We start from the raw sequence: 98,255 nt of genomic DNA, 5'->3' as shown, positions 1-98,255 counted from the left end.
ATACCATTCAGGATGTGGAGAAAGGGAGCCGGCAGACACACTCTACGACACAGCATCGAGTGCTCAGGTTGGGCAGGTGCTTAGCCGGCTCCGGGTAATGAGGTAGCTAATCCCATTACCCGGGAGAGATACAAGGTTGGGCTGAGCTCAGCGAAGCCCAACGCCAGTTAGCTGAACACTGGGCCGCTGGGCTTCGACGGTGGAGCCGTCGCAACCCAACCTACGACCGGATCTCCCTCACCCCATCCTCGCCTCTTCCAGCAGCCAGCGTTCGAAACTTGCGAGCGCGGAATCGATTTCCGTCGTGGGACGGGTGACCAGCACATAGCGTTCACGCAGCTCCGGCAGGACCGGCCAGGGCGCCTGGAGTCGGCCGGCGGCCGGCGGCCGGCGGCCGGCGGCCAGATCCTCCTCGATGTAGTGCTCAGGTACCAGGGCCATGCCGAAGCCGGCCTTGGCGGCCTCGATCAGCAGCGAGTAGCGATCATAGGTAGGACCAACCGCCTGGGCGCCCAGGGGTAACCCGGTGAGCGTGGCATAACGGGCCCAGCTGTGCGGACTCTCCAGCTTGTGCAGGAGCGGCAGGCTGGCCGGAGGATTGCCCGCCAGACGTGGATGACAGACCGCGACCAGCTGCGTCTCGAACAACGGCTGCACCCGCAGACCGTGCCAGACCGGATGGTCATAGTTGATCGCGGCGTGCAGTCCGCTGTCTTCCAGGGCGAAGGGCTGCGTCCGCTCGCGCAGATTGACCTCGATGTCCGGATGGCGCGCCTGGAAGCGCGCCAGCATCGGGATCAGCCAGCGACCCGCCAGGGTCGGAATGACGCCAATCTCCAGCGCGGTGGTGCCGCGGGCCTGGGCGACCAGTTGCCGCGTGTGGCGTTCGATGTCGGCAAGGGCCGTGCGCATGTGCGCGGCATAGCGGGCTCCGGCAGCGGAAAGCTCGACGCGATTGCCGATCCGCAGAAACAGTCTGACGCCCAGTGCAGCCTCCAGCTTGGCGATCTGCCGGCTGATGGCGCCCTCGCTGAGCGACAACTCCTGCGCCGCCTTGGCGAAGCTGAGATGGCGGGCGGCCGCTTCCAGGGCCACCAGCGCCGTAGTACTGGGCAGGCGTCTAGTCATCAGCGGTCATCCTTGGCAGCGGGGCGCCCCAGGATGACGCCTGGGCAAGCTGCCTTGCAAAAAAATCCGTAACGCTCGCCCGCCAGCACCTCCTAGCATGACCAGACGATACCAGGGAGGCAGCAGCAGTGATGATGACGAGGACGTTCGCCTGGAACCGCATGGATCGGCTGCTGCTGGGCACGGGTCTGTTGATTCCGTTCTGGTTGACTATCGGCGTAGGGCTGACCGCCCTGGCGTATCCCGGTTACAGCCATGTCGATCATGCCCTGAGTCGGCTGGGGGCTGTCGATGCGCCCACTCAGGGATTTTCCGCCTGGCTCAACAACGTTCCTCTGGGGGTGCTGTTCGTGCTGGTCGCCCTGGGGCTGGCCAGACGTTTTCGCACGTCGCGCCTAGCCGGGTTGAGCGCGGCCCTGATCCTGCTCCACGGCCTGGCGAGCTTCGCCACCGGGCTGTTCCCCTGCGACCAGGGCTGCGCCCCGCTGCAGCCCTCCGTTTCCCAGCAGCTGCATAATCTGGCCGGCCTGGTGATGTTCCTGTCGCTGACCCTGGCGAGCGCGCTCTGGGCGTGGCTCGGCAAGCGGTTGCTGGCCTCGCCCGGCCTGGCTGCCTTCTCGGCGATCTGCACCCTGCTGGCCCTGGTCACCGCGGGCATGATGGCGAGCGCGGTCGCCGACGGCCAAGGCTTCGGGCTCTACCAGCGCCTCAACTATGCCGTGGGCGTCGCCTGGCTCGCCGTCCTGAGCGGAATGGCCAGGCGCAGCCCAGGTGGCCGGCCGTGACCGACAAGCCGCCTGAAACCGCTCAGGCATGGACGGTCAGGGCGACGAGTCGGGCGACCAGAGGCCGTACCAGCAACACGCAGACGAAGGCGGACGGCATGGCCACCTGATAGGCATTCATCACATTCCTGAAGTAGTCGGCGTCGAAGCCGAATTCCGCCAGGGTGATCACCAGGCACATCAGCAGGGCCATGATGGTCGACATATAGAGAGCGAAAACATAGGGCGTCGCCCGCTTGGGAAAGCGTGGTTTTATTGATGTGGCAGGACTGATTGGCTTCATCGGGTTGCCTCGGGTCAAGGAATCGAGGCCAAGCTTACAAGGGCGAGTCTCTGCCGGTAGCCTTCTCTGTCTTGGTTCACTATAAACAAAAATCAACGAATCCTTCGGCAGGGACCCCATGGACATCCTGGGCTTGATCAGTACCTACATCAGGGTCGTGGAAGCCGGCAGCATCGCCGGCGCCGCTCGCGCTCAGGGCCTGAGCGCGGCCGCAGTGAGCCAGAGCATCGCTCGTCTGGAGGCACATCTGGGCGTACGGCTGCTGTCGCGGACCACGCGCCGTCTCGCCATGACCGAAAGCGGCGCCCGCTATTTCGAGAAAGTCCGGCACATCCCCCAGGACGTCGAGATCGCCGCCCACCTGGCCACCCTGGCCAGCGAGCCGCAGGGACCGCTGCGGATAGCCACCACCGCCGCCTTTGGCCGCCACCTGCTGGCGCCGCTGCTGCCGGCGTTCAAGCGTACCTATCCGGGCATCGACATCGAATTGATTGGCAGCGACTGGCGCCTGGATCATCGCCTGGAACAGATCGATGTCAGCCTGAGGATCAAGGCGCAGCTGAACGACAGCCTGGTCGCCCGCCGGATCGCTTCTCGTGCCTTTGTGTTCTGCGCCGCGCCCGCCTATCTCGAACAGGCCGGCACACCCCATACCCCGGAAGAGCTGCAGCAGCACGCCTGCCTGCTGTTTCGCTACCCCACCGATGGACGCTATCTGCCCTGGCGCTTCGTACGGGCGGGTCAGACCTTCGAGGCCTCCACCCGCCCTGGCTTCGTCTGCGACGACATCGATATGATTGCCCAGCTCGCCGTGAACGGGGGCGGCATCGCACGCCTGGCAGACTTTGTCGCCCTGCCGCTGATCGAGCGAGGCCAGCTGGTGTCGCTGTTCGACGCCCAGAGCCAAGACGCCACCGCCGCGCAGTCGGAGCCGATGGACATCTATGCCTGCGTTTCCGAGCGTTCCGCGCTGAGCGGCAAGGTTCGCGCCTTCATCGACTTTCTCGAACAGGCCCTGCAGCCTGATTCCTGACAGGCGAAGGCCCTGGCCGCCGTAGCGACCAGGGCCGCTCTCTCAGGGACGCAGTATCAGGGTGGTGATGTCGGTGTGGTGCAACAGGTGGGACGTCTGACTGCCCAGCAGCAAGCGCCGGGCAGCGGAATGACGGTAGGCACCCATCACCAGCAGGTCGGCCCGAGAGGCCTGGACCCGCTCGGGAATCACCTCGGCCGGATGCCCTGCCACGAGCTGGGTCGTCACCTCGCTGCCGCCGGTACGCAGGAGCTCCGCAGCGGCCTCCAGTTCGGCCACGCGCGCCGGCGTGGACTCACCGACCTGCAAGACCTCGCCCTGCAGCCCTGCCAGCAACCCGCTCCTGGCGACCTCCAGCAATCCCCGATGGGTGGCATCGCTGCCGTCATGGGCGAGCAGAAAGCGCCGGGGTTCGCGGAAGTCGGCGGCGCACACCAGGATGGGCCTGTGCAGCGTGCGCACCACGGTTTCCAACTGGCTACCGATACCGCGGCGACCGGCATGCTCGCCGCGCTTGCCGATCACCAGCAGGCTCATGTCCGCCTCCAGTTCGCGCAGGGTATCCACCAGGTAGTCGTGCCGCTGGAGCATGGCAGGCGCCGTGACCAGCTCGCTGCCCTGCAACCGCTCCACGGCCCCAGCCAACAGGGCCGCGCCATCGGCACGTGCCAGACGCGCGCGCTGCTCGTCCAGCCGCGCCAGTTCTTCGAGCAGGTGCTCGCGCGAACCGAGACCGATGGCGCCGCTGGCATCGGGGGCTGTGGGATAGAGGCTACGCTCCAGGACATGCAGCAGGGTGAGGGGCAGCTCCAGCCGTTGTGCCAGCCAGGCACCGTGGTCGCAGACACTGCCCGCCAGGGGCGAGCCGTCGATACAGGCGATGATCTTGCTCATGGTGTCTCCCTCCTCAGTGGCCCAGCAGTTGGCTGCTGGCCCCGGGTTTGTCGTGGATGCCAAAGCGGTCGACCAGGGTCGCGCTGGCCTGATCGAGGTCGAGGACCTCCACGGTCACGCCTTCCCGGCGATACCTGAGCACGACCTTGTCCAGGGCGGCGACGGCGGTGATGTCCCAGAACTGGGCCGCCCTGAGATCGATGCGGACCTCGTCCAGCACCTCCTTGAAGTCGAAGGCCTCGATGAAGGCCGCGGTGGACGAGAAGAACACCTGGCCACGCACCTCGTAGACGCGAATACCGGGCGCCTCCAGACGCGACGTCAGCGTCAGTTGGTGCCCTACCTTGTTGGCGAAGAACAGCGCAGCCAGCAGCACCCCGACCAGCACGCCGAGCGCCAGATTGTGGGTGGCGACCACGACCACCACGGTGGCCACCATCACCAGGTTGGTGGAGAGCGGATGCCGCCGCAGATTGCGGATCGAATCCCAGCTGAAGGTGCCGATGGAGACCATGATCATCACCGCCACCAGGGCCGCCATGGGAATCCGGGCGAGCCAGTCACCGAGAAACACCACCATCAGCAGCAGGAAGACGCCGGCGCAGAGTGTTGACAGCCGGGTGCGTCCGCCGGATTTCATGTTGATCACCGACTGGCCGATCATGGCGCAGCCCGCCATGCCGCCCAGCAGGCCGGCGGCGATGTTGGCGATCCCCTGCCCCTTGCACTCACGATTCTTGTCGCTGGGCGTATCGGTGATGTCGTCGACGATGGTGGCCGTCATCAGCGACTCCAGCAGCCCCACCACGGCCAGTGCCAGGGAGTAAGGCAAGATGATCAGCAGGGTGTCGAGCGTCAGCGGCACCTGGGGCCAGAGCAGCACTGGCAGGGTATCGGGCAGCTGTCCCATGTCACCCACCGTGCGGATGTCCAGCCCCAGGACGAGGGAGACGGCCGTCAGCACCAGGATGCACACCAGCGGCGAAGGCAGCAGCCTGCCCACCACCGGCAGCAGCGGGAACAGATAGATGATGCCCAGCCCGGCGGCGGTCATGGCGTAGACCTCCCAGCCGACATGGGTCAGCTCGGGCAGCTGGGCCAGGAAGATCAGGATCGCCAGGGCATTGACGAAGCCCGTCACCACGGAACGGGACACGAAGCGCATCAGCGCGCCCAGGCGCAGATAGCCGGCGGCGATCTGCAGCACCCCGGTCAACAGGGTCGCGGCCAGCAGATACTGCAGGCCGTGCTCCTTGACCAGGGTCACCATCAGCAGCGCCATGGCGCCGGTAGCCGCCGAGATCATGCCGGGGCGACCGCCGACGAAGGCGATCACCACGGCGATGCAGAAGGAGGCATAGAGCCCCACCTTGGGATCGAGCCCGGCGATGATGGAAAAGGCGATGGCTTCGGGGATCAGCGCCAGGGCGACGACCAATCCGGACAGCACATCGTTCTTCACATTGGAAAACCAATGCGTCTTGAGGGTATTCAACATGGACAACTCGCACCTGTGCCTGACCCGTCAAGCGAGTGGCAGACGCCGGATCAGGCGTGAATTCCAGGGTTGGCAGCCGCCACGCCGCGGGCGCGACAGGACGACAGACGTCCTTGCGTCAGCGAGCAAGGACGGGAGAGGTGCGAGCTATGGGGGACTGGGTTGCCAGTCGCGGGAGGGGCAATGCATACCCCGAAGGTATCACGAAAGAACGAGCGCTTGTAGACCGCACTGCGGGTCTGGCCGGGCGTCAACCTGCCCTCACCGGCTTCCGCCATCGCTGACGAAATAGGTAGCCGGTCGGTCCCGCGCGGCAACCGGTCCGGCGCCCGGGTGATCAAACCGATGTCCTTGGCGGCGTCGTAGCCCAATCGTCGCCTGTTGCTTTCGGAGGACAGCAAGGTGGTGAGCTCCTCCGGGGTCAGCTTGAGGCAGCCCTTGTAGATCTCGCGGAACTTGAGGTTCTCGCGCTCGACGTCCTCGAACGCCTGCTTGGCCTGATCCGGCTTCATGTAGCCGTTGACGGCGATGGCCGCCGCGGCCGGATGCAGGAGAAAGCTGGCGAGCGGCGCCGCATAACGATCTTCGGCCGCGCAGTAGATCATGGTGGCGGATGAATCCGTCGCGGCGGCGTCGATGGTATTGATGTGCAGTGGATAGTGGCGGATGAAATCGTAGGCGACATAGCCCGCCTCCATGCTGCCGCCAGGGCTGTTGAGGTAGAGATTGACGTTCTTGGTGGCGGGGTACTTGAGGGCGATGTCGTTCAGGGCGGCCAGCAGGGAGCTGACCGAGCGGTCGTTGATACCACTGTTGAAGTACACCGACGCGGTGTCGGCGCTGGCAGCAGCGCCCTCTCCGCGGATGACGGTCATCTCGGCGGAGGCCTCCGGCAGACAGCCTGCGGCCAGCACGGCCAAGGTCCCGGCGGCCAACCGTTTAGCAACGCTCGAACGTCTCATCCCCTCTCGCTCCCAGGTCGGCAATCGGCCAAAGACCTGAAACGCTAGAGGGCGAGACTTAAGATCGGCTTAAGGCAGGACGGACTGCCTGGATCGCTGTGCGCTCAGTCCTTTTTCAGCAGTCCCGCCAGCCCCGCGAAGGGATTGTGGGTCGCCTGGGCCACCTTGGGCGTGCTCAGGGAGCTGTCGCTGAAATACTGCTGATCGGTGTAGCGACTGTGCTCGTTGTCGTGGCAGTACAGGCAGAGCAATTCCCAGTTGGAGCCGTCCTGGGGATTGTTGTCGTGGTTGTGGTCCCGATGATGCACGGTCAGCTCGCTCAGGCGCTTGCCGGCGAATTCCCGGGCGCAGCGACCACAGACGTGGGGATACATCTTCAGCGCTTTTTCGCGATAGCCGCGTTCACGCTCGCGCTGGGTCTCGGCGAGGATTCGATCCAGCTTCGAGGTATCGGTAGCCATGCTGCACCTGGGTGGTCGGGAGAGAGGCCCAGTATAGCCTGGGCCTGGCGCTCCCGGTGAGCGCTCGCCATAGGATCCGGCGGCCGATCGCCCGACCTCTTAATCTCAGGCTTAACCTCCCCCGCCAGTGCCGCCATCGGTTTGCCGAGGCGCTGGCGAATGCCCTGCGCACGGATCGAACTGCCGCCCAGGCCGACGGCTTGGCAGTCCAGGCGTTGTCGCGCTGCATCTGGAAGCGCCCCACGTCCAGGGCCTGCTGGTGGGTTCATCGACACCGCCAGCCCAGCGGAGGCCGATGAATTGGCAGGCACTTGGCGCGGCTGGAGCGCTGACAGCTTTTTATTTGCCCTGACCTTCACGGGCAGCAACCCTTCCTACGAATCGCGCCTGACCGCAAAAATGTTTATTGCGTCACATAAAACTTTTTCATGGACCACCGCTCCAACACCAGACCCAGACGCTCTGGCCTGCGGTTCTTGAACGAAAAAGCCATTTCCGGCGCTCGCTCCGCCACAGGGATGATCGAGCCGCGTCATCTGCGATACCTGTACCACCAGGAGTCACGCTTCCCCCGCCGTCAACGCAAGACACGGATCAGTCGCGTTCCCCTCCGCTAGCTCGCCATAACCCCTAACCTTGCCCCCCTGGGCGTGAGTCGACTACCTAGCGCTTGAGGTTTTCCCATGCTGCAACAACTGACCATCTCGAACAAACTCAGACTCGGCTTCGGCGCGATCCTGGTCATCATCCTGGCGCTGATCCTGGCGGCCAGTCATGGCTTCACCCAAGTCAACCTGGCCGTCCGGCAGAACATCCACTCCTACCATGTGCTGCAGGATTCCGATGCCGCCCTGCTGGCGTTGGTCAACATGGAAACCGGCATGCGTGGCTTCGCCCTGACCGGCAAGGACGAGTTTCTCGAACCCCTGAACAAAGGCGAACAACAGTTCGCCGATCAGTTGCAGGACCTGACCCAGCTCACCCGCGACAATCCCGAGCAGCAGGCCGGTCTGGCCCAGCTGGGTCAGGCCAAGCAGCAATGGAACAACGAGTCCGTGCAGCAGATTCTGGCGCTACGCCGGCAGGTCAACGCCGGTACCCAGCCGCTGGACACCCTCACCGCCCGCATCGCCACCGCCCAGGACAAGGGCAAGATGGACGCGATGCGCGAACTGCTGGCGCAGATCAAGACCCGGGAGAATCGGCTACTGGACAGCCGTACCCAGTCGATGGACGACGCCAAGCAGCAGGCCATGCTGATCCTGATCAGCGGTGGCATCCTCGCCGCGCTGCTGGCGCTGGGCATCGCCTGGTCGCTGTCGCGCACCATCGTGGGTCGACTGGCCCAGACCGTTGCCATCGCCCGGGCCATTGCCGCCGGCCGACTCGATTCGCCGATCCCTGCCGGCGGACGTGACGAGCTGGGTCAGCTGCTGACCGCCTTCGGCCAGATGCAGGACAGGCTGCGCGACATGATCCAGGGGATCAAGCAGGGCACCGACCAACTGGTCGCCGCCTCCCACAGCATCTCCGCCAACTCCCAGCAGCTGTCCACCGCCGCCCAGGAGCAATCCAGTGCCGCCTCCAGCATGGCGGCCACCGTGGAGCAGCTGACCGTGAGCATCAACCACGTGTCCGACAACGCTGGGGAAGCCCACGACCTCTCCAGCCAGTCGGGTCGCCTGGCCCAGGACGGCGGCCAGACCATCCAGGCCTCGGTGGACAGCATGAAATCCATCGCCGGCACGGTGCAGTCCTCGGCCACCCGCATTGGTGAACTGGGCGAGCACTCGGAACGGGTGTCGTCCATCGTCAGCGTGATCAAGGGCATCGCCGACCAGACCAACCTGCTGGCGCTCAACGCCGCCATCGAGGCGGCGCGGGCTGGCGAACAGGGGCGCGGCTTCGCCGTGGTGGCCGACGAGGTCCGCCAGCTGGCGCAACGCACCACCAACTCCACCCAGGAGATCGCCGCCATGATCGAGAAGATCCAGGCAGCGACCCAGGCGGCCATGAGCGACATGGAGGTGGGCGTGCGCCAGGTCAACGGCGGGGTCGATCTGGCCAATCAGGTCGGCGAGGCGGTAGTCAGCATCAACAATTCCTCGGACAAGGTGGTACGGGTGGTCAACCAGATCTCCCTGTCCCTGCGCGAACAGACCGCCGCCAGCCATGACGTCGCCCGTACCGTGGAGCGCCTGGCGCAGATGGCCCAGCAAAACAGCGAGGCCATCGACGAGACGGTCAAGACCGCCGTCTCCCTGGATGCCCTGGCCAATGACCTGAATAGGCAGATCGGCCAGTTTCGCTGCTAGCGCTGACCTGCGGCCTTCGCCACGCGATCCCGACCTCTCCCACCGCCTGGCCCTGGCCAAGCGGTGGACTGCTGACACAAACTGAAACATTCCCCTAGCGCAACGGTCACACAGGCGTCTCCCCCAAGGCCTGCGCCCTGCATGAAAACCCCGCGTCCCGTCGATCGTCTGCCTCGCCTCAACCAGCTGCGCAATCTGAAAATGGCCCGTTCCGCCCACGCCTATGTGCGGGGCAGTACGGTGCACTTCTACGAGTGGCTGCACAGCCAGCCCGGTCGCAGCCTGCCCAATGGGCCGGCGGTGTGGATCTGCGGCGACTGCCATGCCGGCAACCTCGGCCCCACGGGCGATCTGCACGGCACCACCGACGTCAATATCCGCGACCTGGACCAGACCGTGGTCGGCAATCCGGCCCATGACCTGGTGCGCCTGGCGCTGTCGCTGGCCACGGCGGCGCGCGGCTCCGACCTGCCGGGGGTAACCACGGCGCGAATGCTCGAAGAGATGATGCGCGGCTACGAAGTGGCCTTCGAGGACGATCTGGAACACGAGGTGCCGCGACCGGCCCAGGTCAAGGCCGGGATGCGCAGCGCGGTGCAGCGCACCTGGAAGCACCTGGCGCGCGAACGCATGGAAAACACTCGACCCAAGCTGCCGCTGGGCAAGCACTTCTGGCAGCTGAGCAAGGCCGAGCGCCAGGCCATCGCCGAGTTGTGCGAGACCCCGGGCATCCACGCCCTGGTGACCTCGCTCAAGGGCCGCAGCCACGACAGCCGCGTCGAATTGCTCGACAGTGCCTACTGGGTCAAGGGCTGCAGCTCCCTGGGCCTGCGCCGCTACGCCGTGCTGCTGGGCGTGGACGACGGCGACGACCAGGACTACTGCCTGATCGACGTCAAGCAGGCGGTCGCCGCCGCCGCTCCGCGCGTGGCCCATGCCACCATGCCCCGCGACAACGGCAAGCGTGTAGTGGAAGGGGCACGCCAGCTCTCCCCGGCCCTGGGCAATCGCATGCTGGCGGTGCGCATGCTCGATCACTCCTTTTTCATCCGCGAACTGCTGCCCCAGGATCTCAAGCTGGAACTGGACGAACTCAGCGCCCGCGAGGCCATGAGCGCCGCGGCCTACCTGGCCCGGGTGGTCGGGCGCGCCCATGCCCGGCAGATGGACCTGGCCACCCGGGTGGAGTGGATGAGCGATCTGCAGCGCAATCGCACCCGCACCCTGGATGCGCCCTCCTGGCTGTGGAGCAGCGTGGTGCAACTGGTAGGCGCCCACGAAATGGGCTACCTGGCCCACTGCCGCGCCTATGCCCTGGAGCATGCGCAGGACTGAGGCCACTGTGAAACTGGCCCGGGGCTAACCGCCTCGGGCCGCGCTTCTCGCTCCCGCATCTTCCCCGCCGGCCTGCCCGGCCCAACTCGGAAGCGGCAGGCGATGCCCACCTGCCCCCGACCACCTGCCCGCTTCGTCGATCCGCTCGATCGCACATTGTGCGCACCCTCGCCTTTAACTAAAATGAGACGCTTTATCATTTAAAGACCGGCGTTCGCGCCAAGGATCTTCCATGCGCCCTGCCCTGTCTTCCGGCTCGCCCACCATCGCGTTGGATCAGCTCTATCGCGATCATCATGGCTGGCTCAGCGGCTGGCTGCGCGGGCGGCTGGGCAACGCGCCGGATGCGGCGGACATCGCCCAGGACACCTACCTGCGCATTCTCGGTTCCGGGCGCCTGCCGGTGCGTGAAGACTCTCGGCGCTATCTGGTGCAGGTGGCCAAGGGGTTGGTGATCGACCTCTGGCGACGCCAGGAGGTGGAACGTGCCTATCGCGACGCCATCGCCCACCTGCCGGAGGCCCAGGTGCCGTCGCCGGAGACGCACTGGCTGATCGTCGACGCCCTGCTGCGCATCGATGCCATGCTCGATGGCCTGCCCGCCCCGGTCCGGGAGGCCTTTCTGCTGGCGCAATTCCAGCGACTGACCCTGGCCGAGATCGCCGTGCGGCTGGATCTGGCGGTGATCACCGTGCGCCGGCATATCCAGCGCGCCCTGGTGGCCTGCTTGGTGGCGTGCGAGGCATGAGCCCTCCCGCGCCGCAACTGCTCGAAGAGGCGGCCGAGTGGCTGCTCACCCTCAACTTCGACGGCGCCAACGAGGCGCAGCGCCAGGCCTTCGAACGCTGGCGCGCGCAGAGCGAGGCCCATGGCGCGGCCTGGGCAAGAGCCGAGCGGGTCATGGGGACCTTCGCCAGCGTTCCCGTGGACATCGGCCAGCAGACGGTACGCCGCGTCGGTGACCGGACGCTCAGTCGGCGGCGCACTCTGCGCCTGCTCACCGCCCTGCTGGTGGGGCTTCCCAGCGGCTGGCTGGCCCTGCGCACCCTGCCACTGGACGCGTTGGGTGCCGAGCTGACGACTGCCATCGGCGAGCGGCGCTCCCTGCTGCTCGCCGATGGCAGTCAGCTGGTGCTGAACAGCGACTCCGCCCTGGACGTGCGCTTCGACGCAGGCATCCGCCGCCTCCATCTGCGACGGGGCGAGGTGCTGGTGACCACCCATGCCGATCCCGTCGTGCCACGCCGGCCCTTCGTGGTCAGCCTGGCGCAGGGCGAGGTCGAGGCCCTGGGCACCCGCTTCAGCGTACGGGGGGAGGAGACGCTCTGCCGGGTGGCGGTCTTCGCCCATGGCGTGGAGGTGCGTCCGCAGCAGGGTGCGGCCATACACCTGGCCGCGGGGCAGCAAGCCTGGTTCGACGCCCGCGGCGTACAGCGCCGCGCCCCGGTGGACGAGGATGCCAGCCTCTGGACGCACGGCATGCTGCTGGCCCACGACCGCCCCTTGGCCGAGGTGCTGGCGGAACTGGGTCGCTATCGCCCCGGCCTGCTGCGCTGCGACCCGGCCGTCGCCGGGCTGCGGGTGTCCGGCGCCCTGTCGCTGGACGACACCGACCAGGCCCTGCTGGCGCTGGAACGTATCCTGCCGATCCGCATCACGCGCCGCACCCGCTACTGGGTGGCGGTGGGGGCGCCCTGAACGCCGGCGATCCAGCTGAAAAAAAGTTCGCGCTGCCCTGAGCACTTTGCCGCGCTCGTCCGGGATAGCTGCAGACACCCTCATGGGGAGCGGTGGCAGCCCGCGCCTGGTGCGCTCAAGAGGACGGCAACACGACATGGCAAAGATCCACCGGCAGCAACCCGCCACCCGAGCCTTCACCCCACTGATCCTGGCCGTCGCCCTGCAGGGCGTGCCCCTGGCGGCTACCGGGCTGGCCCTGCTGCCGCTGCCGGCCCTGGCCGCCGCGGAGGTGCGTGACTACCGGATTCCCGCCGGTCCGCTGAATGCGGTGCTGGCCCGTTTCGCCGCTACCGCCGGGGTCCAGCTGGTGTTCGATCCGGCGCCGCTGGCCGGGCGCAGCAGTCCGGGACTGCAGGGACGCTATACCCTCGACCAGGGTTTCGAGCGCCTGCTGCGTGGCAGCGGCTATCGCTGGAGCGAACGCGCTGCCGGCATCTATGCCTTGGAAGCCGGCAGCGCCGAGGCCGCCCTGGCCATGCCCGAAACCACCATCCAGGCCAGCGCCACGGGCGGTGGCGCGGATATCGGCTACCAGCGCCCGGTCAGCACCAGCACCACGCGCCTGGGCCTGAGCGAGCGGCAGACACCCCAGGCGATCACCACCCTGACCCGCGATCAGGTCGAGGACTTCCGCCTGCAGAGCATCAAGGAAGCCCTGCGTGCCGCCCCGTCGGTGACCGTCGAGCAGACCGAGACCGACCGTACCCAATTCACCTCCCGCGGCTTCGACATCAACAGCTTCCAGTACGACGGCATGGGCATGCCCTTCGTCAGCACCACCCTGGTGGGCGACCAGGACCTGGCCGAATACGAGCAGGTGGACGTCCTGCACGGCGCCAATGGCCTGATGAGCGGCACCGGCAATCCCTCCGCCGCCGTCAACTTCGTGCGCAAGCGGCCCACCGCCGAGTTCCAGGCCAAGCTCGGCGCTAGCGTCGGCTCCTGGGACAACCGCCGGGTGGATGCCGATGTCTCCGGGCCCTTGACCGAAACCGGCAAGGTGCGCGGGCGCTTCATCTATGCCCACGACAAGGGCAATTCCTGGCTGGATCGCTACGGCCATGAAAAGAACATCGCGGCTGGCCTGGTGGCCTTCGACCTCAGCGACGCCGATACCCTGACCCTCGGCTTCTCCCAGCACAACAGCGACGCCAACGGCAGCTCTTGGGGCAACCTGCCGCTGGCCGACGTGGACGGCAATCCGTTGCACTACGGCCGGCGCAGTTCCAGCATCGGCCAGGACTGGACCTACTGGAATCTGGATACCCAGCGCGTCTTCGGCGAATTCACCCACGACTTCGGCAACGGCTGGCGGGGTACCCTCACGGCGACCGGCGTCACCGAGCGGCAGAACGCCGACATGTACTACATCTTCGGCGTCAACGGCGACGCCGCCACCGCCTTTGGCGACCATTCCGCCAGCAAGGCGCACCAGCTGATCGGCGAGGCCAGGCTGTCCGGCCCCTTCCAGCTGTTCGGTCGCGACCACGAACTCACCCTGGGCGCCAGCTACGGCCGGACCCACCAGAAGTTGCGGGAAAAGATCCTCGCCGAGGATGGCTACTACCCCACCACCCTCTCCGGCTCCCTGGCCGGGGTCCCCGAGCCGTCGCTGCAATACACCGACGATATCGGCCACACCCAGGACTTCACCGACCGCCAGAAAAGCCTGTTCGCCGGCGCCCGCTTCGAGCTGGTCGACGACCTGCACTGGATCGTCGGTGCGCGGATGCTCAGCGCCGATGCCAGCGGCCTGAGCTATGGCGCCGACTACTACACCCGTGCCCATGGCGAGGTCACTCCCTACACCGGCCTGGTCTACGACCTGAGTCCGCAATGGAGCCTCTATGCCAGCTGGACCAAGATCTTCAGCCCACAATACAGCTTCGGCCTGGATGGCCGGCTGCTCGATCCGCTGGAAGGCAAGAGCCTGGAAGCCGGGATCAAGGGTGGCCTGTTCGACGACCGCCTGAGCCTGACCGCCGCGGTGTTCAAGACCGAGCAGCGCAACGTCGCCTCGACCTCGGTGCTCGCCGGTTCGCGTACGCTCTACGACACCACCGACTACCAGAGCCATGGCCTGGAGCTGCAGGTCTCCGGCGAGGCGCTGCCCGGCCTGGACCTGCTGGCCGGCTACACCTATGTGCGCATCGACGACGCGGACGGCGAGCGGGCGCGCAAATTCGTGCCCAGCCACAGCCTGCGTGGCCTGGCGACCTATCGCCTGCCGGGCCTGCCCCAGGCCAAGGTCGGCGCGCGGCTGAGATGGCAGAGCGGTATCGAGAACGACAACAACAGCCGCATCCACCAGAACGCCTATGCCCTGGTGGATGTGCTGGGCAGCTACGATTTCGACGAGCACTGGAGCACCCAGCTCAATCTCAACAACCTCACCGACCGCAAATACCTGCTGTCGCTCTACAACAACGCCACCAGCGGCAACTACGGCGCGCCGCGCAACGCGACGCTGTCGGTCAGCTACACCTTCTGAGCCCAGGCAGGCGGACGACGAGACCGCTGTCCCGTCGTCCGCCATCGCCCGGCGATCCTTTGCGCCGTGCCGCGGTCCGAATCTGCACGCTCTCAGACAAGGTTTCCGCCCGTCATGCCCTCCTCCCCCCGTCCCGGTTTCGTCTCCGTCCGCGGTGCCCGCGAGCACAATCTGAAGAACGTCGACGTGGACATCCCCCGCGATGCCCTGGTGGTCTTTACCGGGGTGTCCGGCTCGGGCAAATCATCGCTGGCCTTCGGCACCCTCTATGCCGAGGCCCAGCGCCGCTACTTCGAATCGGTGGCGCCCTATGCGCGGCGGCTGATCGATCAGGTGGGGGTGCCCCAGGTGGAGGCCATCGAAGGCCTGCCGCCGGCGGTGGCCCTGCAGCAGCAGCGTGGCCAGCCCAGCAGTCGCTCGTCCATGGGCAGCGTGACCGGGCTGTCCAGCCTGGTGCGGATGCTCTACTCCCGCGCCGGGCGCTACCCCGCCGACCAGCCGATGCTCTATGCCGAGGACTTCTCGCCCAACACGCCCCAGGGTGCCTGCCCGGAGTGCCACGGCCTGGGCCGGGTCTACGAAGTGACCGAGGCCTCCATGGTGCCGGATCCCTCGCTGACCATCCGCCAGCGAGCCATTGCCGCCTGGCCCACCGCCTGGGGCGGGCAGAATCTGAGGGACATCCTTGTCACCCTGGGCTATGACATCGACACGCCCTGGCGTGACCTGCCGCAACAGCAGCGCGACTGGATCCTCTTCACCGAGGAGCAGCCCACGGTGCCGGTCTATGCCGGCCTCACCCCCGAGCAGACCCGTGCCGCGCTCAAGCGCAAGGCCGAGCCCAGCTACCAGGGCACCTACACCGGGGCGCGGCGCCATGTGCTGCACACCTTCGCCAACTCTCAGAGCGCCAAGATGAAACAGCGCGCGGCGCGCTTCATGATCGGCCAGACCTGCCCGCTGTGCCACGGCAAGCGGCTGACCCGGGCGGCGCTCTCGGTGACCTTCGCCGGCCTGGACATCGGCGAATTGTCGCGGCTGCCGCTGGACGACCTCACCGTGCTGCTGCGCCGGGTCGCTGCCGGCGATTTCGACGAGGCGAAGGATGCCCGCGTGCTGGACGCCAAGGCCGGCAAGCAGGATCGCGCCCGGCGCAAGGCCGCCGGCGGCAGCGATCACGCCAGTGCCCCGGACGTACGCCGTACCCCCGATCTTTCCCCGGAAAAGCGCCTGGCCGCCCAACGCATGGCCACCGAATTGCTGGAACGGCTGCAGACCCTCACCCGCCTGGGCCTTGGTTATCTGGCTTTGGAGCGCAGCACCACCACCCTCTCCTCCGGCGAATTGCAGCGCCTGCGCCTGGCGACGCAGCTGGTGTCCCAGCTGTTCGGGGTGGTCTATGTGCTGGACGAACCCTCCGCCGGTCTGCATCCGGCCGATGGCGAGTCGCTGCTGGAAGCCCTCGACGGCCTCAAGGCCCAGGGCAATTCGCTGTTCGTGGTGGAGCACGACCTGGCCACCATGAAGCGTGCCGACTGGCTGGTGGATGTCGGTCCCGCGGCCGGCGAAGGCGGTGGCCAGGTACTCTACAGCGGCCCGCCCGCCGGTCTGGCCGAGGTCGAGGAGTCGGTGACGGCGCGCTATCTGTTCGCCGCGCCGCAACGCGAGACCCGGCCGCCCCGTGAACCCCAGGGCTGGCTGCGGCTGGCCGGGGTCACCCGCAACAACCTGCAGGGCCTGGACGCCGCCTTTCCGCTGGGCTGCCTGACGGCGGTGACCGGGGTCTCCGGTTCGGGCAAGTCCAGCCTGGTCAGCCAGGCGCTGCTGGAACTGGTGGGCGCCGAACTGGGCCAGCGCGCCGCCGAAGATGGCGACGAAGCCCCGGAACTGGACGGCGATGCCCTGCCCGCCACCACCGGCCAGGTAGTCGGTGGCCTCGGCGGCATCCGCCGGCTGGTACCGGTGGACCAGAAGCCCATTGGCCGCACCCCACGCTCCAACCTGGCCACCTACACCGGGCTGTTCGACGGGGTGCGCAAGCTGTTCGCCGCCACCCCCGAGGCCCAGGAACGCGGCTTCGACGCCGGACGCTTCTCCTTCAACGTCGCCAAGGGCCGCTGCCCGACCTGCGAGGGCGAGGGCTTCGTCAGCGTCGAACTGCTGTTCATGCCCAGCGTCTATGCCGCCTGCCCCACCTGCCAGGGCGCGCGCTACAACCCCGAGACCCTGGAGGTGCGCTGGCAGGGCAAGACCATCGCCGAGGTCCTGGGCCTGACGGTGGACGAGGCCCTGGCCTTCTTCGCCGAGGAAGCCCCGGTGGCGCGAGCGCTGCGGGTGCTGGCCGACATCGGCCTGGGCTATCTGCGCCTGGGCCAGCCGGCCACCGAACTCTCCGGCGGCGAGGCTCAGCGCATCAAGCTGGCCACCGAACTGCAGCGCACCAGCCGAGGCACCACCCTCTATGTGCTGGACGAACCCACTACCGGTCTGCACCCGGCCGACGTGGAGCGCCTGATGCGCCAGCTGCACGGCCTGGTCGACGAAGGCAACACGGTGGTGCTGGTGGAGCACAACCTGCAGGTGGTGGCCGGCAGCGACTGGCTGATCGACATCGGCCCCGGCGCCGGCACGGCGGGTGGCCGCATCGTCGCCAGTGGCACGCCGCGGGCAGTGGCGGAGGATCCCGCCAGCCCCACGGCGCCCTATCTGCGGCCCCTGTTCGACTAGCCTGCCGGCGGTGCCACGCTGCGGCCGCAGGCCGCCAGCACCAGCAGCGTCAGCGTCGCCGCCAGGGCACCGAACTGGAAGGTGGCGGCGGAGCCGAGGAAGTGCCAGAGCGCGCCGGCGATGGTGCTGGCCAGCAACAGGGCGATGCCACTGACCAGGTTGAACAGGCCAAAGGCGGTGCCGCGCAACTCGGCCGGCGCGGTCTTGGCGACCATGGCGGCGAGCAGGCCCTGGGTCATGCCCATGTGCAGACCCCAGAGCAGGATGCCCAGGGCCAGCCCGATCCAGCCGCTGCTGAAGGCCAGGGCCAGGTCGGCCAGGATCAGCAGCACCAGCCCCCAAGCCAGCAGCGCGCGATGGCTGACCCGGTCGGACAGCGACCCCAGCGGATAGGCCGACAGCGCGAACACCAGGTGCATGCCCACCATCACCAGCGGCACCAGCGCCAGGGGTACGCCCACCTGCTCGGCCTTGAGCACCAGGAAGGCCTCGCTGAAGCGCGCCAGGGTGAAGACGCCGCCGAGCAGCGCCACCTGCCAGAAGGCTGCCGGCAACTTGCGCAGCTGACTGCGGGTGAGCGGATTGGTGCGCGCCTGGACGATGGCCGCCTTGGGTTCCTCCAGGCCGAAATACAGCAAGGCGACGGCGATGAAGGCGGGGATCACCGCCACCCAGAACACCGCGCGGAAATCGTTGGCCCAGAGCAGCATCAGCCCCACCGCCAGCAGCGGGCCGAGAAAGGCGCCGAGGGTATCCAGCGACTGGCGCAGGCCATAGGCGGCACCGCGGATCTCCGGCGGCGTGACGTCGGCCACCAGGGCGTCGCGCGGCGCCCCACGGATACCCTTGCCGATGCGATCCAGGAAGCGCGCGCCGAACACCAGGCCGGCACCACTGGCCAGGGCGAACAGCGGCTTGCTCAGGGCGCCCAGGCCATAGCCCAGCACCGCCAGGCCCTTGCGCTTGCCCAGGTAGTCGCTGAGTACGCCGGAAAAGATCTTGGTGATGAGCGCGGTCGCCTCGGCCACCCCTTCGAGGATGCCGATATAGAGCACGCTCAGGCCCAGGCCGGTAGCCAGGAACAGCGGCAACAGGCTGTGGATCATCTCCGAGGAGATATCCATGAACAGGCTCACCCCACCCAGAATCCAGACCCCGCGGGGTATCCGTCGCCAGCTCGCCGTCATCGTCACGCCCCTGTCCTCCTCGATCCTGTCCATCCCTGCCTGGCAGCAGGCAAACCGGTCGAACCTAGCATGACGATTGCCCGAGTCTCTACGGAGAAGACATCCCCCGTTACACTAGGCGCTGCTCCTTCCATCGAGGCCACCCCATGAAAACCCTGCTGGTCATCGGCATCGGCGCCGGCGATCCCGACTACCTCACCCTCCAGGCCATCGCCGCCCTCAATCGCGCCAGCACCTTCTTCCTGTTCGACAAGGGCACGGAAAAGGACAGCCTGATCCACCTGCGCGAAACCATCTGCGCCCGGCACATCCGCCAGGCGGACTATCGTTTCGTCACCGCGCCCATCCCCGAGCGCCGCCGCGAAGGCGACTATCGCCAGGCGGTGGACGACCTCAATGCCGCCAAGCAGGCATTGATGGAACAGATGATCGCGGATGAGCTGGCGGACGACGAATGCGGCGCCTTCCTGGTCTGGGGCGATCCGGCGCTGTACGACAGTACCCTGCGCATCCTGGCGGCGATCCGGCGCGACGGCCGACTGGACTTCGACTACGAGGTGATCCCCGGCATCTCCAGCGTCCAGGCCCTGGCCGCACGCCATCGGGTGCCGCTCAATCGCATCGGCCAGGCCCTGGAGATCACGCCCGGCCGGCGCTTGGAGCGCTTTCCCGCGCACCTGGACAGCCTGGTGGTGATGCTCGATTCCCACGAAGCCTATCGCCGCCTGGATGAGCCCGGCCTGCACATCTACTGGGGCGCCTACGTCGGCACGGCGGACGAGATCCTCATCGCCGGACCACTGCAGGAGGTGGCTGAAGAGATCCACCAGGTGCGCAGTGCCGCGCGCGAAGAACACGGCTGGATCATGGATACCTATCTGCTCTGTCGCGGGCCGGCGGACGCCTGAGGGCTGTCCAGCCGTCGATCCAGATGGATGGTCTGCCAGGGCAGGGTCGTCTCCCGTTCGACGACCTGGAAGCCCTGGCCCAGCCAGAAGGCTTCGGCCCCGGGCAGGAAGGGATGGGTGTGCAGATAGAGGCGCTCGACCGCGTCGCGCCGCGCCTGGGCCAGCAGCGTCGCGAACAGCCGTCGCGCCAGGCCCTGGCGCCGCTGCCGGGGCGCCACGAACAGCCGCACCACCTCCACCACCCGCTCGCCGGGATAGGCCAGCTGGGGAAAGCGCCGGTCGTAGGGTCGATAGGCGATACTGCCAATAGGCTCTCCGGCGCTGCCCCGGGCGATCAGCAGGCAGCCACGACCCGCGCCATAGTGGTCGGCGAAGCGCTGTAGATCCCGCGGTACGGCCGCTGTCTCGATCCGGCTACCGAACAGCTCGCGATAGCTCGCCAGCAGAAAGTCCAGCGTCTCGTCATCCGCCACGGTGAGCCGTTCGAGGGTGATGGGTGGCGCTTCGCTCATGTCCTGTTCGTCTCTCCGGCAGCGGCAGGGGCGCGACATTTCGGCGCAGGGCCGCGCCGGCCGGGCTGTGCGCCGCTCGCGACGATGATACAGTCCCAGCCATGAAAACCGTCCGTTTCCCGCGCGCTTCGCTCGCCTGGATGCTGCTCGCCTGCATCCTGTTGAACGGACTCGTCTGCGCCCTGGGCCATGGTCAGATGCTGGCACGCCTCACCCTGCCGGTCCTGCCATACCTCGGCCAAGTGCATGAGCACCATCACGGTCTGCACGCTCAGGCCGTCCAGGGTGATGACATGGCCGGCATGCACGCGGGCCTCCTGGGCGGCAGCGTGACGACCCTCTCGCCCACGGGTGATTGCGTCTTCGCCGCCACCCTGTTCCTCGCCACCCTGCTGGCCGTCGCCCTGCAATGGCTGCTGCGTCCCGGCGATCCCCATTGCCGACGCTACCAGAGCGCGCTGCCGCCCCCACCCCGCGCACGACGCTCCACGCTCCATCCCCAGGCGCCCTGACACCTCGGCGACGAAAGACGGCTGTCCTCTCTTTTCGTAATCCCGCGCGTGGCCCCTCGCTGGTCGCGCGTCGCTCCGTGGTGAACGCTATGACTTCGCACCCCTCCGCTCCAGCCGCCAAGGCGCCGGGGCCGCTGCTGCAACTGCTGGCGCGGCTGCATTTCCTCATCGGCCTGTTCGTCGGTCCCTTTCTGCTGATGGCCGCCGCCAGCGGGCTGCTCTATGCCCTCACGCCGCAACTGGAAGCGCGCCTCTATGCCGAGGCCCTGCACACCCCCAGCCGTGGCGAAGCCCTGCCACTGGCCGAGCAGGTGCGCGCCGCCCAGGCCATGGCCGGTCCTGCGCTGACCCTGGGCGCGGTACGTCCTTCCCCTGCGGCGGGCGACACTACCCGGGTGATGTTCAACGATCCGTCCCTGGGCGAATCGGCCCATCGCGCCCTCTTCGTCGATCCGGTCACCGGCGCCATCCGTGGCGACCTGACCGTCTATGGCACCAGCGGCATCCTGCCGCTGCGCACCGCCATCGATCAGTTCCACCGCAGCCTGCTGCTGGGCGAACCCGGTCGCCTCTACAGCGAGCTGGCCGCCTCCTGGCTGTGGGTCGCGGCCCTCGGCGGTCTCACGCTGTGGCTGGTGCGGCGCCGCCAGCGCCGCCCGGCCCGAGGGCTGCGCGGTCTGCATGCCAGCACCGGCGTCTGGCTGCTGGGCGGACTGCTGTTCCTCTCCGCCACCGGCCTGACCTGGTCGCGCTTCGCCGGCGACAACATCGGCGTGCTGCGCGCTCACTATGGCTGGTCCACGCCCAGCGTGAAGACCGCCCTGGGCAGCGCGCCGGCACCGGCCATGGCCCACGACGAGCACGCTGAGCACCACGGCCATGGCGCCATGCACATGACCATGGCACCGCCGCTGGATCCAGCCACCTTCGATCGGGTACTGGCCAGCGCCCGCGCCGCCGGCATCGACGCGGGCAAGCTGGAGATCCGTCCGGCCCGTAGCGCCGACAAGGCCTGGACGGTCAGCGAGATCGACCGCCGCTGGCCGACCCAGGTGGACGCCGTCGCCGTCGATCCGACCAGCCTCCAGGTGGTGGACCAGGTGCGCTTCGCCCAGTACTCGCTGCCGGCCAAGCTGACCCGCTGGGGGATCGATGCCCATATGGGCGTGCTGTTCGGTCTGGCCAACCAGCTGGTGCTGGTGGCCATCGCCCTCGGCCTGCTGGTCATGACCGTCTGGGGCTATCTGCTCTGGTGGCGCCGTCGTCCTACTCGCGATCCGGCGCAACCGGGTCTGGTCGCCCTCTGGCGGCAGCTGTCGCCCCTGCCGCGCCTGCTGGTCCCGGCGACGGCCGTGCTGCTCGGACTGTGCCTGCCGGTGCTCGGCGGCAGCCTGCTGCTGTTCCTGCTGCTGGACACCCTACTCGGCCTGCGCGGCTCGGCCCTGCGCACGGAAGCCGGTTCGGCCTGAGGTGGGGATGGGACATTTGTCGGGCTTCGCCCAACCTACGAGTGAAGGATGGGCGCGTAGGTTGGGTTGAGCGCCAGCGAAGCCCAACGGGGCTGGCACGACGTTGGTTGTCGGGCTTCGACGGTGGAGCTGTCTCAGCCCAACCTACGTAGTCGCCCCGTCGCCCCCGCCCTGACCGAGGCTGCGTCCTTGTCCACCCTATGGCGCACGCGGCCTCCCACTCGCACCCAACCACCCCCTCTCCCCCTGGGAGAGGGCTGGGGTGAGGGCCCGCCCAACACCAATCGTCACGCCAAAAATCGCTTTCGAGACCATCCATCGGCCCGCCTCGCTTCAGACTGGCGCACCCCGTCGACGGGATTATAGTTATCGCAATCCCCATCCTTCGAGGATCTGCCCATGCCCCGCCTGTTGCACGTGATAGGTTCGCCCCGCCAGGAGCGCTCCGCCTCGCTGGACGTCGCCACCGCCTTCATCCAGGCCTGGCAAGGCAAACATCCCGACGCCGAGGTGGATACCCTCGATGCCTGGCACTGTGACCTGCCGGAATTCGACGGCCCCATCCTCGACGCCAAGTACGCCGGCATCCAGGGTGAGCCCCTGAGCGCTGAGCAGGCGCACGCCTGGACGGTTGCCAAGGCACTGGCGCAGCGCTTCAAGGCCGCGGATGTGCTGGTGTTCGGCGTGCCCTGCTGGAATTTCGGCATCCCCTACAAGCTCAAGCAACTGTTCGACGTGGTCAGCCAGAAGGACCTGCTGTTCACCTTCGACGAGCGCGGCCTCAATGGCCTGCTCGGCGGCCGCCAGGCCCTGGTGATCGCCGCCCGCGGTGCGGCCCTGGATCGCCAGGAGCACCAGGAATCCTATCTGCGCACCTGGTGCGAGATGGTCGGCATCGACCGGATGCATACCGTGGTGGTGGAAAAGACCCTGTTCGGTGCCGAGGTCGACCAGGCTTCGCGCGACCAAGCCAAACAGGACGCCGTGGCGCTGGTGGCCAAGCTCTGATTTATCCAGCCGGCGCCTCGGTGTCGGCTATCTGCAGACTGACCAGGACGACCCGACAGACCCAGGCGGACAGAATCAGCTGCGGAGGTACTACCCGAACGCCAAGGCATTCTCCTAGTAAAGCTCTGACCTCTCAAATGTCTATACAAATAGCCAGAGTTGTTCTTACTATCTCGCTTTTGCAGGATCACGCTCGTTTCGCGAGCGATGCCCTTGCACCCCTTGCCGTCGAGGAGGCTGGTCAGATGCTTGAAGGATGTGCGGGCTTGTGGACCAAGACCTTGTGTCAGGGCCAGGCGATCCAGCAAGCCAGGCAGGTCAGCCCATGAATCTCGTCGAGCATCTGCCCGCCGCTGCGCATCGCCGCATGGCCTGGCGTAACGGCCTGGGCACCACCCTGGAGATAGCCCGCGACACGGATGGCACAAAGGCGGACTTCGGCTGGCGGGTCTCCATGGCGGACGTCTCCCAGTCAGGCGACTTCTCTCCCTTCCCCGGCATGACGCGAATCATCAGTGTGCTCGAAGGCGCCGGCATGCGGCTGAATGTCGACGGCCTATGCACCCCAGCGCTCGGCTGTTGGGAGACGTTCATCTTTTCCGGTGACTCCCAGGTCAGCTGCAAATTGCTCGATGGACCCATCCGCGATTTCAATCTGATCTATCGCTCGGATCGCTACCAGGGCGAGCTGAGCTGGCTAAGGCTCGACGGTACTCGGCAGCTAGGCGTGGTGGCGACCACCTTGCTGTTCTGCGACCAAGGGTCTTTGTGCATCCTGGGCGGCCATTCGCCAATCAGGCTGGAGCGGCATGATGCGGCGCGTGTTGCCCTTGCTTCCTCTGGTCAAACCCTGACCCTGCAGGGCCAGGCGCACCTCGGCCTGATCCAGCTGCGACCGCTGGCGACCCCCAAGACCGCCACCAGCGGCTGCGGAACCTGCCCGCCATAGCATCCGGTTGCCTGACTCGCAGCGGCATCGTCCTGGCTTGAGGTCCCTGTTTCAGCGATGCCGCGTCGTCGAGCTCAGCTTGTACCTGTCGCCAGGATGCAGCAGCCGCACGTAACTAATCAGGTGCTCGTTCGACCAGGTCCGGCGGATCATCGACAGGCAGGCCGCCCCCTCGGCGATCTCCAGCCAGTGCGCGGTCTGAGCGTTGGCCAGCACCGCCTCGACGATGTGCTCCACATCGCTGATCGGACAGCTGGCCACCAGCACCTCGTTGGGCGTCTGGCAGCTGAAGTCGCTGTCCAGGTAGTGCGGCACCCAGCGCGGATTGACATAGCGATCTTCGAGCTGGATGGGCACGCCATCCTCACGGTGCACCAGGATGCTGTGGAACACCTGGCTACCGATCCGCAGGCCAAGACGCAGAGCCACCTCGTCATCGGCGGCGATAGCTTCGCTGCGCAAGACATCGTTGGCGTACCTATGCCCCCTTGCGCGCACCTCGGCGGCAATGTTCATCACCTCGTGTAGCGAGGATTCGGCACGGGAATCGGTGACAAAGGTTCCCAGCCCGGCCTGGCGCACCAGATAGCCTTGCTGCACCAGGTTGTTGATCGCCTTGTTGGCCGTCATCCGACTGACCGAGAAGTCCCGCGCCAGCTGCTCTTCGGGAGGAATCTGGTGATTGACTGGATAGTCCCCGTTGCGGATCCGCGTCAGCAGGAAATCTTCGATCATCTTGTAGCGCGGGGGCGTCTGGCTGGTCACCGGATCTCCATGGCGTTGGCAACGCAAAGAGTCGAATGATACGCCCCGCTCCGTCCCTTGCCATCCGTTGGCAGGGGACGGAAACCTCTCGACGTTACTCGACCGTCAACGCCGGCTGGCGATCAACGGAAGGCCGGACCCAGATGTAGTAGGCGAGGATCAGTAAGCCAAGCCACACCACGCCTACCCCCATGGCCGGACGACTGTCCGGGAACCAGCCCAGCACGCCGAACACGAACAGCATGAAGCCAATCGCTGCAGCAGGCGCCACGGGCCACAGAGGAACCGGAAACTTCAGCGCGGCCGTCTCGGCAGGCGTCATGCCGCGCCGCATGGCGACCTGGGACAGCAGGATCATCAACCAGACCCAGACCGTCGCGAAGGTCGCCAGGGAGGCGATAAGCAAGAAGACGTCTTCGGGGATCAGGTAGTTGAGGATCACGCCCAGCAGCAGGGCAAGCGCCATGACCACCGCGGTCAGCCAGGGCACGCCATTGCGCGACACCTTGGCGAACCCCGCCGGCGCCTGACCTTGCTTGGCCATGCCATAGAGCATGCGCCCCGCGCCGAAGACATTGCTGTTGATCGCCGAAATCGCCGCGGAGATCACCACGATGTTGAGCAGCACGGCGGCAAAGCCGATGCCGAGGTGATCGAATATCTGTACGAAGGGACTGCCCTTGGTACCGATCTCCGGCCAGGGAAAGATGGCCATCAGCACGAACAGCGTCAGCACATAGAACAGCAGGATCCGCACGGGCACGGCCCTGATCGCCTGGGGGATGACCCGCTGCGGATCCTTGGCCTCTCCCGCGGTGACGCCAATGATCTCGATGCCACCGAAGGCGAAGACCACCACCGCGAAACAGGCAATGAAGCCGCCGATGCCATTGGGCATGAAGCCCCCGTGCGCCCAGAGATTCTGGATGCCGGTGCCGCCTTCGCTCAGACCCATTCCATAGAGCATGATGCCCAGGCCACCCAGGATCATCGCCACGATGGCACCGACCTTGAGAGCGGACAGCCAGAATTCCAGCTCGCCAAAGACCTTGACCGAGCAGAGATTCAGAGCGCCGATGAAGAAGATGATCGACAACACCCAGATCCAGCGCGGTACATCGGGAAACCAGAAGCCCATGTAGATGCCGAAGGCGGTCACGTCGGCCAGGCAGACGATGACCATCTCGAAGTAGTAGGTCCAGCCGGTGAGAAAGCCCGCCAGCGGGCCCAGGTAGCTGGAGGCATACGCCCCGAAGGAACCGGAAACCGGATTGCGTACCGCCATCTCGCCCAGAGCGCGCATGACCATGTACACCGCCGCTCCGGCGATCAGATAGGCCAAGAGTACCGACGGGCCGGCCAGCTGGATCGCCGAGGCCGAACCGTAGAACAGGCCCGTGCCAATGGCCGAGCCAAGGGCGATGAAACGTATGTGCCGGGCATTCAAACCCCGCGTGAGGCCAACCAGGTTGGTCATGCTAGAGATCTCCGATTGTTGTTGTAGTACAGAGATGGCCGCCCGCAGAGAAGGCGGCCTTGCAGGCGGGCGATAGCCCTTAGAGACTGGGTAGCAGGCGCGCTGTGATCAACTCGTTCAGGCAGCCGCTGGCCAGCAGCGCGCTGGCGGCCTCGATGTCGGGGGCGAAGAAGCGGTCTTCCTGGTAGTAGGGCACCTGTTCGCGCAACAGGCTGCGCGCCCTTTCCAGGCGTTCCGAACTCTTCAGGCCGTGACGGAAGTCCAGGCCCTGGCAGGCGCCCAGCCACTCGATGGCGAGGATGCCGCGCACGTTCTCGGCCATGGCCCACAGTCGCTTGCCGGCATTGGGCGCCATGGACACGTGGTCTTCCTGATTGGCCGAGGTGGGCAGGCTGTCGACGCTGGCCGGATGGGCCAGGGCCTTGTTGTCGCTGGCCAGGGCCGCGGCGGTGACCTGGGCGATCATGAAGCCGGAATTGACCCCGCCGTTCTCCACCAGGAAGGGCGGCAGCTGGGACATGTGCCGGTCCATCATCAGCGAGGTGCGCCGCTCCGACAGGGCACCGATCTCGGCCAGGGCCAGGGCCAGGTTGTCGGCGGCCATGGCCACCGGCTCGGCGTGGAAGTTGCCGCCGGAGATGACGTCGCCCTCTTCCGCGAACACCAGCGGATTGTCGGACACGGCGTTGGCCTCCACCTCCAGCACCTCGGCGGCCTGGCGCAACTGAGTCAGGCAGGCGCCCATCACCTGAGGCTGGCAGCGCAGCGAATAGGGATCCTGGACCTTGTCGCAATTGGCGTGGGAGCGGGACACCTCGCTGCTGTCGGTGAGCAGCTCGCGATAGGCCGCGGCCACGTCGATCTGGCCACGCTGGCCCCGCGCGGTATGGATGCGCGCATCGAAGGGCGCCCGGGAACCGAGCATGGCCTCGACGCTCAAGCCGCCGCAGACCGTGGCCGCAGCGAACAGGTCTTCGCCTTCGAACAGCCCGCGCAGCGCATAGGCGGTGGACACCTGGGTGCCATTGAGCAGCGCCAGGCCCTCCTTGGCCGCCAGGGTCATGGGTTCGAGACCCGCGACCGCCAGCGCCTCGCGGGCCGGCAGCCACTGGCCCTGGTAGCGCGCCTTGCTCTCGCCGATCAGCACCAGCGACATGTGCGCCAGCGGCGCCAGGTCACCCGAGGCGCCCACCGAGCCCTTGAGCGGGATATGTGGATAGACCTCGGCATTGATCAAGGCGATCAGCGCCTCGATGACCTGGCGGCGAATGGCGGAGAAACCGCGGGCCAGACTGTTGACCTTGAGCAGCATGATCAGCCGCACCAGGTCGTCGTCCAGCGCCTCGCCCACACCGGCGGCATGGGACAGCACCAGGGAGCGCTGCAGCTTTTCCAGATCCGCCGGCGCGATCCGCGTCGAGGCCAGCAGGCCGAAGCCGGTGTTGATGCCATAGGCGGTCCGGCCTTCGGCGAGGATGCTTTCCACGCAGGCCACGCTGGCATCGATGGCGGCATGGGCCGCCGGATCCAGCTCGACGCGCAGCGGCTGCTGATAGGCCTGGCGCAGCCGGGCCAGGTCGAGGGTGCCGGGTTTCAGGATAAGGGTATTCATCGATCAGACTCCTTTGCCGATCATGGGCAGATTCAGGCCCTGCGCGCGGGCGCAGTCAATGGCGATGTCATAGCCGGCGTCGGCGTGGCGCATCACCCCGGTGGCCGGGTCGTTGTGCAGCACCCGGGCGATGCGGGCGGCGGCGGCGTCGGTGCCGTCGCAGACGATGACCATGCCGGAGTGCTGAGAGAAGCCCATCCCCACCCCGCCACCGTGGTGCAGCGAGACCCAGGTGGCGCCGCTGGCGGTGTTGAGCAGGGCGTTCAGCAGGGGCCAGTCGGAGACGGCATCGGAGCCGTCCTGCATGGCCTCGGTCTCGCGGTTGGGGCTGGATACCGAGCCGCTGTCCAGATGGTCGCGGCCGATAACGATGGGCGCCTTGAGTTCGCCGCTGCGCACCATCTCGTTGAAGGCCAGGCCCAGCTTGGCGCGCAGGCCCAGGCCAACCCAGCAGATACGCGCCGGCAAGCCCTGGAAGGCGATGCGCTCGCGGGCCATGTCCAGCCAGCGGTGCAGGTGGGCGTCATCGGGAATCAGTTCCTTGACCTTGGCGTCGGTGCGATAGATGTCCTCGGCATCGCCCGACAGCGCGGCCCAGCGGAACGGACCGATGCCGCGGCAGAACAGCGGACGGATATAGGCCGGCACGAAGCCCGGGAAGGCGAAGGCGTCGGCGACGCCGGCTTCCTGGGCCATCTGGCGGATGTTGTTGCCGTAGTCGAAGGTCGGGACGCCCATCTTCTGGAAGTCGAGCATGGCCTGCACGTGGGCAGCCATGGACTGCTTGGCGGCCTTGACCACGCCCACCGGATCGGTGACTGCACGATCCTTGTATTCGGCCCAGGTCCAGCCGATCGGCAGATAACCATTGAGCGGGTCATGGGCGCTGGTCTGGTCGGTGACCATATCCGGGCGCACGCCACGGCGGACCAGTTCCGGCAGGATTTCGGCGGCATTGCCCAGCAGGGCGATGGAGATGGCCTTGCCGTCGCGGGTCTTGGCTTCTTCGGTGTAGCGGGCGATACGCGCCAGGGCGTCATCGAGGTCAGTGGCCTGCTCGTCGACATAGCGGCTGCGCAGGCGAAAGTCGATGCTGGTCTGTTGGCACTCGATGTTCAGCGAACAGGCGCCGGCCAGGGTCGCGGCCAGCGGCTGGGCACCGCCCATGCCGCCGAGACCGGCGGTGAGCACCCAGCGGCCACGCAGGTCACCCTGGTAATGCTGACGCCCGGCCTCGACAAAGGTCTCGTAGGTACCCTGGACGATGCCCTGGCTGCCGATGTAGATCCAGCTGCCGGCGGTCATCTGGCCGTACATGGCCAGGCCCTTGGCATCCAGTTCGTTGAAGTGCTCCCAGCTGGCCCAGTGCGGTACCAGGTTGGAGTTGGCTATCAGCACCCGCGGGGCATCGGCGTGGGTCTTGAACACCCCGACCGGCTTGCCCGATTGCACCAGCAGGGTTTCGTCGTCACCCAGCGCCTTGAGGCTCTCGACGATCCTGTCGTAGCACTCCCAGTTGCGCGCCGCGCGACCGATGCCGCCGTAGACCACCAGCTCCTGGGGGTTTTCCGCAACCTCGGGATCGAGATTGTTCATCAGCATGCGCAGCGGCGCCTCGGTCAGCCAGCTCTTGGCATTGAGCTGGGTGCCGCGGGGGGCGCGAATCTCACCTTCACGAAAACGGGTCATGGGATCTTCCTCTCTTGTTGTTCGCGGCAGGCCTTAAAGGTCCAGTGCCAGGGTATGGATCAGCCGCGCCGCGACCCGGGCCGTGCGGCCGTCCTGGTCGAGTGCGGGATTGAGTTCGGCCACGTCGGCCAGGCGCAACTTGCCGCTGGCCTTGAGCCGGCGGATTAGGGGTTCCAGCAAGGCGAGGCTCACGCCATGAGCGGCAGGTGCGCTGACCCCGGGCGCCTCGCCCGCCGGCAGCACATCCAGGTCGAAGGTCAGATAGAGGGCATCGCAGTCGGCGGCGAAGGCGTCCAGCTCGGCGCCGATGCGCTCCAGGCTGCTCTCGCGAATCTCGTGGTCTTCGCGGGTCAGCACGTCCAGCTCGGCGGCACGCCTGAGCAGGGTGCGGGTATTGGCCGCCAGGCTCAGGCCCAGGCAGGCATAGCGAAAGGGCCAGTCGTGGTGGGCGCAGTGAGCGGCGATCTGGGCGAAGGGTGTACCGGAGGTGGGGCCCCGCGTCGGATCGCGCAGGTCCAGGTGGGCATCAAAATTGACGATGCCGATGCGTGGCTTGGGCAGCGTCTTGGCCAGGTGCAGCGCCAGGCCCGACCAGCTGGCCCAGGCGACCTCGTGGCCGCCGCCCAGCACCAGCGGCAGATGACCACCGTCCAGCAGACCGCACACGGCCCCGGCCAAGCGCGTCTGAGCGCTTTCCAGATCACCATCGGCGCAACGAACATCACCGGCGTCATAGGCTGGGCCCTGACGCTGCCAAGCCACGTTGGCCAGGGCCCGCCGCAAGGCGACGGGCCCCTCGGCAGCGCCGGTGCGACCCTGATTGCGCCTTACCCCCTCGTCGCAGGCAAAACCCAGCAGCGCGATACCCGGCGTGCTGTCCGCAGCCAGCGGCTCGATGCGCTGGTGCCAGCGCAAGGCATCGGCTTCCGGATCGATACGGCCGGTCCAGCACTCCAGGGTCTGGCGATCAGCGAACATGCTGCACCTCCCCGCCGAAGACGCGCTGACGCAGGCGGCCCGGACGCACCTCATAGGCCAGCTCCGCTGGCTGACCGACGTCCCACAGGCAGAGATCCGCCGGGGCGCCCACCTGAATACGTCCAAGTTCCGGACGCCCCAGGGCCTGGGCAGCATGGGCGGTCATGCCGGTCAGGGCCTCGCGGGGGGTCAGGCGAAACAGGGTGCAGCCCAGGTGCGCGATCAGGGTCGGCAGATAGAGCGGCGAGGTGCCCGGATTGACGTCACTGGCCAAGGCCATGGGCACCCCGTACCGACGGAGCAATTCCACCGGCGGATGCTGGGTTTCGCCCAGCATCAGGAAGGCACCGGGCAGGAGCACGGCGACAGTACCGGCGGCAGCCATGGCGCGCACGCCGGCTCCGTCGAGGTACTCCACATGATCCGTGGACAAGGCGCCCAGCCGCGCGGCCAAGACGCTGCCACCCAGGTTGGACAGCTGCTCGGCATGAGCCTTGATCGGCAGACCGTGCTCGCGCGCCGCCAGGAATACCCGCTCACACTGGGCCGGCGAAAAGGCGATGCCCTCGCAGAAGACGTCCACCGCATCGGCCAGGCCCTCGGCCACCGCGGCCGGAATCATCTCCCGACAGACCAGATCGACGTAGCCCTCGGCATCGCCCTGGAATTCCGGCGGTACGGCATGGGCGCCCAGCAGCGTGGTGATCACCCGGACCGGCAGCGCCTCGCCCAGCTGGCGGGCGACCCGCAATAGCTTGAGTTCGTCGGCCACCGTCAGGCCATAGCCGGACTTGATCTCCACGGTGGTGACGCCCTCGTCGGCCAGGGCCTGCAGGCGCGGCAGGCTCAGGGCGAAGAGGTCCGCCTCGCTGGCTGCCCGGGTGGCCCTTACGGTGCCGAGGATGCCGCCACCGGCGCGGGCGATTTCCGCGTAGCTGGCGCCCTCCAACCGCTGCTCGAATTCTCCGGCACGCTGACCGGCATAGACCAGATGGGTATGGCAATCCACCAGGCCCGGCGTCATCACTCCACCCACTTCCGTCCGCTCGACCCCTGGGGCCAGCTCGGTACGAAACTCGGACTCCGGCCAGACACCGGCAATCTGGTCGTTCTTGACCCAGACCGCCATGGGCTTGGGCAGGGTCTGCAGGCCATCGAACAGGGTGACGTGGCGCCACAGGCGGGAAGTGAAGGCGGAGGACATAGGGATCCCTCTTGTTAATGTATATACATTTAACCAGGAGGGAGACGACTGTCAAGCGCTTAAAATGGCCGTGATCCTATTCCAGACGCATTGTAAAGGCCTGAAACAGGTGTTATCGGTAATGATCCAAATCCAGTCATCCCTGCTGTATATACAATAAGTGTGCAGCGCGCTAAAAAAGTCTTTCCAGATCAAGACGCTAGGCAGCTGGGCCCATGAGACCCGACAGCATCAAGGTTTGTCTGGAGTAGGCGACGCCGCTTCACGCCTTCCGTCATGGCCGGGGATAGCCCGGCGACTTCGCGATCGGCCTGGCGTCTGCCACCCAGACCTACAGCGGCGTCACCGTCACCTCGACCACCGGATCGTGGTCGCCGCCGCCAAGGATCACTCCGCGCAGCGGCGAGACGTCGGTGAAGTCGCGGCCCCAGGCCAGGGTGATGTGTTCCAGGTCCGGCAGGACGTCGTTGGTGGGATCGAAGTCGACCCAGCCCTGCAGCGGGCAATGCACGCTGATCCAAGCATGGGAGGCGTCGGCGCCGATCAGCCGCGGCTTGCCGGGTGGCGGACGGGTCAGCAGATAGCCGCTGACATAGCGCGCCACCAGCCCCAGGGCGCGCAGGCAGGCCAGCATCAGGTGGGCGAAGTCCTGGCAGACGCCATGGCGGTGCTCCAGCACCTCGCGCAGCGGCGTCGCCACCTGGGTGGCGGTGGCGTCGAAGCGGAATTCGCGGTGGATCTTTTCCATCAGCGCCCGACAGCCCAGCAGCAGCGGCCGACCCGGTGGAAAACAGTCCTCGGCGAAGCGAGCGAAGATGCCGTCCAGGGGCACCGCCGGCGATTCGAAGCGGAAGTGGTGGACGTCCAGGGGGACCCGGGCGGCGGGATAGCGCAGACTGTCGCGCACCTCTTCCCAGGGGGGCGAATCCGCCAGCCTGAGCCCGGCGCGGGAGTCCACCTCCACCTCCAGCTCGGTGCCGACATAGAGTTCGTCGTGGGGGCGCTCGAAGGACAGCCGCGTCAGCGGATTGCCAAAGGCGTCCCAAGCGTCCTGGCGCTGGGTCGGTTGCGGCAGGATCGCCAGTTGCCGGGACAGGCAACGCTGCCAGGCGCAGTCGCGCGGCAGCAGGTGCAGCAACTGCTGGGAGAGCGACACCGGCGCCTCGTAGCGATAGTGGGTGTCGTGCTGGATGCGATAGCGGATCTGGTTCATCACATGGACACCGTGCGCTGACTGACGGCATCGACATGGGCGAAGCAGCGATAGATGACCCGCTCGGACAGCTGGCTGCTGGCCTCGGCGATCTGTCGCAGCAGGCGCGCCAGGCCCTGCTGCACCTCGATCCGGCCGGCGTCGCCGAACAGGGTGTTCTCCAGGGTCGCGAGGTCGAAGCGGCGCAGCCGGTCGTAGGCATCGTGCAACGCCGGATCGCGGGGCAGGCCGTAATAGCGTTCCAGGTGCTCCACGGCGTTGATCAGCGCATGCAGCTGGAAGCGGATCGAATAGGGGTTGTGCTCGTGCAGCATCAGCAGGTCCAGCACCGGGATCAGCTGGGGCGCCGCCTGGTAGCGGGAGCGATAGGTGATGATGCTGTTGCCCAGCTCCAGCAACCATTCCAGGCCCGCCGCGTCCCAGGTGGCGCCCCCTTCGAGAAAGTGCGCCAGGCTGCCGGCAAGGAATTGCACCCGTTCGATGCGCCGGCCGATCATCAGAAAGCGCCAGCTCTCGTCGTGGGTCATGTCGTCGAAGGTGAAGCCGGCCACCGCCGCTAGCGCCATCACCAGGCGGTTGAGACTCTGCAACGCTTCGCCCGGCTCGCTGCCCACCTGGCCCAGGCCATGGGCCTCGCGCTCCACCTCGCGGATGGCGCGCCAGTTCTCCGGCGACAGCCGTCCGCGGACTTGGGCCGCGGCCCAATGCAGGCGCTGCAGGTTGGCGCCCAGGCCGCTGGGAAAGTCACCCGGCCCCAGGGCCGCGCGCAGTTGCTCCGCCAGCCGGTCACCCGCTGGCAGCAACTCCAGGGCCGTGGCCAGATCGATGGCCGACTGCACCGCCGGCCCGCCGTCGTCGGCGTCCAGGTAGCGACTCAGGACGATCCGTAGAAGGCGCGCGGCATCCTCGCAACGTTCGCTGTAGCGACCGTACCAGAACAGGTTTTCGGCGGTGCGCGAGGGCAGGAAGGGGTCCTTGCGCACCAGGTCGCGCACCCCCAGCACCCGCGCCCCGGGCACTTCGGCGGCAGCGCGACTGCCACCCAGTACCCAGGTGTCCTTGCTCGACCCGCCGCGCTGCATGGACACCACCGCGGCGCCCTCATGGGCGACCCGGGTCAGGCCGCCGGGCATCACCCAGTAGCCGTCTTCGCTGGCCACCGCATAGACGCGCATGCCGATGGCCCGCGACTGCAGGCTACCGCCCTGCCAGACCGGCGCCTGGGACAGCTGGATACGCTCCTGGGCGACATAGGCATGGGGCGTGGCCAGGATGCGCGCGCGCAATTCGGCCAGTCCCTCGGTATCCAGCGCCTTGCCGAACACCGGCTCGAAGCCCTGGGCCGGATAGGCCGGCTTGATCACCAGCTCCGCCAGGCGTGCCAGGGCCGCTTCCCGTACCGGCGTCTCGCCGCACCACCAGGTGGCCACGGAGGGCAGCGCCAGGGTCTCGCCGAGCAGGGCCTGGCAGACGCCGGGCAGGAAGCCCAGCAAGCCGGGCGACTCCAGCAGCCCGCTGCCCAGGGCATTGGCCATGATGACGTTGCCCTGGCGTACCGCTTCCAACAGACCGGGCACGCCCAGCGCCGAATCGGTGCGCAGCTCCAGCGGATCGCAGAAGTCGTCGTCCAGCCGGCGGAAGACCGCATGGACCCGTCTCAGCCCGCTCAGGGTCTTGAGATAGAGGCAGGCATCGCGCACCGTGAGGTCCTGGCCTTCCACCAGCGGAAAGCCCAGTTGGCGGGCCTGGTAGAGGTGCTCGAAGTAGGTCTCGTTGTAACGCCCCGGCGTCAGCAGCACTGCCAGCGGCGCCTCCTCGCCGATGTCCAGCCCGGTGCTCAGGGTGCGCTGCAGGGCCTGGAAATAGCCGTTGAGCGGCTGGACCTGCAGGTCGCGGTGCAGGTCGGGAAAGGCCCGCGCCACGATGTGGCGGTTCTCCAGCGCATAGCCGGCGCCGGACGGCGCCTGGGTGCGATCGGCCAGCACCCACCAGCGGCCATCGGGCGCGCGGGCCAGATCCACCGCATAGACGTGCAGCCAGGTATCGCCCGGCGGACGCAACCCCTGGCAGGCCCAGAGGAAGTTGTTGTGGCCGAACACCAGCTCCGGCGGCAGCAGCCGCTCGTGCAACAGGCGCTGCTCGCCATAGAGATCGCCCAGCACCCGGTTCAGCAGGCGCGCCCGCTGCGCCACGCCGGCGGCCAGGGGCGCCCACTCCTCCGCCGAGATCAGCTGGGGCAAGAGGTCCAGCGCCCAGGGCCGGTCGCTGCCCTTGGGATCGGCGTAGACGTTGTAGGTCACGCCGTTTTCCTGGATCTGCCGCGCGATCAGGGCCTGGCGCTGGTCGAGCTGGGCGGGTCGCAGCCCGGCCAGGTGCCCGTAGAAGCGCCGCCAGGGCGGCCGCACGCCGCCCCGCGGACTCCAGAGTTCGTGGTAGCTGCCGGTCATGTCGCTGGCATTGCGGGAAGCGTTCGGGGGCATGGTCAAGGGACGGCTGACAGGGTACGGAAGCGGATTCGGACGGCGCGCAGCGGCGGGGGCGCCGGAGCGCCCGCGCCCGTCTCGATGGTCACTAGGGTAGTGGTGTGGCTCGGGATGCGCCACCGCAAACGCGGGCCACCGCGGCCAGCGAAGCGTCAGCGGGTGCCGGGACCGATCCTAGAGCCCTCGCCAGTCGTCCCAGGCGACGAACAACCCGGAACTCCAGGGTCTGGCCGCTCTACTAATTCGCTAGCAAGACGCCAGCGCTCCGCCGGCGTCCGACGCGGCCGCTCTCGCCAGGTATCAGTCCCATGCGCAATTTTCTCGGAAGCTACAGTTCCAATCGTCAGCAACGCAACGCCCTGCGCGCCCTGCCCGTCCAGCGCAAGGTCGCCAACTGCACCTGCGGCCAGGCCATCTTCTTTCCCAACAGCGAATGCCTGGCCTGTGGCAACGCCCTGGGCTACGCCCCGGACCAGGGCACGCCGACGGCGCTGCTGCCGGGCGAAGGCGGTCTCTGGCAGTTGCCCGAGGCCAGCAGCGGCCTCTATCGCCGCTGCGCCAACCTGGACACGCCCGCCGCCTGCAACTGGCTGGTGCCGGCCGATTCCGGCAACGAATTCTGCGTGGCTTGCCAGCTCAACCACACCATTCCGGATCTGTCCTTCGAGGGCAACGGCGAGCGCTGGCGCAAGCTGGAGCTGGCCAAGCGGCAACTGGTCGCCCAGTTGCTGGGCCTGGGGCTGCAGGTAATCCCCCAGACCGTGGATGCCGAGCACGGACTCGCCTTCGACTTTCTCGCCCCCGACGCCACCGGCACCCCCACCACCGGGCATGCCAATGGCCTCATCACCCTGAACATACTCGAAGCGGACGACGCCCACCGGGAAAAGGTCCGTGCCGACATGCACGAACCCTATCGCACCCTGCTCGGCCATTTCCGCCATGAAGTGGGTCACTACTACTTCGATCGTCTGGTCGCCGGCACCGCCTGGGAGGAGCCCTTCCGTGCCCTGTTCGGCGACGAGCGCGCCGACTATGGCGAGGCCCTCCAGCGCCACTACGAGCAGGGCGCGCCGGCTGGCTGGGAAAGCCAGTACGTCAGCGCCTACGCCACCATGCACCCCTGGGAAGACTGGGCGGAGACCTGGGCGCACTACCTGCACATGATGGACACCCTGGCCACCACCGCCAGCCTAGGCATGAACGCCGGCAGCCTGCAGCTGGACTTCCAGCCCTTCACTCGCGAGGCGCTCTACGAGGCCGAGGACCGCAGCGATGACGAATTCCTCGGCTTCGCCAATGCCTGGATCGAACTGGCAGCCATGCTCAACGAACTGTCCCGCAGCATGGGCCAGCCGGACTTCTATCCCTTCGCCCTGCCCGCGCCGGTGATCGCCAAGCTGCACTTCATCCACAAGGTCATCCACTCGGCCCAGCCCAGCGTGCTGGAACAGGGTCTGGCCGCGGACGACACCACGGCGGGTGCCACCCTGGGCGCTACCCTCTGATCGGGGTCCTGCTCAACCGAGCAGGACGATGCCCCAGACCGCGGCGATGATGAACATGGCCACGAACTGCGCAGCGCTGCCCAGATCCTTGGCGTTCTTCGACAGTTCGTGCCAGTCCAGGGAAATGCGGTCCACCACTGCCTCGATGGCGGCGTTGAACAGCTCGACCACTAGCGACAGCAGGCAGACCGCCACCAGCAGTGCCCGTTCGCCGCGACTCACCTCCAACCAGAACGCCAGCGGTACCAGCACCACATTGAGCATCACCAGCGAACGAAAGGCCGCTTCCTGGCGAAAGGCCGTGCGCAGCCCGGCCAGGGAATAGCCCGTGGCGTTGATGACCCGGCGCAAGCCGGTCTTGCCTTTGTAGGGAGAGATCACCGAAAAGCTCCATCCAGCAGGGGCGAACCGCCGATCCGGGTGGACGGCAGCTGCCAGAAAGTGAAAGTCGACGGTCGCGCCCGGTTCGGGCGCCGAGAGCGCCTGAGTCAGCTGGAGGTGCTCTCCAGCTGTTGCAGCAGCAGGGCCGCCTGGGTGCGGGTGCGGACGCCGAGCTTGCGGAAGATGGCCGTGGCATGGGCCTTGACCGTGGCTTCGGAGACATTGAGCTCGAAGGCGATCTGCTTGTTGAGCAGCCCTTCGCAGAGCATGGTCAGCACCCGGAACTGCTGCGGGGTGAGACTGGCGAGCCCGGCGCTGGCGGCCTTGGCTTCCTCGCTCAGGGCGGCGGCACCTTCCACCTGCGGCGGCCACCAGGTATCACCGTCCAGTACCTGGCTGACCGCCTGCTGCAGGGTACTCAGATCGCTGGACTTGGGAATGAAGCCACTGGCGCCGAATTCCCGGGCGCGTTGCACCACCGCCGGTTCTTCCTGGGCCGAGATCATCACCACCGGCACCTGGGGATACTGGCCACGCAGGAGGACCAAGCCGGAAAAGCCATAGGCCCCGGGCATGTTGAGGTCGAGCAGGACCAGATCCCAGTCGGTGCGCTCGGCCAGGCAGGCCTGGAGCTCGGCGATGTCGGCCACCTCGGTGAGCCGTGCCTGGGCGCCCAGGCCGAGGGTCAGGGCCTGCTGCAGGGCGCTGCGAAACAGCGGATGATCGTCGGCGATCAGTATCTGGTAGGCAGCCGCCATGGTGTAGCTTTCCTTGTTTTCGTGAGCGCCCGCATCGACCAGGTACCTGGCGCCCGGGCTGCGTGCAAGCATGCCCAACGGCGCGGACGGGAGCAAGGCCGGGCGGACCGCGGACGGTAGGCAAGACCCGGCGGTTTGCGGCACAGTTGCCGTTTTGCCCAAGAGACGCCCATGCCCAGCGCCGCCCTGCGTGCCGATCTGCTCATGCTGCTCACCGCCCTCATCTGGGGCAGCGCCTTCATCGCCCAGACCGGCGGCATGGAGCACATCGGCCCCTTTCTCTATACCGGCCTGAGATTCGCCCTGGGTGCCCTCACCCTTCTTCCGCTGCTGCTGTACCTGCGCCGCCATGGCCGCCAGCGGCGCCTGACCCGCGACACCTTCAAGGGCGGCCTGTTGATGGGCCTGGTGCTGACCCTGGGGATCAATCTGCAGCAGGTCGGCCTGCTGTTCACCAGCGTGACCAACTCCGGCTTCATCACCGGTCTCTATGTCATCGTGGTGCCGCTGCTGGGACTGCTGCTCGGCCAGCGCAGCCATCTGGGCACCTGGATCGGCGCCAGTCTGGCGGTGGTGGGCATGGGGTTGCTGAGCATCGGCGACAACTTCCAAGTGGCGTCCGGCGATCTGCTGCAACTGGCCGGCGCCCTGGCCTGGGGGGTCCATGTGCTGCTGGTGGGACACTATTCCAGTCGTCACGACGCCACGGTGCTATCGATCCTGCAGTTCGGGGTCTGCGCGATCCTCAGCCTGGCGTTGGCGTTGGCCTTCGAGCCGATCCAGTCGACCGGGATCGTCCTCGCCCTACCCGAGTTGCTCTATGGCGGCGTGATCGCTGCCGGCATCGGCTACACCCTGCAGGTGTTCGCCCAGCGCGGCGCCATCGCCTCTCACGCGGCGGTGATCTTTTCCCTGGAGGCGGTATTCGCCGCCTTCTTCGGCGCCTGGCTGCTGGGCGAGGCCCTCAGCGGTCGTGGCTACCTCGGCTGCGTGCTGATGTTCGCCGGCATGCTGGCCGCCCAGCTCTGGCCGCGCCAGGCGCCGGTGGAGATCAAGCCGGTCAACTAGCGCGTAGGGCCTTCAGTTGCCTACTGGCTGGGCTGTCCGCCGCCAGCGGCAGATGATGCTTGGCATCCAGGTAGCGCTCGCTGAACACGTCCAGATAGGCCTCCAGCAGCCGCCCGGCCGGCGCCTCGCCAGCCAGTTCCAGGCACAGGGCGGCGACCTCGGCGGTGCAGAGGTGCTCGCCGCGGGTGGAGCGCCGCAGGCGGTAGCGCGACAGAGCAGTGGGCTGGAAACTCAACACCGGCAGGCGGTCCAGGTAGGGACTCTTGCGAAACATCTTGCGCGCTTCGGTCCAGGTGGCATCCAGCAAGACGAACAGCGGTCGCTGGCCGGGTGCCAGCGGCAGGGTCTCGACCACCCGCTCGGGGGCCGCGTATTCGCCAGGAAACACCAGCAGCGGTTGCCATTCTGGCTGCGCCAGCAGCTCCGGCAGCCCCTGGTCCACCGTCGTGCGACTCCAGCCGAAGGCGTGGGTATCGGCCACCACGTCGGCGATCAGCCAACCGGTGTTGCTCGGTTTGAGCGGCTCGACATCGTGCATCAGCAGGCACATGCCGGCGTGGGTCTGGCGCAGGGGGCGCAGGTCGCAGAGGCAATGACTGGGGGCCAGGCGGCAATTCGGGCAGCGCGCCATGCGCGAGCCCCGGGCGATGAAGGGCTTGATGCTGCGCGCCAGGCGCTCCTGGCGCAGACGGGCCACGGCATGCAGAGGGGTATCGCTGATCGGGGTCATGCCGGGCTCGCGGGTAAAAGCGCAGTTTACCAGAGCGATCGGGATGCCCGCGGCGGCCAGGCAGGTTACCCTGCGTAGACGCCTTGCGAACCCCCGCCCGCGACCACGGTCGAAACGGGCTCCTCTACGCTGGAGAACACGATGCCTCGTTTTGCTTTGCTCGCCCTGACCCTCGCCCTGCCCTTCACCGTCCAGGCGGCCGAGTCGCTCAAGGACCACGAGCTCAACCAGATGCTGCGCAAGGTCGCCACCGAGAGCAGCCAGGGCACGCCACGCGCCATCAACGAGGACATCCTCGACCGCGGCTACACCGTGCAGGGCAAGCAGCTGGTCAACAACCTCAGCGTGCGCCCGGCGCATGCCGCGCGCATGCGCGAAAATCCGGCCACGGTGCGGGTGCAGCTCGCCGAGAGCGTCTGCCAGAACAACGGCTATCGCCAGTTGCTGGCCCGTGGCGCCACCCTGGTCTATGACTTCACCGAATACCAGACCAACAAGCCGGTCATGGTCGAGCGCTTCCAGGCTGCCGACTGCGGCCTGGGCAAGTAAGCGGAGGGTCGCGGCATGACCGAGGACAACGACGACAGCTACCTGGCCCGCCACGTGGAGCCCAGCGCCGCCGATCTCGGTCAGCGCATCGACGAATTGCTGGAGCACGCCCTGCCGGGCGGCAGCCCCAATCTGGGCCTCTATCGCGAGATGCTGGTGACGGTGGTGCGCATGGCGCAGACCAATCCGGCGCGCTGGGACGCCAAGATCATGCTGCAGACCCTCAAGGAGCTGGAGCAGGCCTTCCGCACCCTGGAGCGCTTTCGCCGGCGGCGCAAGGTCACGGTATTCGGCTCGGCGCGGACCCGCATCGACCACGGTCTCTACACCCTCGCCCGCGAACTGGGCAGCGCCCTGGCCCGCCGCGACATGATGGTCATCACCGGCGGCGGCGCCGGCATCATGGGCGCCGCCCACGAGGGCGCCGGGCCCGAGGCCAGCCTGGGCTTCAACATCACCCTGCCCTTCGAACAGCGCGCCAATCCCACCATCGAAGGCACGGATCACCTGCTGTCCTTCCACTTCTTCTACGTGCGCAAGCTGTTCTTCCTCAAGGAGGCGGACGCCCTGGTGCTCTGCCCCGGCGGCTTCGGCACCCTGGACGAGACCTTCGAGGTGCTCACCCTGATCCAGACCGGCAAGAGCCCGCTGGTACCGCTGGTGTTGCTGGATACCCCCGACGGCCACTTCTGGGACGATACCCTGGCCTATCTAGAGCGCAATCTGCTGGACGAAGGCTACATCCTGCCCGCCGATCTCAAGCTGGTCCGGCTGGTACGCTCACCGGAGGCCGCCGCGGCCGAGATCGAGCGCTTCTATGGCAACTACCACTCCACCCGCCGACGCGACGGCCTGCTCCATATCCGTCTCAAGCACGCCGTGACCCCGGCCTGCCTGGAGCAATTGGGCAGGGATTTCGGCGACCTTTGCCGCACCCCGGGCTTCACCCAGCTGGCCCCGGGCGAAGGCCAGGCCGACGAAGCGGAATTCGCCCACCTGACGCGCCTCACCTTCGACTTCCATGGCCGCCACTACGGCCGCCTGCGCGAACTGGTGGACGAACTCAATCGCCCGGAGCATTGGTTATCCACGTAGGTTGGCGCTGAGCACAGCGAAGCCCAACGCATCCAGACCCTGGAATCCCTGTTGGGCTTCGACGATGGAGCCGTCTCAACCCAACCTACCCAACTGCCCCGTAGGTTGGCGCTGAGCGCAGCGAAGCCCAACGCATCCAGACCTCGGAGTCTCTGTTGGGCTTCGACGATGGAGCCGTCTCAACCCAACCTACAGCAGCCCCTCGTAGGTTGGGTTGAGCGCAGCGAAGCCCAACGATCTCTGGTACCGGACCCGATGTTGGACTTCGACGATGGAGCCGTCTCAACCCAACCTACCCAACTGCCCCGTAGGTTGGCGCTGAGCATAGCGAAGCTCAATGCATCCAGACCATTACGGCAATGTTGGGCTTCGACGATAAAGCCGTCTCAACCCAACCTACCTAACTGCCCCGTAGGTTGGCGCTGAGCATAGCGAAGCCCAACAGACCCTGGAGCCCCTGTTGGGCTTCGACAATGGAGCCGTCTCAACCCAACCTACGTCAGTTGTCCCGTAGGTTGGCGCTGAGCACAGCGAAGGCCAACAGAACAGGCTGCCTACCGCCGACTCAACACCCGGTTGATCCCATCCATGGCATAGCCCCGATAGGCCAGGAAGCGACCCTGCTTGGCGCGTTCCTTGGCATCAGCTGGGGGCGTACCGAATTTCCTGCGCCAGACATCTTCGAGGTGCGCCTGCCAGTCCACGTCCGCTTCACGCAGTGCGGCTTCCACCTGATCCCGCTGCAAGCCGCGCTGACCCAGTTCTTCGCGAATGCGCATGGGCCCGTAACCGGAACGGGCACGGCTGGCGATGTAGCTTTCCAGATAGCGACTCTCGTCGAGCAGGCCATCTTCGGCCAGGCGATCCAGCACCGGACCGAGCAGGCTTTCCTCAGCCCCGCGCCGCCGCAGTTTGCGCGATAGCTCCTCGCGACCATGTTCGCGACGGGCCAGCAGATCCATGGCGGCGAAACGAATGGCAGCGGTGGTATCCAGTGGATTGCCCAAGGGTGATCCTCCTTATGCAAAAACCCCCGCACGAGGCGGGGGTTGTGTCAAACGTGGCACCCGATCACAGATCGATGTCAGCGTCTTCTTCGGCGGCCACTTCGGCCTTCTGATTGGTCGGCTGACTCAGCAGCTTCTCGCGAATCGCCTTGTCGACGGCACCCTTGATCTCGGGATTGTCTTCCAGGAACTTAGCGGCATTGCCCTTACCCTGGCCGATCTTGCTGCCCTGGTAGCTGTACCAGGCACCCGACTTCTCGATCAGACCCAGCTGCACGCCCAGATCGATGATCTCGCCATTCAGGTAGATACCCTTGCCATAGAGAATCTGGAACTCGGCCTGGCGGAACGGCGGTGCCACCTTGTTCTTGACCACCTTGACGCGGGTTTCGCTGCCGATCACCTCGTCGCCTTCCTTCACCGCGCCGATGCGACGGATGTCCAGACGGACCGAAGAGTAGAACTTCAGGGCGTTACCGCCGGTGGTGGTCTCGGGGTTGCCGAACATCACGCCGATCTTCATGCGGATCTGGTTGATGAAGATGACCAGGCAGTTGGCGTTCTTGATGTTGCCGGTGATCTTGCGCAGCGCCTGGGACATCAGACGCGCCTGCAGACCCACGTGCATGTCACCCATCTCGCCTTCGATCTCGGCCTTGGGCACCAGGGCCGCTACCGAGTCGACGATGATGACGTCGACCGCGTTGGAGCGCACCAGCATGTCGGTGATTTCCAGGGCCTGTTCGCCGGTATCCGGCTGGGACACCAGCAGGTCGTCGACATTGACGCCCAGCTTGCCGGCGTAGTCCGGATCCAGCGCGTGCTCGGCGTCGACGAAGGCGCAGGTGGCGCCCTGCTTCTGGGCCTGGGCGATGACCGACAGGGTCAGGGTGGTCTTACCCGAGGACTCGGGACCGTAGATTTCGACGATCCGGCCCTTGGGCAGGCCACCGATGCCAAGGGCGATGTCCAGGCCCAGGGAGCCGGTGGAAATCGCTGGAATGGCCTGGCGATCATGATCGCCCATGCGCATCACGGTGCCCTTGCCGAATTGCTTTTCGATCTGTCCCAAGGCCGCGGCCAGGGCACGCTTTTTGTTGTCGTCCATTAGATTCCTCTCGGAGAAAGAAGGGCCAGACGGCCGTGGATACCTGTATAAGTGAACAGTATTAAACCATATTCACCCCCTGGTTGCTACACCTGAGGGCCGTTTTCCTCGACCAAAAAGGCCAATAAAACCTCCAGCGCGCGGACCTGGGTCTGCTGGCGAACGGCGGCGCGATCACCGGCAAAGACCTGCCGTTCGGTGCGCAATTTTTCGCCGTCGCGCCAGGCCAGCCAGACGGTACCGACCGGCTTGCCCGGCACCCCGCCGCCCGGCCCGGCGATACCGCTCACTGCGACCGCGAAGCGGGCCCCGGCGCGCCGTTGCGCACCTAGCGCCATGGCCGTCACCACCTCTTCGCTGACCGCCCCGACCTGTTCGAACAAGACCTCGGGCACGTCCAGCTGCAGGGTCTTCTGGCGGTTGGAATAGGTGACGAAGCCGGCCTCGAACCAGGCCGAGCTGCCGGCGACGCGAGTGATCGCCTCGGCGATGCCGCCACCGGTGCAGGATTCGGCAGTGGTGACCTGGGCGCCGGCCGCCTGCAGGGCTTCACCCAGTTGCCGGGCGAGACTGTCGAGGGAGTCCATCGAGACCTTCCTGTGAAAAAGAGAACATAAAAGGTGACCGCGGCAAGCGACCGCCTGCGGCGACCACTGGTCGGCCTGCACCTTAGACCGGCTTGCCGGCCCGCGTGAGAAAAGATTTACTGAAACCGGTTTCAGGCACCTACAAAATCCTAACAGCGGTACGCCATGAACGATGTCTTCATCCCCGGTCCGCGCGCCACCCGTGCGACCATCGCCGAAGTGGCCGCCGTCGCCGGCGTGTCCAAGGCCAGCGTGTCCCGCTATATCAGCGGCGATCGTCGCCTGCTGTCAGACGCCCTCGCCACGCGCATCGAGCAGGCCGTGGTCGCCCTCGATTTCCAGCCCAACCAGATGGCCCGTGGCCTCAAGCGTGGACGCAGTCGCCTGATCGGCATGCTGGTGGCCGACCTGCTCAATCCCTACTCCACCGCCGTGATGCACGGCGTGGAAACCGCCTGCCGCCAGCAGGGCTATTCGCTGCTGATCTGCAACACCGATCAGGACGCCCGCCAGGAGCGCCAGCAACTGGCCGCGCTGCAGTCCTACAGCATCGAAGGCCTTATCGTGAACACCTTCGGCCAGCATGCCGCCGACCTGCAGCACCTGGGCAGCCGTCTGCCACTGGTGCTGCTGGACCGCGAGTTGCCGGGCGTCGAGGCCGATCTGGTCGGCCTCGACAACCACCAAGCTATCGAGCTGGGGGTAGCGCACCTGCGCGAGCAGGGCTATCGCGACCTGCTGCTGGTGAGCGAGCCCCTGGACGGGACCAGCTCGCGCCTCCAGCGCCTGGGCGCCTTCGACGCGGCCCTGGCCGAGCACGCTGACTGTCGTGGCGGACACTGTGGCGAGGCCGACAACGCCCTGGCGCTGCAAGCCGCCCTGGCCGCCTTCCTCGCCAGCCCCGGCCCCGGCTCCAAGGCCCTGCTCACCGCCAATGGCGTAGCGACCCTGGCGACGACCCTGGCCCTGCAGGCCCTGGGTGAACCCCTGTTCGAGCGCCTTGGCCTGCTGGCTCTGGATGATCTGGATTGGTTTCCCCTGGTTGGTGGTGGCATCAGCGCCCTGGCCCAGCCTACCCATGCCCTGGGCGTAGCCGCCTTCGAGCGCCTGCAGCGACGCATCGACGGTGACCGCAGCGCGCCATTCCAGCAGACCTTCGGCGCGGAGCTGCGCGTCCGCCAGTCGACTCGCGCCAGGGCCTGAGGGCACCTTTCGCATTTTTATCCGTCATTTGTTGAAACCGGTTTCAGGAGAACAACAATGCCACCGGAGATCGCCATCACCACCTCGGCCTTTGGCGCCGACGGGGTCCGTGCCCAGGGTCAGGCCGCCTGGCTCGATCTGATCGCCGCCGCGGGAGCCTCCCATGTGGAGATCCGCGCCGAACTCTTTACCGAGGCTCCCGACTTCGCGGCCCTGGGCGCCGCCATCCGGGCCGCCGGCCTGGGCTGCGTCTATTCCGTACCCCTGGAGCTCTGGCCCGAAACCGACGCCGCGCTCTCGCCGCGCCTGCCCGAAGCCCTCGCCGAGGCCCGACTGCTGGGCGCCGACACGCTCAAGGTGTCCCTCGGGCACTATCGCGCCGCAGCCGAGCTGGCGGCGCTCGCCCCCCTGCTGACCGACGCCGGCCCTCAGCTGCTGGTGGAAAACGACCAGACCGCCCAGGGTGGCCGGATCGAACCGCTGCGCGCCTTCATCCAGGCGGCGCGGGCAGCGCAGCTGCCGGTGGGACTGACCTTCGATGTCGGCAACTGGCGCTGGCAGGACGAAGACCCGCTGCAGGCCGCCCGCCTGCTCGGCCCGGACGTCCGTTACCTGCATTGCAAGGCGGTACGCCGGCGTGCCGGTGGCCTGCATGCCGTGCCGCCGGAAGCCGCGGACCTGCTGGCCTGGCAGGGGCTGATGACGCACTTCCTCAGCGGCCTGCGACGGGCCATCGAATTTCCCCTGATGGGTGCGGATCTGCTGGCCGAGACCCGTCGCCAGGTGGCGGCGTTGCACACCCTGGATACCCAGGTCCAGGAGGCGCGCCGGCATGGCTGACATCGACATCCTCGCCTTTGGCGAAACCATGACCATGTTCGTCGCCGAGACACCGGGCGAGCTGGCCACGGTCGGCCAGTTCGGCAAGCGCATCGCCGGTGCCGACAACAACGTGGCCATCGGCCTGAGTCGCCTGGGCTTCAAGGTCGCCTGGCTGTCGCGGGTCGGCGATGACTCCTTTGGCCGCTTCGTGCGCACCAGCCTCGAAGCCGAGGGGCTGGACTGCCGCCGCCTCACCGTCGATCCGCGGCACCCCACCGGCTTCCAGCTCAAGTCTCGCGCCGCCGATGGCAGCGATCCGGTGGTGGAGTACTTCCGCCGCGGTTCGGCGGCCAGCCACCTCAACATCGAGGAGGATTTCGACCCGAGTCTGCTGCAGGCGCGTCACCTGCATGCCACCGGTATCCCGCCGGCACTGTCGTCCAGCGCCCGCGCCTTCAGCCGCCACCTGCTGCAGGCCATGCGCGACGCCGGTCGCAGCATCTCCTTCGATCCCAATCTGCGGCCTTCGCTGTGGGACAGCGAAGAGCAGATGCGCCGCGAGCTCAACGACCTCGCCGCCCTCGCCGACTGGGTGCTGCCCGGCCTGGCCGAGGGCCGGCTGCTGACCGGCTACGACACCCCGGCGGACATCGCCGCCTTCTACCTCGACCGCGGCGCCAAGGCCGTGGCCATCAAGCTCGGTCCCGAAGGTGGCTACTGGCGCACCCCTGAGGCCGAGGGTGAGGTCCCCGGCGTGTCCGTGGCCGAGGTGGTAGACACCGTCGGCGCCGGCGATGGCTTCGCCACCGGCTTCGTCAGCGCCCTGCTCGACGGCCTCGATGTCGCCGCCGCCGTCGCCCGCGGCAACTGGATCGGCGCCCGCGCCGTGCAGGTGGTCGGCGACATGGAAGGACTGCCCTACCGACACGAACTGCCCTGATCTACACCTTTACAAGAACAATCAAGCAGGTGACCCCATGAACGCCTCTTCTCTCGCTCCACGCCGCTGGTGGTATCTGATGCCAGTGGTCTTCATCACCTACAGCCTGGCCTACCTCGACCGGGCCAACTATGGCTTCGCCGCCGCCTCGGGCATGGCCGACGACCTGGGCATCACCCCGGCGATGTCCTCGCTGCTCGGTGCGCTGTTCTTTCTCGGCTACTTCTTCTTCCAGGTACCCGGCGCCATCTATGCCGAGAAGCGCAGCGTCAAGCGGCTGATCTTCTGGAGCCTGATCGCCTGGGGCGGCCTGGCCACCCTGACCGGCATGGTGCCCAACGTCACCTTGCTCATCGCCATCCGCTTCCTGCTCGGCGTCGTCGAAGCGGCGGTGATGCCGGCGATGCTGGTCTATCTCTGCCACTGGTTCACCAAGCGTGAGCGCTCGCGGGCCAATACCTTCCTGATCCTCGGCAACCCGGTGACCATTCTCTGGATGTCGGTGGTCTCGGGCTATCTGATCCATGCCCTGGACTGGCGCTGGATGTTCATCATCGAAGGCCTGCCGGCGGTGATCTGGGCCTTCATCTGGTGGCGCCTGGCCGCCGAGCGGCCCAAGGATGCCACCTGGCTCGCCGCCGAGGAAAAGACCCGCCTGGAGGAGGCGCTGAAGGCCGAACAACAGGGCATGAAGCCGGTTAAGAACTACGCCGAAGCCTTCCGTTCGCCCAAGGTCATCCTGCTGTCGCTGCAATATTTCTGCTGGAGCATCGGCGTCTATGGCTTCGTCCTTTGGTTGCCGTCGATCCTGCGCCAGGGCGCCCAACTGGACATCGTCCAGGCCGGCTGGCTGTCCTCCCTGCCCTACCTGGCCGCCGTGCTGGCCATGCTCGGCGTGTCCTGGGCCTCGGACCGCATGCAGAATCGCAAACTGTTCGTCTGGCCGCCGCTGCTGATCGCCGCGCTGGCCTTCCTCGGCTCCTTCGCCCTCGGCCCTCACCACTTCTGGTGGTCCTACGCGCTGCTGGTGGTGGCGGGGGCCTGCATGTACGCCCCCTATGGCCCCTTCTTCGCCATCGTCCCGGAGATCCTGCCCGTCAACGTCGCCGGTGGCGCCATGGCGCTGATCAACAGCATGGGCGCCCTGGGCTCCTTTGCCGGCTCCTACCTGGTGGGCTATCTCAACGGCGTGACCGGCGGTCCCGGCGCGTCCTTCGGCTTCATGGGCGGCGCCCTGCTGGTGGCCGTGGTCCTGACCCTGCTCCTGCGCCAGGAACCGGTCGCTCGCGCCGCGGCGCTCAAGCCCGCCACCAGTCACTAGAGGAAGACTCGTCCATGAAAAAGAAGGTGATCCACTACAAGGCCCTGTCGCCGGTGCTGACCGCGCGACTGCGCGAGGCCTTCGACCTGGAGTACATCGACGTCAAGGCCCCGGGCGGCGAAGCCCGGTTGCGCGAACGCCTGCCCGAGGCCCAGGGCCTGCTCGGCTCCAGCTTCAAGCTGACGCCCGAACTACTGGATTTGGCGCCCCGGCTGGAAGCCATCGCCAGCGTCTCGGTGGGCTTCGACAGCTACGACCTGCCCTATCTGCAGCGGCGCGGCATCCTGCTCTGCAACACCCCGGATGTGCTCACCGAAAGCGTCGCCGATGCCGCCTTCGCCCTGCTGCTCGCCACCGCGCGGCGCATCGTCGAGCTGGCCGACTGGGTCCGCGCCGGCCAGTGGCAGGCCAGTCTGGGCGAGGACCATTTCGGCTGCGACGTCCATGGCAAGACCCTAGGTCTGGTGGGCATGGGCCGCATCGGCCAGGCCATCGCCCGTCGCGCCCACCTGGGCTTCGGCATGCAGGTCAACTACACTGCCCACGCCGCCAAGCCGGAGGTGGACGAGCGCTTTGGCGCACGCTTCCTGGCGCTGCCCGAGTTGCTGGCGAGCTGTGACTTCCTCTGCGTCACCGTGCCCCTGAGCGACGAGACCCACCACCTGCTGGGCGTTGCCGAACTGGCGCGGTTGCCGGCCCATGCCATCCTGATCAATGTCTCGCGCGGCCCGGTGATCGATGAAGCCGCGCTGATCGCCGCCCTGCAGCAAGGCCGCCTGCGTGGCGCCGGGCTGGACGTCTTCGATCGCGAACCCGTGGCGCCGGACTCACCCCTGCTGCGGCTGCCCAACGTGGTACCGACGCCACACCTGGGCTCGGCGACCCAGGAGACGCGCGAGGCCATGGCCCGCTGCGCGGTGGACAACCTGCTGGCCGCCCTGGACGGTCGCCGGCCGCCGAATCTGGTCAACCCGGAGGTCTGGCAGCACCGCGAGTGAGCCTTGGCGCTCATTTGTGGTCAGACCATTATCAGCCCAACGGAGAACACCCCATGACCGCCTTCGACGATCCCCAAGCCTTCGTCAACCGCGTGCGCGAGCAGGCCGCCGATGCCGAGCGCAGCGGCGACATCCCCCGCCTGCTGCAACTGGTCAACGAACTGGCCACCGCCTTCGAGCGCCAGGCCCGCAGCACGGCGGCGGACAACGCCGAGGTGGCGCGCGCCGTCGAGGAGTTCGAGCGGCACGAGGGCACCTGAACCGCCGGTCCGCCCGCCTTTCGGTCGTGCGCCCTTTCGGTACCGTGACGGACCAGCGTCCCGAGGTCTAGCTCTAGTGCCCATCGCCACCCACACCCTGCTCAGCCGGCTACTCAAGCTGGTCCCGCGGGACGCTCCCGCCCCCTGGCGCTATCTGGGCGCGGCCCTGCTGATCGGCATCGCGGCCGGGATCCGGTTGAGTCTGGGCATCGACAGCCTGCCCTATCTGCTGTTCATCCCCTTCATCATGGCCGCGGCCTTCTGGTTCGGCCTGGGTCCCGGCCTCTGTGCCATCCTGCTGTCGGTGCTGCTGGCCGAGACCCTGTTCGTCAAGGCGCCGGCCTATTTCGCGCTGTTTTCCGAACGCTGGGTGTCCCATGCCCTATTCGTGCTGGTCAATATCATCATGGCGACGGTCTGCGCGGCCCAGCGCCGCAGCCTGGAGTCCCTCTATCGCTTCGCCGGCAATCTCGGCGAACAGGTCACCCTGCGCACCCGTCAGCGCGACCTGATCTGGCAGGCCAGCCCCGACCTGCTCTGTACGGCGACCCTGGAAGGCCAGCTGCTGGACCTCAATCCGGCCTGGACCAGCACCCTGGGCTGGAGCATCGAGCAGCTGCACCACGAGCCCTTCATGGCCTTTGTCCACGTCGAGGATCGCGCCCGCACCGAGGCGGCACTGGAACGTCTCACGCGCGGTGAGCCGGTGTTCGGCTTCGAGAATCGCTATCGGCATCGCACGGGCGGCTATCGCTGGCTGTCATGGAACGCGGTGCTGCAGGACGGCCTCATCTATGCCGCGGTGCGTGAAGTCACCGCCATCCGCGAGCAACAGGAAGCCCTGCGCCAGACCGAGGAACAGCTGCGCCAGAGCCAGAAGATGGAAGCCGTGGGCCAGTTGACCGGGGGCATCGCCCATGACTTCAACAATCTGCTGACCGGCGTGATCGGCAGCCTCGACATGCTCAGTCTGCGCCTGGCGCAGGGTCGCTTCACCGACCTCGAACGCTATGCCACGGGTGCCAAGGGCGCCGCCGAACGCGCCGCGGCCCTCACCCACCGCCTGCTGGCCTTTTCCCGTCGCCAGGCGCTGGATCCCTCGGCCACTCAGACCAACGCCCTGGTGCAGGGCATGGAAGAGCTCATCCGCCGCTCGGTAGGCCCCCAGGTCGAGATCCATATCGAACTGGCCGAGGCGCTCGACCTCACACTGTGCGATCCCCACCAGCTGGAAAACGCCCTGCTCAATCTGTGCATCAACGCCCGGGATGCCATGCCCGAGGGAGGGATGCTGCGCATCGTCACCGCCAATCGCCGTCTCAACGACGCCCAGGCCACCGCGCTGGAATTGCCGGCTGGCGACTACGTGACCCTGGCGGTGCTCGACACCGGTTCCGGAATGCCGCCCGAGGTCCTGGCGCGCGCTTTCGATCCCTTCTTCACCACCAAGCCGGTGGGCATGGGCACTGGCCTGGGCCTGTCGATGATCTATGGCTTCGCCAGGCAGTCCGGTGGGGTTGCCCATATCGCCTCGGCTCCGGGACGAGGCACTACCGTGACGCTCTATCTGCCACGCCTGGTGGAAGTCCCACCGCCGTCGTTCGAGACGATGCGTACCTCGCCGTTACGCTATCCCGCTGGCATGACGGTTCTGGTGGTGGACGACGAACCCCTGGTGCGGACGCTGGTGGACGAGGCCCTGCGCGAACACCGCATCCGCACCCTGGAGGCGACCGATGCCGCCACCGCGTTGCAGGTGCTCGAATCGGATACGCCGCTGGATCTGCTGATCGCCGACGTCGGCCTGCCGGGCGGGTTGAGCGGCTGCCAGCTCGCCGCCCTGGCCCGGGAGCGTCGCCCGGGTCTGATGACCCTGCTGATCACCGGCTACGCCGAGGCGGAGCTACCCGGCGAACCCCTGCCCGCCCCTGGCGTCGAGGTGCTGGCCAAGCCCTTCACCCTGGAAAGGCTCATGACCCAGATTGATCTGCTGCTGGCCGCCCGCGAGCAAAAGCCGCAGGCCTGATGCCGCTCCCTTGAGCCGAGTGGGGCCGACAAACGCCACGAGTTGGTGGACAATACCCGGCTATTCAACGGCAACCGGATCGAAACACCCGCATGAGCGATCTCTCCGCGCACACGCCCATGATGCAGCAGTACCTCAAGATCAAGCATCAACATCCCGAGCAGCTGCTGTTCTATCGCATGGGCGATTTCTACGAGCTGTTCTATGACGACGCCCGGCGTGCCGCCAAGTTGCTCGACATCACCCTGACCGCGCGCGGCGCCTCGGCCGGCAAGTCCATCCCCATGGCCGGCATTCCCTTCCACTCCGCCGAAGGCTACCTGGCCAAGCTGGTCAAGCTCGGCGAATCCGTGGTGATCTGCGAGCAGATCGGCGACCCGGCCACCAGCAAGGGCCCGGTGGAACGCCAGGTGGTACGCATCATCACCCCCGGCACCGTCAGCGACGAGGCGCTGCTCGACGAGCGCCGCGACAACCTGCTGACCGCCGTGCTGGGCGACGAGCGCCTGTTCGGCCTGGCCGTGCTGGACATCGCCAGCGGCCGCTTCACCGTGCAGGAACTGGCCGGCTGGGAAACCCTGCTGGCGGAGCTGGACCGCCTCAATCCCGCGGAACTGCTGATCCCCGACGACTGGCCCGTCGGCCTGCCCGCCGAGAAGCGCCGCGGTGTGCGTCGTCGGGCGCCCTGGGATTTCGACTGCGATTCGGCGCTCAAGAGCCTCTGCCAGCAATTCGGCACCGGCGACCTCAAGGGCTTCGGCTGCGACAAGCTGGGCCTGGCCCTCGGCGCCGCCGGCTGCCTGCTGGCCTATGCCAAGGAAACCCAACGCACCGCCCTGCCCCATCTGCGCAGCCTCAGGCACGAGCGTCTGGACGACACCGTCATCCTCGACGGCGCCAGTCGCCGCAACCTGGAATTGGACGTCAACCTGGCCGGTGGTCGCGACAACACCCTGCAATCGGTGGTGGACCGCTGCCAGACCGCCATGGGCAGTCGCCTGCTGACCCGCTGGCTGAATCGCCCACTGCGCAATCGCGCGGTGATCGAGGCGCGTCAGGACGCCATCACCTGCCTGCTGGAAGGCTATCGCTTCGAGACGCTGCAGCCGCAGCTCAAGGACATCGGCGACCTGGAGCGCATCCTCGCCCGTATCGGCCTGCGCAACGCCCGCCCGCGTGACCTCGCCCGCCTGAGAGACGCCCTGGCCGCGTTGCCGGCGCTGCAGGACGGGCTGACGCAGATGATCGCCCCGCACCTGCTCGATCTGGCCAAGAGCATCCAGACCTATCCAGAACTGGCCGCGACCCTGGCCCGCGCCATCATCGACAACCCGCCGGCGGTGATCCGCGACGGCGGCGTCATCAAGCGCGGCTACGACAGCGAGCTGGACGAGCTGCAGACCCTGAGCGAGAACGCCGGCCAGTTCCTCATGGACCTGGAGGCCCGGGAAAAGGCCCGTACCGGCCTGCAGGGGCTCAAGGTCGGCTACAACCGCGTCCACGGCTACTTCATCGAGATCCCCAGCCGCCAGGCCGAATCGGCACCGGCCGACTACATCCGCCGCCAGACCCTCAAGGGCGCCGAGCGCTTCATCACCCCGGAACTCAAGGCCTTCGAAGACAAGGCCCTGTCGGCCCAGAGTCGCGCCCTGGCGCGGGAAAAGGCCCTCTACGAGGCGCTACTGGACGAACTCATCGGCCACCTGGCGCCGCTGCAGGATAGCGCCGCGGCCCTGGCCGAGCTGGACGTCCTGGCCAACTTCGCCGAGCGCGCCCTCAACCTGGACCTGAACAAGCCGCGCTTTGTCGCGGAGCCCTGCCTGAAGATCGGCCAGGGGCGCCACCCGGTGGTGGAGCAGGTGCTGGAAACGCCCTTCGTCGCCAACGACGTCACCCTCGACAACGACACCCGCATGCTGGTGATCACCGGTCCGAACATGGGCGGCAAGTCCACCTACATGCGCCAGACCGCGCTGATCGTGCTGCTGGCCCATGTCGGCAGCTTCGTCCCGGCGGCCAGTTGTGAGCTGTCGCTGGTGGACCGCATCTTCACCCGCATCGGCTCCAGCGACGACCTGGCCGGCGGCCGCTCCACCTTCATGGTGGAGATGAGCGAGACCGCCAACATCCTGCACAACGCCAGCGAACACAGCCTGGTGCTGATGGACGAGGTGGGTCGCGGTACCAGCACCTTCGACGGCCTGTCCCTGGCCTGGGCCGCCGCCGAGCAACTGGCGCGGCTGCGCGCCTGGACGCTGTTCGCCACCCACTACTTCGAGCTGACCGTGTTGCCGGAAGGCCAGCCGAGCGTGGCCAACGTCCACCTCAACGCCACCGAGCACAACGACCGCATCGTCTTCCTGCACCATGTGTTGCCCGGCCCCGCTAGCCAGAGCTATGGCCTGGCCGTGGCGCAACTGGCCGGGGTACCGGAAGACGTCATCCTGCGCGCGCGGGAGCATCTCGCCCGCTTGGAAGCGGCCAGTTTCAACGGTGAGGTGGGTGCCCCCCTGCCGGTAAGCGCGCCGGCCAAGGGTCGTCCGTTGCAAGCCGATCTGTTCGCCAGCGCCACCCATCCTCTCATCGAGGAACTGGAACGCCTGCAGCCGGACGACATCACACCCAGACGGGCCCTGGAGCTTATCTACGAATGGAAAAAGCGTATCTGAGTTAACGGATACGAGGGTTCCGGCAATGCTGCTAGAATCCGCCGCCTTAGCCTGAGGAGAACGAGCAGATGACCTTCGTCGTCACTGACAACTGCATCAAATGCAAATATACCGACTGCGTGGAAGTCTGCCCGGTGGACTGCTTCTACGAAGGCCCCAACTTCCTGGTGATCCACCCGGACGAGTGCATCGACTGCGCCCTGTGCGAACCCGAATGCCCGGCCCAGGCGATCTTCTCGGAAGACGAGGTACCGGCCGGCCAGGAAGCCTTCATCGAACTCAACAGTGAGCTGGCCAACATCTGGCCGAACATCACCGAGAAGAAGGAAGCCCTGCCTGACGCCGCCGAGTGGGATGGCAAGCCCAACAAGCTCCCCCAGCTCGAACGCTAGGCCTTGCCTGGAATCTCCAGGCAATAAAAAAGGGGGCGGATCGCTCCGCCCCCTTCGTCCCTGTCCCTGTAATCCTGCCACCGTCCTGGTGAACCTCGTCCTGAGGTGATCCCGATCCGCTTCCTGCCGATCCGTGTCGTCCCAGACACAGAGCCGATAGTACTCTCCTCCCGAGCAATGGCAATCTGCCACAAGCCGCCCTCTCAGGCCGCTTCGCTGCTCCGCCCGAAACAAAAAATCGTTATGCGGCAATCACTTGAAGATTAGCCATGCTGATCAAGCGATGCTTTCCGGCAGTCTCAAGCGATCCATGCTTACGCGGCCTGTAAGCCGAGGCTTACAAGAACACGCAGAAAAAAGCCCGGATGAATCCGGGCTTCGTTTGGTTGATATTCAGCTAGGGCTGGTCAGAACAGCGAATCACTGGACAGGCCGTTGCGCTCGAAGATCTCGCGCAATCGCTTGAGTGCCTCGACCTGGATCTGCCGCACCCGCTCGCGGGTCAATCCGATCTCCTGCCCGACCTCTTCCAGGGTGCAGGCTTCATGACCCCGTAGGCCGAAGCGGCGTACCACCACTTCGCGCTGCTTTTCCGGCAGCTCTAGCAGCCACTGGTCGATGCTCTGGTTGAGATCCGAATCCTGCAGCAATTCGCAGGGGTCGGTGGGGCGATCGTCGGTCAGGGTATCGAGCAGGGTCTTGTCGGAATCGGGACCGAGCACCATGTCCACCGAGCTGATCCGCTCGTTAAGGCCCATCACCCGCTTGACGTCCGCCACCGGTTTTTCCAGCAGCGCGGCGATCTCCTCGGGCGAAGGCTCGTGGTCGAGCTTCTGGGTGAGTTCGCGTGCCGCGCGCAGATGCAGGTTGAGTTCCTTGACCACGTGGATCGGCAGGCGAATGGTGCGGGTCTGGTTCATGATCGCCCGTTCGATGGTCTGCCGGATCCACCAGGTGGCATAGGTGGAGAAGCGGAAGCCCCGTTCGGGGTCGAATTTCTCCACGGCGCGAATCAGGCCCAGATTGCCTTCCTCGATCAGATCGAGCAGCGACAGGCCGCGATTGATGTAGCGGCGGGCGATCTTGACCACCAGGCGCAGGTTGCTTTCGATCATGCGCTTGCGACCGGCGGGATCACCGCGCTGCGCGAGACGCGCGAAATGCACCTCTTCCGCCGGTGACAGCAGTGGCGAGAAGCCGATTTCGTTGAGATAGAGCTGAGTGGCGTCTAGTGCTCGGCCATAATCGGCCAGCTTGGCGCCGCGCAAGACCTGGTTACCGCGCCCGGAGAGCGCCTTGGTCATGGCGGATTCGGTGGATTCCTCACCGAAGGGATTGGAATCGAGAAGCAGGACATCGTCGCCGAGATCGTACTCGGTTTCTTGTTTGTTCTGGATCATCTTGAGTAACCCTTGCTCGTCTGTGCTTCGAGCCAGGGCGTATCGATACGTTGCCGATGCGCCATGACTCGCCCCCAAAGAGCTGCGGGATCGAGTCGGCGCCTAGCGAATCAGCGATTGGGCAAAAACTGCAAAGGATCCACCGGCTTGCCCTGACGGCGAATCTCGAAATGAAGCTTGACGCGGTCGGTCCCGGTCGAACCCATCTCGGCAATCGTCTGCCCTATCTTGACACGCTCACCTTCCCGAACCAGCAACCTACGATTGTGACCGTAGGCACTGACGTAGGTTTCGCTGTGTTTGACGATAACCAGTTCACCATAACCCCGCAGACCGTTTCCGGCATAGACCACGGTGCCATCGGCGGCGGCCATCACGGGCTGGCCTTCCTGGCCGGCGATGTCTATTCCCTTGTTTAGACTGCTGCTGGCGGAGAAGCGACTGATCAGGGTGCCTTTCGTCGGCCAGGCCCAACCGGAGGCCGATTGGGGGACGTCACGGGTCGGCGTCTGGGCTGGCGTCACCGGGGTCGGCGGTGGCGCCGTAGGCAGATTCGGGGTCACCACCGGGGTGGCGGCGGTGGGACTAGAGGTGACGGGCGGCGGGATGGGTACCGGGGTGGCCACCGGACTGCCCGGTGCCGGAGCGGAAGCTACCGTGGCCGGTCGATGGATGATGCGACTGGAACCACTGGCGCTGGAACCGTTGCCGAAACGAATGACCTGGCCGACATGGATGACATAGGGCGCACTGAGACCATTCTGGGCCGCCAGGGCCCGCCATTCCCAGCCGTTGCGGGAAGCGATCGAAAACAGGGTGTCACCGCGCTTGACGCGATATTGCCCGGAAGTGACCTGGGGCACGCTGCCGCGACCATCGCCGCGGTCGACCACCGGCGCTCGCGAACCGTTGCTCGAACAACCCGTCAGCAGCAGGGCCACGAGCACTGTCGCCAGCCAGCCTGATCGCCCTCGTCCTGGAAATCCTTGCGCTCGGGCCTTCACCCGTTCCTCCCGCAGAGTCTGATCATCTACCGTCCGGCCATCCCGCCGGCCTCAAGCGGCCAAAGCCGCCAGGCAGCCTTGGAGCGTGGCACCGGGGTAACGTTCCCTATCGCTCACTGGGCCAGAGGTCCGTTGAGCAGGGGCACGAAACGGACGGCGTTGAGTTCGTGGCGGACGAAGCTGTCGTCTTCACGCACGATCAGCAGAAGCTTCTGTTCCTCGTCGACGCCCACCGGGATCACCAGGCGACCGCCAGGCGCCAGTTGGTCGAGCAGCGCCTGGGGGACTTCCCGCGCGGCCGCGGTGACGATGATGCCATTGTAGGGCGCCAGCGCCGGCCAGCCCTCCCAGCCATCGCCCCAGCGGAACACCACGTTGCGCAGGTTGAGTTCGAGCAGCCGCTCCTTAGCTCTGTCCTGCAGCGACTGGATCCGCTCCACGGAAAACACCCGCTCCACCGTCTGCGCCAGGATGGCGGTCTGGTAGCCGGAGCCGGTACCGATCTCCATGACCTTGTCCAGCGGCCCGCCGGCGAGCAGGAGCTCGGTCATACGCGCCACCATGAAGGGCTGGGAGATGGTCTGGTTGTGGCCGATGGGCAACGCCGTGTCTTCGTAGGCGCGATGGGCCAGGGCCTCGTCGACGAACAGATGACGCGGCGTACGGCGGATCACCTCCAGCACCTGGGCGTTGGACAGCCCCTCTTCGTAGAGGCGCTGGATGAGGCGCTCCCGGGTGCGCTGGGAGGTCATGCCGATGCCGTGTCTTTGCATATGCTCTTGCCCCTGAGTCATGTCAGCAGCTCCGTCAGGGCCGACAGGCCGGCGAAACCCTCGCGGAAGGTGCGATCGAACTGCAGCGGCGTCACCGACACATAGCCTTCCAGCACGGCATGGAAATCGGTACCTGGTCCGCCATCCACGGCATCGCCGGAGACCGAGATCCAGTAGCCGGCCTTGCCGCGCGGATTGATCTCGCGCACCGGCGGCTTGGCCTGGGCACGGTGCCCCAGACGGGTCAGCTGCAGGCCCTTGATCTGCTCGAGCGGCAGATCCGGGATGTTGACGTTGAGCACGGTGCGCGGCGGCAGGTCGAAGCGCTCGTGCAGGGCGACGATGCGGGTCGCGATCTCGGCCGCCACCGCCATGTTGTCGGGGCTGCGCGAGACCAGCGAAAAGGCCAGGGCCGGACGATCGAGGAAACGCCCTTCCATGGCCGCGGCGAAGGTGCCGGAATAGAGAACGTCGTCGCCCAGGTTGGCACCCAGGTTGATGCCGGCCACCACCATGTCCGGCGTCTCGTCCAGCAGGCCGTTGAGGCCGAGGTGAACGCAATCGGTAGGCGTGCCGTTGACGCCCAGGAAGCCATTGGGCAGGCGCTGCGGATGCAGGGGGCGGTCCAGTGTCAGGGCACTGCTCACGCCGCTCATGTCATAGAGCGGCGCGACTACCTGGCACTCGTAGTCCGCACGAGCGGAGAGCGCGGCATGCAGCGCGGCGATACCGGGGGCCAGCACCCCATCGTCGTTGGCGATCAGAAGTCGCATGGATGTTCCGTCTGCCCTGCCTCGCCAAGCGTTACCAGCTCGCGAACCACTGCGGTGGCGAAACAGCCGGCCGGCAGGACGAATTCGAGTTGCAGAATGTCAGGAGCGGGATAATGCCACGTCAGGCCGCCGATGGGGAGGCGCAGGATGCGCCGTTCATGCGAGAGGCCGGCACCGGCCAGCCAGGCGGGCAGCTCTCCGGCGGCCTTCGCCACCGCCTGTTCCAGGGCGGCGGCCGGCCCCTGCACCGGTGACTCGCCGGCGCCCCACAGGGGGCCGGTGGGGTGCAGATCGAGCGCCGCCAGGCGCGGATCCTCTAGATCGGCGGTGGTCGCTGGAAAGTGGCTGCGGCTGTCGGTGAAGGCCAGCAGGTCGCCCTCCTGCGCCCGCTGCCACGAGCCATCGGCGACACGACCGGCCAGCACCTGATTGAACAGCCAGCTGCGCGCGGCGGACAGGGTCCGCGAACGCCGGTTGCGCTGCTCGGGCAGGCGCTGGTCGCGGGCGCACGCTTGAGCATCGGCCAGATTGCCGCCCTCATGGCCGAAACGCTGCGGACCGAAATAGTTGGGTACGCCCTTGGCGGCGATGGCCTGCAACCGCGCCTCCAGCGCCACGGCATCGGCCTTGAGCCCGGTCAGGCGCAGGCGGAAGCCATTGGCGGCATGGGCGCCGCGTTGCAGCTTGCGCCGGTGCCGCCCCTGCTGGAGGATCACCAGCGTCTCGTCGCAGGCGGCCGCGAGGTCCGGATCGGCCTTGCCGGGCAGGTGCAGGCTGAACCACTGACGGGTCAAGGCCTGGCGATCCTTGAGGCCGGCGTAGCTGATCGCCCGCTGGGGCACGCCAGCGGCACGGGCGAGGCGGCGCACGGCCTCCTCGGTGTTGAGGCCGCGCTTCTCGACCCACAGCCAGAGGTGCTCGCCATCACCGCTCAGCGGGATGTCCAGTACCTCGTCCACCTGGAAGTCCTCGGCGCTGGCCTTGAGGATCGCCTGGCCACAGGGCTCGCCATGGGCGCGCGGCCCGAGCAGCTGGTCTTCGGTCATAGCGGCAGCAACAGGGCCACGGCGTGCACGGCGATGCCTTCTTCGCGCCCGACGAAACCCAGACGCTCGGTGGTGGTGGCCTTGACGTTGACCTGGCCCAGTTCGACCTGCAGGTCCTCGGCGATAGCCTGGCGCATGGCCTCGATGTGCGGCGCCATCTTCGGCGCCTGGGCCGCGATGGTGCCGTCGACGTTGCCGACCTGCCAGCCCTGCTCGCGCACCAGACCGACCACATGACGCAGAAGCACCCGGCTGTCGGCGCCCTTGAAGCGCGGATCGGTATCGGGGAAATGCTTGCCGATGTCGCCCAGGGCGGCCGCGCCCAGCAGGGCGTCGGCCAGGGCGTGCAACAGCACGTCGCCGTCGGAGTGGGCGACCAGGCCGTGGTGGTGGGGAATGCGAATGCCACCGAGGGTGATGAAATCGCCCTCGCCGAAGGCGTGAACGTCGAAACCGTGACCTATGCGCATGAAGAGAGACGCCCTGGAAAATGACAGGGCGTCGATTCTACCGGCTGGCAACAGCTTCCGTCGCCCTTAGGCTCTGTACCAAAAGTGCCTGCGCTCGGTAATGCTTCGTTGAAAAACGCTTCGGAATGCTCATTTACCGTTAATAAACTCCGCTTCCTCAGCGCTTTTCGCCTCGCCTGACCTTCGCTCGGCAACTTTTCGTACAGAACCTATGGGGTCGACAGGGCCGCCGCGTGATGCCGCAGATGGTCGTCGATGAAGCTGGCGACGAAGAAATAGCTGTGGTCATAGCCGGGTTGCAGCCGCAGTTCCAGCGGATGACCCGCGGCTTCCGCCGCCCGCTGCAGCGCCTGGGGCTTGAGCTGTTCGGCGAGGAAGCTGTCCTGCTCGCCCTGGTCGACCAGCAGCGGCAGCCGCTCCTCGGCCTTGGCCAGCAGCGCACAGGCATCCCATTCCGCCCAGGTACTGCGGTCTTCGCCCAGATAGTTCGAAAAAGCCTTGTGCCCCCAGGGGCAATCCAGCGGATTGACGATGGGCGAGAAGGCCGACACCGAACGATAGCGACCCGGATGGCGCAGGGCGCAGATCAGGGCCCCGTGGCCACCCATGGAATGACCGCTGACGCCGCGGCGATCGGAGACCGGAAAGTTGGCTTCGATCAGCGCCGGCAGTTCCTCGACCACATAGTCGTGCATGCGGTAGTGCCGGGCCCAGGGCTGCTGGGTGGCGTTGATGTAGAAGCCGGCACCCAGACCGAAGTCCCAGGCCTTGTCGGGGTCGTCCGGCACGTCCTCGCCCCGCGGACTGGTGTCCGGCGCCACCAGCACCAGGCCCAGCTCGGCGGCCAAGCGCTGGGCACCGGCCTTCTGCATGAAATTCTCGTCGGTACAGGTCAGGCCCGACAGCCAGTAGAGTACCGGCAGATCGCTGCGGGCTTCCGCCTGGGGCGGCAGATAGACGGCGAAGGTTATGTCGCAGTCGAGGCTGCGGGCGCGGTGGCGATAGCGCTTGTGCCAGCCGCCGAAACTCTTGTTGCTGGAGAGCAGTTCGAGACTCATGGTCATCTCCCTCGGAAAGAAGGCGCCCGTGGGCGCCCTCTCGGCGATCAGTAGTGGACGACGGTGCGGATGCTCTTGCCTTCGTGCATCAGCTCGAAGGCCTCGTTGATCTGCTCCAGGCCCATGGTGTGGGTGATGAAGGTATCCAGCGGAATCTCGCCGCTCTGCGCCTTACGCACATAGCCGGGCAGCTCGCTACGGCCCTTGACGCCACCGAAGGCGCTGCCGCGCCAGACGCGACCGGTCACCAGCTGGAACGGCCGGGTGCTGATCTCCTGGCCAGCACCGGCCACGCCGATAATCACCGACTCGCCCCAGCCCTTGTGGCAGCACTCCAGGGCCGCCCGCATCAGGTTGACGTTGCCGACGCACTCGAAACTGTAGTCGACGCCGCCATCGGTCAGCTCGACGATGACCTCCTGGATCGGCTTCTGGTGATCCTTGGGATTGACGAAGTCGGTGGCGCCCAGCTCGCGGGCGATGTCGAACTTGGACGGATTGATGTCGATGGCGATGATGCGGCTGGCCTTGGCCATCTTGGCGCCGATGATGGCCGCCAGACCGATGCCGCCCAGGCCGAAGACGGCCACGGTCGCGCCCTCTTCCACCTTGGCGGTGTTGAGCACGGCGCCGATGCCGGTGGTGACGCCACAGCCCAGCAGGCAGACCTTTTCCAGCGGCGCCTCGGCGGGGATCTTGGCTACCGACACCTCTGGCAGCACGGTGTACTCGGAGAAGGTCGAGCAGCCCATGTAGTGATAGATCGGCTCGCCATTGTAGGAGAAGCGGGTGGTGCCATCGGGCATCAGGCCCTTGCCCTGGGTCGCGCGTACCGAGCTGCACAGGTTGGTCTTGCCGGATTTGCAGAATTTGCACTGGCCGCATTCGGCGGTATACAGCGGGATGACGTGATCGCCCACGGCGACCGAGGTCACGCCCTCGCCCACCGCTTCGACGATGCCACCGCCCTCGTGACCGAGGATGCAGGGAAAGACGCCCTCGGAATCCTGGCCGGACAGGGTGTAGGCATCGGTGTGGCAGACGCCGGTGGCGACGATGCGGATCAGCACCTCACCGGCCTTGGGCGGCTCGACGTCCACTTCGACGATCTTCAGAGGCTCATTGGGCGCAAAGGCTACGGCGGCGCGGGATTTGATCATGGTCGACTCCAGAGGGACGAAAAAACGAGGTGACCAGTTTAGACGCCAGAAATCCTGGAACAATCGGGCATACTGGAATTCATTTTTGCCATAGGGAAACAATCATGGGCTGGGAAGGCATCGACGAATTCGTCGCCGTGGCGAGCACCCTGCACTTCGGCCAGGCGGCTGATCGTCTCGGCACCTCGACTTCCCACGTCAGCCGTCAGGTCGCCCGCCTGGAAGAACGCCTGCAGGCGCGGCTGCTCTATCGCAGCACCCGCAGCGTCGCCCTCACCGAAGCCGGCCACACCTTTCTGCAGCACTGCCGCCGTCTGCAGGAGGCGCGCGACGAAGCCCTACGCGAGGTCAGCGATCTCTCCAGCCAGCCCAAGGGACTGATCCGCATGACCTGCGCCGTGACCTATGGCGAGCGTTTCGTCGTGCCCCTGGTCAACGACTTCCTCGCCCGCCATCCCGAGGTGAGTCTGGAGCTGGACCTGACCAATCGCACCGTCGACCTCTTGCACGAAGGCTACGACCTGGCCATCCGCCTGGGCCGTCTGGCCGATTCCCGCCTGGTGGCGACCCGGCTGGCGCCGCGGGAGCTCTATCTGTGCGCCGCACCCAGCTATCTGGAACGCTTCGGCGCGCCTCACACCCTGTCGGAACTCGCTCGCCATCGCTGCCTGGTCGGCACCAGCGACATCTGGAGCTTTCGCGAAAACGAGCGTGAAGTGCTGCACCGGGTCCAAGGCTCCTGGCGCTGCAACAGCGGCCAGGCGGTATTGGACGCCGCGCTGCGCGGCTTCGGCTTGTGCCAGCTGCCGGACTACTATGTGCTGCCGCATCTGGCCCGGGGTGAACTGCGTGCCCTGCTGGACAACCGCCAGCCGCCCAACAGCGCGGTCTGGGCTCTCTATCCGCAGCGGCGCTTTCTCTCACCGAAGATTCGCCTGCTGGTGGAGCACCTCAAGCAAGGCCTGGGCACCCCGCGCCCAGGCGCTCGCCACCCAGCGGGTTGAGCGCAGCGAGCGAGTCTTTTAAGCGATGGGCCACTGCGGGCCTGGATCCTAGGCCTCGGCGAAGACCACTTGCAGCCGCTGCAGGTCTTCGGGGGTAGTGACCTTGATGTTGTCCACCCGGCCTTCCACCAGGCGCGGCGCATGGCCCGCCCACTCCATGGCCGAGGCCTCGTCGGTGATGGCGGCGCCCGCTGCCAGACCGGCGCTCAGGGCGTCACGCAGGGCACCGAGGCGAAACATCTGCGGCGTATAGGCCAGCCAGACCTGGCTGCGATCCACGGTCTCGCTCACCCGGCCATCGCGGCCGACGCGCTTGAGGGTATCCCGCGCTGGCACGCCCAGGAGGCCACCCACCGGGTCCTGGGCTAGCTCGGCCAGCAGCCGGTCGAGATCCTCGCGGTGGAGATTGGGCCGCGCGGCATCGTGCACCAGCACCCAGTCACCGTCGGTGGCGCCCTGCTCGCTCAGCAGCAACAGGCCCCCCAGCACGGAGTCGGCCCGTTCGCGACCACCGGGCGCGCGCAGGATGCGGGCATCGCGGGCGCAGGCCAGCGTCGGCCACCAGGGGTCTTCCGGCGCCAGGCTCACCGCCAGGCCGCGCAGGCGCGGGTGGTCGAGAAAACAGTCGAGGGTGCGTTCCAGCAGGCTGCGGCCGCACAGGTCGAGGTATTGCTTGGGTCGGTCGGCGCGCATCCGCGCACCCACGCCCGCGGCGGGGATGACTGTCCAGAAGGAAGGCAGAAGGGACATTATTTGGATTGCAGGAAAAGGGTTTCGCCTTGTTTGACCATGCCGAGTTCGTGGCGGGCACGCTCCTCGACGGTCTCCATGCCTTTCTTGAGCTCGACGACCTCGGCTTCGAGGATCTCGTTGCGCTCCAGCAGGCGCTTGTTCTCACCATTCTGGTCGGCGATCTGCTGCTTGAGTTCGCGCACCTGGGCGAAGCTGCCATCACCGACCCACAGACGATACTGAAGACCGCCGAGCAGCAGGAGCAGGAAGGGGAACAGCCAGTAGGGACTTCGCATGGGAGATAACGGATTCGCGGACGGCGGCAGAGACGAAAACAGGATAGAAGCCCAGCTCTACGCTTGTAAACTGGGCATCTATCCTGTGGTCCGTCGGACGTGGTGGGAGGTGACGACCTAGGTCATCGCCTCCCGGTCACACAGATTTTAGCTGCGGAACTCGGCACGACCACGGTAAGGCGCCTTGGCACCCAGCTGCTCTTCGATGCGCAGCAGCTGGTTGTACTTGGAGACGCGATCGGAACGGCACAGCGAACCGGTCTTGATCTGACCGGCGGCGGTGCCCACGGCCAGGTCAGCGATGGTGGAATCTTCGGTCTCGCCGCTGCGGTGGGAGAGCACCGCGGTGTAGCCGGCGGCCTTGGCCATCTGGATGGCTTCCAGGGTCTCGGTCAGGGAGCCGATCTGATTGAACTTGATCAGGATCGAGTTACCGATGCCCTTCTCGATGCCTTCCTTGAGGATCTTGGTATTGGTGACGAACAGGTCGTCGCCCACCAGCTGCACCTTGCTGCCGATCTTGTCGGTCAGGGCCTTCCAGCCGGCCCAGTCGGACTCGTCCATACCGTCTTCGATGGAGATGATCGGGAACTGCTCGGTCAGCCCGGCCAGGTAGTCGGCGAAACCGTTGGCGTCGAAGGCCTTGCCCTCGCCGGACAGGTCGTACTGACCGTCCTTGTAGAACTCGCTGGAGGCGCAGTCCAGGGCCAGGGTCACGTCGGTGCCCAGTTCGTAGCCGGCGTTCTTCACCGCTTCGGCGATGGCGGCCAGGGCGTCGGCGTTGGAGGCCAGGTTGGGCGCGAAGCCGCCTTCGTCACCCACGGAAGTGCTCAGGCCACGGGCCTTGAGCACGGCCTTGAGGTGATGGAAGATCTCGGCGCCCACGCGCAGGGCGTCGGCAAAGCTCTTGGCGCCGACCGGCTGGACCATGAATTCCTGGATGTCGACGTTGTTGTCGGCATGCTCGCCGCCGTTGATGATGTTCATCATCGGTACCGGCATGGAGTACTGACCGGGGGTGCCGTTCAGGTTGGCGATGTGGGCGTAGAGCGGCAGATCCTGGTCTTCGGCGGCAGCCTTGGCGGCGGCCAGGGACACGGCCAGGATGGCGTTGGCGCCCAGCTTGGCCTTGTTGTCGGTGCCATCCAACTCGATCATGGCACGGTCCAGCGCCTTCTGGTCGCTCGGATCCTTGCCCAGCAGCAGGTCACGGATCGGGCCGTTGATGTTACCCACGGCCTTCAGCACGCCCTTGCCCAGGTAGCGGCTCTTGTCGCCGTCGCGCAGCTCCAGTGCCTCGCGCGAACCGGTGGACGCGCCGGACGGCGCGGTGGCGCGACCGACGATACCGTTGTCCAGGATCACGTCCGCTTCAACGGTAGGGTTGCCGCGGGAATCCAGGACTTCACGTCCCTTGATGTCGACGATGTTAGCCATTTTTGTATCGATCTCCATGTTACCGGTCATTGACGGATCAGCCTTCGGCTACCCGCGAGCCTTTTGGTTCAGCCGCCGCTCAGGCAGTTTCGATCGGCGTGAACGACTTCACCAGCTCGTCCAGCGCCTTGAGCTGGGCCAGGAAGGGCTCCAGCTTGTCCAGGCGCAAGGCACAGGGGCCGTCGCACTTGGCATGTTCGGGATCCGGATGGGCTTCCAGGAACAGACCGGCCAGGCCCTGGCTCATGCCGGCCTTGGCCAGGTCGGTGACCTGGGCGCGGCGGCCACCGGCGGAATCGGCGCGCCCACCCGGCATCTGCAGGGCATGAGTCACGTCGAAGAACACCGGGTAGCCGAAGCTCTTCATGATGCCGAAGCCGAGCATGTCGACCACCAGGTTGTTGTAGCCGAAGGAGGAACCACGCTCGCAGAGGATCAGCTGGTCGTTACCGGCTTCTTCGCACTTGGCGAGGATGTGCTTCATTTCCTGGGGCGCAAGGAACTGCGCCTTCTTGATGTTGATCACGGCGTCGGTCTTGGCCATGGCCACCACCAGGTCGGTCTGCCGCGAGAGGAAGGCCGGCAGCTGGATGATGTCGCACACCGCCGCCACCGGAGCCGCCTGGTAGGGCTCGTGGACGTCGGTGATCACCGGCATGCCGAAGGTGGCCTTGAGCTCTTCGAAGATGCGCAGGCCGGCTTCCATGCCCGGGCCACGATAGCTGGTCACCGAGGAACGGTTGGCCTTGTCGAAGCTGGCCTTGAAGACATAGGGGATGCCCAGCTTCTCGGTCACCTTGACGTATTGCTCGCACACCTGCATGGCCAGGTCACGGGATTCCAGCACGTTCATGCCGCCGAACAGCACGAAGGGCTTGTCGTTGGCGATCTCGATATTGCCGACGCGGACGATCTTCTGAGCGGTCATGATCAATCCTTCTTGGCGTAGCGCAGGGCGGCGTTGACGAAGCCGCTGAACAGCGGATGGCCATCACGCGGGGTGGAGGTGAACTCCGGGTGGAACTGGCAGGCGACGAACCAGGGATGATCCGGGGCCTCCACCACTTCCACCAGGGCACCATCGCCCGAACGACCGGAGATCTTCAGGCCGGCGGCCTGGATCTGCGGCAGCAGATTGTTGTTGACCTCGTAGCGATGACGATGGCGCTCGACGATGACGTCCTGGCCATAGCAGTCATGCACCTGGGTGCCGCTGATCAGCTGGCACTCCTGGGCGCCCAGGCGCATGGTGCCGCCCAGGTCGGAGCCTTCGGTACGGATCTCGGTCGCGCCGGTGGAATCCTGCCATTCGGTGATCAGGCCGACTACCGGGTGGCCACTGGCCTTGTCGAATTCGGTGGAGTTGGCGTCTTTCCAGCCCAGCACGTTACGGGCAAATTCGATGACCGCCACCTGCATGCCCAGGCAGATGCCCAGGTAGGGGATCTTGTTCTCGCGGGCGTACTGCACGGTGGCGATCTTGCCTTCCACGCCGCGCAGGCCGAAGCCGCCGGGCACCAGGATGGCGTCCACGCCCTTGAGCAGATGGGTGCCCTGCTGCTCGATGTGCTCGGAGTCGATATAGCGCAGGTTGACCTTGGTGCGGCTCTGGATGCCGGCGTGGGTCATGGCCTCGATCAGCGACTTGTAGGCGTCGAGCAGCTCCATGTACTTGCCGACCATGGCGATGGTGACTTCCTGCTCGGGGTTGAGCTTGGCGTCCACCACGCGATCCCACTCGGACAGATCGGCCGGCTTGCACTCCAGGCCGAAGCGCTCGACGACGAATTCGTCCAGGCCCTGGGCGTGCAGCACGGAGGGAATGCGGTAGATGGTGTCGACGTCTTCCAGGGAGATGACCGCGCGCTCTTCGACGTTGGTGAAGAGGGCGATCTTGCGACGGGAAGAGCTGTCGACGGTGTGGTCGGAACGGCAGATCAGCACATCGGGCTGCAGGCCGATGGAGCGCAGCTCCTTGACCGAATGCTGGGTCGGCTTGGTCTTGGTCTCGCCAGCGGTGGCGATGTAGGGGACCAGGGTCAGGTGCATCAGCATGGCGCGGCGCGCCCCGATCTCCACCCGCAGCTGGCGGATGGCTTCGAGGAAGGGCTGCGACTCGATGTCGCCGACGGTGCCGCCGATCTCCACCAGGGCCACGTCGGCATCGCCGGCGCCCTTGATGATGCGCCTCTTGATCTCGTCGGTGATGTGCGGAATCACCTGCACGGTGGCGCCCAGGTAGTCGCCGCGGCGCTCCTTGCGCAGCACGTCCATGTAGATGCGACCGGTGGTGAAGTTGTTGTTCTGGGTCACGGTGGTGCGGATGAATCGCTCGTAGTGACCCAGGTCCAGGTCGGTCTCGGCGCCGTCATGGGTGACGAACACCTCGCCGTGCTGGAAGGGGCTCATGGTGCCGGGATCCACGTTGATGTAGGGATCCAGCTTGAGCATGGTGACCTTCAGCCCTCTCGCTTCCAGAATGGCGCCCAGGGAAGCCGAGGCGATGCCTTTCCCCAAAGAAGAAACAACACCGCCCGTGACGAAAATAAAGCGCGTCATGAAAATTCCTAGAATCTGCGTTGAGGCGGAGAGCCGCCGATGAAAGCGAGAGCGGTCGGACTGGCGCCGGACCAATGCACACCGTCCACTCGGGGCGAGCGGAAAATGCGATATAAGACGGGAGCGTAGTCTAGCCTAAAGGTCATCCCAGCTCAAACCCGCCCATGCCGTCTGCGGGCTGCCACTCAAGCCGCCCTCCCCCCGGCAGGCCATCCAGGCCGGGCAGGTTGGCCACCGCCAGCAGTTCGTCGCCGCGCCAGAGCAGCGGCAATCGGCCGCGCAGGAACGGCGGCACCCCCTGCTCGTTGAATAGGCGCTTGAGCTCGCGCGAGCCGCGACCTGGTACGACCAACCGCTCGCCCCCCTGGCGATAGCCGATCCGCCAGCCGGATTCGGCGGCCTGTTCGAGGAAGTTCAGGCGACCATTGCCGGCCAGCTCCAGGCTGGTTTCCTGCCCGGTGATGGCCAGGGATTGCGGCGCGACCTGCCAGGCGTCGGGCACCCACCAGATCCGCCCTGCCCCCCGGCGCACCTGGCCACCTTCGAGACGCCAGAGGGGATCGCTCGCCGCGCCCGCCTCGCACATTGCCTGCCAACCAGCCCAGTGGGCGCTGTCGGGCTGGCGCGTCAGCGGATCCAACCAGGTGCGCAAGGCATTGCGCTGGCGCGCCTCGCTCAAGGCTTGCAAAGGCGCCAGGGCCAGATTGGGCAAGGGAATCCAGGCGAACCCGTGATCGACACACCGGGCCCGCTGCAGATCCAGATCGGCCAGCTCGCCGAGCAATTCGTCGGCTTCGGCCAGATGCCGGGCACCGCGCGCCATGACCTGATCGACGCCCGGCCAGCGGTCGCGTAGCCGTGGCAGCACCTCGTGCCGCAGATAGTTGCGATCCAGTCGGGTATCGACGTTGCTGGGGTCTTCGATCCAGTCCAGCCCTTCGGCTTCGGCATAGGCCAGCAGCGCACTACGCGGCTCGTCCAGCAGGGGCCGCCAGAGGCGACCGGCAACCAGCGAACGGGTTTCGGGCATGCCGGCCAGCCCCTTCACACCCGCGCCCCGTACCAGCCGCTGCAGCAGGGTTTCCAGCTGATCGTCGCGATGCTGCCCCAGCACCAGGCAGCCATCCTGGGGCAGCACCTGGGCAAAGGCCGCATAGCGCGCCTCGCGCGCAGCCCGTTCGAGACTGGCCGCGCCATCGGCATGGACGTGCAGGGTATCGAGAGGGACAGCCAACTTCTGGCAGACCTGGGCGCAGTGCTCGACCCAGGCATCCGCCGCGGCTTGCAGGCCATGATGCACATGCACCGCCTGCAGATCGCCCGGCAGGCCATGTTCGCGCAGCCGCGCGAAGAGGTACAGGAGAACGGTGGAGTCGAGTCCGCCGGAGAAGCCCACCCGCCAGTGACGGGTGAGCGGCTGCCGCTCCAGGCGGGCGTGCAGCCGATCCAGCAGACTCATGAGAGCGGAATCAGGCGATGCCGTAGCTCATCAGGCGCTCGTAGCGACGCTCCAGCAGCGCCGGCATATCGTAGCCCTTGAGCTCGTCCAGCTGCTCCAGCAACGCAGTACGCAGGCTGTTGGCCATGGCCTGGGGATCGCGGTGCGCGCCACCCAGGGGTTCATCGATCACCTGATCGACGATGTTCAAGCTCTTCAGCCGCTCGGCGGTGATGCCCATGGCCTCGGCGGCATCGGGGGCCTTCTCGGCGGTCTTCCACAGGATGGAGGCGCAACCTTCCGGCGAGATCACCGAATAGGTGGAGTGCTGCAGCATGTTGAGCTGGTCGCAGACGCCGATGGCCAGGGCGCCACCGGAACCACCCTCGCCGATCACGGTGGCGATGATGGGTGTCTTCAGCCGCGCCATGACGCGCAGGTTCCAGGCGATGGCCTCGCTCTGGCCACGCTCTTCGGCGTCGATGCCCGGGTAGGCACCGGGAGTGTCGATGAAGGTCAGGATCGGCATCTTGAAGCGCTCGGCCATTTCCATCAGGCGACAGGCCTTGCGATAGCCTTCCGGACGCGGCATGCCGAAGTTGCGACGGACCTTCTCGCGGACTTCACGACCCTTCTGGTGACCGATGATCATCACCGGACGACCTTCCAGGCGGGCGATGCCCCCGACGATGGCCGGATCGTCGGCGAAGTGACGATCGCCGTGCAGCTCTTCGAAATCGCTGAACAGGTAGTTGATGTAGTCGAGGGTATAGGGACGCAGCGGATGCCGGGCCAGACGGGCCACCTGCCAGCTGGACAGGTCGCTGAAGATGCTCTTGGTGAGCGCCTGACTCTTCTCCTGCAACCGGGCGATCTCGTCACTGATGTTCAGCGCATTGTCGTTACCGACCAGTCGAAGTTCTTCGATCTTGGCCTGGAGATCGGCGATGGGCTGTTCGAAATCGAGATAGTTCGGGTTCATGGGCATCCGTTATTACAATCTAGAGCCAGGGGCCGGGGCGCCTACCTTAAGGGATCGGACGAGGCAGGTCGAGACTCCTGCCACGTCACCGGCACCCGCCGCTGGCGAGGGTTGGGACGGAGCGCACGAGGCGCTCGGACTTAACGATAGTTGAGAAAGACGTTCTCCCTGCCGAACTGGTCACGCAGGGTTTGAATCAGGCCATCGGCCGGATCGATCCGGTAGTTCTCGCCGAACTGCAGCAGCGCCCGCGCGGTGGGCCCCTGGTAGTCGATGGTGACCGGACAGGCGCCGCGATGGCGACCGCACAATTCGCCCAGCCAGCGCAGCCGATCGCCGGCCAGCGCCTCGCTACGCACGGCGATCCTGAGGCTCTCCGCCAGGGCGGTACGGGCCTCTTCCAAGCCCAGCACCCGCTTGGCGCGCAGGCGCAGACCACCGGAAAAATCGTCCTGGCTGACCTCGCCCTCGACGATCACCAGGGCATCGGTCTGCAGCAGCGCCTGGGCGGCGTTGAAGGCTTCGGCGAACAGCGAGGCCTCGATGCGCCCGGAGCGATCGTCCAGGGTGACGAAGCCCATCTTGTCGCCACGCTTGTTCTTCATCACCCGCAGGTTGACGATCAGCCCGGCCACGGTCTGGGTCTCCCGCGACGGCTTGAGGTCGACGATGCGCTGGCGCGCCAGCCGCCGCACCTCGCCTTCGTATTCCTCGATGGGATGCCCGGTCAGGTACAGCCCCAGGGTTTCCTTTTCCCCGCGCAGGCGCTCCTTGAGATTGAGCTCCCGGGCGCGACGATGGTTGGCATAGACGTCGGCCTCGGGTTCGGCGAAGACGCCACCGAAGAGATCCACGTGACCACTGTTGTGGCTGCGGGCGGTCTGCTCGGCCGAGGCGATGGCCTCTTCCATGGCCGCCAGCAGCACGGCGCGATTCTGGTCGATGGTCGCCTGATAGGCCTTGAGTTCGTCGTGGTAATGCGGCCCCAGGCGGTCCAGGGCACCGGAGCGGATCAGGGCTTCCAGGGTGCGTTTGTTGATGCGCTTGAGATCCACCCGCGCGCAGAAATCGAAGAGGTCCTTGAAGGGGCCTTCGGCACGGGCCTCGACGATGGCCTCCACCGGCCCCTCGCCCACGCCCTTGATGGCACCCAGGCCGTAGACGATGCGCCCCCCTTCGTTCACGGTGAACTTGAACTCGGAGATGTTCACGTCCGGCGTGTCGATGCGCAGCTTCATGTGGCGGCATTCCTCGATGAGGATCACCACCTTGTCGGTGTTGTGCATGTCCGCCGACAGCACCGCGGCCATGAAGGGCGCCGGATAGTGGGTCTTCAGCCAGGCAGTCTGGTAGGAGACCAGGCCGTAGGCGGCCGAGTGCGACTTGTTGAAGCCGTAACCGGCGAATTTCTCCACCAGGTCGAAGATGTTGCCCGCCAGCTCGCCATCGATGCCGTTGTTGGCGCAACCCTCGATGAAGCCGCCGCGCTGCTTGGCCATCTCCTCGGGCTTCTTCTTGCCCATGGCACGGCGCAGCATGTCCGCCTGGCCCAGGGTGTAGCCACCCATGACCTGGGCGATCTGCATCACCTGTTCCTGGTAGAGGATGATGCCGTAGGTGGGCGCCAGCACCGGCTGCAGACCGTCGTACTGGTAGTCCGGATGCGGATAGGCCAGTTCGGCGCGGCCGTGCTTGCGGTTGATGAAATCGTCCACCATGCCCGACTGCAGCGGACCGGGGCGGAACAGCGCCACCAGGGCGATGAGGTCTTCCAGGCAGTCCGGCTTGAGCTTCTTGATCAGCTCCTTCATGCCGCGGGATTCCAGCTGGAAGACGGCGGTGGTCTCGGCCTTCTGCAGCAGGGCATAGGTCGGCTTGTCGTCCAGCGGGATGAAGTCGATGTTGAGCGGCTCGCGCCCCTCCTCCACTTCCGTGCGGTTGATGGTCTCCAGCGCCCACTTGATGATGGTCAGGGTACGCAGACCGAGGAAGTCGAACTTGACCAGACCGGCCTGTTCGACGTCGTCCTTGTCGAACTGGGTCACCAGACCGTTGCCGTCCTCGTCGCAGGCGATGGGCGAGAAGTCGGTCAGCTTGGTCGGCGCGATCACCACGCCCCCGGCGTGCTTGCCGGTGCCGCGGGTGATGCCCTCGAGCTTGAGGGCCATGTCCCAGATTTCCTTGGCGTCCTCGTCGGTCGCCAGGAAGTCGCGCAGCACCTCTTCCTGCTCGAAGGCCTTCTGCAGGGTCATGCCCACTTCGAAGGGGATCATCTTCGACAGGCGATCGGCCAGGCCATAGGACTTGCCCTGCACCCGCGCCACGTCGCGCACCACCGCCTTGGCGGCCATGGTGCCGAAGGTGATGATCTGGCTCACCGCCTCGCGACCATAGAGATCGGCCACGTATTCGATCACCCGGTCGCGCCCGTCCATGCAGAAGTCGACGTCGAAGTCGGGCATGGAGATCCGTTCGGGGTTGAGGAAGCGCTCGAACAGCAGGTCGTAGGCCAGCGGATCAAGGTCGGTGATCTTGAGTACGTAGGCAACCAGGGAGCCGGCACCCGAGCCCCGGCCGGGGCCGACCGGTACGCCGTTGTTCTTCGCCCACTTGATGAAGTCCATCACGATGAGGAAGTAACCGGGGAAGCCCATCTGGATGATGATGTCGAGTTCGAAGTTGAGTCGGTCGACGTACTCCTGGCGCTTCTCTTCGTAATTCGGCGTGGTCTCCCGCGGCCAGAGCACGGCCAGGCGCTCTTCCAGGCCCTCGAAGGACACATGGCGCAGGTAGTCGTTGATGGTCATCCCGTTGGGAATCGGGAAATTGGGCAGGAAGTACTTGCCCAGCTGGATCTCGATGTTGCAGCGCTTGGCGATCTCGACGGTGTTTTCCAGCGCCTCGGGCAGGTCGCTGAACAGTTCGGCCATCTCGGCCGCCGACTTCAGGTACTGCTGGTCGCTGTACTTGCGCTCGCGACGGGGATCGTCCAGCGGACGCCCCTCGCCGATGCAGACGCGGGTCTCGTGGGCCTCGAAGTCCTCGGCCTTGAGAAAGCGCACGTCGTTGGTCGCCACCAGGGCGCCCCCGCAGCGATCGGCCAGGGCCACGGCGGCATGCAGGTGCTCCTCGTCACCGACTCGCTCGGTGCGCTGCACCTCCAGATAGAAGCGCTCCTGGAAGACCTGCTGCCATTCCTCGAACAGCTGATCGGCCAGGGCCAGATCGCCTTCGAGCAGCGCCAGGCCGATCTCGCCTTCCTTGGAACCGGACAGGGCGATCAGGCCTTCGCTGGCGGCCTTCACCCAGTCGCGCTGGATGACGATCTGGCCATCCTGCTGACCTTCCTGGAAGCCCCGCGACAGCAGCTCGGTGAGGTTGCGATAGCCCTTGGCGTTCATGACCAGCAGGGTCATGCGGCTCAGCGGCGCATCGCCATCGCGACCGGCCAGCCAGATGTCGGCACCGGCGATGGGCTTGATCCCAGCGCCCATGGCGGACTTGTAGAACTTGACCAGCGAGCAGAGGTTGCCCTGGTCGGTCACCGCCACGGCCGGCATCCCGGCCGCTTCGGCGGCCTTGACCAGCCCCTTCACCCGCACGATCCCGTCGACCAGGGAGTATTCCGTGTGCAGACGCAGGTGGACGAAGGATGCGGACATGGCAGAGACCCCTTGATGCATGAGGCGCGAGATTGTACTGGATTGTCGACCCGGGGTCAGAGCGCCGCGACGGCCGTCAGTAGGTCGCGATGATCTGGGTGGAGGCCTGGGTCTCGAGGGCGTGCCAGGCGTCACGCACCGGCGCGAAGGAACGCCGATGGATCGGCGTGGGCCCCAGGCGCCTGAGCGCGTCCAGGTGTTCGGCGGTGGGATAGCCCTTGTGCCCGGCCAGGCCATAGCCCGGATAGAGGGTATCCAGCACCTGCATCTCGCGATCGCGGGTCACCTTGGCCAGGATGGAGGCCGCGGCGATCGCCGGGACCTGGCTGTCGCCCTTCACCACCGGTGAACTGGGCACCGCCAGCCTGGGACAGCGATTGCCATCGATCAGGGCCAGCCGCGGCTGCACCCTCAGGCCTTCCACCGCACGCTGCATGGCCAGCATGGTGGCGTGCAGGATGTTGAGCTGGTCGATCTCGGCGACCTCGGCACGGGCCACGCACCAGGCCAGGGCCTTTTCCTGGATCTCGTCGAACAGGGCTTCGCGGCGCGTCAACGACAGCTTCTTCGAATCGTTGAGGCCGAGGATGGGCTTGCCCGGATCGAGGATCACCGCGGCGGTGACCACGGCGCCACACAGCGGACCGCGGCCGACTTCGTCAACCCCGGCGACCAGCGCCTCGACCAGATTGAAATCCAGTCCCAGCTGCATCAGCTGCGCTGCCGCAGGAGATCCAGCACGGCCCCGGCCGCCTGGACCGAGGCATCGCGCCTCAGGCTGTGGTGGATGGCGGCGAAACTGTCGGTCTGCTGCTGCGGCCGCTCCAGCAACGGCAGCAGTTCGGCCACCAGCCGTTCCGGCGTCGCCTCGTGCTGGATCAGCTCGGGCACCAGCTTGCGCCCGGCCAGCAGGTTCGGCAGCGAAATGTAGGGACTCTTCACCAGCTGCTTGAGGATCAGATAGGTCAGGGGCGCCACCCGATAGGCCACCACCATGGGTCGCTTGAACAGCAGCGTCTCCAGGGTCGCGGTGCCCGAGGCGATCAGCACGCCATCACAGGCGGCCAGCACCTCATGGGAACGGCCATCGGTCAGCAGCAGCGGCAAGGGCGGCCGCCCTTCCAGCAGCTGCTCCACCTGCGCTCGCCGCACGGCATTGGCACAGGGCAACACGAAGCGCAGGTCGGGACGCACGGCCAGCAACTGGGCGGCCGCGTCGAGGAACAGCGCACCCAGGCGCCCCACTTCGCCACCGCGGCTGCCGGGCAGCAGGGCGACGACCTGCCCCTCTTCCGGCAAACCCAGGGCCTGCCTAGCCGCCAGGCGGTCGTTGTCCAGCGCAATGGTGTCGGCCAGCGGATGGCCAACGAAGCGCACCGGCACCTGCTGCTCTTCGTAGAAGCGCGCCTCGAAGGGGAACAGGGTCAGCATCAGGTCGCAGCCGTCGCGGATCTTCAATACGCGCTTCTGCCGCCAGGCCCAGACCGAGGGACTGACGTAATGCACCGCGGGAATGCCCGCGCGATGCAGCTGGGCTTCGATCTCGAGAACGAAGTCCGGGGCATCGATACCGATGAAGACATCGGGACGGGCGTCGAGCAACCCGGCGATCAGCGTCTTGCGCCGACCCAGGAGTTCCCGCAGGCGGCCGAGCACCTCGACCAGCCCCATGACCGCCAGGCGTTCCATGGGAAACTCGGACACCAGCCCTTCGGCTTCCATCCGCGGACCGCCCACGCCCATGAAGGAGATATTCGGGTGCTGTTCACGCAGCGCCTGCATCAGGCCGGCGCCGAGCAGATCACCCGACGCCTCCCCTGCCACCAGCGCCACGCGCAGCGGACGCTGGGCGAACTCAGCGGGTGATGCCACGCGTCGCACTCAGGATGGAATCACGGAACACCGCCACCTCGGGAAACCGCTGAGCCACCGGCTCCAGCTCACGCAGGGCGTCATCGACGGTCAGCCCCTGGCGGTAGACCACCTTGTAGGCGCGGCGCAATTCCTTGATGGCTTCAGCCGAGAAGCCCCGGCGGCGCATGCCTTCGAAGTTCATGCTGCGGGCTTCGGCCGGATTGCCGAACACCGTGACATAGGCCGGCACATCCTTGCCGATGGCCGTGCCCATGCCGGAAAAGCTGTGGGCACCGATGCGGCAGAACTGATGTACCAGGGTATAGCCGGACAGAATCGCCCAATCGTCGACATGCACGTGCCCGGCGAGGGCCGTGTTGTTGACCAGGATGCAGTGATTGCCGATCACGCTGTCATGGCCGATGTGCACATAGGCCATCAGCAGATTGTGATCGCCAAGGGTCGTCTCTTCCCGATCCTGCACGGTACCGCGATGGATGGTGACCCCTTCGCGGATGGTGTTGTGGTCGCCGATCCGCAGCCGGGTCGGTTCGCCCTGGTACTTGAGATCGGGCGTATCCTCGCCGATCGACGAGAACTGGAAGATACGATTGTGACGTCCGATCACGGTCGGACCCTTGAGGATGACGTGAGGGCCGATGACGGTCCCTTCGCCAATCTCGACATCCGGTCCGATGATTGACCAGGGGCCGACCTGGACATCGGCGGCGAGCCGTGCCTTGGGGTCGACGATAGCCCTGGGGTCAATCAACGTCATAGCTTGCGTTCCGCACAGATGATTTCAGCCGAACAGACCGGCTTGTCGTCCACACTGGCGTGGCACTCGAACTTCCAGATGCCGCGCTTGGTGCTGATGAAGCGGGCGTCGAGCATCAGCTGATCGCCCGGCGTCACCGGTTGGCGAAACCGCAGCTTATCCGATCCGACGAAGTAGTACAGGGTGCCGTCTGCCGGCGAGGAATTCATCATCTTGAAACCGAGCACGCCGGCGGCCTGGGCCATGGCCTCGACGATCAGCACGCCCGGCATGATCGGGTGCTGGGGGAAGTGGCCGGTAAAGAACGGTTCGTTGATGCTGACGTTCTTGTAGGCACGAATGCGCTTGGCTTCGATATCCAGCTCCAGCACGCGATCCACTAACAGAAAGGGATAGCGATGCGGGAGATATTCACGGATCTCGTTGATGTCCATCATGGTCGGGGAAGGCCTGTTCAGAAAGGGGAAACATCCGATGCAGAATCAAGCATCAGAAGCAGCGTCATCCCGCGAGGTCACGGTAGCAACGATTTTTTCCAGATGTTGCAGACGGCGGGCCATGTCGTCGAGGTGACGAATCCGCGCGGCGCTCTTCTTCCATTCACCGGCAGGCTGCATCGCCGTACCGGAGGAATAGGCGCCGGGCTCGGTAATCGAGCGGGTCACCATGGTCATACCGGTGACGAACACGTGGTCGCACACTTCGATATGACCGACCATGCCCACGCCGCCGGCGATGGTGCAGTGCTTGCCGATCTTGGTACTGCCAGAGATGCCCACGCAGGCGGCCATGGCGGTGTGCTCACCGACCTGGACGTTGTGCGCGATCATGATCTGGTTGTCGAGCTTGACGCCATTGCTGATGACCGTGTTCGCCAGGGCGCCGCGGTCGATGGTGGTGTTGGCACCAATCTCGACGTCGTCGCCGATCAGCACCCCACCCAGCTGGGCGATCTTCTGCCACTGACCACCCTCGTTGGCGAAGCCGAAGCCCTCGGCACCGATCACGGCACCCGATTGCACCACGGCACGCTCGCCGATGGTCACGTCGTGATAGAGCGTGACCCGGGGCGCCAGCCAACTGTCGGCGCCAATGACGCTCCGCGCACCGACCACGCAGTGGGCGCCCAGACTGACGCCCGCGCCGATGCGCGCTTGCGCCTCGATCACCACATAGGGACCGATGGCCGCCGTCGGATCCACCTGGGCATCCGCCGCGACCAGCGCCGTGGGATGGATACCGGCCGCGCTGCGCGGCTTGCGATCGAACAGATGGGAAAGCCGCGCGTAGGCCAGATAGGGGTTCGCCAGGATCAGGGCGTCACCGGCATAGCCGTCGGCGTCCTTTTCCGTCAGCAGCACGGCACCGGCCTGGGTATCGGCCAGGTAGCGGCGGTACTGAGGATTGGCGAGAAAACTCAACTGCTCAGGACCGGCCTCGGGCAGGGTAGCCAGACCGGTTACCAGGCGCTCGGACGAACCGCGTAACTCCACGGTCAACTGGCGGCTTTCCAGCCACTGCGCCAGTTCGCCCAGCGTAAAGGTGCTATGGCTCATCAACGACCCGCGTTCATGCGCTCGATCACCTGACGGGTGATGTCGTATTGCGGCTTCACGTCCACCACCGCACCGCGCTCGAGCACCAGATCGTAATCGCCCTTCTTCAGCACCTCTTCCACGGCCTTGTCCAGGCGCGGCTTGAGCAACTTGAGCATGTCGCGATCCGAGGCGGCCTTGGCGTCGTTGAGTTCCTTGGACTGGAACTGAAAGTCCCGGGCCTTCTGGCGGAAGTCGTTCTCCAGACGGGTACGCTCGGCCTGGGCCAGCTTGTCACCGCCCTTGTTGAGCTTGTCCTGGATGTCCTTGGCGGAGCTTTCCAGGCCCTTGAGCTTGTTCAGCTGGGGACCGAACTTCTTCTCGGAATCCACCGCGTACTTCTTGGCGGCATCGGATTCCAGCAGGGCCATCTGGTAGTTCAGCACGGCGATCTTGGTATCGGCGAACACCGGAGCGGCGACGAGAACGGCAGCGAACAGAGCGTAACGGGTGTACTTGTGCACAGTTGACTCCTGCGTAAAGCGCAAAGGTGTAGCCTGGGTCAGAACGTCTGACCCAGCGAGAACTGGAAGACCTGCGGATCGGAGTTGGCCGGCTTCTTGACCGGCATGCCCAGGCTGAAGCTCAGCGGGCCCAGGGCGGTAACCCAGGTCACACCGACACCAACGGAACTGGCCATGTTGGAGAAGCTGACATCACCACAGTTTTGTGTCGAGTTCAGGTAGCACTTGGTGCTGAACACATTACCCACGTCCCAGAACAAGACGGTCCGCAGGGACTTCTGATCCTTCACGAAGGGCAAGGGGAACAGGTATTCCACACCACCGGTGATCAGGACGTTGCCACCGAAGGCCTCGTCGTTTTCCCGATCGCGATAGCCCTGACCTTGATTAGCATAAGTCGCAGGGTTCTTTGGCGGCGTCGTCCGCGGACCCAGGCTGCTGTCCTCGAAACCCCGTACCGAGTTGAAGCCACCGGCGTAGTAGTTCTCGTAGAACGGCAGGCCATCGGTGCTGCCATAGCCGTCACCGTAACCCAGCTCGGTATGGAAGCGTAGCGCGGTAGTGTCGGTCAGCGGGGTGAACAACTGGCCGCGGTAGTCGAGCTTGTAAAAGCTCAGGTCGCTGCCCGGGATGGTGATCTGGCCGGTCAGGCTCTGGGAGGCACCACGGGTCGGCAGCACGCCGCGGTTCAGCGTCGAGCTGGACCAGCCGATGCTGGCCTTGAAGTTGGTGAAGTTGTCCCCTTCACGCTGGACGAAATCGTAGATCTCGTCGGCACTGTAGGTACCCGGGTTGATCTCGTCCTTCTGCACGCTCAGACCATAGGTCAGGCGCGAGGTCTCGCTGATCGGATAGCCCAGGGTGACACCGGTACCCAGGCTGTTGATCGAGTAGTAGGAGACGTCACTGTCGTACAGCTTGCTGTAGTCGGTGCTGCGATAGAAGATGTTGTAACCCAGACTCACGCCATCCGGCGTGAAGTAGGGATCGGTGAAACTGAAGTTGTAGCGACTCTGGTACTGGGAACGGGTCAGACCGATGCTGACCTGGTTGCCGGTACCGAGGAAGTTGTTCTGGCTGATGGAACCGCCCAGGATCAGACCGGCGCTCTGGGCGAAGCCGATGCTGGCGGTGATGGAGCCCGACGGCTGCTCTTCGACGTTGTAGTTGACGTCGACCATGTCGTCGGTGCCAGGCACCTGGGGCGTCTCGACCTTGACTTCCTTGAAGTAGCCCAGGCGTTCGAGACGGGTCTTGGACTGGTCGATGAGGTAGGTGGACGCCCACCCGCCTTCCATCTGACGCATCTCGCGACGCAGCACCTCATCCTCGGTCTTGGTGTTGCCGCGGAAGTTGATGCGATTGACGTAGGCACGCTTGCCCGGATCGACCACATAGGTCAGGGACACGCTGTGGTCGTCGTCATGGGGCTCGGGCAGACCGTTGACGTTGGCGAAGGTATAGCCTTCGTTGCCCAGGCGGCGGGTGATCAGATCCGAGGTGCTGGTCATGACCTTGCGCGAGAAGACCTGGCCCGGCTGGACCAGCATCAGTTTGCGCAGCTCTTCCTCCGGCACCTTGAGGTCGCCGGACAGCTTGACTTCACGAACGGTGTACTTCTGCCCTTCGTTGACGTTGACCGTGATGTAGACGTGCTTCTTGTCGGGCGTGATGGACACCTGGGTCGAGGTGATGTCCATGTTGATGTAGCCGCGGTCCAGGTAATAGGAGCGCAGGCGCTCCAGGTCACCCGCCAACTTTTCCCGGGAGTATTTGTCATCGTTACGGAAGAACGACAACCAGTTGCTCGGCTTGAGTTCGAACAGCGAGGTGAGGTCATCCTCGGCGAAGACCGTGTTGCCCACCACATTAACGTGGGAGATGGTCGCGACCTCGCCCTCGTTGACGGTGATCTTGAGCTGCACCCGGTTACGGGGCTGCGGCACCACTTCGGCGTCGATGCTGGCGGAATAACGGCCCTGGGCGACGTACTGGCGCAGCAGTTCGTTGCGCACGCCTTCCAGCGTCGCACGCTGGAAGATCTCGCCCTCGGCGAGACCGGCCTGCTTGAGGCCCTTCATCAGGTCGTCGCTGGAGATCGCCTTGTTGCCTTCCAGGGTGATGCTGGAAATGGAGGGACGCTCGACCAGATTCACGACCAGGACGTTGCCGTCACGGCCCAGCTGGATGTCCTGGAAGAATCCGGTACGGAAGAGCGAGCGGGAGGCTTCGGCCAACTTGTTGTCGTCGACGGACTCGCCGACATTGAGCGGCAGGGCACCGAAGACGCTGCCGGACGATACTCGTTGCAGTCCGTTGACGCGGATATCGGAGATGGTGAAGGACTCGGCGTGTACCTCGCCGATCATCAGCGCGGCTATTACCGCAGGTAGCAGCAGGCGTTTCATGAGTCCCTTTTATTCCAACTGGCAAATAAAGAATCTGCCGCACTGGGCGGCAGATTCGGCAATCAGCAGAGTGTCAGAGGCGACCGAGGTCATTGACCAAGGCCAGCAGCATCACACCCACGACGAGGCTAATACCGATCTGCATGCCCCATGTCTGTACACGCTCGGACAAGGGCCGCCCGCGAATCCACTCGACGAAGTAGAACACCAGGTGACCACCGTCGAGCACAGGGATAGGCAACAGATTCAGAACCCCCAGGCTAATGCTCAGGTACGCCAGAAAATTGAGGAAGTCCCCTAGGCCTGACTGAGCGGAAGCGCCCGCCACTTTAGCAATGGTTATCGGCCCGCTCAAGTTTTTTACCGACAGCTCTCCCAAGAGCATCTTCTTCAGGGAAACCAGCGTCAGCACGCTCATCTGCCAGGTCCGACCGATCCCCTCCCCCACGGCGGCGACGGGTCCATAGCTGATTTCGCGAACCATTTCCGCCGGCCACTTGACCGGTGCCACACCGGCGCCGAGGTAGCCGGCGTCGGTGGAATCGACCCGCCGCGCGCCCAAACGCAGGGACAGATCCCGCCGCTGACCCTCGCGTTCATAGGTGACCTTGACCTGCTGATCGGGATGCGCCCGCACCCAGTCCACCGCCTGCTGCCAATCGCTGATCGCCGTATCGTTCAGGGCGATCAGGCGATCTCCCGTCTGCAGGCCGGCCGCTTTCGCCGGACCGGCCGGATCCAGCTCGGCGAAGACTGCCGGAATCTGTGGCCGCCAGGGTTTCAGGCCCAGGGCTTGGATCGGATCGGGATCTTCCGCACCGCGCAGCCAGGCGTCGAGCTGGATGACCGTGCGCTGCTCGGCGGTGGTGCCCGGCACCCGGTAACTCAGGCGCAGCGGACCACTTTCACCCAGACGATCAACCAGGCGCAGATTGACTGCCGACCAGCTGTCCACAGCGGCGTCATCCACCGCGGTCAGCTCTGCACCGACGGGAATGCCTGCGGTGGCAGCCAGCGTATCGGGCGTGATGCCGCCCACGACCGGCCGCGACTGCTGGGAACCCAGCATGGCCAGCACCCAGAAGAACAGGATGGCGAGCAGGAAGTTGGCGATCGGACCGGCGGCGACGATGGCGATGCGCTGGCGTACCGTCTTGCGGTTGAAGGCGGCATGCTGATCTTCAGGGGCCACCGGCGCTTCGCGCTCGTCCAGCATCTTCACGTAGCCGCCCAGTGGGATCGCGGCCACCACGAATTCGGTGCCGTGGCGATCGTGCCAGCGCAGCAGCGGCTTGCCAAAACCGACGGAAAAGCGCAGGACCTTGACGCCGCACCGGCGCGCCGTCCAGAAATGGCCATACTCGTGAATGGTCACCAGGACGCCCAGGGCGATCAGGGTTCCCAGTATCGTATAAAGGATGGACATTGGCTGCCTCCGCTACCTCAGTGTGCCGATTCTGCGGACTCGCAGGTCAGGTGTCGAGGCGCGGGATCAGCGTCTCGCCAACCACTCCCGAGCCAGCTGCCGAGCGGTATTGTCGGCTGCGAAAACCGCGTCCAGATCGGCGGCCGGACCGGGCTCGACACCCTTGAGCACCGACTCGATCAGTTGCGGGATCTCGGTAAAACCCAGTTGACCCGCGAGAAAGGCCTCGACGGCGACTTCATTGGCGGCATTGAGCGTCGCCGGCATGCAACCACCCGCCTGAGCGGCTTCCCGGGCCAGACGCAGGCAAGGAAAGCGCGTTTCGTCAGGGCGCTCGAACTCGAGCCGGCCAATTTCGAACAGATCCAGCGCCGTGACCCCGGAGTCGATTCGCTCGGGCCAGGCCAGGGCATGGGCGATGGGGGTGCGCATATCGGGATTGCCCAACTGGGCCAGCACCGAACCGTCCACATAGTCGACCAGCGAATGAATCACGCTCTGGGGATGGATGACCACCTCGACCTGCTCAGGTGTCGCCTCGAACAGCCAGCACGCCTCGATCAACTCCAGCCCCTTGTTCATCAGGGTCGCGGAGTCCACTGAAATCTTGCGGCCCATGGACCACTTGGGATGGGCACAGGCCTGGTCCGGCGTCACCTCGACCAGCTGCTCGGCCGGTGTCTCGCGGAACGGACCACCCGAGGCGGTGAGCAGGATGCGTCGTACGCCCTTGCGCGCCAGGCCGGGTGTCGCCGGATCGGCCAGGCACTGGAAGATGGCGTTGTGCTCGCTGTCGATGGGCAGCAGGGTCGCGCCACTGGCCTGCACCGCCTCGATGAAGAGCGCGCCGCTCATGACCAGGGCTTCCTTGTTGGCCAGCAGCACGCGCTTGCCAGCCTTGACCGCCGCCAGCGTCGGCTTCAGCCCGGCCGCGCCAACGATGGCCGCCATGACGGTATCGACCTGGGGATGAGCGGCGATGGCCTCCAGGCCACCCTCGCCCACCAGGATCTCGGGGAGCATTTCAGCCCCTCGCAGCAGGCCGGCCAAGCAGTCGGCGGACGCCTGATCCGGCACGGCCGCATAGACCGGCTGGAAACGTCGGCAGAGATCAGCCAGCTCGTTCAGGCGACGATGCCCGCTCAAGGCGAAGATCCGATAACGCTCAGGATGCCGCGCTACCACATCCAGGGTGCTGGCACCGATGGAACCGGTCGCACCCAGCACGCAAAGCCATTGGAGACTCACTGAACACCCCAGCCGGCCCACCAGAGCAGCAGCGCGAACAGCGGTACGGCGGCGGTGAGGCTGTCGATGCGATCCAGTACGCCGCCGTGCCCCGGCAGCAGTTGACTGCTGTCCTTGAGCCCGGCCTGACGCTTGAACATGCTTTCGGTGAGATCACCCACCACGGAAATCAGCACCACGCAGGCCGCGCCGATGAGCGCCTGCATGAGGTCGCCCAGACCCCAGCCACGGACCAGACCGAGCACCAGGGTCGCCACCAGCGCGGCGGCCAGGCCACCATAGAGGCCTTCCCAGCTCTTGCCCGGACTCACCGCCGGCGCCAGCTTGCGCTTGCCAAAGGCCCGTCCGGAGAAATAGGCGAAGATGTCGGCCAGCCACACCAGCATCATCACTTCGAGAATCAGCAGATTGCCACCCGGTGCCGCCTTGAGCAGCATCAGCCCTTGCCAGGCCGGAACCAGCACCACCAGCCCGATCAGCAGGCGCCGCCAGGAGGCCTGCCAGGCCCGAGCGCTATCGGGATAGGTGAGCACCAGCACGGTCGCATAGAGCCACCAGGCCAGGCTGATGAACAGCAGTCCGTGCGCCCCCGCCGGCAACCACCAGCAGAGCAGCAGCGCCAGCGCCACGACGGCGGCATAGGCACAACGCAGCGGCTGGGTTTCCAGACCCGCCAAGCGTGCCCACTCCCAGGCACCCAGGACCACGACCGCACCGATGAACAAGGCGAAGGCCGCCCCTTCCAGCCAAAAAAATCCGGCCAGGGCGATGGGCAGGAGCACCATCGCCGTGATAACTCGCTGCTTCAGCATTAGGCGCGTAGCTCCGCTTCGACCTGTTCGCAGGTCCGGCCGAACCGCCGTTGGCGGGTGGCGAAGTCGGCCAGCGCGGCGTGCATGGCCTCGTGCTTGAAGTCCGGCCAGAACAGGTCGGAAAAATACAGCTCGGCATAGGCGATCTGCCAGAGCAGGAAGTTGCTGACCCGCCGCTCGCCACCCGTGCGGATGCACAGGTCGGGCAACGGTAGGTCAGCGGTCGCCAGGCAGCCCTGCAGCAGCTCCGGCGTGATGTCACCCGGCTGCAGCGACCCCTGCTGGACCTGCGTCGCCAGCTGCTGGGCGGCCTGGGTGATATCCCATTGCCCCCCGTAGTTGGCGGCGATCTGCAGCACGAACCGGGTGTGATGGGCAGTGAGTGCCTCGACTTCCGCCATGGCCGCCTGCAGTTCCGGGTGGAACAGCGAGCGATCGCCGATGATGCGCAGCCGGATGCCATTCTGATGCAGCTTCTTGGCCTCTCGCCGCAAGGCGGACAGGAAGAGCTCCATCAGGGCGCCGACCTCGTCGGCCGGACGCCGCCAGTTCTCGCTGGAAAAGGCGAACAGCGTCAGCACCTCGACGCCCGCATCGCCGCACACCTCGATGACCGCGCGCACGGCGTCCACTCCGGCCTTGTGACCGGCGACGCCCGGCAGCAACCGACGGCGCGCCCAGCGATTGTTCCCATCCATGATGATCGCCACGTGACGTGGCACCACCTTGCCTGGCTTGCTCATGCCCATGTTACGTCCCAACCGTTGTCAAACAGCCATCAAGTCGGCTTCCTTGGCCTCCAGAGCCTTGTCCACCTCGGCGACGAATTTATCAGTCAGCTTCTGGACTTCATCCTGAGCGCGACGATCCTCGTCTTCACTGATTTCCTTTTCCTTGAGCAGATCCTTGAGCTGAGCCAGGGCATCGCGGCGGATGTTGCGCACGGAGACCCGCGCCTGCTCGGCCTCGGCACGCGCCTGCTTGGTGAAGCCCTTGCGGGTCTCTTCGGTCAGGGCCGGCATCGGCACGCGAATGGTGGTGCCGGCGGTGGCCGGATTGAGGCCCAGGTCGGAGGTCATGATGGCCTTCTCGACCGCCTGGATCATGCTCTTGTCGAACACGCTCAGGGCCAGGGTCCGCGAATCCTCGACGGTGACGTTGGCCACCTGGCGCAGCGGAGTGTCGCTGCCGTAGTAGGACACCATGACGCTATCCAGGATGCTTGGATGAGCGCGTCCGGTACGGATCTTGGCAAAGGCGTGGCCCAGGGCTTCCAGGGTCTTGGTCATGCGCGTCTGCGCATCCTTCTTGATCTCGTTGATCATGCTGCTCCCTCCTCGATCAGGGTGCCCTCACCACCGCCCACCACGATGTTGAGCAGGGCGCCGGGCTTGTTCATGTTGAAAACCCGCAGGGGCATGTTGTGGTCACGGCAGAGACAGATGGCCGTGAGGTCCATGACACCCAGCTTGCGGTCGAGCACTTCGTCGTAGGTCAGGCGCTCGAATTTTTCGGCATTGGGATCCTTGAAAGGATCTGCCGTGTATACACCATCCACCTTGGTGGCCTTGAGCACCAGATCGGCTTCGACCTCGATGGCGCGCAGGCAGGCGGCGGAATCGGTGGTAAAGAACGGATTGCCGGTCCCGGCGGAGAAGATGACGACTTCGCCATCCTTCAACTGACGCAGGGCCTTGCGGCGATCGTACTGGTCGGTCACGCCGACCATGGAGATGGCGGACATCACCGTGGCGGGAATATTGGAGCGTTCCAGGGCGTCACGCATGGCCAGGGCGTTCATCACGGTAGCCAGCATGCCCATGTGGTCGCCGGTCACCCGGTCCATGCCCACGGCGGACAGCGCCGCACCGCGGAACAGGTTGCCACCGCCGATCACCAGACCGACCTGGACACCGATGCCCACCAGTTGGCCAATCTCCAGCGACATGCGATCCAGCACCTTCGGATCGATCCCGAAGTCTTCACTTCCCATCAGGGCTTCGCCACTGAGCTTCAGCAGAATACGCTTGTAACGGGGTTGGCGACCACTCATCTGCTGTGCCATTCACTCTCTCCTGTGGCGATGAACATGTGCGGGGATTTTGATCCAGCGATAGGAAAGCGCAACTGCAGTTGCGTTCACTCCCATCGGCAAAAAACTCCTTGGAAGACGAGAAATCAGACCTGCCTTCCAATTTGACAAAGAGGCCGCGCGCTCGAAGCGGGCGGCCTCCTGGTCAACGGCGGATGCCGGTCTTACTGCTTGCTGGCAGCCAGCTGGGCAGCGACTTCGGCAGCGAAGTCGACTTCAGCCTTCTCGATGCCTTCGCCTACTTCGTAACGTACGAAGGAAACGATTTCGGCGCCGGCTTTCTTGGCCAGTTCACCGACCTTGACTTCCGGATCCTTGATGAAAGGCTGCTCAACCAGGCTGGCTTCAGCCAGGAACTTGTTGATACGACCCTTGACCATGTTCTCCACAATGTTTTCCGGCTTGCCGGCGATCTTGTCGGCATTCAGCGCCAGGAAGATTTCCTTTTCCTTAGCGACAGCTTCTTCGGAAACCTGGGACGGATTCAGGAACTGGGGATTGCTCGCCGCGACGTGCATGGCGATTTCCTTGGCCAACTCGGCGCTGCCACCCTGCAGGGTAACGACCACACCGATGCGGTGACCGTGGAGGTAGGCGCCAACGACATCGCCTTCGACGCGGGTCAGACGACGGATGTTGACGTTCTCGCCGCACTTGGCGACCAGGGCCTCACGGGCACTTTCCTGAGCGGCGATCAGCGGAGCGGCATCGCTCATCTTCTCGGCGAAGGCCTTGTCCAGGCTGGCGGCGACGAAGCCCTTGAAGTCGTCCTGCAGAGCCAGGAAATCGGTCTGGGAGTTGACTTCGATGATGACGGCAGCCTTGTGGTCGTCAGCGACCTTGACCGCGATGGAGCCTTCGGCAGCCACGTTACCGGCTTTCTTGGCGGCCTTGATGGCGCCAGCGGCACGCATGTCGTCGATGGCCTTCTCGATGTCGCCACCGGCAGCGGCCAGGGCCTTCTTGCAATCCATCATGCCTTGGCCGGTGCGCTCGCGCAGTTCTTTGACCAGGGCTGCAGTGATTTCTGCCATGTTTGAAATCCTCTTGAATCGGTTTCGAGGTCACTCCGCACGGAGACGGAGCCAATGAAACGCCAGTAGGCAAAAAGGGGGCTAGGCCCCCTTCTCGCACGTCGAACCGCTCGACCCTAGGGTCGACCTGCTCAGCCCTCGACGGCTTCGGCAGCGGTTTCTTCGACGAATTGCTCGTTGGCACCGCCGTTGCTGCCGCCACGGATCACGGCATCGGCAACGCTGCTCAGGTACAGAGTAACGGCGCGGAAGGCGTCATCGTTGCCGGGGATGATGTAGTCAACACCTTCCGGGCTGCTGTTGGTATCGACGACGCCGATGACCGGGATGCCCAGCTTGTTGGCTTCGGTGATGGCGATGCGCTCGTGGTCAACGTCGATCACGAACAGGGCATCCGGCAGACCGCCCATGTCCTTGATACCACCCAGGCTGCGCTCGAGCTTCTCGAGGTCGCGGGTACGCATTAGGGCTTCTTTCTTGGTCAGCTTGTCGAAAGTACCGTCCTGGGACTGGACTTCCAGATCGCGCAGACGCTTGATCGAGGCACGGATGGTCTTGTAGTTGGTCAGCATGCCGCCCAACCAGCGATGATCAACGAAGGGCTGACCGCAACGCGCGGCTTCTTCGCGAACGATCTTGCCGGCAGCGCGCTTGGTGCCGACGAACAGGATCTTGTTCTTGCCGGACGCCAGGCGCTCAACGAAGGTCAGGGCCTCGTTGAACATCGGCAGGGTCTTTTCGAGGTTGATGATGTGGATCTTGTTACGCGCGCCGAAGATGTACTTGCCCATCTTCGGGTTCCAGTAACGGGTTTGGTGGCCGAAATGCACGCCGGCTTTCAGCATGTCACGCATGGAGACTTGAGACATTTAGATGTTCCTCGTAGTCGGGTTGGGCCTCCACGCATCCCAATGACCAACTTCCCATCGGGAAGCACCCAGGTCATCGTGTCGATGCGTGTGTGGGGTTAGGAGCGCTAGAGGGCATAGCCCCGAAAAAGCGCGCGACTTTATATCACGCCTTGCCGGATACCACCAGCGGCGATTGCCGCCTAGCGGAGATCCAGGGGTACCGCCGGTAGCCACAGCGCGGGCGACGGCTCTGATAGAATAGCGGATCGAAAGCTAACGCCCGGCGTGATACCTAGAGATTTCCGATGACCGTCATCCTCAAGACCCCTGAAGACATCGCCAAGATGCGCATCGCCGGCCAACTGGCCGCCGAGGTGCTCGAAATGCTGGACGAGCACGTGCGTCCCGGCATCACCACCGAAGAACTGGATCGACTGGCCCACGACTACATCGTCAACGTGCAGCAGGCCATCCCCGCCCCGCTGAACTACAAGGGCTATCCGAAATCCATCTGCACCTCGCTGAACCACGTGGTCTGCCACGGCATTCCCAATGACAAGCCGCTCAAGAGCGGCGACATCATGAACGTGGACATCACCGTGATCAAAGACGGCTACCACGGCGACACCAGCAAGATGTATCTAGTGGGCGACGTGCCCGAGTGGGCGGACCGCCTCTGTCAGATCACCCAGGAATGCCTCTACAAGGGTATCGAGCTGGTCCGCCCGGGCGCGCGCCTGGGCGATATCGGCGAAGTCATCCAGAAGCATGCGGAGAAGAACGGCTTCTCGGTGGTGCGCGAATACTGCGGCCACGGCATCGGCAAGGGCTTCCACGAGGAGCCGCAGGTGGTGCATTACGGCCGTGCCGGTACCGGCCTCGAGCTGCAGGCCGGGATGATCTTCACCATCGAGCCGATGATCAACCAGGGCCGCTACGAGACCCGCCTGCTGGGCGACGGCTGGACCGCCATCACCAAGGACCGCAAGCTGTCCGCGCAGTGGGAACACACGGTGCTGGTCACCGAACAGGGTTACGAGATCCTGACCCTGAGAAAGGACGAAACCTTTCCCCGCGTTTCTGCGTGAGTGAGCGCCCATGCCCCATGTCGATTCGGAGTTGTTCGACGCCGGCCAGTTCCAGGCTGAGCTTTCGCTGAAAGCCAGCCCCCTCGCGGCCTTCAAGAAATTCATCAGGGCCGCGAACGCCACCCTCGATGCCCGCTTTCTGGCCGGACGCAGCGTGCGCCGGCTGGTCGAGGATCGCGCCTGGTTTATCGACCAGATGCTCATCGCGGCCTGGAATCGCTTCAATTGGCCGGAAGATGGCATCGCCCTGCTCGCGGTCGGCGGCTATGGCCGCGGCGAGTTGCACCCGCATTCGGACATCGACCTGCTGATCCTGCTGGCCGAAGAGGAGCAGGAACGCTTCCGCGATTCCATCGAAGGCTTCCTGACCCTGCTGTGGGACGTGGGCCTGGCGGTGGGGCAAAGCGTCAGATCGCTGCGCGAGTGCACCACCGAAGCCCTCGCCGACCTGACGGTCATCACCAACCTGATGGAAAGCCGCACCCTCGCCGGCCCCGAGCACCTGCGCCAGGCGATGCTCGCGGCCACCAGTGTCGAGCACCTCTGGCCAGGGCGCGCCTTCTACCTCGCCAAGCGCGCCGAGCAGAGTGCAAGGCACGCCAAGTACAACGACACCGAGTACAACCTCGAACCCAACGTGAAGGGTTCGCCCGGCGGCCTGCGCGACATCCAGACGCTGCTGTGGATCGCCCGGCGGCAATTCGGCACCCTCAACCTGCAGGCCCTGGTGGGCCAGGGCTTTCTCACCGAAAGCGAGTGCAGCCTGCTGATCTCGGCGCAGGAGTACCTGTGGAAGGTTCGCTATGCCCTGCACATGCTGGCCGGTCGCCCGGAGGATCGCCTGCTGTTCGACCACCAGCGACGCATCGCCAACCTGCTCGGCTACGAGGACAACGACGCCAAGCTGGCGGTCGAGCGCTTCATGCAGAAGTACTACCGGGTGGTGATGGACGTCTCCCAGCTCAGCGACGTGGTCATGCAGCACTTCGAGGAAGTGAATCTGCGCGACGAGCAGATACCTGCCGCGGTGACGCCGATCAACAACAGATTCCAGATCCGCAACGGTTATCTGGAGGTGGTGCATCCGCAGGTGTTCCTGCGCACGCCCTTCGCCCTGATGGAACTGTTCGTCTTGCTGGCGCAGAACCCGGCGGTCAAGGGCCCCAGCGCCGGCACCATCCGCTTGCTGCGTGACAGCCGTCACCTGATCGACGACGCCTTCCGCCAGGACATCCGCAATACCAGCCTGTTCATCGAACTGCTCAAGAGCGAATCCGGGATCCATCGCAATCTGCGGCGGATGAATCGCTACGGACTGCTGGGGCTCTACCTGCCCGAATTCGGCCAGATCGTCGGCCAGATGCAGCATGACCTCTTCCACATCTATACGGTGGACGCCCACACCCTCAATCTCATCAAGCATCTGCGCAAGATGAGCTACGACGTCCTGGCGGAGAAGTATCCGCTGGCGACGCGGGTGATCCACAAGCTGCCCAAGCCGGAGCTGATCTATATCGCTGGTCTCTACCACGACATCGCCAAGGGCCGTGGCGGCGATCACTCGGAGCTGGGCGCGGAAGACGTGGAAGCCTTCGGTCGCCGCCACCAGCTGCCGGAATGGGATACCCGCCTGGTCAGCTGGCTGGTGCGCAACCACCTGGTGATGTCCACCACCGCCCAGCGCAAGGATCTCTCCGATCCCCAGGTGATCCACGACTTCGCCCTGACGGTGGGTGACCACACCCACCTGGACTATCTGTACGTCCTCACCGTGGCCGACATCACCGCGACCAATCCGTCGCTGTGGAATTCCTGGCGCGCCACCCTGCTGCGCCAGCTCTACACCGAGACCAAGCGCGCCCTGCGCCGCGGCCTGGAGAATCCGGTCAATCGCGAGGAGCAGATTCGCAGCACCCAGCAATCGGCCCTCGATACCCTGATGCGCCGCGGCATCGATGCCGATGACGCCGAGCAGCTGTGGTCGCAGCTGGGCGACACCTATTTCCTGCGGCATACGGCGCTGGACGTGGCCTGGCACACCGAGGCCATCCTCGGCCATGGCGATACCGCGGAGCCCCTGGTGCTGATCCGCGAGACCACCCAGCGGGATTCCGAAGGCGGCACCCAGATCTTCATCTATGCCGCGGACCAGCATGACTTCTTCGCGGTGACCGTGGCGGTGATGGACCAGCTCAACCTGAACATTCAGGACGCACGCATCATCACCTCCAGCAGCCAGTTCACCCTGGACACCTATATCGTGCTGGACACCGATGGCGGCTCGATCGGCAACAATCCCGCGCGCGTCGCCCAGATCCGCGCCGGCCTGATCGAGGCGCTCAAGCACCCGGAAGAGTACCCGAGCATCATCAACCGGCGCGTGACCCGCCAGCTCAAGCATTTCGCCTTTTCGCCCCAGGTGAACATCTATACCGACACCACGCGTTCGGCGAGTCTGATCGAGTTAACGGCGCCGGACCGACCCGGGCTGCTGGCACGGGTGGGTCGCATCTTCCTCGACTTCGACCTGTCCGTGCTCAACGCCAAGATCGCCACCCTCGGCGAGCGCGTGGAAGACGTCTTCTATGTCACCGACGCCGATGGTCGCCCCCTGGCAGATCCCGCTCTGTGCAGCGCCCTGCAGCAAGCCCTGATCAAGCAACTGGGCGAGTCGGACAGCCAGACGCCACTCAGCCGCATCAGCATCTAGCGCCTTGATCTAACGCCTCGAACGAAGGACCACCCGACGATGAATCCCACCCTCGACCTGCTGCAGCCCTATCCGTTCGAGAAGCTGCGCGCCCTGCTCGCCGGCGTGACCACGCCAGCGGCGATCAAGCCGATCCCGCTGTCGATCGGCGAGCCCAAGCATCCGGCACCGGCCTTCGTCGCTGAGGCCCTGACCGCGAACCTGGACCAGTTGGCGGTCTACCCGACCACCCTGGGCATCGTCGAGCTGCGCGAGGCCATCGCCAGCTGGGCCGGCCAGCGCTTCGGCGTCCCGGCGGGCTGGCTGGATCCGGCACGCCACGTGCTGCCGGTGACCGGCACCCGCGAAGCCCTGTTCTCCTTTACCCAGGCGGTGGTGGATCGCAGCAAGCGCGGCTTGGTGCTGAGTCCCAATCCCTTCTATCAGATCTACGAAGGCGCGGCCGTGCTGGCCGGCGCCGAGCCGCATTACCTGCCCTGCCTGGCGGACAAGGGTTTCAACCCCGACTTCGACAGCGTGCCGGACGAGATCTGGCAACGCTGCCAGCTGCTGTTCCTTTGCTCGCCCGGCAACCCGACCGGTGCCCTGCTGCCCGTGGCAACGCTGAAAAAGCTCATCGCCCTGGCCGATCGCCACGACTTCGTGATCGCCGCCGACGAGTGCTACAGCGAACTCTATTTCGACGAAGCCAGCCCGCCACCCGGCCTGCTGACCGCCTGCGCCGAACTGGATCGCAGCGACTTCGCCCGCTGCGTGGTCTTCCACAGCCTGTCCAAGCGTTCCAACCTGCCGGGCATGAGATCGGGTTTCGTCGCGGGCGATGCCGCCATCCTCAAGCGCTTCCTGCTCTATCGCACCTACCATGGCTGCGCCATGCCGGTGCAGGTGCAGAAGGCCAGTGCGGTGGCCTGGCAGGACGAGGCCCATGTCCGCGAGAACCGCGAACTCTATCGGCAGAAGTTCGCCGCCGTGCTGGACATCCTGCAGGGCAGCCTGGAGGTGTCACTGCCGGACGGCGGCTTCTATCTCTGGGCCAAGACCCCGGGCGATGACGAAGTCTTCGCCCGTGACCTCTTCGCCCGCGAACACGTGACCGTGGTGCCAGGCTCCTATCTGTCGCGGGACGTCGCGGGCGTCAACCCGGGCGCCGGACGGATCCGCATGGCGCTGGTCGCACCCCTGGCCGAATGCGTGGAAGCGGCGGAGCGCATCCGCCGCTTCTGCCAGGGCTAGCGATTGCCTTGATCGCGCATCAGCGCGGTCTCCTGGATGTCCAGTTCGCGCAGGAACTCGCTGACCACCAGGTCATCGATCACCCCGGCGATCCGCAGCCGATAGAGTTCGCGGCGCTGGGCGCGGATGGCGAGCAGGCGCAGCTCGCCGTCCAGGCTATCCCGCAGGCGCGCCAGGGAACGGGCGTCCTCGCTGTCATCGGCGGAACTCAGCTCGTCGCGGAATTCGGCGATGATGCCAGCCTTGATCTCCGCCTGCAGCGCCGCCCGCGCCGGCTCGTCGGTGTCGCTCGACTCCACGTCTTCCAGGGCCACGATGGCGGCCCGGGCGGCATTGATCCGCACCTCGCAGCGCTCCCGCTCCAGCAGGTCGTTGGATTGCTCCGGCAGCCGCGCCAGCAGTAGCGGTATGCCGATGCTTGCCACCACCAGCGAGAGCAGGATCACCCCGGCGGCGATGAACACCAGGACGTCACGCAGGGGAAAGGGCGTGCCATCCGAGAGCAGCAGCGGCAGCGACAGCACACCGGCCAGGGTCACGGCGCCGCGCACCCCGCTGAGGGAGGCGATGGCGGCGATCAGCCGAGGATCTCCGGCGATGGTGATAGGGCCGCTGCCGGGCTGGGTCAGGTGCCAATAGCCCAGGATGACACCGAAGCGAATGGCCATGATCACCGCATAGGCACCCAGCACATAGAGCGTCAGCCAGCCCGCGGCCGGCCAAAGCGCCTGGGACGCCGGCAGCGCCGCCGCCAGGATGTCGGGCAGCTGCAGGCCCAGGATCAGAAACACTAGGCCGTTGAAGGCGAACTCCACCAGCCCCCAGACGCTGTGATTGAGCAGGCGGGTGGCGGTCTGCCGGGGCAGCATGTCGACCCGGCTCTGCATCATCCCGGCTGCGACGGCGGACAGGATGCCCGAGACCCCCAGTCGCTCCGCCAGCACATAGGCGGCGAAGGGCAGCAACAGCATGAAGACGACATGGGGCGCGGCATCGCTCCAACCGCGCTTCACCACCATCCAGGCGCGCGCGCGACCCACCAGCCAGCTCAGCACCCCGCCGACCAGTACGCCGCCCACCGCGACGATGACGAATTCCAGGCTGGCCTGGCTCAACGAGAAGGCACCGGTCAGGGCCGCCGCCACGGCGAACTTGAAGGTCACCAGACCCGAGGCGTCGTTGAGCAGGGCCTCACCCTGGATCACGTGCAGCAAGGCGCTGGGCAGCCGGCCGCGGACGATGCTGGACACCGCCACGGCATCGGTGGGCGACAGCACCGCCGCCAGGGCGAAGGCCACCGCCCAGGGCAGGTGCAGCATCCAGTGCAGGAACCAGCCGGCACCCAGTACCGTGAGGAACACCAGGCCGAAGGCCAGGACGAAGATCGGTCGGCGCAGCCGCCAGAATTCCCGCTTGGGCATGCGCCAGCCATCGGAGAACAGCAGCGCCGGGATGAACAGCAGCAGGAAGAGTTCCGGGTCCAGGGCCACGTGCAGCCCCAGGGTGGGCCAGGCGAGCAAGGCGCCGACCACCACCTGGATCAGCGGCAGCGGGATGGGAATCAGATGGGCGCTGAGTCGGGTGGCACCCACCATCAGCAAGAGGATCAGAGCGGTATAGAGAATCTGCACGGTGGTCTCGTGGTCAGGGCACCGGTCGCGGTGCCAGATACAGGAGATGCATCCCGCGGGGGTGGGGACACGTCGACCTCGAGTTGTTGGGACTGATGTCCCCGGATTTGGTTTTACCCAAACTTTACCCGAGGCGATCTAGGCGACTGGCCACCGTTGCGGTCTGATAGACATACCCGGTTTCATTTCCCCGGGTCGCAGGAGAAAGATCATGCTACGTCGCATCACTCAAGTCGTGGTGCTTGCCGGTTGCCTCGCCATCGCCGGTCAGGCGTCCGCCCACGGTCGTGGTCCCGGTCCGGCCTTTCTCGGTGCCGTAGTGGGCGCCGTGGTCGGCGGAGCCATCGTCTCCCATTCCTACGCCCGCGAGCCGGTCTACGTCGAAGGGCCCCCGCCGCCTCCGCCGCCGCGCGTGGTCTACTACGAGCCGGCACCGGTCTACGAATATCGCGTGGTGGAGCCCCGCCCGGTGTACTACGGCCCGCCGCCCGGCGCCTACTACTACGGCCCGCCCCCGCGCTGGTAAGGGCCCAAGAAAAAACCCGCCTCTCGGCGGGTTTTTTCTTGGCTAAACGCCCTAGACCACCTGGCGCCGACGCAGGACGTCGAGGATCTGCTGGACCCCCTCCTCCACCGACAGCTGCTCGGTGTCGATCACCAGATCGGCATCTTCCGGTGCATCGTAGGCGAAGGAGATACCCGGAATGTTGTCGCCACCGGCGGCGTAGAGCCCCTGGGGATCGCGCTCGGCGCAGGCCTTGGGCGACGCCTTGACGTGCACGGTCAGCAGACGCTCGGCACCGATCAGCGCCTGGGCCTGGGCACGGCCCTCGGCATCCGGCGCGACAAAGGCCGCCAGAGCGATCAGACCCGCTTCGTTGAACTGGCGGGCCACCTGGGCGGCACGCAACCAGTTCTCGCGACGCCCGGCGCGATCCTGGGGCAGCCCCTTGTTCAGGTCGTGGCGCAGATTCTGACCGTCCAGCACGAAGACCGCGCGACCGGCATCGAACAGGCGACGCTCCAGGGCATAGGCCAGGGTGGTCTTGCCGGCGCCGGAGAGACCGGTGAAGAGCACGGTGCTGGGCTGCTGACCGAAACGCGCGGCCCGCTCGCCATTGCCGACGTGCAGCTGGTGCGCGCCCTGGCCATGGCCACCCCGGCCCACCGGGTCGGCGATGATCATGCCGGCACCGACGGTGCCATTGGTCAGGCGATCGATGACGATGAAGGCGCCGGTGGTGCGGTTGACGCCATAGCCATCCAGCGCGATGGACGCATCGAGAGCCACCTTGACCCGGGCGATCTCGTTGAGCTTGAGCTCGCTGGCGGCGCCACGTTCCAGGGTGTTGACGTCCACCGTGTGCACGATGCTCGGCAGCGAGCCGGGCACGTAGCTGGTGGCGCGCTTGATGTCGTACTTCTTGCCGGGCCGCATGGGTTCTTCGGCCATCCACACCAGCATGGCCTCGAAGCTGTCGGTGACCTGGGGACGGTTGTCGGCATGTACCAGGACGTCGCCGCGGGAGATGTCGATCTCGTCTTCCATGGTCAGGGTCACCGCCTGGCCGGGTCCGGCCTGCTCCAGCTCGCCTTCGTAGGTGACGATGGACTTGATGCGACTGCCCTTGCCCGACGGCAGGACCACCACGGCATCGCCTTTGGTGACCACGCCCGAAGCCAGGGTCCCGGCGAAGCCGCGGAAGTTGAGATTGGGCCGGTTGACGTACTGCACCGGGAAGCGCAGGTCGTCGAGATTGCGATCGGCGGCGATCTCCACGGTCTCGAGGATTTCCATCAGCGGCTTGCCGCTGTACCAGGGCGTCTGCTCGCTGCGATTCACCACGTTGTCGCCCTTGAGCGCCGACATGGGGACGAAGTGGATGTCCTTGGCGTTGAGGTCGATGCGCTGGGCGAAGGCCAGGTAGTCGTCCTTGATGCGCTCGAACACCGCCTCGTCGAAGCCCAGCAGGTCCATCTTGTTGATGGCGACCACGATGTGCTTGATGCCCAGCAGCGAGGCGATGTAGCTGTGCCGGCGAGTCTGGGTCTGGATGCCGTGACGGGCGTCGACCAGGATGATCGCCAGGTCGCAGGTGGAGGCCCCGGTGGCCATGTTGCGGGTGTACTGCTCATGGCCGGGGGTATCGGCGATGATGAACTTGCGCTTGGCGGTGGAGAAGTAGCGGTAGGCCAC

General features: G+C 66.0%; 86 protein-coding genes (1 of these 86 running past the window's edge). 31 read left to right on the top strand and 55 right to left on the bottom strand.

The annotated features are described in order from the left end of the window. Positions 1–237 precede the first annotated feature (237 nt). The gene (locus FEZ61_RS23380; RefSeq protein WP_173150561.1) at positions 238–1,128 is read right to left on the bottom strand and encodes a LysR substrate-binding domain-containing protein; all 891 of its coding nucleotides are present in this window, start codon (positions 1,126–1,128) and stop codon (positions 238–240) included. A gap of 131 nt (positions 1,129–1,259) precedes the next feature. Here FEZ61_RS23380 and FEZ61_RS23375 point away from each other — a divergent pair, with 131 nt between their 5' ends. Then, positions 1,260–1,913 (top strand): DUF998 domain-containing protein, encoded by a 654-nt coding sequence (locus FEZ61_RS23375; protein ID WP_231893012.1) that lies wholly within the window; start codon positions 1,260–1,262, stop codon positions 1,911–1,913. Between the two features lie 22 nt (positions 1,914–1,935). On the opposite strand, the gene FEZ61_RS23370 is transcribed toward FEZ61_RS23375, so the two are convergent. Further along, a complete protein-coding gene (locus FEZ61_RS23370) occupies positions 1,936–2,196 on the bottom strand; it encodes a DUF2798 domain-containing protein (RefSeq protein WP_064306712.1) in 261 nt (86 codons plus the stop codon). 118 nt (positions 2,197–2,314) lie between these two features. On the opposite strand from FEZ61_RS23370, the gene FEZ61_RS23365 reads away from it, so the two are divergent. Then, positions 2,315–3,229 (top strand): LysR family transcriptional regulator, encoded by a 915-nt coding sequence (locus FEZ61_RS23365; RefSeq protein ID WP_173150559.1) that lies wholly within the window; start codon positions 2,315–2,317, stop codon positions 3,227–3,229. 42 nt (positions 3,230–3,271) lie between these two features. Here FEZ61_RS23365 and FEZ61_RS23360 read toward each other — a convergent pair whose 3' ends face one another. The 4 genes from FEZ61_RS23360 to FEZ61_RS23345 all read right to left on the bottom strand — a co-directional run bounded on the left by FEZ61_RS23360 (position 3,272) and on the right by FEZ61_RS23345 (position 7,044). After that, complete coding sequence (locus tag FEZ61_RS23360) at positions 3,272–4,123, bottom strand: universal stress protein (RefSeq protein WP_173150557.1); 852 nt, start codon at positions 4,121–4,123, stop codon at positions 3,272–3,274. 13 nt (positions 4,124–4,136) lie between these two features. Next, positions 4,137–5,621, bottom strand: a complete 1,485-nt coding sequence (locus FEZ61_RS23355; RefSeq protein ID WP_173150555.1) for a SulP family inorganic anion transporter — start codon at positions 5,619–5,621, stop codon at positions 4,137–4,139. Between the two features lie 50 nt (positions 5,622–5,671). Beyond that, on the bottom strand, positions 5,672–6,496 hold the full coding sequence (locus FEZ61_RS23350; protein ID WP_173150553.1) for an ATP-dependent Clp protease proteolytic subunit: 825 nt from the start codon (positions 6,494–6,496) through the stop codon (positions 5,672–5,674). Positions 6,497–6,687: 191 nt separating this feature from the next. Beyond that, positions 6,688–7,044, bottom strand: a complete 357-nt coding sequence (locus FEZ61_RS23345) for a YajD family HNH nuclease (protein WP_017638989.1) — start codon at positions 7,042–7,044, stop codon at positions 6,688–6,690. Positions 7,045–7,727: 683 nt separating this feature from the next. On the opposite strand from FEZ61_RS23345, the gene FEZ61_RS23340 reads away from it, so the two are divergent. From FEZ61_RS23340 to FEZ61_RS23315, 6 genes are all read left to right on the top strand, one after another. After that, entirely contained in the window at positions 7,728–9,359 is a 1,632-nt protein-coding gene (locus FEZ61_RS23340) for a methyl-accepting chemotaxis protein (protein ID WP_173150551.1), read from the top strand. A gap of 141 nt (positions 9,360–9,500) precedes the next feature. Next, positions 9,501–10,694: a DUF2252 family protein gene (locus FEZ61_RS23335; RefSeq protein WP_173150549.1), complete on the top strand. Its 1,194-nt coding sequence runs from the start codon at positions 9,501–9,503 to the stop codon at positions 10,692–10,694. Between the two features lie 232 nt (positions 10,695–10,926). Beyond that, entirely contained in the window at positions 10,927–11,442 is a 516-nt protein-coding gene (locus FEZ61_RS23330; RefSeq protein ID WP_064306719.1) for a sigma-70 family RNA polymerase sigma factor, read from the top strand. Beyond that, entirely contained in the window at positions 11,439–12,392 is a 954-nt protein-coding gene (locus tag FEZ61_RS23325) for a FecR domain-containing protein (RefSeq protein ID WP_173150547.1), read from the top strand. Before FEZ61_RS23330 ends, FEZ61_RS23325 begins: the two co-directional genes overlap by 4 nt. 136 nt (positions 12,393–12,528) lie before the next feature. Next, positions 12,529–14,925, top strand: a complete 2,397-nt coding sequence (locus FEZ61_RS23320) for a TonB-dependent receptor (protein ID WP_173150545.1) — start codon at positions 12,529–12,531, stop codon at positions 14,923–14,925. A 114-nt stretch (positions 14,926–15,039) separates the two neighbouring features. After that, the gene (locus tag FEZ61_RS23315) at positions 15,040–17,652 is read left to right on the top strand and encodes an excinuclease ABC subunit UvrA (protein WP_173150543.1); all 2,613 of its coding nucleotides are present in this window, start codon (positions 15,040–15,042) and stop codon (positions 17,650–17,652) included. Here FEZ61_RS23315 and FEZ61_RS23310 read toward each other — a convergent pair. Then, positions 17,649–18,839, bottom strand: coding sequence for an MFS transporter (locus tag FEZ61_RS23310; protein ID WP_173150575.1), 1,191 nt, complete (start codon positions 18,837–18,839; stop codon positions 17,649–17,651). The genes FEZ61_RS23315 and FEZ61_RS23310 overlap by 4 nt on opposite strands. A gap of 146 nt (positions 18,840–18,985) precedes the next feature. On the opposite strand from FEZ61_RS23310, the gene cobF reads away from it, so the two are divergent. Further along, positions 18,986–19,747, top strand: coding sequence for a precorrin-6A synthase (deacetylating) (cobF, locus tag FEZ61_RS23305; protein ID WP_173150541.1), 762 nt, complete (start codon positions 18,986–18,988; stop codon positions 19,745–19,747). Here the strand turns inward: cobF and FEZ61_RS23300 are convergent. Beyond that, a complete protein-coding gene (locus FEZ61_RS23300; RefSeq protein ID WP_173150539.1) occupies positions 19,714–20,259 on the bottom strand; it encodes a GNAT family N-acetyltransferase in 546 nt (181 codons plus the stop codon). The genes cobF and FEZ61_RS23300 overlap by 34 nt on opposite strands. Positions 20,260–20,360: 101 nt before the next feature. Between FEZ61_RS23300 and FEZ61_RS23295 the strand changes: the two genes are divergently transcribed. The 4 genes from FEZ61_RS23295 to FEZ61_RS23280 all read left to right on the top strand — a co-directional run bounded on the left by FEZ61_RS23295 (position 20,361) and on the right by FEZ61_RS23280 (position 24,197). Continuing rightward, positions 20,361–20,771 (top strand): hypothetical protein, encoded by a 411-nt coding sequence (locus FEZ61_RS23295; RefSeq protein WP_242455223.1) that lies wholly within the window; start codon positions 20,361–20,363, stop codon positions 20,769–20,771. A gap of 89 nt (positions 20,772–20,860) precedes the next feature. Beyond that, the gene (locus FEZ61_RS23290) at positions 20,861–22,240 is read left to right on the top strand and encodes a PepSY-associated TM helix domain-containing protein (RefSeq protein ID WP_173150537.1); all 1,380 of its coding nucleotides are present in this window, start codon (positions 20,861–20,863) and stop codon (positions 22,238–22,240) included. 399 nt (positions 22,241–22,639) lie between these two features. Next, entirely contained in the window at positions 22,640–23,248 is a 609-nt protein-coding gene (locus FEZ61_RS23285) for an NAD(P)H-dependent oxidoreductase (protein ID WP_173150535.1), read from the top strand. Between the two features lie 325 nt (positions 23,249–23,573). Further along, positions 23,574–24,197 carry a HutD family protein gene (locus FEZ61_RS23280; protein ID WP_173150533.1) on the top strand — a complete coding sequence of 208 codons (624 nt, stop codon included), beginning with the start codon at positions 23,574–23,576 and terminating at the stop codon, positions 24,195–24,197. A 51-nt stretch (positions 24,198–24,248) separates the two neighbouring features. Here FEZ61_RS23280 and hutC read toward each other — a convergent pair whose 3' ends face one another. The 8 genes from hutC to FEZ61_RS23240 all read right to left on the bottom strand — a co-directional run bounded on the left by hutC (position 24,249) and on the right by FEZ61_RS23240 (position 35,615). Then, complete coding sequence (hutC, locus tag FEZ61_RS23275; protein ID WP_064306731.1) at positions 24,249–24,962, bottom strand: histidine utilization repressor; 714 nt, start codon at positions 24,960–24,962, stop codon at positions 24,249–24,251. Between the two features lie 94 nt (positions 24,963–25,056). Then, complete coding sequence (locus FEZ61_RS23270) at positions 25,057–26,439, bottom strand: amino acid permease (protein WP_173150531.1); 1,383 nt, start codon at positions 26,437–26,439, stop codon at positions 25,057–25,059. Between the two features lie 79 nt (positions 26,440–26,518). Then, positions 26,519–28,051 (bottom strand): histidine ammonia-lyase, encoded by a 1,533-nt coding sequence (gene hutH, locus FEZ61_RS23265; protein ID WP_173150529.1) that lies wholly within the window; start codon positions 28,049–28,051, stop codon positions 26,519–26,521. 3 nt (positions 28,052–28,054) lie between these two features. Next, entirely contained in the window at positions 28,055–29,740 is a 1,686-nt protein-coding gene (gene hutU / locus FEZ61_RS23260; RefSeq protein WP_173150527.1) for a urocanate hydratase, read from the bottom strand. A 33-nt stretch (positions 29,741–29,773) separates the two neighbouring features. After that, positions 29,774–30,718, bottom strand: a complete 945-nt coding sequence (gene hutG / locus FEZ61_RS23255; protein WP_173150525.1) for a formimidoylglutamase — start codon at positions 30,716–30,718, stop codon at positions 29,774–29,776. Next, on the bottom strand, positions 30,708–31,922 hold the full coding sequence (hutI, locus tag FEZ61_RS23250) for an imidazolonepropionase (protein ID WP_173150523.1): 1,215 nt from the start codon (positions 31,920–31,922) through the stop codon (positions 30,708–30,710). The genes hutG and hutI overlap by 11 nt, the downstream gene beginning before the upstream one ends. A gap of 331 nt (positions 31,923–32,253) precedes the next feature. Beyond that, positions 32,254–33,135 (bottom strand): transglutaminase family protein, encoded by an 882-nt coding sequence (locus tag FEZ61_RS23245; RefSeq protein WP_173150521.1) that lies wholly within the window; start codon positions 33,133–33,135, stop codon positions 32,254–32,256. After that, entirely contained in the window at positions 33,135–35,615 is a 2,481-nt protein-coding gene (locus FEZ61_RS23240) for a circularly permuted type 2 ATP-grasp protein (protein ID WP_173150519.1), read from the bottom strand. The genes FEZ61_RS23245 and FEZ61_RS23240 overlap by 1 nt, the downstream gene beginning before the upstream one ends. 311 nt (positions 35,616–35,926) lie before the next feature. Between FEZ61_RS23240 and FEZ61_RS23235 the strand changes: the two genes are divergently transcribed. Next, entirely contained in the window at positions 35,927–37,126 is a 1,200-nt protein-coding gene (locus FEZ61_RS23235) for a putative zinc-binding peptidase (protein WP_173150517.1), read from the top strand. Between the two features lie 12 nt (positions 37,127–37,138). Here the strand turns inward: FEZ61_RS23235 and FEZ61_RS23230 are convergent, their stop codons facing one another. After that, positions 37,139–37,507, bottom strand: coding sequence for a diacylglycerol kinase (locus FEZ61_RS23230; protein WP_064306739.1), 369 nt, complete (start codon positions 37,505–37,507; stop codon positions 37,139–37,141). A 107-nt stretch (positions 37,508–37,614) separates the two neighbouring features. Further along, a complete protein-coding gene (gene erdR, locus FEZ61_RS23225) occupies positions 37,615–38,265 on the bottom strand; it encodes a response regulator transcription factor ErdR (RefSeq protein WP_017639013.1) in 651 nt (216 codons plus the stop codon). A gap of 171 nt (positions 38,266–38,436) precedes the next feature. Here erdR and FEZ61_RS23220 point away from each other — a divergent pair, with 171 nt between their 5' ends. Beyond that, the gene (locus FEZ61_RS23220) at positions 38,437–39,333 is read left to right on the top strand and encodes a DMT family transporter (RefSeq protein WP_173150515.1); all 897 of its coding nucleotides are present in this window, start codon (positions 38,437–38,439) and stop codon (positions 39,331–39,333) included. On the opposite strand, the gene FEZ61_RS23215 is transcribed toward FEZ61_RS23220, so the two are convergent. Beyond that, positions 39,326–40,063: a tRNA-uridine aminocarboxypropyltransferase gene (locus tag FEZ61_RS23215; RefSeq protein ID WP_173150513.1), complete on the bottom strand. Its 738-nt coding sequence runs from the start codon at positions 40,061–40,063 to the stop codon at positions 39,326–39,328. The genes FEZ61_RS23220 and FEZ61_RS23215 overlap by 8 nt on opposite strands. Before the next feature lie 141 nt (positions 40,064–40,204). Between FEZ61_RS23215 and FEZ61_RS23210 the strand changes: the two genes are divergently transcribed. Both FEZ61_RS23210 and FEZ61_RS23205 read left to right on the top strand, forming a co-directional pair. Then, positions 40,205–40,612, top strand: coding sequence for a quorum-sensing-regulated virulence factor family protein (locus FEZ61_RS23210; protein ID WP_017639016.1), 408 nt, complete (start codon positions 40,205–40,207; stop codon positions 40,610–40,612). Positions 40,613–40,627: 15 nt separating this feature from the next. Then, positions 40,628–41,707 (top strand): TIGR00730 family Rossman fold protein, encoded by a 1,080-nt coding sequence (locus FEZ61_RS23205; protein ID WP_017639017.1) that lies wholly within the window; start codon positions 40,628–40,630, stop codon positions 41,705–41,707. A gap of 554 nt (positions 41,708–42,261) precedes the next feature. Here the strand turns inward: FEZ61_RS23205 and recX are convergent. From recX to FEZ61_RS23190, 3 genes are all read right to left on the bottom strand, one after another. Then, positions 42,262–42,714, bottom strand: a complete 453-nt coding sequence (gene recX, locus FEZ61_RS23200; RefSeq protein WP_082900344.1) for a recombination regulator RecX — start codon at positions 42,712–42,714, stop codon at positions 42,262–42,264. Between the two features lie 64 nt (positions 42,715–42,778). Continuing rightward, a complete protein-coding gene (gene recA, locus FEZ61_RS23195; protein WP_173150511.1) occupies positions 42,779–43,822 on the bottom strand; it encodes a recombinase RecA in 1,044 nt (347 codons plus the stop codon). 86 nt (positions 43,823–43,908) lie between these two features. Next, positions 43,909–44,409, bottom strand: coding sequence for a CinA family protein (locus FEZ61_RS23190; RefSeq protein ID WP_173150509.1), 501 nt, complete (start codon positions 44,407–44,409; stop codon positions 43,909–43,911). 165 nt (positions 44,410–44,574) lie between these two features. Here FEZ61_RS23190 and FEZ61_RS23185 point away from each other — a divergent pair, with 165 nt between their 5' ends. From FEZ61_RS23185 to fdxA, 9 genes are all read left to right on the top strand, one after another. After that, a complete protein-coding gene (locus tag FEZ61_RS23185) occupies positions 44,575–45,612 on the top strand; it encodes a LacI family DNA-binding transcriptional regulator (protein WP_017639021.1) in 1,038 nt (345 codons plus the stop codon). Between the two features lie 57 nt (positions 45,613–45,669). Continuing rightward, entirely contained in the window at positions 45,670–46,452 is a 783-nt protein-coding gene (locus tag FEZ61_RS23180; RefSeq protein ID WP_173150507.1) for a TIM barrel protein, read from the top strand. After that, positions 46,445–47,374 carry a sugar kinase gene (locus tag FEZ61_RS23175; RefSeq protein WP_173150505.1) on the top strand — a complete coding sequence of 310 codons (930 nt, stop codon included), beginning with the start codon at positions 46,445–46,447 and terminating at the stop codon, positions 47,372–47,374. The genes FEZ61_RS23180 and FEZ61_RS23175 overlap by 8 nt, the downstream gene beginning before the upstream one ends. A gap of 37 nt (positions 47,375–47,411) precedes the next feature. Then, on the top strand, positions 47,412–48,695 hold the full coding sequence (locus FEZ61_RS23170; protein WP_064306745.1) for an MFS transporter: 1,284 nt from the start codon (positions 47,412–47,414) through the stop codon (positions 48,693–48,695). A 14-nt stretch (positions 48,696–48,709) separates the two neighbouring features. After that, positions 48,710–49,693, top strand: a complete 984-nt coding sequence (locus FEZ61_RS23165) for an NAD(P)-dependent oxidoreductase (protein WP_173150503.1) — start codon at positions 48,710–48,712, stop codon at positions 49,691–49,693. A gap of 53 nt (positions 49,694–49,746) precedes the next feature. Then, entirely contained in the window at positions 49,747–49,953 is a 207-nt protein-coding gene (locus FEZ61_RS23160; protein ID WP_007159388.1) for a hypothetical protein, read from the top strand. Positions 49,954–50,029: 76 nt separating this feature from the next. Continuing rightward, a complete protein-coding gene (locus FEZ61_RS23155) occupies positions 50,030–51,979 on the top strand; it encodes an ATP-binding protein (protein ID WP_173150501.1) in 1,950 nt (649 codons plus the stop codon). Positions 51,980–52,071: 92 nt separating this feature from the next. Beyond that, entirely contained in the window at positions 52,072–54,648 is a 2,577-nt protein-coding gene (mutS, locus tag FEZ61_RS23150; protein WP_173150499.1) for a DNA mismatch repair protein MutS, read from the top strand. 68 nt (positions 54,649–54,716) lie between these two features. Continuing rightward, positions 54,717–55,040 carry a ferredoxin FdxA gene (fdxA, locus tag FEZ61_RS23145; RefSeq protein ID WP_017639028.1) on the top strand — a complete coding sequence of 108 codons (324 nt, stop codon included), beginning with the start codon at positions 54,717–54,719 and terminating at the stop codon, positions 55,038–55,040. 407 nt (positions 55,041–55,447) lie between these two features. Here fdxA and rpoS read toward each other — a convergent pair whose 3' ends face one another. The 8 genes from rpoS to FEZ61_RS23105 all read right to left on the bottom strand — a co-directional run bounded on the left by rpoS (position 55,448) and on the right by FEZ61_RS23105 (position 62,724). Continuing rightward, positions 55,448–56,440, bottom strand: a complete 993-nt coding sequence (rpoS, locus tag FEZ61_RS23140) for an RNA polymerase sigma factor RpoS (RefSeq protein ID WP_017639029.1) — start codon at positions 56,438–56,440, stop codon at positions 55,448–55,450. A gap of 110 nt (positions 56,441–56,550) precedes the next feature. Further along, on the bottom strand, positions 56,551–57,381 hold the full coding sequence (locus FEZ61_RS23135) for a peptidoglycan DD-metalloendopeptidase family protein (RefSeq protein WP_346342874.1): 831 nt from the start codon (positions 57,379–57,381) through the stop codon (positions 56,551–56,553). Positions 57,382–57,557: 176 nt separating this feature from the next. Then, positions 57,558–58,196: a protein-L-isoaspartate(D-aspartate) O-methyltransferase gene (locus tag FEZ61_RS23130; protein WP_173150571.1), complete on the bottom strand. Its 639-nt coding sequence runs from the start codon at positions 58,194–58,196 to the stop codon at positions 57,558–57,560. Positions 58,197–58,234: 38 nt separating this feature from the next. Further along, positions 58,235–58,990, bottom strand: coding sequence for a 5'/3'-nucleotidase SurE (gene surE, locus FEZ61_RS23125; RefSeq protein WP_173150495.1), 756 nt, complete (start codon positions 58,988–58,990; stop codon positions 58,235–58,237). Continuing rightward, positions 58,978–60,036: a tRNA pseudouridine(13) synthase TruD gene (gene truD / locus FEZ61_RS23120; RefSeq protein WP_017639033.1), complete on the bottom strand. Its 1,059-nt coding sequence runs from the start codon at positions 60,034–60,036 to the stop codon at positions 58,978–58,980. Before truD ends, surE begins: the two co-directional genes overlap by 13 nt. After that, entirely contained in the window at positions 60,033–60,506 is a 474-nt protein-coding gene (gene ispF, locus FEZ61_RS23115) for a 2-C-methyl-D-erythritol 2,4-cyclodiphosphate synthase (RefSeq protein ID WP_017639034.1), read from the bottom strand. The genes truD and ispF overlap by 4 nt, the downstream gene beginning before the upstream one ends. A 209-nt stretch (positions 60,507–60,715) precedes the next feature. Beyond that, the gene (fghA, locus tag FEZ61_RS23110) at positions 60,716–61,570 is read right to left on the bottom strand and encodes an S-formylglutathione hydrolase (RefSeq protein WP_173150493.1); all 855 of its coding nucleotides are present in this window, start codon (positions 61,568–61,570) and stop codon (positions 60,716–60,718) included. Positions 61,571–61,611: 41 nt separating this feature from the next. Beyond that, complete coding sequence (locus FEZ61_RS23105) at positions 61,612–62,724, bottom strand: S-(hydroxymethyl)glutathione dehydrogenase/class III alcohol dehydrogenase (protein ID WP_017639036.1); 1,113 nt, start codon at positions 62,722–62,724, stop codon at positions 61,612–61,614. A gap of 101 nt (positions 62,725–62,825) precedes the next feature. Between FEZ61_RS23105 and FEZ61_RS23100 the strand changes: the two genes are divergently transcribed. Then, positions 62,826–63,728: a LysR substrate-binding domain-containing protein gene (locus FEZ61_RS23100; RefSeq protein ID WP_173150569.1), complete on the top strand. Its 903-nt coding sequence runs from the start codon at positions 62,826–62,828 to the stop codon at positions 63,726–63,728. 48 nt (positions 63,729–63,776) lie between these two features. Here FEZ61_RS23100 and ispD read toward each other — a convergent pair whose 3' ends face one another. The 23 genes from ispD to rpsB form a co-directional block, all read right to left on the bottom strand. Beyond that, positions 63,777–64,478, bottom strand: a complete 702-nt coding sequence (gene ispD, locus FEZ61_RS23095; RefSeq protein WP_173150491.1) for a 2-C-methyl-D-erythritol 4-phosphate cytidylyltransferase — start codon at positions 64,476–64,478, stop codon at positions 63,777–63,779. Further along, entirely contained in the window at positions 64,478–64,756 is a 279-nt protein-coding gene (locus FEZ61_RS23090; protein WP_007159473.1) for a septum formation initiator family protein, read from the bottom strand. The genes ispD and FEZ61_RS23090 overlap by 1 nt, the downstream gene beginning before the upstream one ends. 147 nt (positions 64,757–64,903) lie before the next feature. Further along, positions 64,904–66,193 (bottom strand): phosphopyruvate hydratase, encoded by a 1,290-nt coding sequence (gene eno, locus FEZ61_RS23085; RefSeq protein ID WP_173150489.1) that lies wholly within the window; start codon positions 66,191–66,193, stop codon positions 64,904–64,906. 79 nt (positions 66,194–66,272) lie between these two features. After that, positions 66,273–67,121, bottom strand: a complete 849-nt coding sequence (gene kdsA / locus FEZ61_RS23080; RefSeq protein ID WP_017639039.1) for a 3-deoxy-8-phosphooctulonate synthase — start codon at positions 67,119–67,121, stop codon at positions 66,273–66,275. Between the two features lie 2 nt (positions 67,122–67,123). Further along, positions 67,124–68,752, bottom strand: coding sequence for a CTP synthase (locus FEZ61_RS23075; protein WP_160923743.1), 1,629 nt, complete (start codon positions 68,750–68,752; stop codon positions 67,124–67,126). Between the two features lie 142 nt (positions 68,753–68,894). Beyond that, positions 68,895–70,211, bottom strand: a complete 1,317-nt coding sequence (gene tilS / locus FEZ61_RS23070) for a tRNA lysidine(34) synthetase TilS (protein ID WP_173150487.1) — start codon at positions 70,209–70,211, stop codon at positions 68,895–68,897. A 10-nt stretch (positions 70,212–70,221) separates the two neighbouring features. Next, positions 70,222–71,172 (bottom strand): acetyl-CoA carboxylase carboxyltransferase subunit alpha, encoded by a 951-nt coding sequence (locus FEZ61_RS23065; protein ID WP_017639042.1) that lies wholly within the window; start codon positions 71,170–71,172, stop codon positions 70,222–70,224. Between the two features lie 140 nt (positions 71,173–71,312). Next, a complete protein-coding gene (gene dnaE / locus FEZ61_RS23060) occupies positions 71,313–74,834 on the bottom strand; it encodes a DNA polymerase III subunit alpha (RefSeq protein ID WP_173150485.1) in 3,522 nt (1,173 codons plus the stop codon). A gap of 76 nt (positions 74,835–74,910) precedes the next feature. Further along, complete coding sequence (rnhB, locus tag FEZ61_RS23055) at positions 74,911–75,546, bottom strand: ribonuclease HII (RefSeq protein WP_173150483.1); 636 nt, start codon at positions 75,544–75,546, stop codon at positions 74,911–74,913. Continuing rightward, positions 75,546–76,673: a lipid-A-disaccharide synthase gene (gene lpxB / locus FEZ61_RS23050; protein WP_173150567.1), complete on the bottom strand. Its 1,128-nt coding sequence runs from the start codon at positions 76,671–76,673 to the stop codon at positions 75,546–75,548. Before lpxB ends, rnhB begins: the two co-directional genes overlap by 1 nt. Positions 76,674–76,689: 16 nt before the next feature. Further along, on the bottom strand, positions 76,690–77,466 hold the full coding sequence (gene lpxA, locus FEZ61_RS23045; protein WP_173150481.1) for an acyl-ACP--UDP-N-acetylglucosamine O-acyltransferase: 777 nt from the start codon (positions 77,464–77,466) through the stop codon (positions 76,690–76,692). Further along, positions 77,463–77,903, bottom strand: coding sequence for a 3-hydroxyacyl-ACP dehydratase FabZ (gene fabZ / locus FEZ61_RS23040; protein WP_007159483.1), 441 nt, complete (start codon positions 77,901–77,903; stop codon positions 77,463–77,465). The genes lpxA and fabZ overlap by 4 nt, the downstream gene beginning before the upstream one ends. Positions 77,904–77,948: 45 nt before the next feature. Next, positions 77,949–79,025, bottom strand: coding sequence for a UDP-3-O-(3-hydroxymyristoyl)glucosamine N-acyltransferase (lpxD, locus tag FEZ61_RS23035; RefSeq protein ID WP_173150480.1), 1,077 nt, complete (start codon positions 79,023–79,025; stop codon positions 77,949–77,951). Beyond that, on the bottom strand, positions 79,022–79,525 hold the full coding sequence (locus FEZ61_RS23030) for an OmpH family outer membrane protein (RefSeq protein WP_017639048.1): 504 nt from the start codon (positions 79,523–79,525) through the stop codon (positions 79,022–79,024). The genes lpxD and FEZ61_RS23030 overlap by 4 nt, the downstream gene beginning before the upstream one ends. Before the next feature lie 38 nt (positions 79,526–79,563). After that, the gene (gene bamA, locus FEZ61_RS23025; protein ID WP_160923740.1) at positions 79,564–81,933 is read right to left on the bottom strand and encodes an outer membrane protein assembly factor BamA; all 2,370 of its coding nucleotides are present in this window, start codon (positions 81,931–81,933) and stop codon (positions 79,564–79,566) included. Positions 81,934–82,006: 73 nt separating this feature from the next. Next, positions 82,007–83,359 carry a sigma E protease regulator RseP gene (gene rseP, locus FEZ61_RS23020; protein ID WP_173150478.1) on the bottom strand — a complete coding sequence of 451 codons (1,353 nt, stop codon included), beginning with the start codon at positions 83,357–83,359 and terminating at the stop codon, positions 82,007–82,009. A 66-nt stretch (positions 83,360–83,425) separates the two neighbouring features. Beyond that, the gene (ispC, locus tag FEZ61_RS23015) at positions 83,426–84,607 is read right to left on the bottom strand and encodes a 1-deoxy-D-xylulose-5-phosphate reductoisomerase (RefSeq protein ID WP_346342873.1); all 1,182 of its coding nucleotides are present in this window, start codon (positions 84,605–84,607) and stop codon (positions 83,426–83,428) included. Further along, a complete protein-coding gene (locus tag FEZ61_RS23010; protein ID WP_064306764.1) occupies positions 84,604–85,419 on the bottom strand; it encodes a phosphatidate cytidylyltransferase in 816 nt (271 codons plus the stop codon). The genes ispC and FEZ61_RS23010 overlap by 4 nt, the downstream gene beginning before the upstream one ends. After that, positions 85,419–86,168 (bottom strand): polyprenyl diphosphate synthase, encoded by a 750-nt coding sequence (uppS, locus tag FEZ61_RS23005; protein ID WP_017639053.1) that lies wholly within the window; start codon positions 86,166–86,168, stop codon positions 85,419–85,421. The genes FEZ61_RS23010 and uppS overlap by 1 nt, the downstream gene beginning before the upstream one ends. An 18-nt stretch (positions 86,169–86,186) precedes the next feature. Then, a complete protein-coding gene (frr, locus tag FEZ61_RS23000) occupies positions 86,187–86,744 on the bottom strand; it encodes a ribosome recycling factor (RefSeq protein WP_007159491.1) in 558 nt (185 codons plus the stop codon). After that, positions 86,741–87,484, bottom strand: a complete 744-nt coding sequence (gene pyrH / locus FEZ61_RS22995; protein ID WP_017639054.1) for a UMP kinase — start codon at positions 87,482–87,484, stop codon at positions 86,741–86,743. Before pyrH ends, frr begins: the two co-directional genes overlap by 4 nt. A gap of 191 nt (positions 87,485–87,675) precedes the next feature. Continuing rightward, positions 87,676–88,545: a translation elongation factor Ts gene (tsf, locus tag FEZ61_RS22990; protein ID WP_017639055.1), complete on the bottom strand. Its 870-nt coding sequence runs from the start codon at positions 88,543–88,545 to the stop codon at positions 87,676–87,678. Positions 88,546–88,676: 131 nt separating this feature from the next. Next, on the bottom strand, positions 88,677–89,414 hold the full coding sequence (gene rpsB, locus FEZ61_RS22985; RefSeq protein ID WP_017639056.1) for a 30S ribosomal protein S2: 738 nt from the start codon (positions 89,412–89,414) through the stop codon (positions 88,677–88,679). A gap of 287 nt (positions 89,415–89,701) precedes the next feature. Here rpsB and map point away from each other — a divergent pair, with 287 nt between their 5' ends. Genes map through dapC form a run of 3 tightly spaced genes read left to right on the top strand, consistent with a single transcriptional unit; the run spans position 89,702 to position 94,427 of the window. Beyond that, positions 89,702–90,484 carry a type I methionyl aminopeptidase gene (map, locus tag FEZ61_RS22980; RefSeq protein WP_017639057.1) on the top strand — a complete coding sequence of 261 codons (783 nt, stop codon included), beginning with the start codon at positions 89,702–89,704 and terminating at the stop codon, positions 90,482–90,484. A 10-nt stretch (positions 90,485–90,494) separates the two neighbouring features. Beyond that, on the top strand, positions 90,495–93,194 hold the full coding sequence (locus FEZ61_RS22975; protein ID WP_173150477.1) for a [protein-PII] uridylyltransferase: 2,700 nt from the start codon (positions 90,495–90,497) through the stop codon (positions 93,192–93,194). Positions 93,195–93,233: 39 nt separating this feature from the next. Further along, the gene (dapC, locus tag FEZ61_RS22970; RefSeq protein ID WP_173150475.1) at positions 93,234–94,427 is read left to right on the top strand and encodes a succinyldiaminopimelate transaminase; all 1,194 of its coding nucleotides are present in this window, start codon (positions 93,234–93,236) and stop codon (positions 94,425–94,427) included. Here dapC and FEZ61_RS22965 read toward each other — a convergent pair. Further along, positions 94,424–96,058, bottom strand: a complete 1,635-nt coding sequence (locus FEZ61_RS22965) for a Na+/H+ antiporter (RefSeq protein WP_173150474.1) — start codon at positions 96,056–96,058, stop codon at positions 94,424–94,426. The two genes, dapC and FEZ61_RS22965, sit on opposite strands and share 4 nt — an antisense overlap. A 211-nt stretch (positions 96,059–96,269) precedes the next feature. Between FEZ61_RS22965 and FEZ61_RS22960 the strand changes: the two genes are divergently transcribed. Continuing rightward, on the top strand, positions 96,270–96,584 hold the full coding sequence (locus FEZ61_RS22960) for a hypothetical protein (RefSeq protein WP_007159499.1): 315 nt from the start codon (positions 96,270–96,272) through the stop codon (positions 96,582–96,584). Between the two features lie 51 nt (positions 96,585–96,635). Here FEZ61_RS22960 and cysN read toward each other — a convergent pair whose 3' ends face one another. Beyond that, positions 96,636–98,255, bottom strand: partial view of a sulfate adenylyltransferase subunit CysN gene (gene cysN / locus FEZ61_RS22955; protein WP_068383729.1) — the 3' portion only. Its footprint extends 279 nt past the window's final position; 1,620 of the gene's 1,899 nt are visible here — the last part of the coding sequence; its start codon lies off the right edge, out of view — the gene reads right to left on this strand; it ends in the stop codon at positions 96,636–96,638.

Origin of the sequence: Pseudomonas sp. MS15a(2019), assembly GCF_013277805.1 — a bacterium.
GTDB classification, from domain to species: Bacteria; Pseudomonadota; Gammaproteobacteria; order Pseudomonadales; family Pseudomonadaceae; genus Chryseomonas; species Chryseomonas benzopyrenica.
This window is presented reverse-complemented; position numbering and strand designations above follow the sequence as displayed.

Coding starts and splice junctions, on each gene's coding strand:
- rpoS (WP_017639029.1), bottom strand. CDS start 56,440: ATGATCCAGAACAAACAAGAAACCGAGTACGATCTCGGCGACGATGTC.
- dapC (WP_173150475.1), top strand. CDS start 93,234: ATGAATCCCACCCTCGACCTGCTGCAGCCCTATCCGTTCGAGAAGCTG.
- FEZ61_RS23210 (WP_017639016.1), top strand. CDS start 40,205: ATGCCTCGTTTTGCTTTGCTCGCCCTGACCCTCGCCCTGCCCTTCACC.
- FEZ61_RS23065 (WP_017639042.1), bottom strand. CDS start 71,172: ATGAACCCGAACTATCTCGATTTCGAACAGCCCATCGCCGATCTCCAG.
- FEZ61_RS23220 (WP_173150515.1), top strand. CDS start 38,437: ATGCCCAGCGCCGCCCTGCGTGCCGATCTGCTCATGCTGCTCACCGCC.
- tilS (WP_173150487.1), bottom strand. CDS start 70,211: ATGAGTCTGCTGGATCGGCTGCACGCCCGCCTGGAGCGGCAGCCGCTC.
- erdR (WP_017639013.1), bottom strand. CDS start 38,265: ATGGCGGCTGCCTACCAGATACTGATCGCCGACGATCATCCGCTGTTT.
- FEZ61_RS23075 (WP_160923743.1), bottom strand. CDS start 68,752: ATGACGCGCTTTATTTTCGTCACGGGCGGTGTTGTTTCTTCTTTGGGG.
- tsf (WP_017639055.1), bottom strand. CDS start 88,545: ATGGCAGAAATCACTGCAGCCCTGGTCAAAGAACTGCGCGAGCGCACC.
- FEZ61_RS23380 (WP_173150561.1), bottom strand. CDS start 1,128: ATGACTAGACGCCTGCCCAGTACTACGGCGCTGGTGGCCCTGGAAGCG.
- FEZ61_RS23235 (WP_173150517.1), top strand. CDS start 35,927: ATGCGCAATTTTCTCGGAAGCTACAGTTCCAATCGTCAGCAACGCAAC.
- bamA (WP_160923740.1), bottom strand. CDS start 81,933: ATGAAACGCCTGCTGCTACCTGCGGTAATAGCCGCGCTGATGATCGGC.
- FEZ61_RS23295 (WP_242455223.1), top strand. CDS start 20,361: ATGAAAACCGTCCGTTTCCCGCGCGCTTCGCTCGCCTGGATGCTGCTC.
- FEZ61_RS23365 (WP_173150559.1), top strand. CDS start 2,315: ATGGACATCCTGGGCTTGATCAGTACCTACATCAGGGTCGTGGAAGCC.
- FEZ61_RS23160 (WP_007159388.1), top strand. CDS start 49,747: ATGACCGCCTTCGACGATCCCCAAGCCTTCGTCAACCGCGTGCGCGAG.
- rnhB (WP_173150483.1), bottom strand. CDS start 75,546: ATGCAGCTGGGACTGGATTTCAATCTGGTCGAGGCGCTGGTCGCCGGG.
- FEZ61_RS23325 (WP_173150547.1), top strand. CDS start 11,439: ATGAGCCCTCCCGCGCCGCAACTGCTCGAAGAGGCGGCCGAGTGGCTG.
- fghA (WP_173150493.1), bottom strand. CDS start 61,570: ATGACCATGAGTCTCGAACTGCTCTCCAGCAACAAGAGTTTCGGCGGC.
- pyrH (WP_017639054.1), bottom strand. CDS start 87,484: ATGGCACAGCAGATGAGTGGTCGCCAACCCCGTTACAAGCGTATTCTG.
- FEZ61_RS23290 (WP_173150537.1), top strand. CDS start 20,861: ATGACTTCGCACCCCTCCGCTCCAGCCGCCAAGGCGCCGGGGCCGCTG.
- fdxA (WP_017639028.1), top strand. CDS start 54,717: ATGACCTTCGTCGTCACTGACAACTGCATCAAATGCAAATATACCGAC.
- uppS (WP_017639053.1), bottom strand. CDS start 86,168: ATGGGCATGAGCAAGCCAGGCAAGGTGGTGCCACGTCACGTGGCGATC.
- FEZ61_RS23185 (WP_017639021.1), top strand. CDS start 44,575: ATGAACGATGTCTTCATCCCCGGTCCGCGCGCCACCCGTGCGACCATC.
- FEZ61_RS23280 (WP_173150533.1), top strand. CDS start 23,574: ATGAATCTCGTCGAGCATCTGCCCGCCGCTGCGCATCGCCGCATGGCC.
- FEZ61_RS23330 (WP_064306719.1), top strand. CDS start 10,927: ATGCGCCCTGCCCTGTCTTCCGGCTCGCCCACCATCGCGTTGGATCAG.
- FEZ61_RS23245 (WP_173150521.1), bottom strand. CDS start 33,135: ATGAACCAGATCCGCTATCGCATCCAGCACGACACCCACTATCGCTAC.
- FEZ61_RS23270 (WP_173150531.1), bottom strand. CDS start 26,439: ATGACCAACCTGGTTGGCCTCACGCGGGGTTTGAATGCCCGGCACATA.
- FEZ61_RS22960 (WP_007159499.1), top strand. CDS start 96,270: ATGCTACGTCGCATCACTCAAGTCGTGGTGCTTGCCGGTTGCCTCGCC.
- rpsB (WP_017639056.1), bottom strand. CDS start 89,414: ATGTCTCAAGTCTCCATGCGTGACATGCTGAAAGCCGGCGTGCATTTC.
- FEZ61_RS23190 (WP_173150509.1), bottom strand. CDS start 44,409: ATGGACTCCCTCGACAGTCTCGCCCGGCAACTGGGTGAAGCCCTGCAG.
- dnaE (WP_173150485.1), bottom strand. CDS start 74,834: ATGTCCGCATCCTTCGTCCACCTGCGTCTGCACACGGAATACTCCCTG.
- FEZ61_RS23350 (WP_173150553.1), bottom strand. CDS start 6,496: ATGACCGTCATCCGCGGAGAGGGCGCTGCTGCCAGCGCCGACACCGCG.
- FEZ61_RS23180 (WP_173150507.1), top strand. CDS start 45,670: ATGCCACCGGAGATCGCCATCACCACCTCGGCCTTTGGCGCCGACGGG.
- kdsA (WP_017639039.1), bottom strand. CDS start 67,121: ATGACCGCTCAGAAGATCGTCCGCGTCGGCAATATCGAGATCGCCAAC.
- hutH (WP_173150529.1), bottom strand. CDS start 28,051: ATGAATACCCTTATCCTGAAACCCGGCACCCTCGACCTGGCCCGGCTG.
- FEZ61_RS23310 (WP_173150575.1), bottom strand. CDS start 18,839: ATGACGGCGAGCTGGCGACGGATACCCCGCGGGGTCTGGATTCTGGGT.
- FEZ61_RS23105 (WP_017639036.1), bottom strand. CDS start 62,724: ATGATCAAATCCCGCGCCGCCGTAGCCTTTGCGCCCAATGAGCCTCTG.
- FEZ61_RS23240 (WP_173150519.1), bottom strand. CDS start 35,615: ATGCCCCCGAACGCTTCCCGCAATGCCAGCGACATGACCGGCAGCTAC.
- eno (WP_173150489.1), bottom strand. CDS start 66,193: ATGGCTAACATCGTCGACATCAAGGGACGTGAAGTCCTGGATTCCCGC.
- FEZ61_RS23300 (WP_173150539.1), bottom strand. CDS start 20,259: ATGAGCGAAGCGCCACCCATCACCCTCGAACGGCTCACCGTGGCGGAT.
- fabZ (WP_007159483.1), bottom strand. CDS start 77,903: ATGATGGACATCAACGAGATCCGTGAATATCTCCCGCATCGCTATCCC.
- hutI (WP_173150523.1), bottom strand. CDS start 31,922: ATGTCCTCCGCCTTCACTTCCCGCCTGTGGCGCCACGTCACCCTGTTC.
- truD (WP_017639033.1), bottom strand. CDS start 60,036: ATGACCGAAGACCAGCTGCTCGGGCCGCGCGCCCATGGCGAGCCCTGT.
- FEZ61_RS23175 (WP_173150505.1), top strand. CDS start 46,445: ATGGCTGACATCGACATCCTCGCCTTTGGCGAAACCATGACCATGTTC.
- FEZ61_RS23360 (WP_173150557.1), bottom strand. CDS start 4,123: ATGAGCAAGATCATCGCCTGTATCGACGGCTCGCCCCTGGCGGGCAGT.
- ispD (WP_173150491.1), bottom strand. CDS start 64,478: ATGTCCCTTCTGCCTTCCTTCTGGACAGTCATCCCCGCCGCGGGCGTG.
- FEZ61_RS23130 (WP_173150571.1), bottom strand. CDS start 58,196: ATGACCTCCCAGCGCACCCGGGAGCGCCTCATCCAGCGCCTCTACGAA.
- FEZ61_RS22975 (WP_173150477.1), top strand. CDS start 90,495: ATGCCCCATGTCGATTCGGAGTTGTTCGACGCCGGCCAGTTCCAGGCT.
- hutU (WP_173150527.1), bottom strand. CDS start 29,740: ATGACCCGTTTTCGTGAAGGTGAGATTCGCGCCCCCCGCGGCACCCAG.
- rseP (WP_173150478.1), bottom strand. CDS start 83,359: ATGTCCATCCTTTATACGATACTGGGAACCCTGATCGCCCTGGGCGTC.
- surE (WP_173150495.1), bottom strand. CDS start 58,990: ATGCGACTTCTGATCGCCAACGACGATGGGGTGCTGGCCCCCGGTATC.
- FEZ61_RS23315 (WP_173150543.1), top strand. CDS start 15,040: ATGCCCTCCTCCCCCCGTCCCGGTTTCGTCTCCGTCCGCGGTGCCCGC.
- FEZ61_RS23285 (WP_173150535.1), top strand. CDS start 22,640: ATGCCCCGCCTGTTGCACGTGATAGGTTCGCCCCGCCAGGAGCGCTCC.
- frr (WP_007159491.1), bottom strand. CDS start 86,744: ATGATCAACGAGATCAAGAAGGATGCGCAGACGCGCATGACCAAGACC.
- FEZ61_RS23355 (WP_173150555.1), bottom strand. CDS start 5,621: ATGTTGAATACCCTCAAGACGCATTGGTTTTCCAATGTGAAGAACGAT.
- FEZ61_RS23340 (WP_173150551.1), top strand. CDS start 7,728: ATGCTGCAACAACTGACCATCTCGAACAAACTCAGACTCGGCTTCGGC.
- map (WP_017639057.1), top strand. CDS start 89,702: ATGACCGTCATCCTCAAGACCCCTGAAGACATCGCCAAGATGCGCATC.
- FEZ61_RS23090 (WP_007159473.1), bottom strand. CDS start 64,756: ATGCGAAGTCCCTACTGGCTGTTCCCCTTCCTGCTCCTGCTGCTCGGC.
- FEZ61_RS23375 (WP_231893012.1), top strand. CDS start 1,260: ATGATGACGAGGACGTTCGCCTGGAACCGCATGGATCGGCTGCTGCTG.
- cobF (WP_173150541.1), top strand. CDS start 18,986: ATGAAAACCCTGCTGGTCATCGGCATCGGCGCCGGCGATCCCGACTAC.
- FEZ61_RS23215 (WP_173150513.1), bottom strand. CDS start 40,063: ATGACCCCGATCAGCGATACCCCTCTGCATGCCGTGGCCCGTCTGCGC.
- FEZ61_RS23205 (WP_017639017.1), top strand. CDS start 40,628: ATGACCGAGGACAACGACGACAGCTACCTGGCCCGCCACGTGGAGCCC.
- FEZ61_RS23335 (WP_173150549.1), top strand. CDS start 9,501: ATGAAAACCCCGCGTCCCGTCGATCGTCTGCCTCGCCTCAACCAGCTG.
- FEZ61_RS23345 (WP_017638989.1), bottom strand. CDS start 7,044: ATGGCTACCGATACCTCGAAGCTGGATCGAATCCTCGCCGAGACCCAG.
- FEZ61_RS23370 (WP_064306712.1), bottom strand. CDS start 2,196: ATGAAGCCAATCAGTCCTGCCACATCAATAAAACCACGCTTTCCCAAG.
- FEZ61_RS23010 (WP_064306764.1), bottom strand. CDS start 85,419: ATGCTGAAGCAGCGAGTTATCACGGCGATGGTGCTCCTGCCCATCGCC.
- recA (WP_173150511.1), bottom strand. CDS start 43,822: ATGGACGACAACAAAAAGCGTGCCCTGGCCGCGGCCTTGGGACAGATC.
- ispF (WP_017639034.1), bottom strand. CDS start 60,506: ATGCGCATAGGTCACGGTTTCGACGTTCACGCCTTCGGCGAGGGCGAT.
- hutG (WP_173150525.1), bottom strand. CDS start 30,718: ATGTTCGCTGATCGCCAGACCCTGGAGTGCTGGACCGGCCGTATCGAT.
- mutS (WP_173150499.1), top strand. CDS start 52,072: ATGAGCGATCTCTCCGCGCACACGCCCATGATGCAGCAGTACCTCAAG.
- FEZ61_RS23165 (WP_173150503.1), top strand. CDS start 48,710: ATGAAAAAGAAGGTGATCCACTACAAGGCCCTGTCGCCGGTGCTGACC.
- FEZ61_RS23170 (WP_064306745.1), top strand. CDS start 47,412: ATGAACGCCTCTTCTCTCGCTCCACGCCGCTGGTGGTATCTGATGCCA.
- FEZ61_RS23320 (WP_173150545.1), top strand. CDS start 12,529: ATGGCAAAGATCCACCGGCAGCAACCCGCCACCCGAGCCTTCACCCCA.
- lpxA (WP_173150481.1), bottom strand. CDS start 77,466: ATGACGTTGATTGACCCCAGGGCTATCGTCGACCCCAAGGCACGGCTC.